At 68.7% G+C, this 109,591-nt stretch carries 121 protein-coding genes and 9 pseudogenes (2 of these 130 cut by a window edge); 72 read left to right on the top strand and 58 right to left on the bottom strand.

Going from position 1 to position 109,591, the window contains the following annotated elements:
* Positions 1-54, top strand: partial view of a hypothetical protein gene (locus tag AB0M56_RS24685; RefSeq protein WP_364179939.1) — the end only. 1,086 nt of this gene lie to the left of the window's left edge; the window shows 54 of its 1,140 coding nt (coding positions 1,087-1,140); the start codon falls outside the window, past its left edge; its stop codon occupies positions 52-54.
* Positions 55-57: 3 nt separating this feature from the next.
* On the opposite strand, the gene AB0M56_RS24680 is transcribed toward AB0M56_RS24685, so the two are convergent.
* Positions 58-1,107: a class I SAM-dependent methyltransferase gene (locus tag AB0M56_RS24680; RefSeq protein WP_364179937.1), complete on the bottom strand. Its 1,050-nt coding sequence runs from the start codon at positions 1,105-1,107 to the stop codon at positions 58-60.
* A gap of 51 nt (positions 1,108-1,158) precedes the next feature.
* Positions 1,159-1,917, bottom strand: a complete 759-nt coding sequence (locus AB0M56_RS24675; protein ID WP_364179935.1) for an IclR family transcriptional regulator — start codon at positions 1,915-1,917, stop codon at positions 1,159-1,161.
* Positions 1,918-2,068: 151 nt separating this feature from the next.
* On the opposite strand from AB0M56_RS24675, the gene AB0M56_RS24670 reads away from it, so the two are divergent.
* Positions 2,069-2,779 (top strand): CoA transferase subunit A, encoded by a 711-nt coding sequence (locus AB0M56_RS24670; protein ID WP_364180026.1) that lies wholly within the window; start codon positions 2,069-2,071, stop codon positions 2,777-2,779.
* Entirely contained in the window at positions 2,776-3,402 is a 627-nt protein-coding gene (locus tag AB0M56_RS24665; RefSeq protein WP_364179933.1) for a 3-oxoacid CoA-transferase subunit B, read from the top strand. The genes AB0M56_RS24670 and AB0M56_RS24665 overlap by 4 nt, the downstream gene beginning before the upstream one ends.
* Before the next feature lie 61 nt (positions 3,403-3,463).
* Here the strand turns inward: AB0M56_RS24665 and AB0M56_RS24660 are convergent, their stop codons facing one another.
* On the bottom strand, positions 3,464-4,468 hold the full coding sequence (locus AB0M56_RS24660; RefSeq protein WP_364179931.1) for a YdcF family protein: 1,005 nt from the start codon (positions 4,466-4,468) through the stop codon (positions 3,464-3,466).
* A gap of 391 nt (positions 4,469-4,859) precedes the next feature.
* Here AB0M56_RS24660 and AB0M56_RS24655 point away from each other — a divergent pair, with 391 nt between their 5' ends.
* From AB0M56_RS24655 to AB0M56_RS24640, 4 genes are all read left to right on the top strand, one after another.
* The gene (locus AB0M56_RS24655; protein ID WP_364179929.1) at positions 4,860-5,225 is read left to right on the top strand and encodes a glyoxalase; all 366 of its coding nucleotides are present in this window, start codon (positions 4,860-4,862) and stop codon (positions 5,223-5,225) included.
* Entirely contained in the window at positions 5,225-5,803 is a 579-nt protein-coding gene (locus AB0M56_RS24650) for a DUF6518 family protein (RefSeq protein ID WP_364179927.1), read from the top strand. The genes AB0M56_RS24655 and AB0M56_RS24650 overlap by 1 nt, the downstream gene beginning before the upstream one ends.
* A 105-nt stretch (positions 5,804-5,908) precedes the next feature.
* Positions 5,909-6,220 (top strand): amidase family protein, encoded by a 312-nt coding sequence (locus AB0M56_RS24645; RefSeq protein ID WP_364179925.1) that lies wholly within the window; start codon positions 5,909-5,911, stop codon positions 6,218-6,220.
* Positions 6,201-7,151, top strand: a complete 951-nt coding sequence (locus AB0M56_RS24640) for a ring-cleaving dioxygenase (RefSeq protein ID WP_364179923.1) — start codon at positions 6,201-6,203, stop codon at positions 7,149-7,151. The genes AB0M56_RS24645 and AB0M56_RS24640 overlap by 20 nt, the downstream gene beginning before the upstream one ends.
* A gap of 38 nt (positions 7,152-7,189) precedes the next feature.
* Here the strand turns inward: AB0M56_RS24640 and AB0M56_RS24635 are convergent, their stop codons facing one another.
* From AB0M56_RS24635 to AB0M56_RS24625, 3 genes are read right to left on the bottom strand one after another with little or no spacing between them, the layout of a single operon-like run.
* Positions 7,190-7,954, bottom strand: coding sequence for a citryl-CoA lyase (locus AB0M56_RS24635; protein ID WP_364179921.1), 765 nt, complete (start codon positions 7,952-7,954; stop codon positions 7,190-7,192).
* Between the two features lie 21 nt (positions 7,955-7,975).
* Positions 7,976-9,493, bottom strand: coding sequence for an AMP-binding protein (locus AB0M56_RS24630; protein WP_364179919.1), 1,518 nt, complete (start codon positions 9,491-9,493; stop codon positions 7,976-7,978).
* 13 nt (positions 9,494-9,506) lie between these two features.
* Positions 9,507-10,829 carry an MFS transporter gene (locus AB0M56_RS24625; protein WP_364179917.1) on the bottom strand — a complete coding sequence of 441 codons (1,323 nt, stop codon included), beginning with the start codon at positions 10,827-10,829 and terminating at the stop codon, positions 9,507-9,509.
* A 98-nt stretch (positions 10,830-10,927) separates the two neighbouring features.
* Here AB0M56_RS24625 and AB0M56_RS24620 point away from each other — a divergent pair, with 98 nt between their 5' ends.
* Both AB0M56_RS24620 and AB0M56_RS24615 read left to right on the top strand, forming a co-directional pair.
* Positions 10,928-11,722: an IclR family transcriptional regulator C-terminal domain-containing protein gene (locus AB0M56_RS24620; protein WP_364179915.1), complete on the top strand. Its 795-nt coding sequence runs from the start codon at positions 10,928-10,930 to the stop codon at positions 11,720-11,722.
* A 409-nt stretch (positions 11,723-12,131) separates the two neighbouring features.
* On the top strand, positions 12,132-13,280 hold the full coding sequence (locus tag AB0M56_RS24615; protein WP_364179913.1) for a hypothetical protein: 1,149 nt from the start codon (positions 12,132-12,134) through the stop codon (positions 13,278-13,280).
* Positions 13,281-13,310: 30 nt separating this feature from the next.
* Here the strand turns inward: AB0M56_RS24615 and AB0M56_RS24610 are convergent, their stop codons facing one another.
* Complete coding sequence (locus AB0M56_RS24610; protein WP_364179911.1) at positions 13,311-13,892, bottom strand: dihydrofolate reductase family protein; 582 nt, start codon at positions 13,890-13,892, stop codon at positions 13,311-13,313.
* 143 nt (positions 13,893-14,035) lie between these two features.
* Here AB0M56_RS24610 and AB0M56_RS24605 point away from each other — a divergent pair, with 143 nt between their 5' ends.
* Complete coding sequence (locus AB0M56_RS24605) at positions 14,036-14,275, top strand: hypothetical protein (RefSeq protein ID WP_364179909.1); 240 nt, start codon at positions 14,036-14,038, stop codon at positions 14,273-14,275.
* Here AB0M56_RS24605 and AB0M56_RS24600 read toward each other — a convergent pair.
* Complete coding sequence (locus AB0M56_RS24600) at positions 14,190-15,053, bottom strand: LysR family transcriptional regulator (protein ID WP_364179907.1); 864 nt, start codon at positions 15,051-15,053, stop codon at positions 14,190-14,192. The two genes, AB0M56_RS24605 and AB0M56_RS24600, sit on opposite strands and share 86 nt — an antisense overlap.
* A gap of 509 nt (positions 15,054-15,562) precedes the next feature.
* Between AB0M56_RS24600 and AB0M56_RS24595 the strand changes: the two genes are divergently transcribed.
* The 4 genes from AB0M56_RS24595 to AB0M56_RS24580 all read left to right on the top strand — a co-directional run bounded on the left by AB0M56_RS24595 (position 15,563) and on the right by AB0M56_RS24580 (position 17,367).
* Complete coding sequence (locus tag AB0M56_RS24595) at positions 15,563-15,691, top strand: hypothetical protein (RefSeq protein WP_364179905.1); 129 nt, start codon at positions 15,563-15,565, stop codon at positions 15,689-15,691.
* Positions 15,692-15,693: 2 nt separating this feature from the next.
* The gene (locus AB0M56_RS24590; protein WP_364179903.1) at positions 15,694-16,077 is read left to right on the top strand and encodes a hypothetical protein; all 384 of its coding nucleotides are present in this window, start codon (positions 15,694-15,696) and stop codon (positions 16,075-16,077) included.
* Positions 16,074-16,364: an SDR family oxidoreductase gene (locus AB0M56_RS24585; protein WP_364179901.1), complete on the top strand. Its 291-nt coding sequence runs from the start codon at positions 16,074-16,076 to the stop codon at positions 16,362-16,364. The genes AB0M56_RS24590 and AB0M56_RS24585 overlap by 4 nt, the downstream gene beginning before the upstream one ends.
* Before the next feature lie 283 nt (positions 16,365-16,647).
* The gene (locus AB0M56_RS24580; protein WP_364179899.1) at positions 16,648-17,367 is read left to right on the top strand and encodes a hypothetical protein; all 720 of its coding nucleotides are present in this window, start codon (positions 16,648-16,650) and stop codon (positions 17,365-17,367) included.
* A gap of 55 nt (positions 17,368-17,422) precedes the next feature.
* Here AB0M56_RS24580 and rox read toward each other — a convergent pair whose 3' ends face one another.
* Together rox and AB0M56_RS24570 are read right to left on the bottom strand one after the other, a co-directional pair.
* On the bottom strand, positions 17,423-18,838 hold the full coding sequence (gene rox / locus AB0M56_RS24575) for a rifampin monooxygenase (RefSeq protein ID WP_364179897.1): 1,416 nt from the start codon (positions 18,836-18,838) through the stop codon (positions 17,423-17,425).
* 187 nt (positions 18,839-19,025) lie between these two features.
* Positions 19,026-19,259 (bottom strand): hypothetical protein, encoded by a 234-nt coding sequence (locus AB0M56_RS24570; protein ID WP_364179895.1) that lies wholly within the window; start codon positions 19,257-19,259, stop codon positions 19,026-19,028.
* 142 nt (positions 19,260-19,401) lie between these two features.
* On the opposite strand from AB0M56_RS24570, the pseudogene AB0M56_RS24565 reads away from it, so the two are divergent.
* The 4 genes and pseudogenes from AB0M56_RS24565 to AB0M56_RS24550 form a co-directional block, all read left to right on the top strand.
* Positions 19,402-19,525, top strand: a pseudogene (locus AB0M56_RS24565) (DNA-binding response regulator); the annotation flags it as partial.
* A gap of 119 nt (positions 19,526-19,644) precedes the next feature.
* Positions 19,645-20,298 (top strand): alpha/beta hydrolase, encoded by a 654-nt coding sequence (locus AB0M56_RS24560; protein ID WP_364179893.1) that lies wholly within the window; start codon positions 19,645-19,647, stop codon positions 20,296-20,298.
* Positions 20,299-20,383: 85 nt separating this feature from the next.
* Entirely contained in the window at positions 20,384-20,989 is a 606-nt protein-coding gene (locus AB0M56_RS24555) for a dihydrofolate reductase family protein (RefSeq protein WP_364179891.1), read from the top strand.
* 78 nt (positions 20,990-21,067) lie between these two features.
* Positions 21,068-22,201: a permease gene (locus AB0M56_RS24550; RefSeq protein WP_364179889.1), complete on the top strand. Its 1,134-nt coding sequence runs from the start codon at positions 21,068-21,070 to the stop codon at positions 22,199-22,201.
* 180 nt (positions 22,202-22,381) lie between these two features.
* Here AB0M56_RS24550 and AB0M56_RS24545 read toward each other — a convergent pair whose 3' ends face one another.
* Positions 22,382-22,873, bottom strand: coding sequence for a MarR family transcriptional regulator (locus AB0M56_RS24545; RefSeq protein WP_364179887.1), 492 nt, complete (start codon positions 22,871-22,873; stop codon positions 22,382-22,384).
* Between the two features lie 127 nt (positions 22,874-23,000).
* Here AB0M56_RS24545 and AB0M56_RS24540 point away from each other — a divergent pair, with 127 nt between their 5' ends.
* Complete coding sequence (locus AB0M56_RS24540) at positions 23,001-23,444, top strand: nitroreductase/quinone reductase family protein (RefSeq protein WP_364179885.1); 444 nt, start codon at positions 23,001-23,003, stop codon at positions 23,442-23,444.
* A 138-nt stretch (positions 23,445-23,582) separates the two neighbouring features.
* On the opposite strand, the gene AB0M56_RS24535 is transcribed toward AB0M56_RS24540, so the two are convergent.
* Entirely contained in the window at positions 23,583-23,990 is a 408-nt protein-coding gene (locus AB0M56_RS24535) for a VOC family protein (protein WP_364179883.1), read from the bottom strand.
* A 101-nt stretch (positions 23,991-24,091) separates the two neighbouring features.
* Positions 24,092-24,427 carry a hypothetical protein gene (locus AB0M56_RS24530; protein ID WP_364179881.1) on the bottom strand — a complete coding sequence of 112 codons (336 nt, stop codon included), beginning with the start codon at positions 24,425-24,427 and terminating at the stop codon, positions 24,092-24,094.
* Positions 24,428-24,758: 331 nt separating this feature from the next.
* Between AB0M56_RS24530 and AB0M56_RS24525 the strand changes: the two genes are divergently transcribed.
* The 4 genes from AB0M56_RS24525 to ligA all read left to right on the top strand — a co-directional run bounded on the left by AB0M56_RS24525 (position 24,759) and on the right by ligA (position 28,405).
* On the top strand, positions 24,759-25,250 hold the full coding sequence (locus tag AB0M56_RS24525) for a DUF4386 family protein (protein ID WP_364179879.1): 492 nt from the start codon (positions 24,759-24,761) through the stop codon (positions 25,248-25,250).
* Positions 25,237-25,806 carry a hypothetical protein gene (locus tag AB0M56_RS24520; protein WP_364179877.1) on the top strand — a complete coding sequence of 190 codons (570 nt, stop codon included), beginning with the start codon at positions 25,237-25,239 and terminating at the stop codon, positions 25,804-25,806. Before AB0M56_RS24525 ends, AB0M56_RS24520 begins: the two co-directional genes overlap by 14 nt.
* A 122-nt stretch (positions 25,807-25,928) precedes the next feature.
* Positions 25,929-26,315 carry a hypothetical protein gene (locus tag AB0M56_RS24515; protein WP_364179875.1) on the top strand — a complete coding sequence of 129 codons (387 nt, stop codon included), beginning with the start codon at positions 25,929-25,931 and terminating at the stop codon, positions 26,313-26,315.
* 98 nt (positions 26,316-26,413) lie between these two features.
* Positions 26,414-28,405 carry an NAD-dependent DNA ligase LigA gene (gene ligA, locus AB0M56_RS24510; RefSeq protein ID WP_364179873.1) on the top strand — a complete coding sequence of 664 codons (1,992 nt, stop codon included), beginning with the start codon at positions 26,414-26,416 and terminating at the stop codon, positions 28,403-28,405.
* Here ligA and AB0M56_RS24505 read toward each other — a convergent pair.
* Positions 28,402-29,373: a hypothetical protein gene (locus AB0M56_RS24505; protein ID WP_364179872.1), complete on the bottom strand. Its 972-nt coding sequence runs from the start codon at positions 29,371-29,373 to the stop codon at positions 28,402-28,404. The two genes, ligA and AB0M56_RS24505, sit on opposite strands and share 4 nt — an antisense overlap.
* 463 nt (positions 29,374-29,836) lie before the next feature.
* On the opposite strand from AB0M56_RS24505, the gene AB0M56_RS24500 reads away from it, so the two are divergent.
* The gene (locus AB0M56_RS24500) at positions 29,837-30,220 is read left to right on the top strand and encodes a hypothetical protein (protein ID WP_364179870.1); all 384 of its coding nucleotides are present in this window, start codon (positions 29,837-29,839) and stop codon (positions 30,218-30,220) included.
* A 33-nt stretch (positions 30,221-30,253) separates the two neighbouring features.
* Here AB0M56_RS24500 and AB0M56_RS24495 read toward each other — a convergent pair whose 3' ends face one another.
* Positions 30,254-31,507 (bottom strand): LuxR C-terminal-related transcriptional regulator, encoded by a 1,254-nt coding sequence (locus AB0M56_RS24495; RefSeq protein WP_364179868.1) that lies wholly within the window; start codon positions 31,505-31,507, stop codon positions 30,254-30,256.
* A gap of 152 nt (positions 31,508-31,659) precedes the next feature.
* On the opposite strand from AB0M56_RS24495, the gene AB0M56_RS24490 reads away from it, so the two are divergent.
* The 9 genes from AB0M56_RS24490 to AB0M56_RS24450 all read left to right on the top strand — a co-directional run bounded on the left by AB0M56_RS24490 (position 31,660) and on the right by AB0M56_RS24450 (position 41,247).
* Positions 31,660-32,745 carry an S-(hydroxymethyl)mycothiol dehydrogenase gene (locus tag AB0M56_RS24490; RefSeq protein ID WP_364179866.1) on the top strand — a complete coding sequence of 362 codons (1,086 nt, stop codon included), beginning with the start codon at positions 31,660-31,662 and terminating at the stop codon, positions 32,743-32,745.
* Positions 32,742-33,374, top strand: coding sequence for an MBL fold metallo-hydrolase (locus AB0M56_RS24485; RefSeq protein ID WP_364179864.1), 633 nt, complete (start codon positions 32,742-32,744; stop codon positions 33,372-33,374). The genes AB0M56_RS24490 and AB0M56_RS24485 overlap by 4 nt, the downstream gene beginning before the upstream one ends.
* Positions 33,375-33,488: 114 nt before the next feature.
* Positions 33,489-35,789 (top strand): LuxR C-terminal-related transcriptional regulator, encoded by a 2,301-nt coding sequence (locus tag AB0M56_RS24480; protein ID WP_364179863.1) that lies wholly within the window; start codon positions 33,489-33,491, stop codon positions 35,787-35,789.
* Positions 35,790-36,096: 307 nt separating this feature from the next.
* The gene (locus AB0M56_RS24475) at positions 36,097-37,113 is read left to right on the top strand and encodes a PDR/VanB family oxidoreductase (protein ID WP_364179861.1); all 1,017 of its coding nucleotides are present in this window, start codon (positions 36,097-36,099) and stop codon (positions 37,111-37,113) included.
* A 28-nt stretch (positions 37,114-37,141) separates the two neighbouring features.
* Positions 37,142-38,434, top strand: a complete 1,293-nt coding sequence (locus AB0M56_RS24470) for a cytochrome P450 (protein WP_364179859.1) — start codon at positions 37,142-37,144, stop codon at positions 38,432-38,434.
* 39 nt (positions 38,435-38,473) lie between these two features.
* Positions 38,474-39,205, top strand: a complete 732-nt coding sequence (locus tag AB0M56_RS24465) for a MoaF C-terminal domain-containing protein (protein ID WP_364179857.1) — start codon at positions 38,474-38,476, stop codon at positions 39,203-39,205.
* A gap of 48 nt (positions 39,206-39,253) precedes the next feature.
* Entirely contained in the window at positions 39,254-39,664 is a 411-nt protein-coding gene (locus tag AB0M56_RS24460; RefSeq protein WP_220246780.1) for a cupin domain-containing protein, read from the top strand.
* Between the two features lie 37 nt (positions 39,665-39,701).
* Positions 39,702-40,613, top strand: a complete 912-nt coding sequence (locus AB0M56_RS24455; protein ID WP_364179855.1) for an alpha/beta hydrolase — start codon at positions 39,702-39,704, stop codon at positions 40,611-40,613.
* Positions 40,614-40,725: 112 nt separating this feature from the next.
* Entirely contained in the window at positions 40,726-41,247 is a 522-nt protein-coding gene (locus AB0M56_RS24450; protein WP_364179853.1) for a DUF5134 domain-containing protein, read from the top strand.
* 21 nt (positions 41,248-41,268) lie between these two features.
* Here the strand turns inward: AB0M56_RS24450 and AB0M56_RS24445 are convergent, their stop codons facing one another.
* Positions 41,269-42,681 carry an MFS transporter gene (locus AB0M56_RS24445; protein WP_364179851.1) on the bottom strand — a complete coding sequence of 471 codons (1,413 nt, stop codon included), beginning with the start codon at positions 42,679-42,681 and terminating at the stop codon, positions 41,269-41,271.
* Between the two features lie 472 nt (positions 42,682-43,153).
* On the opposite strand from AB0M56_RS24445, the gene AB0M56_RS24440 reads away from it, so the two are divergent.
* Complete coding sequence (locus tag AB0M56_RS24440; protein WP_364179849.1) at positions 43,154-43,981, top strand: alpha/beta hydrolase; 828 nt, start codon at positions 43,154-43,156, stop codon at positions 43,979-43,981.
* Between the two features lie 315 nt (positions 43,982-44,296).
* On the opposite strand, the gene AB0M56_RS24435 is transcribed toward AB0M56_RS24440, so the two are convergent.
* Entirely contained in the window at positions 44,297-44,926 is a 630-nt protein-coding gene (locus tag AB0M56_RS24435; protein WP_364179847.1) for an Lrp/AsnC family transcriptional regulator, read from the bottom strand.
* A 355-nt stretch (positions 44,927-45,281) separates the two neighbouring features.
* A pseudogene (locus tag AB0M56_RS24430) lies at positions 45,282-45,608 on the bottom strand (Imm1 family immunity protein); the annotation flags it as partial.
* A 315-nt stretch (positions 45,609-45,923) separates the two neighbouring features.
* Here AB0M56_RS24430 and AB0M56_RS24425 point away from each other — a divergent pair.
* Both AB0M56_RS24425 and AB0M56_RS24420 read left to right on the top strand, forming a co-directional pair.
* Complete coding sequence (locus AB0M56_RS24425; protein WP_364179845.1) at positions 45,924-47,243, top strand: hypothetical protein; 1,320 nt, start codon at positions 45,924-45,926, stop codon at positions 47,241-47,243.
* 251 nt (positions 47,244-47,494) lie between these two features.
* A complete protein-coding gene (locus AB0M56_RS24420) occupies positions 47,495-48,160 on the top strand; it encodes a hypothetical protein (RefSeq protein ID WP_364179843.1) in 666 nt (221 codons plus the stop codon).
* 197 nt (positions 48,161-48,357) lie between these two features.
* Here the strand turns inward: AB0M56_RS24420 and AB0M56_RS24415 are convergent, their stop codons facing one another.
* Positions 48,358-48,519, bottom strand: coding sequence for a hypothetical protein (locus tag AB0M56_RS24415; RefSeq protein WP_364179841.1), 162 nt, complete (start codon positions 48,517-48,519; stop codon positions 48,358-48,360).
* On the opposite strand from AB0M56_RS24415, the gene AB0M56_RS24410 reads away from it, so the two are divergent.
* Complete coding sequence (locus AB0M56_RS24410) at positions 48,510-48,818, top strand: hypothetical protein (protein WP_364179839.1); 309 nt, start codon at positions 48,510-48,512, stop codon at positions 48,816-48,818. The two genes, AB0M56_RS24415 and AB0M56_RS24410, sit on opposite strands and share 10 nt — an antisense overlap.
* A 208-nt stretch (positions 48,819-49,026) precedes the next feature.
* Here the strand turns inward: AB0M56_RS24410 and AB0M56_RS24405 are convergent, their stop codons facing one another.
* Genes AB0M56_RS24405 through AB0M56_RS24390 form a run of 4 tightly spaced genes read right to left on the bottom strand, consistent with a single transcriptional unit; the run spans position 49,027 to position 54,187 of the window.
* On the bottom strand, positions 49,027-50,037 hold the full coding sequence (locus AB0M56_RS24405; protein WP_364179837.1) for an NlpC/P60 family protein: 1,011 nt from the start codon (positions 50,035-50,037) through the stop codon (positions 49,027-49,029).
* Positions 50,038-50,041: 4 nt separating this feature from the next.
* Positions 50,042-50,524: a poly-gamma-glutamate biosynthesis protein PgsC/CapC gene (locus tag AB0M56_RS24400; protein WP_364179835.1), complete on the bottom strand. Its 483-nt coding sequence runs from the start codon at positions 50,522-50,524 to the stop codon at positions 50,042-50,044.
* Positions 50,524-51,702 carry a poly-gamma-glutamate synthase PgsB gene (gene pgsB, locus AB0M56_RS24395; protein ID WP_364179834.1) on the bottom strand — a complete coding sequence of 393 codons (1,179 nt, stop codon included), beginning with the start codon at positions 51,700-51,702 and terminating at the stop codon, positions 50,524-50,526. Before pgsB ends, AB0M56_RS24400 begins: the two co-directional genes overlap by 1 nt.
* 1 nt (position 51,703) lies before the next feature.
* Positions 51,704-54,187, bottom strand: a complete 2,484-nt coding sequence (locus AB0M56_RS24390; RefSeq protein WP_364179832.1) for a HAMP domain-containing protein — start codon at positions 54,185-54,187, stop codon at positions 51,704-51,706.
* A gap of 291 nt (positions 54,188-54,478) precedes the next feature.
* Here AB0M56_RS24390 and AB0M56_RS24385 point away from each other — a divergent pair, with 291 nt between their 5' ends.
* From AB0M56_RS24385 to AB0M56_RS24350, 8 genes are all read left to right on the top strand, one after another.
* Positions 54,479-55,285 (top strand): hypothetical protein, encoded by an 807-nt coding sequence (locus AB0M56_RS24385; RefSeq protein ID WP_364179831.1) that lies wholly within the window; start codon positions 54,479-54,481, stop codon positions 55,283-55,285.
* Between the two features lie 369 nt (positions 55,286-55,654).
* Entirely contained in the window at positions 55,655-55,801 is a 147-nt protein-coding gene (locus AB0M56_RS24380; protein ID WP_364179830.1) for a hypothetical protein, read from the top strand.
* Positions 55,802-55,841: 40 nt separating this feature from the next.
* Positions 55,842-55,982: a hypothetical protein gene (locus tag AB0M56_RS24375; RefSeq protein WP_364179828.1), complete on the top strand. Its 141-nt coding sequence runs from the start codon at positions 55,842-55,844 to the stop codon at positions 55,980-55,982.
* Between the two features lie 1,096 nt (positions 55,983-57,078).
* On the top strand, positions 57,079-57,549 hold the full coding sequence (locus AB0M56_RS24370; protein ID WP_364179826.1) for a hypothetical protein: 471 nt from the start codon (positions 57,079-57,081) through the stop codon (positions 57,547-57,549).
* Positions 57,549-57,980 (top strand): hypothetical protein, encoded by a 432-nt coding sequence (locus AB0M56_RS24365; protein ID WP_364179824.1) that lies wholly within the window; start codon positions 57,549-57,551, stop codon positions 57,978-57,980. Before AB0M56_RS24370 ends, AB0M56_RS24365 begins: the two co-directional genes overlap by 1 nt.
* Before the next feature lie 512 nt (positions 57,981-58,492).
* On the top strand, positions 58,493-58,783 hold the full coding sequence (locus AB0M56_RS24360) for a transposase (RefSeq protein WP_364179822.1): 291 nt from the start codon (positions 58,493-58,495) through the stop codon (positions 58,781-58,783).
* Positions 58,784-58,841: 58 nt separating this feature from the next.
* Positions 58,842-59,675, top strand: coding sequence for an IS3 family transposase (locus AB0M56_RS24355; protein ID WP_364179820.1), 834 nt, complete (start codon positions 58,842-58,844; stop codon positions 59,673-59,675).
* A gap of 107 nt (positions 59,676-59,782) precedes the next feature.
* Positions 59,783-61,075 carry an IS256 family transposase gene (locus AB0M56_RS24350; protein ID WP_364179818.1) on the top strand — a complete coding sequence of 431 codons (1,293 nt, stop codon included), beginning with the start codon at positions 59,783-59,785 and terminating at the stop codon, positions 61,073-61,075.
* 83 nt (positions 61,076-61,158) lie between these two features.
* Here the strand turns inward: AB0M56_RS24350 and AB0M56_RS24345 are convergent, their stop codons facing one another.
* From AB0M56_RS24345 to AB0M56_RS24325, 5 genes are all read right to left on the bottom strand, one after another.
* Complete coding sequence (locus AB0M56_RS24345) at positions 61,159-61,359, bottom strand: hypothetical protein (RefSeq protein WP_364179817.1); 201 nt, start codon at positions 61,357-61,359, stop codon at positions 61,159-61,161.
* Positions 61,353-62,186, bottom strand: a complete 834-nt coding sequence (locus AB0M56_RS24340) for a hypothetical protein (protein ID WP_364179815.1) — start codon at positions 62,184-62,186, stop codon at positions 61,353-61,355. Before AB0M56_RS24340 ends, AB0M56_RS24345 begins: the two co-directional genes overlap by 7 nt.
* Before the next feature lie 121 nt (positions 62,187-62,307).
* Complete coding sequence (locus AB0M56_RS24335) at positions 62,308-62,499, bottom strand: NucA/NucB deoxyribonuclease domain-containing protein (RefSeq protein ID WP_364179813.1); 192 nt, start codon at positions 62,497-62,499, stop codon at positions 62,308-62,310.
* Positions 62,496-62,669, bottom strand: coding sequence for a hypothetical protein (locus tag AB0M56_RS24330; protein ID WP_364179811.1), 174 nt, complete (start codon positions 62,667-62,669; stop codon positions 62,496-62,498). Before AB0M56_RS24330 ends, AB0M56_RS24335 begins: the two co-directional genes overlap by 4 nt.
* 32 nt (positions 62,670-62,701) lie before the next feature.
* Entirely contained in the window at positions 62,702-63,049 is a 348-nt protein-coding gene (locus AB0M56_RS24325; RefSeq protein WP_364179809.1) for a hypothetical protein, read from the bottom strand.
* Between the two features lie 251 nt (positions 63,050-63,300).
* Here AB0M56_RS24325 and AB0M56_RS24320 point away from each other — a divergent pair, with 251 nt between their 5' ends.
* Positions 63,301-63,666, top strand: a complete 366-nt coding sequence (locus AB0M56_RS24320) for a DUF190 domain-containing protein (protein ID WP_364179807.1) — start codon at positions 63,301-63,303, stop codon at positions 63,664-63,666.
* A 64-nt stretch (positions 63,667-63,730) separates the two neighbouring features.
* Positions 63,731-64,105 carry a DUF190 domain-containing protein gene (locus AB0M56_RS24315; RefSeq protein WP_364179806.1) on the top strand — a complete coding sequence of 125 codons (375 nt, stop codon included), beginning with the start codon at positions 63,731-63,733 and terminating at the stop codon, positions 64,103-64,105.
* 1,125 nt (positions 64,106-65,230) lie between these two features.
* On the opposite strand, the pseudogene AB0M56_RS24310 reads toward AB0M56_RS24315, so the two are convergent.
* The 4 genes and pseudogenes from AB0M56_RS24310 to AB0M56_RS24295 all read right to left on the bottom strand — a co-directional run.
* Positions 65,231-65,539 (bottom strand): annotated as a pseudogene (locus tag AB0M56_RS24310) (IS21 family transposase); the annotation flags it as partial.
* 35 nt (positions 65,540-65,574) lie between these two features.
* Positions 65,575-65,993 (bottom strand): annotated as a pseudogene (locus AB0M56_RS24305) (IS30 family transposase); the annotation flags it as partial.
* Positions 65,994-65,997: 4 nt separating this feature from the next.
* Positions 65,998-67,314, bottom strand: a complete 1,317-nt coding sequence (locus AB0M56_RS24300; RefSeq protein ID WP_364179805.1) for an MFS transporter — start codon at positions 67,312-67,314, stop codon at positions 65,998-66,000.
* Positions 67,311-68,684: an MBL fold metallo-hydrolase gene (locus AB0M56_RS24295; RefSeq protein ID WP_364179803.1), complete on the bottom strand. Its 1,374-nt coding sequence runs from the start codon at positions 68,682-68,684 to the stop codon at positions 67,311-67,313. Before AB0M56_RS24295 ends, AB0M56_RS24300 begins: the two co-directional genes overlap by 4 nt.
* A gap of 98 nt (positions 68,685-68,782) precedes the next feature.
* On the opposite strand from AB0M56_RS24295, the gene AB0M56_RS24290 reads away from it, so the two are divergent.
* Positions 68,783-69,487 carry a metalloregulator ArsR/SmtB family transcription factor gene (locus AB0M56_RS24290; protein ID WP_364179801.1) on the top strand — a complete coding sequence of 235 codons (705 nt, stop codon included), beginning with the start codon at positions 68,783-68,785 and terminating at the stop codon, positions 69,485-69,487.
* A 396-nt stretch (positions 69,488-69,883) separates the two neighbouring features.
* Here AB0M56_RS24290 and AB0M56_RS24285 read toward each other — a convergent pair whose 3' ends face one another.
* The 5 genes and pseudogenes from AB0M56_RS24285 to AB0M56_RS24265 all read right to left on the bottom strand — a co-directional run.
* Positions 69,884-70,366: a hypothetical protein gene (locus tag AB0M56_RS24285; protein WP_364180025.1), complete on the bottom strand. Its 483-nt coding sequence runs from the start codon at positions 70,364-70,366 to the stop codon at positions 69,884-69,886.
* A 609-nt stretch (positions 70,367-70,975) separates the two neighbouring features.
* Positions 70,976-72,265, bottom strand: a complete 1,290-nt coding sequence (locus AB0M56_RS24280; protein ID WP_364179799.1) for an ArsB/NhaD family transporter — start codon at positions 72,263-72,265, stop codon at positions 70,976-70,978.
* Between the two features lie 16 nt (positions 72,266-72,281).
* Positions 72,282-72,722, bottom strand: a complete 441-nt coding sequence (locus tag AB0M56_RS24275; RefSeq protein ID WP_364179797.1) for a CBS domain-containing protein — start codon at positions 72,720-72,722, stop codon at positions 72,282-72,284.
* 417 nt (positions 72,723-73,139) lie between these two features.
* Positions 73,140-73,484, bottom strand: a complete 345-nt coding sequence (locus AB0M56_RS24270; RefSeq protein ID WP_364180023.1) for a hypothetical protein — start codon at positions 73,482-73,484, stop codon at positions 73,140-73,142.
* Positions 73,369-74,010 (bottom strand): annotated as a pseudogene (locus AB0M56_RS24265) (DNA ligase); the annotation flags it as partial. The gene AB0M56_RS24270 and the pseudogene AB0M56_RS24265, both read right to left, overlap by 116 nt.
* A 293-nt stretch (positions 74,011-74,303) precedes the next feature.
* Here AB0M56_RS24265 and AB0M56_RS24260 point away from each other — a divergent pair.
* The 7 genes and pseudogenes from AB0M56_RS24260 to AB0M56_RS24230 all read left to right on the top strand — a co-directional run.
* A pseudogene (locus AB0M56_RS24260) lies at positions 74,304-74,558 on the top strand (MerR family transcriptional regulator); the annotation flags it as partial.
* A gap of 110 nt (positions 74,559-74,668) precedes the next feature.
* Positions 74,669-75,031, top strand: a complete 363-nt coding sequence (locus AB0M56_RS24255) for a metalloregulator ArsR/SmtB family transcription factor (RefSeq protein ID WP_364179796.1) — start codon at positions 74,669-74,671, stop codon at positions 75,029-75,031.
* 98 nt (positions 75,032-75,129) lie between these two features.
* Positions 75,130-75,759 (top strand): cation transporter, encoded by a 630-nt coding sequence (locus tag AB0M56_RS24250; RefSeq protein WP_364180021.1) that lies wholly within the window; start codon positions 75,130-75,132, stop codon positions 75,757-75,759.
* 133 nt (positions 75,760-75,892) lie between these two features.
* Entirely contained in the window at positions 75,893-76,453 is a 561-nt protein-coding gene (locus tag AB0M56_RS24245) for a hemerythrin domain-containing protein (protein ID WP_364179794.1), read from the top strand.
* Between the two features lie 63 nt (positions 76,454-76,516).
* Positions 76,517-76,639: a hypothetical protein gene (locus AB0M56_RS24240; RefSeq protein ID WP_364179792.1), complete on the top strand. Its 123-nt coding sequence runs from the start codon at positions 76,517-76,519 to the stop codon at positions 76,637-76,639.
* A 14-nt stretch (positions 76,640-76,653) separates the two neighbouring features.
* On the top strand, positions 76,654-77,160 hold the full coding sequence (locus AB0M56_RS24235; protein WP_364179790.1) for a hypothetical protein: 507 nt from the start codon (positions 76,654-76,656) through the stop codon (positions 77,158-77,160).
* A 380-nt stretch (positions 77,161-77,540) separates the two neighbouring features.
* Positions 77,541-77,681 (top strand): hypothetical protein, encoded by a 141-nt coding sequence (locus AB0M56_RS24230; protein ID WP_364179788.1) that lies wholly within the window; start codon positions 77,541-77,543, stop codon positions 77,679-77,681.
* A gap of 69 nt (positions 77,682-77,750) precedes the next feature.
* Here the strand turns inward: AB0M56_RS24230 and AB0M56_RS24225 are convergent, their stop codons facing one another.
* The 10 genes from AB0M56_RS24225 to AB0M56_RS24180 form a co-directional block, all read right to left on the bottom strand.
* On the bottom strand, positions 77,751-78,629 hold the full coding sequence (locus AB0M56_RS24225) for a formylglycine-generating enzyme family protein (RefSeq protein WP_364179787.1): 879 nt from the start codon (positions 78,627-78,629) through the stop codon (positions 77,751-77,753).
* 9 nt (positions 78,630-78,638) lie between these two features.
* Complete coding sequence (locus AB0M56_RS24220) at positions 78,639-78,911, bottom strand: DUF202 domain-containing protein (RefSeq protein ID WP_364179785.1); 273 nt, start codon at positions 78,909-78,911, stop codon at positions 78,639-78,641.
* Positions 78,908-79,258: a DUF202 domain-containing protein gene (locus tag AB0M56_RS24215; protein ID WP_364179783.1), complete on the bottom strand. Its 351-nt coding sequence runs from the start codon at positions 79,256-79,258 to the stop codon at positions 78,908-78,910. The genes AB0M56_RS24220 and AB0M56_RS24215 overlap by 4 nt, the downstream gene beginning before the upstream one ends.
* A gap of 46 nt (positions 79,259-79,304) precedes the next feature.
* Positions 79,305-80,561 carry a glucarate dehydratase family protein gene (locus AB0M56_RS24210; RefSeq protein WP_364179781.1) on the bottom strand — a complete coding sequence of 419 codons (1,257 nt, stop codon included), beginning with the start codon at positions 80,559-80,561 and terminating at the stop codon, positions 79,305-79,307.
* Positions 80,558-81,499 (bottom strand): 5-dehydro-4-deoxyglucarate dehydratase, encoded by a 942-nt coding sequence (locus tag AB0M56_RS24205; RefSeq protein WP_364180019.1) that lies wholly within the window; start codon positions 81,497-81,499, stop codon positions 80,558-80,560. Before AB0M56_RS24205 ends, AB0M56_RS24210 begins: the two co-directional genes overlap by 4 nt.
* 163 nt (positions 81,500-81,662) lie before the next feature.
* Positions 81,663-83,714: a dipeptide ABC transporter ATP-binding protein gene (locus tag AB0M56_RS24200; protein WP_364179779.1), complete on the bottom strand. Its 2,052-nt coding sequence runs from the start codon at positions 83,712-83,714 to the stop codon at positions 81,663-81,665.
* Positions 83,711-84,583 (bottom strand): ABC transporter permease, encoded by an 873-nt coding sequence (locus AB0M56_RS24195; protein ID WP_364179778.1) that lies wholly within the window; start codon positions 84,581-84,583, stop codon positions 83,711-83,713. Before AB0M56_RS24195 ends, AB0M56_RS24200 begins: the two co-directional genes overlap by 4 nt.
* A complete protein-coding gene (locus AB0M56_RS24190) occupies positions 84,580-85,533 on the bottom strand; it encodes an ABC transporter permease (protein WP_364179776.1) in 954 nt (317 codons plus the stop codon). Before AB0M56_RS24190 ends, AB0M56_RS24195 begins: the two co-directional genes overlap by 4 nt.
* Complete coding sequence (locus AB0M56_RS24185; protein WP_364179774.1) at positions 85,530-87,092, bottom strand: ABC transporter substrate-binding protein; 1,563 nt, start codon at positions 87,090-87,092, stop codon at positions 85,530-85,532. The genes AB0M56_RS24190 and AB0M56_RS24185 overlap by 4 nt, the downstream gene beginning before the upstream one ends.
* Positions 87,093-87,131: 39 nt before the next feature.
* Positions 87,132-88,730 (bottom strand): arylsulfatase, encoded by a 1,599-nt coding sequence (locus tag AB0M56_RS24180; RefSeq protein WP_364179772.1) that lies wholly within the window; start codon positions 88,728-88,730, stop codon positions 87,132-87,134.
* 318 nt (positions 88,731-89,048) lie between these two features.
* Here AB0M56_RS24180 and AB0M56_RS24175 point away from each other — a divergent pair, with 318 nt between their 5' ends.
* Positions 89,049-90,116, top strand: a complete 1,068-nt coding sequence (locus AB0M56_RS24175) for a LacI family DNA-binding transcriptional regulator (RefSeq protein ID WP_364179771.1) — start codon at positions 89,049-89,051, stop codon at positions 90,114-90,116.
* 91 nt (positions 90,117-90,207) lie between these two features.
* Here the strand turns inward: AB0M56_RS24175 and AB0M56_RS24170 are convergent, their stop codons facing one another.
* From AB0M56_RS24170 to AB0M56_RS24160, 3 genes are read right to left on the bottom strand one after another with little or no spacing between them, the layout of a single operon-like run.
* On the bottom strand, positions 90,208-91,242 hold the full coding sequence (locus AB0M56_RS24170) for a sulfatase/phosphatase domain-containing protein (RefSeq protein ID WP_364179769.1): 1,035 nt from the start codon (positions 91,240-91,242) through the stop codon (positions 90,208-90,210).
* Positions 91,243-91,282: 40 nt separating this feature from the next.
* The gene (locus AB0M56_RS24165) at positions 91,283-91,501 is read right to left on the bottom strand and encodes a hypothetical protein (protein WP_364179767.1); all 219 of its coding nucleotides are present in this window, start codon (positions 91,499-91,501) and stop codon (positions 91,283-91,285) included.
* A gap of 11 nt (positions 91,502-91,512) precedes the next feature.
* Complete coding sequence (locus AB0M56_RS24160; RefSeq protein ID WP_364179766.1) at positions 91,513-91,932, bottom strand: sulfatase-like hydrolase/transferase; 420 nt, start codon at positions 91,930-91,932, stop codon at positions 91,513-91,515.
* 119 nt (positions 91,933-92,051) lie between these two features.
* Here AB0M56_RS24160 and AB0M56_RS24155 point away from each other — a divergent pair, with 119 nt between their 5' ends.
* From AB0M56_RS24155 to AB0M56_RS24145, 3 genes and pseudogenes are all read left to right on the top strand, one after another.
* Positions 92,052-92,294, top strand: a complete 243-nt coding sequence (locus AB0M56_RS24155) for a hypothetical protein (RefSeq protein ID WP_364179764.1) — start codon at positions 92,052-92,054, stop codon at positions 92,292-92,294.
* 25 nt (positions 92,295-92,319) lie between these two features.
* Positions 92,320-92,680, top strand: a pseudogene (locus AB0M56_RS24150) (ChaB family protein).
* A 204-nt stretch (positions 92,681-92,884) separates the two neighbouring features.
* Complete coding sequence (locus AB0M56_RS24145; RefSeq protein WP_364179762.1) at positions 92,885-93,760, top strand: DMT family transporter; 876 nt, start codon at positions 92,885-92,887, stop codon at positions 93,758-93,760.
* Positions 93,761-93,981: 221 nt separating this feature from the next.
* On the opposite strand, the gene AB0M56_RS24140 is transcribed toward AB0M56_RS24145, so the two are convergent.
* Positions 93,982-94,242 (bottom strand): hypothetical protein, encoded by a 261-nt coding sequence (locus AB0M56_RS24140; protein ID WP_364179760.1) that lies wholly within the window; start codon positions 94,240-94,242, stop codon positions 93,982-93,984.
* Between the two features lie 303 nt (positions 94,243-94,545).
* Here AB0M56_RS24140 and AB0M56_RS24135 point away from each other — a divergent pair, with 303 nt between their 5' ends.
* Complete coding sequence (locus AB0M56_RS24135; protein WP_364179758.1) at positions 94,546-94,971, top strand: hypothetical protein; 426 nt, start codon at positions 94,546-94,548, stop codon at positions 94,969-94,971.
* Here AB0M56_RS24135 and AB0M56_RS24130 read toward each other — a convergent pair.
* The 4 genes and pseudogenes from AB0M56_RS24130 to AB0M56_RS24115 all read right to left on the bottom strand — a co-directional run bounded on the left by AB0M56_RS24130 (position 94,938) and on the right by AB0M56_RS24115 (position 98,005).
* Complete coding sequence (locus tag AB0M56_RS24130) at positions 94,938-95,579, bottom strand: NAD(P)H-binding protein (RefSeq protein WP_364179756.1); 642 nt, start codon at positions 95,577-95,579, stop codon at positions 94,938-94,940. The genes AB0M56_RS24135 and AB0M56_RS24130 overlap by 34 nt on opposite strands.
* On the bottom strand, positions 95,576-96,625 hold the full coding sequence (locus AB0M56_RS24125; protein WP_364179754.1) for an LLM class flavin-dependent oxidoreductase: 1,050 nt from the start codon (positions 96,623-96,625) through the stop codon (positions 95,576-95,578). The genes AB0M56_RS24130 and AB0M56_RS24125 overlap by 4 nt, the downstream gene beginning before the upstream one ends.
* A 22-nt stretch (positions 96,626-96,647) precedes the next feature.
* Positions 96,648-97,019 (bottom strand): annotated as a pseudogene (locus tag AB0M56_RS24120) (DoxX family protein).
* Positions 97,020-97,066: 47 nt separating this feature from the next.
* Positions 97,067-98,005, bottom strand: a complete 939-nt coding sequence (locus AB0M56_RS24115) for an NADP-dependent oxidoreductase (RefSeq protein ID WP_364179752.1) — start codon at positions 98,003-98,005, stop codon at positions 97,067-97,069.
* 102 nt (positions 98,006-98,107) lie between these two features.
* Here AB0M56_RS24115 and AB0M56_RS24110 point away from each other — a divergent pair, with 102 nt between their 5' ends.
* Positions 98,108-98,815, top strand: a complete 708-nt coding sequence (locus tag AB0M56_RS24110; protein WP_364179750.1) for a helix-turn-helix domain-containing protein — start codon at positions 98,108-98,110, stop codon at positions 98,813-98,815.
* Between the two features lie 146 nt (positions 98,816-98,961).
* On the opposite strand, the gene AB0M56_RS24105 is transcribed toward AB0M56_RS24110, so the two are convergent.
* Positions 98,962-99,330 (bottom strand): hypothetical protein, encoded by a 369-nt coding sequence (locus AB0M56_RS24105; protein ID WP_364179748.1) that lies wholly within the window; start codon positions 99,328-99,330, stop codon positions 98,962-98,964.
* A complete protein-coding gene (locus AB0M56_RS24100; RefSeq protein ID WP_364179746.1) occupies positions 99,297-99,992 on the bottom strand; it encodes a hypothetical protein in 696 nt (231 codons plus the stop codon). Before AB0M56_RS24100 ends, AB0M56_RS24105 begins: the two co-directional genes overlap by 34 nt.
* A gap of 126 nt (positions 99,993-100,118) precedes the next feature.
* On the opposite strand from AB0M56_RS24100, the gene AB0M56_RS24095 reads away from it, so the two are divergent.
* The 6 genes and pseudogenes from AB0M56_RS24095 to AB0M56_RS24070 all read left to right on the top strand — a co-directional run bounded on the left by AB0M56_RS24095 (position 100,119) and on the right by AB0M56_RS24070 (position 103,190).
* Complete coding sequence (locus tag AB0M56_RS24095; protein ID WP_364179745.1) at positions 100,119-100,271, top strand: hypothetical protein; 153 nt, start codon at positions 100,119-100,121, stop codon at positions 100,269-100,271.
* Between the two features lie 208 nt (positions 100,272-100,479).
* Positions 100,480-100,794 carry an SDR family oxidoreductase gene (locus AB0M56_RS24090; protein ID WP_364179743.1) on the top strand — a complete coding sequence of 105 codons (315 nt, stop codon included), beginning with the start codon at positions 100,480-100,482 and terminating at the stop codon, positions 100,792-100,794.
* Positions 100,791-101,015 (top strand): SDR family oxidoreductase, encoded by a 225-nt coding sequence (locus AB0M56_RS24085; RefSeq protein ID WP_364179741.1) that lies wholly within the window; start codon positions 100,791-100,793, stop codon positions 101,013-101,015. Before AB0M56_RS24090 ends, AB0M56_RS24085 begins: the two co-directional genes overlap by 4 nt.
* 281 nt (positions 101,016-101,296) lie before the next feature.
* Positions 101,297-101,893: pseudogene (locus AB0M56_RS24080) on the top strand (alkene reductase); the annotation flags it as partial.
* A gap of 251 nt (positions 101,894-102,144) precedes the next feature.
* On the top strand, positions 102,145-102,363 hold the full coding sequence (locus tag AB0M56_RS24075; RefSeq protein WP_364180030.1) for a hypothetical protein: 219 nt from the start codon (positions 102,145-102,147) through the stop codon (positions 102,361-102,363).
* A gap of 101 nt (positions 102,364-102,464) precedes the next feature.
* Positions 102,465-103,190, top strand: coding sequence for a hypothetical protein (locus AB0M56_RS24070; RefSeq protein ID WP_364179739.1), 726 nt, complete (start codon positions 102,465-102,467; stop codon positions 103,188-103,190).
* Positions 103,191-103,261: 71 nt separating this feature from the next.
* Here the strand turns inward: AB0M56_RS24070 and AB0M56_RS24065 are convergent, their stop codons facing one another.
* On the bottom strand, positions 103,262-104,026 hold the full coding sequence (locus tag AB0M56_RS24065; protein WP_364179737.1) for an enoyl-CoA hydratase/isomerase family protein: 765 nt from the start codon (positions 104,024-104,026) through the stop codon (positions 103,262-103,264).
* A gap of 101 nt (positions 104,027-104,127) precedes the next feature.
* Here AB0M56_RS24065 and AB0M56_RS24060 point away from each other — a divergent pair, with 101 nt between their 5' ends.
* The 5 genes from AB0M56_RS24060 to AB0M56_RS24040 form a co-directional block, all read left to right on the top strand.
* Positions 104,128-104,337: a hypothetical protein gene (locus tag AB0M56_RS24060; protein ID WP_364179735.1), complete on the top strand. Its 210-nt coding sequence runs from the start codon at positions 104,128-104,130 to the stop codon at positions 104,335-104,337.
* A 180-nt stretch (positions 104,338-104,517) separates the two neighbouring features.
* Positions 104,518-105,792 (top strand): aromatic ring-hydroxylating dioxygenase subunit alpha, encoded by a 1,275-nt coding sequence (locus AB0M56_RS24055; protein ID WP_364179733.1) that lies wholly within the window; start codon positions 104,518-104,520, stop codon positions 105,790-105,792.
* A gap of 346 nt (positions 105,793-106,138) precedes the next feature.
* A complete protein-coding gene (locus AB0M56_RS24050) occupies positions 106,139-107,218 on the top strand; it encodes an amidohydrolase family protein (protein ID WP_364179731.1) in 1,080 nt (359 codons plus the stop codon).
* On the top strand, positions 107,208-108,389 hold the full coding sequence (locus tag AB0M56_RS24045) for an acyl-CoA dehydrogenase family protein (RefSeq protein ID WP_364179729.1): 1,182 nt from the start codon (positions 107,208-107,210) through the stop codon (positions 108,387-108,389). Before AB0M56_RS24050 ends, AB0M56_RS24045 begins: the two co-directional genes overlap by 11 nt.
* Positions 108,386-109,591 carry the 5' portion of an acetate--CoA ligase family protein gene (locus AB0M56_RS24040; protein ID WP_364179727.1) on the top strand. Its footprint extends 960 nt past the window's final position, so only the first 1,206 of its 2,166 coding nucleotides appear in the window; it begins with the start codon at positions 108,386-108,388; the stop codon falls past the right edge of the window. The genes AB0M56_RS24045 and AB0M56_RS24040 overlap by 4 nt, the downstream gene beginning before the upstream one ends.

The raw sequence follows: 109,591 nt of genomic DNA, 5'->3' as shown, positions 1-109,591 counted from the left end.
GTGATCCTGCACGTCGCGATCGGCCGCCGCTGGCCGCTCGCGCGCAAGAACTGAGAGCTACGCGGGTTTGCGCGCGACGTAGTAGAGGTCCATCACGTCGTCGGGACGCTTGCCGGTGGCCACGTCGGTGAAGCCCGCCTTCGCGAGGCGGGCCAGCGCGTCCTGCTCGCCCCACATCGTGCCGAGGCCGACGCCGCCCTGGGCGAGGGAGACGCTCATGCAGTAGAAGACGGAGAACGTGTACAACGCGGGCGCGAGCGGGTGCGCGATGTTGTCCTCGAGCCGCGTCGAGCACGCGGTGTCCTGCATGAGGTAGGTGCCGCCGGGGCGCAGCACGCGGTGGATGGCCGCGAGGACATCGTCGGGCGCCGCGGAGTCGTGGATCACGTCGAAGGTGGTGACGAGGTCGTACTCGCCTTCGAGACCGGTGGCGTCGGAGACGGCGAACGACGCGTTCGTCAGCCCCCAGGCCCGCGCTTCTTCCCGCGCGGCGGCGATGCCGGCTTCGGAGACGTCTACGCCGGTGAAGGTGCTGGCGGGGAACGCGCGCGCCAGGAGGTTGACGGCGTGGCCCTGGCCGGTGCCGACGTCGAGCACTGCGATCCCGCGGGTCAGCTGCTCTGCCAGGCCGGGCGCGAGCGGCAGGACGGTGGTGAGCAGTTCGGCGTCGAAGGTGCGCGCGGACTCTTCGCCCTGCAGCTTCTGGAACCGCGGGTACGCCGAGTACGGCACGCCGCCGCCGTCCTTGAACGCGGCCACCACCTGCTGCTCGACCTCACCCATCATCGCGAGGTACTGCAGCATCGAGGCCTGGTTGCCCAGGCCCGCGGCGCGGGTGAGCGACGCGGCGTGCTCGGCCGGCAGCGTGTAGCGACGAGTCTCGGGGTCGTAGGAGACGATGCTGCCGACTGTCATCGCGGCGAGCCATTCCCGGACATAACGCTCGTTCAGAGCGGCGGCTGCGGCGATCTGCTCGCTCGTCGACGGGGCCAGGCCGGCCAGCACGTCGAACAGGCCGGTCTGGTGCCCGACGCTCACCTGCAGGGCGAGGCACGCCTCGTTGAGCATCGTCGTCATGCGCTCGGCGAAGGCCGGTGTCTCGGTCACTGCCGCTCTCCTCTTGTCGTGGTCCACTGTGGACGAAAGGTCATGGCGAGCCTACGCCGAGGAGAGTTTCCGGGTCAGCGCATGGGCTTCGCGCAGCAGCAGCGCGCCCAGCTCGGTGAGCCGGTCCGGCGGGAAGCGGAACTGCACACCCGTCAGCGAAAGCGCCCACGCCGGCGCGCCCGAGCGGCCGAACACCGCGGCCGCCAGCCCCCAGCTGCCCTCGACGACGAGGCCCGGGTTGAGCGAATAGCCCGTCTCGCGGGTGCGCGCGATGCGGGCGCGGAGCTCGTCCGCGCTGTGCGCCGCGCCCCACCTCTGCGTCAGGTCGACGCGGCCGAGGTACTCGTCGATGTCGCGGTCGGGCAGGAAGGACAGCACGACGAGCCCCGCCGAGACGACGCCGAGGGGAAAGCGCGCGCCCTCGTACAGGACGAAGGAGCGGATCGGGAAGCTGCCGTCCTCGCGGAGGAGACACACGGTTTCGTCGCCCCGGCGGGCGGAGAAGAACGCGCTCTCGCCCGTGGCCTCGGCCAGGCGGTGGACGCTCGCGCGCGCGTGCTCGGTCACGTCGTAGCGCTGGGCGGCGACCTCGCCGAGCAGGTACAGCTCCGGGCCCAGGTGCCACTGCCCGGTGCGCTGGTCGCGGTCCACGAACCCCTCGTCGCCCAGCGCGGTGAGCAGGCGGTGCGCGGTCGGGCGGGCCAGGCCGGCGGCGCGCGCTACCTCGGTGGTCGTGGAGCCCTGGCCGTGGGACAGCGCGCGCAGCACCGCGGCCGCGCGGCCGACGAGGTGGTCCGGGGCGTTGCTCATGCTCTGCAGCTTACGTTCCCACGTTCACTGAGTGAACGCCGCTCCCGACCGGTGACCGCCGGGCGAGAGGCCCGCGCGACGTCGTTGACCAGGCGCAAACTCATGCTCTTGAGTGATCCCGTCCGATCATTCAGTGGACGGGAGGAACACCTTGCCGACGATCTACCCCAGCGCAGCCGAAGCGCTCGCGGGCGTGCTCACCGACGGCGCGACCCTCGCCGTGGGCGGGTTCGGCCTGAGCGGCAACCCGACGGACCTCATCGAGGCCGTGCGCGACTCCGGTGTGCGCGACCTGACCGTGGTGTCCAACAACATGGGCGTCGACGGCCAGGGCCTCGGGATCCTGCTCGAGAACCACCAGGTGTCCAAAGTGGTCGCTTCCTACGTCGGCGAGAACAAGCTCTTCGCCCGCCAGTTCCTCGACGGCGAGCTGGACGTGGAGCTCGTCCCGCAGGGCACCCTCGCCGAACGCCTGCGCGCCGGCGGCTCCGGCATTCCCGCGTTCTACACGCCGACGGGCGTCGGCACCCCGGTGGCCGACGGCAAGCCCCACGCGGAGTTCGACGGCCGGACCTACGTGCTCGAACGCGGCATCGTCGCCGACGTATCGCTGGTCCACGCCCACACGGCCGACCGCGCCGGCAACCTCACGTACCGCTTGGCAGCCCGCAACTTCAACCCGCTCGTCGCCGCCTGCGGACGGGTCTGCCTCACTGAAGCGGAGATCCTGCCGGACGACTTCGTCGACCCGGAAAACGTGATGACGCCGGGCGTGTTCGTCCAGCGCCTCGTCCTCGCGAGGCAACGGGAAAAGGCCATCGAGAAACGCACCGTCCGCCCGAAGGAGGTGGCCTGCGCATGAGCTGGACCCGCGACGAAATGGCCGCCATCGCCGCCCGCGAACTGCGCGACGGCGACTACGTGAACCTCGGCATCGGCATCCCGACACTGGTCGCGAACCACGTGCCCGACGACGTCCACGTCACGCTGCAGAGCGAAAACGGCATCCTCGGCCTCGGCCCGTTCCCGGTCGAGGGCGAGGAGGACGCCGATCTCATCAACGCCGGCAAGCAGACCGTCACCGTGGCCCCGGGCGCGAGCTTCTTCGACTCGGCCACGTCGTTTGCCATGATCCGCGGCGGCCACATCGACCTGGCGCTGCTGGGCGCGTTGCAGGTCGCCGCCAACGGGGACCTTGCCAACTGGAGCGTCCCCGGCACGATGGTCAAGGGCATGGGCGGCGCGATGGACCTGGTCGCCGGCACGAAACGCGTGGTCGTGCTGACCGATCACGTCACGAAGGACGGCGAGCCGAAGCTGGTGTCGCGCTGCACGCTTCCGCTGACCGGCACCGGCGTGGTCGATCGCGTCATCACCGACCTCGCCGTCCTCGACATCACCCCGCACGGCCTGCGGCTGGTGGAAGTGGCGCCAGGGGAGGACGCGGCCGGCGTTCGGGCGCGGACCGGTGCCCCGGTGGTGTGAGACGTGTCTTCGGCAGATCCATCGCGGCTGATTCCCGGCGCCGACCCGGTGTCGTTGCGGGTCAGAAGGCCAGTGACACCGGGTATGCCGCCGCGAGGAGCACGATCACCACGCCGTTGAGGATCCGGTAGTCGCGCAGGATGCCGATGAACTCGCGGATCGTGGCGCTCGGCACGTAGTACCAGGCGGTGTGGGAGCCGACGACCTGGCCGTTGACCTTGAGGCGCCGTGCCAGCATCGCGGTGCGGAAGGCGTGGAAGTTGTTGGTGATGAGCAGGCAGTGGTAGCCGGGTTTGCGCTCGGTCATGAGCTCGCGGCTGTAGATCAGGTTCTCGCGCGTGGTCGTGGAACGGGCCTCCAGCACGATCTCCTCGCGCGGAATGCCTTGCGCCACCAGGTAATCGGCCATCGCCTCGGCTTCCGGCTGCGTTTCGTCGGCACCCTGACCGCCGGATGTGACGAGCGTGGGCGCCGCTCCTCGCGCGACCCCCGCGTCGTACAACGCCCGCCCCCGGTCAAGCCGGCTGGCCAGCAACGGCGGCACCGCACCGCGGATCAGCCGCGACCCGTGCACCACGATGAAATCCGCGCCCTTCGGTGGCCGCAGCAGCCCGTACCCCACCGAACACAGCACGAACGCGGCGAACGCGAGGCTGAGGTAACCGAGCACAATGGACACACTGATGATCACCACCTCCGCCGCGCGCGGCACCGGGTTCTTCCCCAGCACCAGCAACGCGGGCGCGAAGGCGAACATCGCCAGCCCCGCGAGCAGCGACAGCAGGTTCCCCAGCCGCCGCCCCTCGCGGCGCACCATCTGCAGCCCGTTGAGCACCAGGAACGCCGGCAGCAGCACCGCGACCACGAGGAAGAACGCGATCGCCAGCGTGCTGCCGTCGACCACGTCGTGCACCGCGGGGATGTCCAGCAGCGCGAAGATCACGCCGATCGCGAGGAACAACAGCCCGGCCAGCAACAGCACGCCGTTCAGCAACCGCCGCCGCTCGAAGCGGAAGCTGATCGCGAAGCCGGCGAAGAACGGGATCGACGTGAGCAGGTAGGCCACGCTCAGAAGATAAGGCGATCATGGCCGGGCAGGCGGCCCGAGTGGCTTCCCGTTCGAGTGAACCGGGCGGGTCAGCCGCACCAGCCCCAGTCGCTGGCGTAGTAGGGAAATTGCCACTGCCGTAGCCGCCCGCGCCGCTTTGGGCACCGCGACCCCGGGCCCGAAGCCGATGGTCGTCGCCAGAAAGGCGCCGGCGACCACGAGAACGCGCTTGAAGATGGTGAGTTCTTCCCTTGCCCGCCGGACCTCGGCGAGCGCGCTCACTGTGCCCGCCACGGCAGTCCCAGGTGCGTGTTCAGCGTCATTTCACCCATGTGTCGGAAAACCGGCGAGGCAGCCGGCTGTCGTCATCCGGCCTGAAGTGCCTTCGCTGCCGGGTAGCCTCGACGCCGTGATCCACCACGTGCAAGTGGCCTGCCCGGCCGGGGCGGAGGACGCGCAGCGCGCCTTCTACACCGGGGTGCTCGGGTGGCCCGAGCTGCCGAAACCGCCGCTGCTCGCCCGGCGCGGCGGCTGCTGGTTCCGCGTGCCCGGTGTCGGCGGGCCGGACGGGGAGCTCCACATCGGCGTCGAACAGGACTTCCGGCCCGCGGCGAAGGCCCACCCGGCGTTCGTGGTTGACGTGGACGCCACGGCGGAGGCGGTGGCAGCCGCCGGGCACCGGGTGGTGTGGGCGGATCCGGCGGAGATCCCCGGCCGGCGCCGGTTCCACACGTTCGACGCGGTGGGTAACCGTCTCGAGTTCCTGGAAGGCTGATGCAGAAAACCGTCGCGTTGGCCGGTGGCGTGGTGCTGGGCGTCGGCACTTACCTGACGCAGCTGACTCCGTTCGGCTGGACGACCAACTCGATCGCGACCTGGTCCGCGCTCGCCTTCCTCGTCGGCTGCGCCGGCGGCCGGCCGTCGTGGCGGGTCGCCGCGGCGGCGGTGGGTTCGCTGCTGCTGGCGCTCGTGGTCTGGTACGGCGTGGCCCAAGCCGTGAACGGCCTGTATTCGGCGAGTGCGCTGGTCACCGCCGCGGTGTGGGCGGCGGGTGCGGTGCTCGCGGGGATCGTTTTCGGCCTCGGCGCGGCGTGGTGGCGGCACCGGCCGGACAGCCGGCGCGGCGCCGTCGGCCTCGCGCTGCTCGTCGCGCTCTTCGCGGTGGACGGGCTGTACCGGCTCGTGGTCCTCGGCTCGCCCGGCGCCGGCGTGACGATGCTGGTCGTGGCCGCGGTGCTGCTCGCCCTCCTCAGCCGACGTTCGTGGCGGCCCGCCGCGGCCACCCTGCCGCTCGTGGCCCTCGGCGCCGGCGGTTACGCCTTGCTGGGCTTGGTGCTCGGCGGCGCTTCGTAGAACTTCAGGAACATCGCGACCCCGGACTCGATCACGTCGGGCGAACCGGGCTGCACGCACAGCGCGTACAGCTGGCTCACCGCCGCGGCAGGGTCGGGAATCCGGATGCCCGGCAACGCGCGCACCGCGGTTTCGAGCACTCGCCGCAGCTCCGCCGGCACGCAGCCGAGCCACGCCGCGGTGTCGTCGGGGAACCGCTTCGCCTCCGCCGGACTACCCGCCCTCGTCGTCCGCGGCGGTTTCGACGCCGCCGGACTCCCCGTCGGCATCCAGCTCACCGCCGCGCCGTGGCGCGAAGAACTGCTGCTGGACACCGGCGAGCTCGTGCAACGGCTGACCGGGGCCGTGCAGCACCGGTGGCCGGAAAACGTGAACACCACAGAAAAGGAGAGCCCGAATGTCGTACCTCAACGGTAGCCACCACATCACCATGTCGGTGGCCGGCGCGCAGGAGGACGTCGACTTCCACGTGAACGTCCTCGGCCTCCGCCTGATCAAGCGGACCGTGCTGTTCGACGGCAAGATCCCGATCTACCACCTCTACTACAGCAACGCCGACGGTGACCCGAGCGCCGTGCTCACCACGTTCCCCTTCGGGCAGGCCGGGATCAACGGCCGCCGCGGCACCAACCAGGCGCGCGAGGTGCTGCTCGCCGTCCCGTCGGGTTCGTTGAACTTCTGGGCCGACCGCCTGAAAGACCGCGCGGCCGACGTGCACGACGCGACCGTGTTCGACCGCCGCCGCGTGCTGTTCCGCCACCCGTGCGGCATCGAGTACCAGCTCGTGGAGGTCGACGACGACCCGCGGCGCGGCTTCACCGGCGCCGGCGTGCCGCAGGAGTACGCGATCCACGGCATCTACGGCGTCGGCGTGCACGTGACCGGCCCGGACACCGCCGTGGAGTTCGCCGCCAACCACCTCGGCGCGCGAGAAGGCCTGGCCGAGGGCGACCGGTTCGCGCTGGAGGCGGGCCGATCCGGGCTCGGCGGCGCGGTCGAGCTCGTGGTCAACCGCACCGACGGCCCGGGCACGTGGATCTACGGCGCCGGCACCATCCACCACTTCGCGTGGAACGCCGACAACCTCAAGAACCAGGACGAGCTGAAGTTCGAGATCGAGGGCGCCGGGTACACGGATCTGTCGGAACTGCGGGACCGCAAGTACTTCAAGTCGATTTACGTCCGGTCGCCGGGCGGCGCGTTGTTCGAGCTCGCCGTGACGCACAACGAGGGCGGCTGGGATTGCGACGAGTCACCGCAGGAGCTCGGTAAGCGCTTCCAGCTGCCGGACCAGTTCGAGTCCCGCCGCGACGAGATCCTCGGCCGGCTGGAACCGATCGACATCTGAACGCGTGGGGCCGGGCACGAGCCCGGCCCCCGTGGCGCTCACTCGTGGTGGCGGGTCGCGGCCTCGTCGACCTCACGCCAGATGGTCGGCGCCGTCGGCCTGCGGATCTCCTCCAGCACGTGGCCGACGAGGCCGACGGCCCGCGCCATCACGCCGATGCCGCGCGCGGCCCGCCAGTCGATGCCCAGCCGCGACGCGATGGCGCCGATCGCGCCGGTGACGTTGACCGGGAGCTCCTTGCCCAGCGCGGTTCCCGCCTGGCGCGCGACTTCCCGGATCAACGCGACCTCCGGCCCGGTGAGGCCGGCCTCGTCGAGCAGCGTGAACAGCCGTTCCGCGCGCGGATCGAGCGGCTTGTGGATGGGGTGGCCGATGCCGGGGATGAGCCTCTTCGCGGCGACGAACCGTTCGACGATCGCGCCCGCCTCCGCGGCGAGGTCGCCTTCGAGGTCCGCTTCCTGAACGTAGCGCGCGGCCCCTTCGATGGACCCGACGAACGTCGTCCCGAGCCCGAGCAGCCCGGCCGCGACCGCGCTCTGCAAGGAATCCGGCGCCCCGTAGTGCGTCAGCCGCGAAGCGATGGCGCTCGGCGTCATGCCGTGTTCGACCAGGCTGACGGTCAGAGCGTTGAACACAGTGGACTCGCCCGGCGTCGGCAGGCGGCCCGTCAGCTCCAGGAACCCCATGTCGCCCAGGTCGACCTTGCCCACGAGGTCGTCGACCAGGTCGTGGCCGAACACCGTGATGCTCTTCGAGGTGCTCCAGCTGATGTCGGAGCGGAACTCCGGTGAATCACCCAACATGCGTGTTCCTTCCTTCGACGCTCAGGCTTGCTTCTCGAGCTCGCTGCGGACGACCTTCCCGGACGCGTTGCGCGGCAACGTCTCCGGCGCGACGAACCGGATCTCGCGGGGCCGCTTGTACTTCGCCAGCCGTTCGCCGCACAGCTCGATCAGGTCTTCTGCGGTCAACGTTTCGGCGGCGCGCGCCACGAACGCGACCGGCACCTCACCCCACGTCGGGTCGGCGCGGCGGACGACAACGGCTTCGAGCACATCGGGGTGTCGCAGCAGGGCGCGCTCGATCTCGGCGGGGTAGATGTTCTCGCCGCCGCTCTTGATCAGGTACTTCGCACGGTCGACGAAGTCCAGCGTGCCGTCGGGGTTGCGCACGAAGACGTCGCCGAGGTGGAACCAGCCGCCGCGGAAGTCGTGCGCGGTGGTGGCCGGGTCGTTCCAGTAGCCGCTGAACACCGTGGGCCCGCGCATGCAGATTTCGCCGGGTTCGCCGTCGGCGACGTCGTGATCTGCCGGGTCGACGAGCCGGATTTCGCAGTAGCCGCTCTGCACTTTGGACAGTGACCGCGGTTCCACTCCGACGGCGAGCGCGTCGCCCGAACACGGCGGGCACCCGGTTTCGGTGGTGCCGAAGGTGTTCGCGAACGGCGCGTCGAGCAGCGCGGTGATCTCGGCGATCTCGTCCGGCCCGATGAGGTCCGGCATCACCCCGCACAAACGCACTCCGGCGGGCGTGATCTGCTTGTCCCGCAAGGTGTCCGCGAAGCGCCGGACGGTGCCGGGCATGAGCAGCAGCCACCCGAGCCGTTCGGTGGCCACGACGTGGGCGAGCTCGGCCGCGTCGAACCCGTCGACCACCACGACCTTGCCGCCGCTGATGAGCGTGCTCACCGAGTTGTCGAACGCGCCCATGTGGCTCAACGGCGACCAGGCGACGAACGCGTCGTCACCCGCGAGGCCGTACTCCGCGCGGGTCGCGGAACTGCGCGCGATCTCGGCGCGGTGACTGATGGCCGCGCCCTTCGGCACGCCGGTGGTGCCGCTGGTGTAAATAATGATCAGGACGTCTTCCGGCCGCGCGGCGGACGGTCCGGCCCACGGGGTCGTCGCCACGAGTTCCGCTTCGAAAGCCTCGCCGAGCTGCAGCCGCGGCCGGGAACCCAGTGGTGCGGCGAACTTCTCGTCGGCTCGCGGCGACGTCACCAGCACCGTGGGTTCGACGAGGTCGAGGCAGGCCACGAGCTCGTCCGCGCCGGCCCGCAGGCCGGGGCACGCGACGATCGCACCCAGCAGCGCCACGGCGAGCGTGATCTCGAGGTACTCGGTGCGGTTCTCCGAAACGAGTGCCACCCGGTCGCCGCGCCGCACGCCCCGGCTCGCGAGCAGCGCGGCGACCCGGCGGCTGCGCTCGGCCAGCTCCCCGTAGGTCACCTGCCGCTCGCCGGACTGCAGCGCGACGCGGCCGGGGTGCGTCCGGGCGCGGTCTTCGAAGAGCGTGCCCACCGTGCTGCCGGCGGCGTCGAGCACGAGGTTTCCCGTTGTCATGCGCGGTTCCCGTTCAGATCAGGGCCGAACCGGTGCGGCCGGACTCGGTGACGACGTCTTCGGTCGCGTGGTGCGGGCGCACCAGCAGCACTCCGCCGATGCCGATCAAGCTCGTCAGCGCCATCCAGCCCGCGATCGCCCAGGGACTGCCGTGCAGCCAGCCCAGCAACGCCGTGGCGATCAGTGGCGCGAGGCCACCACCCACCACGGTGCCGCCTTCGCGGCCGACGGAGATGGCGCTGTAGCGGCTGCGCGTGCTGAACAAACCGGCGAAGTAGCCGGCCTGGATGGCGTCGGTCGCCGCTCCGGCACCGGCGATCCCGACCGTGACGGCGATGATCACCGGCGCGACGCCCTTGCTGTCCACGAGCAGGAAGAACGGGAACGCGAACAGGGCCTGGAAGAGCAGGCTGACGATCATCACGCGGCCGAAGCCGAAGCGATCGCCGAGGTGGCCGTAGACCGGGCCGAGCACGCACGCGACGGCGGCGCCGATGACCGTGGCCCACAGGATCTGCGATTTGCCGAGGCCGAGTTGCTTGGTCGCGTAGGTGAGGATGAAGACGGAGACGATGTTGAACGTGGCGTTCTGGCCGACCCGCATGAGGAAGATCGCGAGCATGTTGCGCGGTTGCTTGAACGCTTTGACCAGCGGCGCGCGCTCCTGCTCGCCGGCCTGCTTGATGCGGGCGAACTCACGCGTCTCCGGCAGGCCCTTGCGCACCCACAAGCCCACGCCGACGAGGATGACGCTGAGCAGGAACGGGATGCGCCAGGCCCACGACAGCAGCTGGTCGTTGTTCACCAGCGCGCCGATCACGACGTAGACGACCGACGCGAGGATCAGCCCCACGAACACGGCGCTGGACAGGAACCCGCCCCAGAACCCGGGCCGGCTGCTGCCGTTCTCCTTGGTCAGCAGCGCGGCGCCGCCCCACTCACCGCCGGTGCCGATGCCCTGCACGATCCGCAGCACCACCAGCAGGATCGGGGCCAGCGCGCCGATCTGCCCGTACGTGGGCAGCAGGCCGACGGCCAGCGTCGCCAGGCCCATGGCGAGCAGCGTGATGACCAGCGCGTTCTTGCGCCCGATGCGGTCGCCGACGTGCCCGAAGATCGCCCCGCCGAGCGGGCGGGCGACGAACCCGGTGGCGAACGTGGCGAACGACAGCAGTGAACCGTTGAGCGAGCCGGCGGACGGGAAGAACAGGCTCGGGAAGATCAACGCGGAAGCCGTGCCGTAGAGGAAGAAGTCGTACCACTCGATCACGGTGCCGAACGTCGCGGCGATGGTCGCCCGTCTGGTCAGGTGTGCCGACTGTTCGTTGGTTCGCACGCCGAGCCTCCTCGTTGAGCCGGAGCAGTGCTAAAATTTCGCCTAGCGAATAGTTTTCCGCTAGGCGGCAAACGGAGATTAGGAAGGGCAGCGCGACGATGTCAAGCGCGGACAAGGAACAGTTCGTCACCTCGCTGGCCAGGGGATTGACCGTGTTGCGGGCGTTCGGTCCCGATCAGCCCGAAATGTCCCTGAGCCAGGTCGCCGCCGCGACGGGCCTCAGTCCGGCCGCCGCGCGCCGCTTCCTGCTCACCCTCGTGGAGCTCGGCTACCTCGCGCAGGTCGACAAGCGGTTCGTCCTCACGCCGCGCGTGCTGGAACTCTCGGCGGGCTACACCCGCGCGATGAACCTGAGCAGCCTGGCGCAGCCGCTGCTGCAACGCGTCCGCGACGAAACCGGCGACAGCGTTTCCTTGACGGCTCTGGCGGGCACGGACATCCTCCACGTCTGCCACGTGCAGACGGACCGGTTGATGCGCTTCGCGATTACTCCCGGGGCTCGGGTGCCGGCTTATGTCAGCGCTTCCGGTCGCGCGATCCTGGCGCACGAGCGTCCGGCTGTGGTCGATGCTTTTTTCGTCGCCGCCACGCTCGCCCCGCGGACGGCCTCCACGATCACCTCTGCCGAGTCGCTGCGCGGTTCGCTGGCCCAAGCCCGCCAAGACGGCTACGCGGTGGTCGTCGACGAGCTCGACGTCGGCATCACCGCGCTGGGCTGCCCAGTGTTCGGCGGCTCGGTGGTCGCCGGTGTCAGTTGCTCGACGGTGTCGGGCTACCTGCCGGTGGACGAGTTCGTGGCCACGCGGCTGCCTTTGCTGAAAGAACTGGCTTCACGGCTGGGGGAAGCGTTCGAACGCTTTCCGGCGTTGCTGCACTCGTTCGAAATGCACTGAGAAGGGCGAGCTGCAAGCATGATGGTCGCCCGAGCGATCGCCGCGGCCGCCGTGTCCGTCCACGAAGGCCGGCCGAAGGAATTCTGGGCCGCCGACGCCCACAGCTGACGCGTCGAGCTCTGCCACGGGTTTCTCTCTGGGCGGAGTGGGCACCATCTCTCCCGCCGGAATCGCCGTGGTCCGAAAAGGTTGCGTCCCAGCCTCGATTTCCCCTGCCTGGTCCAACACTTTCGTCGGTCCTTGTTGACGACCGGTCCAGACCTAGTACTTTCGGCCGGCCGAACCCACCGAATGGTGTAGGCCATCTCGGGGGTCTTCACCCGGCGCCCGTTTCGGGGCCTGAGTCCGTCCTAGGGTGATCTTGCTTAGTGATCTTGATCCCGGGTCTTTTCTCAGGAGGGGAACACCTGTGCCCAAACTTCCACGCACGCTCAGCAGAACCCTGGCCGCGGCGGGCACCTTGTGCGCGCTCACGGTGGCGACGGCCGTGCCGGCTTTCGCGGCCGAGCCGGCGCCGTCGACGGTCGAGCAGGACGTGACGCAGCTGTACCAGGACGTCGTGGACCTGTACGGCGGAATTCCCGCGAGCGCGCGGGCCGGCGTCGACTCGTTGATCGACTCGCCGATCGACCACATCGGCCAGAAGCAGGGCAACGCGAAGCAGAAGCCGGCCGCCGACTGCACCGAGGGCGCGCTGCTGACGTACGCGAACCAGCTCGCCTCGCAGCTCACGCCGGTCGAAGGGCAGGCCTTCGACGCGCTTTCCGCGCTCGGCCAGCTCTACGCGCAGGGCGTCGCCACCGACAAGCAGCCGCAGGTGTTCGGCACCGACGGGCAGTACACGTCGCGCGCCACCTCGGCGATCTCGAAGCTGCGCGGGTTCTGGGACATCGAGAGCTGGAACGTGCAGCTCGTCGCGTGGAAGGGCACCGACCTCGGCAGCCCGGCGAAGATGGCGCAGACCTTCGGCCTCGGCCTTGCGCCGGCACGCGTGAAGGACGCGGCCGCGCTCGCCAACAAGGTGCTCTTCGAGCTGCCAGTGCTGCAGGGCGGCCGCAACCCGCTGCTCACGCTCAACGCGTTCTCCGCGCCCGCCGACAGCTTCGGTGGCAAGCGCGTGATGCTCGGTGACGGCATCCTCGACACCACCAACCTGCTCGGCTTCGACGACGTCGCGGTGGAAGCCGTGCTGGGCCACGAATACGGCCACCAGGTCGACTTCGCCCACGACAACTTCCCGCGCAACGAGTCCGGCGAGATGGGCCCCGACGCGTACGGCGGCTACTTCGTCGCGCACGCCAAGGGTGAGGCGTGGGACGCCCGCACCCAGCAGGAAGTGACCTACCTCAACGCTTCCATCGGCGACTGCCAGCACAGCCACGGCACCCCCGACCAGCGCAAGGCCGCCGGCGCGTGGGGCGAGAAGCAGGCCACGAGCCAGGCCAACCCGAACAAGATCGTCCCCTCCGCGACGATGATCACCAAGTTCCAGAAGGAATACCCGAAGCTCGTTCCGCCGGCCACCGACCAGCCCCAGCTGGCCGCGGCGCACAGCTGATTCCGTGAAACCGCAGCGGGCCGCCTCCGTTCACCGGGGGCGGCCCGCCACGGCATACCGCAAGTGCGTGACGTCCCGATCGGTCAACTGCCGAACCTGCCGCAGCTCGACGCGCGTGTCGTCGAACAGCCGGCGTCCGCCGCCCAGCAACACCGGGACGAGGTGGATCTCCAGCTCGTCCAGCAAATCCGCGCGCAGCAACGCCTGCGCCGCACCGGCGCCGTGCACCAGCACCGCGCGCCCACCCGCGGCGGCTCGCGCCTCGGCCACGCACTCGCCGACGTCGGTGAAGAACCGCGCACTGCCGGGCGGCCGGTCGTCCGGATCGACGTGATGCGTCAGGACGTTGATCGCCACGCCGTCGTGGTGGTCGCCCTGCCACCGCCCGGCCAGCTCGAACGTCCGCCGCCCCGAGATCACCGCGCCGGTCGCCATGGCCTCGCGGTAGATCTGGCCGCTGGGACCGTCCCCGTGGCGGTCGTCCAGCCAGTTGAAAAGCCTCCCGCCGCCCTCGCCGAGCTCCTGCCCGGCCCGATCGTCGGGCCCGGTGACGAACCCGTCGAGCGACATCGACATGTAGAGCCTGATGGGACCGTTCGTGTCGTGCGCCATGTGTTTCCTCCTCGTATCGGTCACAAGTACGTCGAACAGCGTTCCCCGAAATCGACACGGCCCTGATTCAGCTCCTGTGTAGTTGAATCCCAGCAAAATTCTGCGTTGGACTCGCTGATCCGGGCAAGCGAATACTCGACGGCATGGACACCGAGACCATGGACCTCGTCCGCCTGCTGCGGCGCTTCGGCGTGCGCGCGCTGGCGTTGGCGGCGGTCGCGGCGCTCGTGGGCTACACGACGGTGGCCATGGCGCTCGCGCTCGTGGGGTTCGGGCTGCTGTTCGCGCGCCCCAAGGTCAGGAAAGCAGGTGTGCCAGAAGGGCCCGCGCGGCCGGGTTCGTCGGAGCCCGGCCCCGGCCAGCCAGGTGGATCTCGCGGCTGAACGTGGGCTGCTCGATCCGTGCGAACGGCAGGCCGGACCGCTCGGCCACCGGCTCCGGCACGATGCTGACGCCCAGCCCGGCGGCGATGAGCTCCACCAGCAGCGGCATGTGCGTGGCCTCGCAGACGCGGTTCTGCCGCAGCCCCGCGTCGGCGAATCGGCGCGCGACCATGGCTTGGATCCCGCTGCCACTGAAGTCCAGGAATGGCTCGTCGTCGAGCTCCGCGAGGCGGACGCGGCGTCGCCGGCCCAGCCGGTGGCCGGGGTGGCACAGCAGCACCAGGTGCTGGCTCCACTGCGCGAAACTGCTCAGCTCGTCGGTCAACGGCTCCTCGCCCGCGAGGAACGACAGGTCCAGCTCACCGCTGGCGACCGCCGCCGCCAGATCGGGCACCAAACCCTCGCGCACGTGTATGCGCACGCCCGGGTACCGCGTGCGGAACACGCCGAGCTTTGCCGGCAGGTCCACGACCGTCAGCGTCTGGATGGTCCCGATCGACACGCGCCCGCTCTCGAGCCCCGCGACGGCCGCCACCTCGCCGCGCGCGGCCACCACGTCGGCGACGATCCGGTGCGCCGCCGGCACGAGTGCGCGCCCGGCCTCGGTCAGCTCGACCCGCCGGGTGGTCCGCTCGAACAGCGCCGTGCCCAGCTCACCTTCGAGCTTGCGGATCGACGCGCTCAGCGCCGACTGCACCACGTGCACCTCCTGTGCAGCGGCGGTGAAACTCCCGCACCGCACCACCGCGAGGAAGTGCTCGACCTGCCTCAGCTCCATTCAGCGATTCTAGTGCTCAATCCCCGAGCAACGATCACCATGTATCGGTCCGGCAGAGGAATAGATCCCGGGCCCTCGCCACTCCGTCAATACCGGGTTTCAGGCATCTGCCCAGGTGGTCCCTCGCCGGCGACAGGGAGACGGGATGGCGCGGCCCAGCAGGGGAGTGATCAGACGGAGAAGGACGGTGCTCGCGCTGAGCGTCGCCCTGGCCCTGACGTTGGTGGCGCTGCTGGTCTTCGACGAGGCTCCCGCCCAGGAAGGCGGCGGCGCGAGCCCGCCCAACGCGGCAGCGCGGCAAGCGGCACGCACTACAACGGTCATTTCTGCACGGCGCCGAACCCAGCGTCGGGCACTGGACGAAGGCCGCGTGGAGCGCCGAGCTGGCGCAGTTCTTCCAGTTCGTCGACCAAGCGCGAGCCCGACGCGGCCTGAACGTCGACCCGGCCGCGATCCGCGGCGGCCGCACGCCGTGTCTCGGAGGCGACTGGAAACAGGCCCTGCCCGCGATGCGTGAAGCCGGGCTGCGCTACGACTCCAGCCAGTCGTTCGAGGGCGTGCGCTGGCCCGAACAGCTCGACGGTATCTGGGAGTTCTGGATGCCGTACGTGAAAGTACCCGCCCTGAACAAAAAGTGATCATGGTGGACTACAACCTGTGGTTCCAGTACAACCACGCCCGCGACGACGCCACGCGCACCGCCGAGTTCCGCGCGGACACGGTGGCGACCTACCGCGGCGCGTACCAGGCCGCGTTCACCAGGAACCGCGCGCCGCTGGTCGTGGCCAACCACTTCAACGACCGGGCCTGCGGCGCGTTCGCGGAGGCGACCAGACTTCATGGGCGAGGTCTGCACGAAGCCGGAAACGGTCTGCGCCCCCTACAGCGAAGTGATCCAGTGGCTGGAACTGCAGGACCCGGCCGTGCTCGGGCAGTTGCGGAAAGCCCCGCCCACGCAACCCTGAGGGTACCCACGTCGGGGTGTGGTTCGTCCGTCGCCGGGGTTGCCACGGTGGAGCCATGACGATCACTTCGGCGACTACGCGGCCACCAAAGGCGGCCATCGAGGCGTACGCGCGGTCGTGGACCCGCGAGTTCGGCCCGCGTGGTGTCACCGTCAACACCGTGCAGCTCGGCGCGATCGACACGGACCTGCTCATCTTCGACACGGTCGAGTTCGCCAAGTCCGTGCCGGTGGGCCGCGTGGGCACGCCGGAGGACGTCGCCGCCGCCGTGGCCTACCTCGCCGGTCCCGAAGCCGGCTACGTCTCCGGCGCGACCCTGCGCCTCGACGGCGGCGTGCACGCTTGATCTTTCGGTGCACACGTGTGTGCTGCGGAGTTGGACGGTAACCTTGGTCGACAGTCGGGTCAACATCACTGCACACGGTTGTGTTCTCAAACTCGAACACCTTGGTGGGCAACGCGTTCACCCGGTTGGCTCCAGTTGTATTGCTTTTCGTTGACGATCGTCGCGAGGTAGACATATGGTGTCCGGCACCAGGAAGGCCCGGGTGGCACGAAGTTCCGTGCCGCGGTCAGCGACACCACCACCTTTCACCTCGCTCCGGCGGCCACACCGACAGGGACGGCTCATGACGGCTTCGACGACGATTCCACAGACGCTCACCGTGATGGAAGCGTGCTTCACGCTCAATCCCGGGGTAGACGATCAATTCTGGGCAGCACAGGACAAGTTCGGCCCGGTGGCGGCGGCGTCGCCGGGGTTCCGCGCGGTGATCGGCGGGCCGATCGCCAACTCGCCGTGGCTGTACTTCTGCGGCAAGTGGTCGACGCCGGCGGCGATGGACGACTGGTACCACGACCGCGCGCACACGGCGGTGCAGAACAAGGCCCACAAGACGTGGTTCAAGTCGGTGTACCTGCGCAAGTGGCGTCTTCCCGCGGAAGGCGAGGAGATCCGGGGCCGCGTGTTCTCCGAGATCGCCCTCGCGCGCCAGACCCCGCTGTCGGAAACCGAAACCGCGCAGGTGCTGTCGGAGCTGACCGAAAGCCTGCCCGGGTTCGGCGTGCGGCCGTTCGAAACCGTGGCCGGCGAGTTCGAGGCGCAGCCGTTCCAGCTCGTCGGGCCGCTGCAGGAGTTCCCCGAGCTCGCGCCCGTGCGCTACCTCCTGCTCACGCACTGGGACTCACCCGCGGACCTTGACGCCTGGCTCGCGTCCCCCGGAGTCGCCGCGCTCAAGGAACTCGGCGAGTTCGAAGCGCAGCGCTACCTGCCGATCTTCCACGCTCCGGGCGAACGCGAGGGCCTCACCTCGGACGGCTTCCAGCGCGGCTGGGGCAGCGAGGCTTGACCGCACAGACGCGGCCGGCGGCCCGACGAGACCGCCGGCCGCGTCGAACCCGGCATCAGGCGCCGAACCACCGCGAAAGCCGGGTCGCCAGCCCCTGCTGGTCATCACCGAGCCACACCACGTGCCCGTCCGGCCGCAGCAGCACGGCGGGCGCGTCCAGCTCCTCGCTGACGTCCACGACGTGGTCCACGCGATCCGCCCAGCCCGCCACGGAAAGCGCGCCGGTCTGGTCGAGTAGCAGCCCGCGCCCGGCGTGCATCTGGGCGTAGAGCGGGCCGCGCTTCAGGTTCACGTTGCGCAGCCGTCGGCCGAGCAGGTCGGGGCCGTCGCCGAAGTCGTAGCGGATGCCGATCGCGGAGACCTTCTCGATCAGGAACCGCCGCACCTCTTCGAAGTCCATCAGCTCCGACACGAGCCGGCGCACGGCCTGCGGTCCCGGCTCCAGGGACATCAGCTCGGCCTGCGCGCGCGTGTTGTCGAGCACGGACGCGGCCACCGGATGCCGCTCGGTTTCGTAGGTGTCCAGGAGGTCGTCCGGTGCCCAGCCGTGCACCGCGGCCGCGAGCTTCCAGCCGAGGTTGAACGCGTCCTGGATGCCGAGGTTGAGCCCCTGCCCGCCCATCGGCGGGTGGATGTGCGCTGCGTCGCCGGCCAGCAGCACGCGGCCGGACCGGTAGCGCTCGGCCAGACGCGTGGCGTCGCCGAAGCGCGACAGCCACTGCGGCGAGTGCATGCCGAAATCGGTTCCGGCGGTCGCGCGCGTGGCGTCCCGAAGCTCCTCCAGCGTCGGCGGGCGCGTGCGATCCTCGGCCACCTCCAGGGCGGGCGTGACGAGCCGGTAGCCCCCGGTCTCCAGCGGGCCGGCCCCGAACCCGAGCTGGGTCTTGCGGACCTCCGTCATCACGGCGAGCACCTCGTCGGCGGGCGCCGTCAGCTCCACCTCGCCGAGCAGCCACTCCTGCCGCGACGGGTGGCCGGAGAACGCGATCCCGAGCAGCTTGCGCACGGTGCTGCGGCCGCCGTCGCAGCCGACGAGGTAGCGCGAACGCAGCTGCGAGCCGTCGGCCAGCTCCGCCGTCACACCTTCGTCGTCCTGGCTCAGCCCGACGACCTCGCACCCGTACCGCAGGTCGGTGCCGACCTCGAGCGCGTGCTCCCTCAGCAGCCGCTCGACGACGGTCTGCGGCAGGCCGAGGATGTGCGGGAACGCGGTGTCCAGGTTCGGCGGGATCGGCTTGGCGATGCCCGCGAATCCCCCGATCGGGTAGGTCGTGCCGAGCTCCAGGAACCGCTCCAGCAGCCCGCGCTGGTCCAGCACCTCCAGGCTGCGCGTGTGCAGGCCCAGCCCGCGCACGATCTTGCTCGGCCCGGCGTCGCGCTCCAGCACGACCACGTCCAGGCCCTGCAACCGCAGCTCGGATGCCAGCATCACGCCGGTCGGCCCGCCACCGGCGATGAGCACATCGATCACGAAAACTTCCCCCGCTTCACTTTCGACTCCGGGCCGGACACCCCGGGTTCCGGCCACGGTGGACGATTGTGCGCCGTCTCCAGGGTCTTGCCGCAAGCCCCGGGGTGCGGTATACGTTGGAAGTGGCAGGAGGAGTATTTCCTGCCTTTCTTTGTGTCCGCTTTTTCAGGTCCGCAGTGGACGGACGCTAGATCCAGTCGTGCTCACGCGCGTACCGGGCGGCTTCGTGCCGCGTCCGGGTCTGCGTCTTAAGGCGCTCGCCGCGTTGCTGCCGCTGGAAGGCGAGATCACCGTGCTTGCCGGGGCGGAGGACTGCGAGGGAGCCGTGCAGGCGACGCGCCTTGCGCAGCACGCCCGGGCGAGCGTGGCGCGTCAGCATCAGGATCACCCGGCCCGGCACCCGGCAGTGCGGCCGCGTCACCACTTGACCATGACGTTCCTGGCCCTCGGGACATGACGTGGCGTCACTGGTGGCACCGCCGGGCCTGGGGCATGCTGGGGAGAAAGCGCTGTTCGACGTCGGATGGAGGGCACCCGGTGAAGGGGAATTTGCGGGAGGCCCGATGACCACCGTGGTCCTCGCCGACGACGAAGCCCTGCCGCGCAGAGCACCGGCCCGACGTGCGCGTGATCGACCTCGAAATGCCCACTGTGGACGGTCTCGGCGCCGTCGCCGAAATCCGCCGCACGTTGCCGGGCCAGACCGCCCCGGCGACCACCGCCAGGATCAAGGATTTCCTCGGCACGTTGGCTTCCCCTCGGTTCAGTGGGCGGATCGTCGGCGCGGCTCCCAGCGGAACCGCCGCTTGGCCAGGGCGATCGCGACAATCACCCAGGCGAGCGCGAGCGGCACTTCGATGGCCGCGCACTGCAGCTCCGGCGAAGCCACTTCGGCCGGGCGCGCACCCCAGTCCACAGTAGACGGCGCGGCGGACGCGGGCGCCCCCAGCGAGGCCGACCTGCAGAGCCAGAAGAGCACCATGATCTCGGTGGTCTGCGGCGACAACGCGTGGCCGCGCTCGATCGACACCTACCAGCGCAACGTCGCGACGGACCGCGTCCAGCACCCGCTGTTCGGCGCCGCCGTGGCGAACGTCTGGCCGTGCGCCTCCTGGCCCACGGCGCCGCTCGAGAAGCCGGTGCGCTTCAGCGATCAGGGCCCGTCGAACCTGCTGCTGGTCAACAACACCCGCGACCCGGGCACACCGCTGTCCGGCGCGCTGGAGACCCGCCGCCTCTTCGGCGACCGAGCCCGGATGGTCACCGTCGACCAGGGCTGCCACGGCGTCTGGCTGCCGACGCTCAACGGCTGCGGCTACAACGCCGTGACCCGGTTCCTGGTGGACGGCACGCGCCCGGCAGCGGACGAGTTCTGTGGTGCGGAAGCGGCTTCGGCGCGCCAGGTGCCTCCCTCGCCGGCTGACGCTGTCTCGAAGGTGCAGGCGCGGCTGGCCGAGTAGCTTCGCCGGTGCCGCCACGGCGTTTTCGTGGCGGCACCGGCCTTGACCTGGGCAGAATGGGCGCCCCGGAGTAAAGGAGACCGACATGAGCAAGGTCATCACCGCCCACGCCGTCTCGGTCGACGGTTACCTCAGCGGCCACACGCCCGAAGGCCAGGCCGAGTTCGGCCGCGGCCTCGGCGACGCGGCCATGCTCTTCGACTGGTACTCCGACGGCGACACGCCGAGCACCACGTTCGACGGCTTCAGGCTGAGCGAACCGAGCGCCCGCTTCTTCGACGCGCTGGCCTCCCGCCTGGGCGCCGCCGTCGCCGGCCGGACGACCTACGAACACTCCAGCCACTTCAGCGGCGGCAGCCCCCACCCGACGGCGCCCCTGGTCGTCGTCAGCCACCACGACGTGCCCGAGATCAGCGAGGCGCAGACGCTGGTGACCACCGGTATCGCGGACGCCATCGCCGCCGCGCGGGAGATCGCCGGCAGCAAGGACGTCGGCGTGATGGGCGGAGCAGTCGCCAGCTCGGCCCTCGCCGCGGGACTCGTCGACGAGGTCGTCCTCCACCAGGTGCCGATCCTCCTGGGCCGCGGCCGCCCGTTTTTCCACGAGCTCCCGGCGCACGTGAACTTGCGGTTGATCGAGGCCGTTCCGGCGCCGGGCGTGACCCACCTCCACTACGAGGTCGTCCGCTGAAGTCACTCGCCTGGCCCGGATCCCTCGTGCGGGTTAGAGTCTCCGGCGGAATACCCCCACGCCGTATCCGGAGGTCAGGTGGCAGCGATCGGGCACGCGCTGGGGTTGGCGGGGTCGATGGCCTGGGAGATCCTCTGGGCGCTGATCCTCGGGTTCGTGCTGTCCGCCGTGGTGCAGGCGGTGGTGCGCAAGTCCACGATCGTGCGGCTGATGGGCGACGACCGGCCGCGCACGCTGGCGGTGTCTTCGCTGCTGGGCGCGGCTTCGTCGTCGTGTTCCTACGCGGCCGTGGCGCTGGCGCGGTCCCTGTTTCGGAAGGGCGCGGGTTTCACCGCGGCGATGGCGTTCGAGATCGGGTCCACGAACCTGGTGGTGGAGCTCGGCGTCATCATGGCGTTGCTGCTGGGCTGGCAGTTCACCGTCGCGGAGTTCATCGGCGGTCCGATCATGATCGTGCTGGTGGCCATACTGTTCCGGCTGTTCGTACGGCAACGGCTGACCCGCGCGGCGCGTTCGCAAGCCGACAAGGGCGTAGCCGGCTCCATGGAAGGCCACGCCGCGATGGACATGTCCGTGGCGGGTGAGGGATCGTTGCTGCACCGCTTGGCTTCCGGCGCGGGGTTCACCGCCGTGGCACACGTGTTCGTGATGGAGTGGGCCGCGATCCTGCGCGACCTGGTCATCGGCCTGCTCATCGCCGGTGCCGTCGGCGCCTGGGTCCCCGACTCCTTCTGGCGCGCGTTCTTCTTCGTCGACGACCCGTTCGTCTCGGCGCTGTGGGGTCCGCTCGTCGGCCCGCTGGTAGCGATCCTGTCGTTCGTCTGCTCGATCGGCAACGTTCCCCTGGCCGCCGTCCTCTGGAACGGCGGCATCAGCTTCGGCGGCGTGCTGTCATTCGTCTTCGCCGACCTGCTGATCCTCCCGATCCTCAACATCTACCGGAAGTACTACGGCCTCCGCATGGCGCTGGTCCTGCTCGGCACCTTCTACGCGGCCATGGTCGTGGCCGGCTACGCCATCGAGCTCCTCTTCGGCGTCACCGGCCTCACCCCCACCCAGCGCACGGCTACTGTCCCGCAGGACGGCATCTCGTGGAACTACACGACGTGGCTGAACATCGCCTTCCTGCTGCTCGCGGGTCTGCTCGTCGTCCGCTTCGTCCGGACCGGCGGCCGCTCGATGCTGCGGATGATGGGCGGCGCCCCGGCTTGAGCCGGGTGTGGCGCAGGACACGGTGCCGTTTCGATCTTCCGGCCCGCGGGTAGCTGATCTCTCGGTGCCTGGGGGGACCGGAAGACCACGCGCAAGGAGGGAGTGCCGGCGGAACGCGATTCCGCCGGCACTTTCGTTTGCGGGGTCAGACCTGGCCGGCGCCCTCCCGCATCGCCGGCGTCAGCCTTGCGCCAGTTCCTCCGCTGAATCCTCCCCGGCCGTCGACGTCCGGCGGAGAAAGTCGGCGATCACTTCGAGCTCGGCGTCGGTGTAGCGGTCGCAGAGGTCGTCCATGCGGGTGTTCATGCCGGAGAAGACCTGGAACAGCTCGGCGTTGCGTTCGCGTACTCCGCGCAGCGTCACGGCGCGGCGGTCGGCCGACTCGGGGTCGCGCTCGCGGACGATCCAGCCGCCCTTCTGAAGGCGGTCCAGGATGCCGGTCAGCGTCGCGGGGTGCAGCCCGGCGCGGCGCGCCAGCTCGGTCGGCGACAGCGGGCCGTGGCGATTGATGAAGTCGAGGCAGGTCCAGTCGACGTCACGCAGCTCCACCCGGCCGCCGAAGCGCCGGTTGAGCAGCGACAGCTGGATGTTCAGGTCGCGGACGGCGTCCTTGACCGACGTCGTCAGCTGCCGTCGCCGCCGCGCCGTGGCCCGGTCGGGGGCTGGACTCATGCCGCCGTCCCCTTCGTGGTTCGTATGGAATCCATAGGGTATCGCGGCCGAAGCCGCTCCGGCGCCTCGGTGATATACGCGTTCGATATTATATCGTTTCCGTAGAACTTGGAGTACGATCGGCGGCATGAGTACAGACAGCTACCGCCGGATGACCAACGCCATCAACAAGATCATCGTCGGACTGCAGCGTGGGGGGATCGCGTTCGGGCCGATGCAGTTGCTCACCGTGAAGGGCAGGCGCACCGGGCAGCCGCGCACGTTCCCCATCGCCGTCAACGAACTCAGCGGCGGCCGCTACATCTTCCAGGCCTTCCCGAAAGCGGCGTGGGTCGCCAACGCGCGCGCCGCGGACACCGTGACGCTCACGAGAGGCCGAAAAGCCCTGACGGCGCGGCTGGTCGAGGTCCTGGTGGAGGACCGGCGTCCCCTTCTGCGTCAACTGGTCGCCACAAGTCCCGCGAGCGTCGGCAAACGCTTCGCGACCACCGGGCTGGCCGGGGCTGCTTCACCGGACGCGGTGGCCGAGGCGGCCGACCGGATCGCGGTGTTCCGCGTCGAACCCGCCTGATCTTTCCTTTGTGCCGGGGGTGATCGAGCCGGGTGGGTTGTCTGAAAAGGACAGACCGCCCGGCTCGCTCACGCGTCGATGACAGCCGCCGGGCCATGAAGGTTGCGTCGCCGGCTTCGCTGGGTAGGTGAGGGGCGCCTACCGTGACACAGCAACGAACTTCGCGACGGCCTCCTCGCTGACCGGCGTGAAAATGTTGACGAGATTCCCGTCAGGATCGCGGAACAACAAGGCGCGATTTCCCCACGGCATCGTCGTCGGCGGGGTCACCACTTCCTCCAGCCACTCACTCAACTCGGCGTACCGCGCGTCCACATCGTCCACGATGAACTCGATGATCACCGACCGGTTCACACCCGCCTCCGCCGACCCGGCCCCGAACAGTCCGACCGTGCGCGTACTCCCGATCGCCAACGTGCACGACGGAAATCCCACCTCGGCGAAATCGGGCGTGCTCCACCTCGCCGCGTGTCCGCTGACCCGCTCATAGAACGCGACGAGCCGCCCGACGTTGCCGGTGATGATCCGTAGAGACGCGAAGTTCACTGGGTTCCTTCCCACTGCTGCTTTCAGACCTGGCCGACTGCTTCCAGACCTCGCCGACGCTAGAACCGATCGCGGACAGCTGCGGTCCTCGTTCGTGAACGTCAGCCAGGAATGAGGAACAACACGTCGACCGCGACGACAGCGGGCGGCACCGCTCCGAGCGCGACACAGGGGAGGCCCGCCAGCCAGATCGCCCGGGTGCGCGCCCGGCGGGATGCCCAGATCGCCGCTGTCCCGGCCAGGATCGTCCACGCTGCCGCGAGGCCGAACATCGTGAACGTTCCCCCGGAATCGGCGAAGTCACGATTGCTGCGCGTCAATGCCATCAGGAACACAAGCCCGGCTGCGGCGGCGAATCCCAGCGCGACGAGCAATCCGCCCAGAACCGTGATCACGATCTTCGCGACTGGCTCACTCCGGACGTTGTCTTCGCGCACGACCGAAACCTTACGGCGGCCGCCGTGAAAACTCCGGCTTTGTGGCGGTGACCGGCACCGAGCGCGCACCACCTCCCGCGCACGGATGCCGCCTCGGTCCTGCAATTCCGCCACAGCCACGAGGTGCCACACGGTTGTTCTCGCGCGCGTCGGCCGTCTCCGCGAGTGACCTCGACCGAGGACTCTGCCACGTACCGTGATCCGGCAGCGTCCACATCGTGCCCAGAGGGGGCCGGCATGGCACTCACCACCTCTTGTACGCGCAGCGTGCGCGGGGACGACCACCCGCCTCGGACAGACGACCGGCGGCCTCTTCCTGGTCCCCATCCTCTTGCTCCCGGCCGCGCTCGGCCGCCGGAACGACCCGCTGCTGCGCGCGGCGACGTACGTGGGCGCGACGTCGGTGGTGCTGTCGCTCATCGGGTTCCTGCGGTGGGTCTTCGTGGTCGCGCCGCTCGCCGCCTCGTATGTCACCGGCGACGCCACCACCCAAACCGCTGTGAACGCCGCGTGGACGGCGCAGCACCAGTTCGGCGGGCCGTTGCCGGGGGAGCACTTCGGGCAGCTGCTGGTGATCGTGTGGTCGGTCGTGCTCTGCGCGATCGTGCTGCGCACGGGCGTGCTGCCGCGGTGGATCGGGGTGTCCGGGCTGTTCGTCAGCGCGCTTTACCTGCTGAACCAAGGCGACATCCTCGCCACGGCCGTGCCCGGCTTCCCGGTCTGGGACCTGGCAGGGCTGCTCGGCAGCGTGGCCTCGCTGTGGGTCGCCGCGCTCGGGGTGACGGTGCTGCTGAGCAAAGGAGACGCCGATGATGCCGCGTAACTCGTTCCTCGCGACGTGGGTGCTCTGGACGGTCGGATTCCTCGCCTTCCCCCTCGGCGGCGTGGCGGGCGGCGCCGTCGTCGGCCGGGTGGACAGCCCCTTGGCCGCGCTTTTCGGCGGCGCGGTGACCGGACTGGTCGTCGGCACCGGCCAGGCGCTCGTCAGCCGCCGTCGGCTCGACCCGCTGCGCTGGATCCCCGCCACCACCGTCGGCATGGGCGCGGGCCTGTTCATCGGCGCGGCCGCTGTCGACTACGGGACTTCACCGGCCGACCTCGCGATCATGGGCGCCTTCACCGGCGTGCTGCTGGGCGCCGCGCAGCTGGTCGCCCTGCCCCGCGCCGCGCGCCAGCGCTGGGCCTGGGCCGTCGCGATGCCCGTGTTGTGGTGCCTGGGCTGGGTGATCACCACATCGGCCGGCATCAAGGTGGACGAGCAGTTCACGATCTTCGGCTCGGCGGGGGCCGTGACGGTCTCGGCTCTGTCCGGGCTGCTGCTGCACTGGCTTCTGCCGTACCGGCCGGCGGTTCCGGTGCCGCGGAAGAAGGTGAGATGAGGGTCCACAATGTACTCACCGGCCGGGACGGATCCCGCCACGGCATTGTTTCGGGCCGCAAGAACACGTTGTCACCATAAAACTGTCGATCGCCGAGTCGGTCCCTGGAACGATGTCAAGGGATGGATATTGTCGAGAACAAGCCCGGGCCGGGCGACGACCACGATGCCCTGCGCTTGGCGAAAGCCTGGTTCCTGCACGTCGAGAAGCTCGACAGCGATCGCGCGCTGCCGCCGACCGACCACACTGTGTGGACCGAACACGACCTGGCCGCCGCACTGTTCATGCGCGACTTCGTGGAGGACGCGCTCGCGGGCCTCGAGCCCGAGCTCGCTGATCGGGTCCGTCCGGGCGTCACGGCGGCCGACGACCTGTTCCGGTCCTTCACCGTCGAAGACCCCGGCGACCGGATGGCGAAGGTCGCGCACATCGACCTCGCCGGGCGGGGATGGTGGTGGTTTCGCGTGCCCGCCTCGGGTCTGATCGCGCAGGACCTGGCCGGGTACTGACGCGGACGCGGCGGCCCCCTCGCCGGCGAAAAAATCACCCTGCCCGTGACCAGCCACAGCGCCACTTCTGTCGGTGTGCCCCGGTAGCGTCCTCAGCCGTGGATGCTCGGAAGCGGATTCAGGAACTCGCCGATCAGATCGTGGTGCTGCGCGACGCGTACTACCGGGGCTCGCCGGTGGTGGCGGACGCGGAGTACGACGTGGTCGAGGACGAGTTGCGGGGGTTGATCGAGGCCAACCCGGCGCTGGCGCCCGACCCGAACCCGCTGGAGCAGGTGGGCGCGCCGGCGGTGTTGCACGCGCCGATCCGGCATTCGCGGCCCATGTTGTCGTTGGAGAAGGCGACGAAGCCCGAGCAGGTGGCGGCGTTCTTCGACCGCTTCCCCGGGCAGCCTGTGGTGGTGATGCCGAAGCTGGACGGACTGTCGCTGGCACTCGTCTACGAGCAGGGCCGCCTGGCCCGCGCCGTCACCCGTGGAGACGGGACGACCGGCGACGACGTGACCGTCCTCGTCCGCGCCCTGACCGACGGTGTGCCCGACAAAGTCGACGCTCCCGGCCGGGTCGAGGTACGCGGGGAGGCGGTGATGCTGCGCTCCACGTTCGCGGCCTACAACACCGCCCACCCCGACAAACCGCTGATCAACCCACGCAACGCCGCCGCCGGCACCCTGCGTGCGAAGGACCCGGCGACGGTCGCGGAGCGGCGCCTGCGGTTCTTCGCCTTCGACCTGGACACCGACCCCGACAGTGCCGACACCGACCTCGCCCGCGCCCTCCAGACGCTCGGTTTCACCGCCGCCGACATGCGCCGCTGTGCCGACGCCGAGGCCGCGCAGGCGGTGATCACCAAGATCGAGCAGCAGCGCAACGACCTCGACTACGACCTCGATGGAGCCGTCCTGCGTCTGGCCGATCGGGACGCGTACGCGGCCGCCGGCACGCGTTCCAGCTCACCGCGGGGCGCGCTGGCGTTCAAGTTCGCCGCCGAGGAGAAGACCACGGTGCTGTCCGATGTGGTCTGGGACGTCGGCAAGACGGGCAAGATCGCGCCGGTCGCGTGGCTCGAGCCGGTGTTCGTGGGCGGCACGACCGTCACCCGCGCGACCCTGGCCAACCAGGAGGTCATCCGCGCCCGCGGCATCAAGATCGGCGACACGGTGCTGGTGCGCCGCGCGGGCGACGTGATCCCGTTCGTCGCCGGCGTGCTCGACGCGTCGAAGCGCACGGGCGCGGAGCGGGACATCGTTCCGCCCACCCGGTGCCCGTCGTGCGAGCAGCCGCTGACCGAGCAGGGCAACAGCCGGGAACTGTTCTGCACCAACGTCGCCTGCCCCGCCCAGACCGTGCGGCGGTTGATCCACTGGGCTTCGCGCGCGGCCGCGGACATCGACGCCATCGGCGGGGTGTGGATCGAACGACTGGCCGAGATGGGCATCCTGGAACACCCCTCCGACTTCTACCGGCTGACCAAGGAACGGCTCCTGGAGTTCGACCGCATCGGCGAGGTCTCGGCCACGCGCATGATCGAGTCGATCGACGCCAGCCGCCGGGTCGGTCTGCGGCGGGCGTTGATCGGGCTCGCGATCCCGATGGCGTCGGAAGGCACCGCGGCCCGGCTGTGCCGCGCGGGCTTCGGCTCGCTGGAGGCGGTCGCCGAGGCCGGTGAAGAAGGGCTCGTGGCGGTCGAAGACATCGGGCCGAAGGTCGCCGCTTCCCTGATCGAGCACCTCACGCGGCTGCGGCCCGAGCTCGAGCGGCTGCGCGAGCGCGGCGTTTCGCTGGACGTCCTGGAGGAAGACCTCCCACCGGTCGTGGCTGCGGGCGCGCCGCTGGCCGACAAGACGGTCGTGATCACCGGCGGCATCAGCGACCCGCGGTCGGGCGAGAAAGTCCCCCGCCCGACCTTCCAACGGCTGTGCGAACAGGCCGGCGCGACCACCGCGTCGTCGGTCTCGGCGAGTACCGACTTCCTCATCACCGGCGCCGACGTCGGGGCCGGCAAGCTCAACAAGGCTGAGAAACTCGGTGTCGAGGTCGTGGACCAGGGCGTGATCTGGCAACAGCTGATCGAAGCCGGCGTCGTCTAGCCGGGGGTGCTGTGGCAGTTGTCCAGGGTGGGCATCGGCTTGCTCGGGTCGAACCGGCCGGGCTCGGGGGACACGGACGTGGCGGCGTAGTCGCGGTCGCTGAACGCGGGCGTGAGCTTCTCGTCATTCGTGCACGCCACGCTGTCGTAGTACGAGCTGGTCTTGTCCACCGTCAGTCCGCGGCTCGACGCCTGCCACTGGGATCCGCTGCGCACCGCGTAGTCGGCGTCGACGCGGACGAAGGGCACCTGGTCGGCCGGGCCGTCGACCTGGCGGTCGCCGGGGTCGAACGCGTAGGCCACGACGTAGGACGTGTGGATCAGCAGCTCCCCGGTCCGGCCCGGCTTCACCGTCATCGCCCCGGTCATCCTCGGCGAGACGGGCAGCAGGTGATAACCGTCCGCGAGGTAGATCAGGTAACCCTGCGGGTCTGCCTGGATGTCCGGCCTCTCCGCCGGCGCGATCAGCGCGACGTACTTGGCCGGGTTGTGGCGATCCAACGTGTCCGGGTCGAGCCCCGCGACGGTGATCGCCTGCTTCACCTGGTCCTCGGCCTGCCCGACCTGCTTCGCCGAGAACGAGCCGACCTTCGTCGCCGCCGGGATGGTCAGCCCCGCGATCCCCTCGGCCCAGTTCTGCGCCGGCGTGTCCTCGAACGGCCGCGTCAGATCGACGTACCCGTCCTCCGGCAGCTCGGTCGGCGCGGCCTCCGTCGTCGCCACCACGGCCGACGCCGGCGCGCCGACGTCCGCATCGGTGCTCTGCTCGGCCGTCGACTTCCCCCACAAGTACAACCCGAACCCGGCCCCCACCACGGCGACCACCACGACCGCCGCGGTCACCAGCCACTTGCGCCACTTGCCCCGTCTCCGGTTGCGCCGCAGATCGACCCACGCCTCCTTCTCGGCGTGCCGCCGCCAGTCCGGGTCCATCAGGTCCGGATGGTTCTCGATGTCGTAATCGTCCACTCTGTACCACCCAACCTCGTTGACCCCGCCGCAAAACATCGGCGGTCGAGGCCGGCCGTTACGGCCTGAGGTGCACGAGACGGCAACGTTTCGGACACGCTTCACCGGGCGCGAAAATGGCCACTGTGGACACTCAATGGGCGACTCGCTGTCCCGGCCGAAGGGCCGTCGAGGACGTTGCCTGCTGTCCGACGCCTGAGCTGCTAGCTTCCGGGCATGGTGGACGACAGTGACGGAGCGGCTCTTCGGACGTTGGTGACCGATGCGGGCAGCGAGATCTTGTTGTTCGGCATTACGCCGCCCCGTCTGAGTACTGATCCCGAGCGGATCCGGGAGATCACCGCGGCGACGTTGGCGCGGTTGGGCTCCTTGGAGGTGGACGGTCTGGCGCTGTACGACATTGACGACGAGAGTGACCGTAACCCGGCGGAGCGGCCGTTTCCGTACCTGCCGAGTTTCGCAGGTGATCTACAGCTCCGACGCGGCGAAGAGCATGGTCTCCGACTACTTCTACGCTTGCCGCGAGCAGCACCTGGAACCGAAGCCCGTGGTGTTCACGCTCTCGGTGTGTGGCTCGGTGAAGACGCTGGCCTTCCTCAAGTGGCTCGGCGTCCACGTCCCGCGCTGGCTGGAAAACTCGCTGCGTCATGCCGATGACACGCTGGCCGAGTCCTACCAGCACTGCCTGGCGACCGCCCGTGACCTGATCGCCTTCTGCCGCAAACTCGGTCTGCCCTTCGGGTTCCTGGTGGAAAGCGTGTCCATCCGCAAGGCCGAGATCGAGGCATCGGTCGCCCTCGCCGACGAGCTGAGCCGACTGCTCGAACGGGGTGGGAAATCGTGGTGAGCCAACGCGGGCGAGGCGTTCCCTCGCACCCCGTCAGTCAGCAGTAGCGATTCCCGCCGCCAACGCCAAAGCAGCGGCCTCACCCCGCGAACTCACTTCCAGCTTCTTCAACACCCCCGCCACATGGAACTTCACCGTGCTCTCCGTGATACCGAGAGCCTCGGCGATCGCCTTGTTCCGCTGCCCCCGAGACACCAGGCGCAAGACTTCCAGCTCACGCCGGTTGAGCGTGGACAACAGGGCGTCGTCCGGCTGGTCCGAGGCGGGCTCGAACGGCACGGCGATGGCGACGCGGCTGCCCCATCCGGGGACGGCGTCGACCTCGACGGTGGCGCCCAGGGTTTTCGCGCGGCCGTCGAGTTGGCGGCGGAGGCCGGCGGCGTCGAGGTGGCCGGATTCGCGGTCGCGGATGTCGAGGTGGAGCGTGGTGGCGTCGGTGGACCAGGCGACCCTCAGGCGGGTCAGGTCGGGCTGGGTGGTGAAGGCCAGCACCGCCGTGCAGGTCATGGCGCGGGCCGCGTGGGCGATTTCGCCGGGCAGCGGGTGCGCGTCTTTCGGTGGGGTGACGAACTCCAGCTCCGCGTCGTGGTGGCGGAGCATCTGCCGGACTTCGCGGCGGAGCCTGGTGAACGCGCAGTGGGCCGGCTCTTCGGACAGGGCCAGGTCGGATGTCTGCGCCGAGCGCAGGGCCACCAGTGCGGCCGAAGCGGAGTCGGTCGCGGCGAGGCGGGCGGGGCGGTCGTCCAGGCGGGTGGAGCGCAGCGCCGTCAGGATCGTGACGAGCGCGGTTTCGTGGGCCGCGGCCATTTCGGCGATCGTGCGGGCCCGTTCGGTCGAGGCCGCGCGGGATTCGGCCAGATAGTCGGGGCTGGCCTGCTCGACCTGCTGGCGGATGGAGGTCGCGACGATCCCGAACAGCGCGCCCAGCAGCGCCGGCTGCGGGCACCGCGCCCGTGGCGACCGTGGGACGAGCGCGAGCAGGGTGCCGCCGGCGTCGAGAGCGGCCCAGACGGTCCGGTCGGCGCCGCCGAGGCCGGCGTGCGTGGTCAGCTGACTGTCGTGCGGCACGGTGGCTTTGAGCTGCTCGAGCTCGGCGATGGTGATCTTCTCGGTGATCGCCGCGGCACCGGCGACCTTGCGCGGACGCCCGGTGCACTCGAGGGTGAAGATGACGAGCGCCTGGTGCGGCCAGCGGTCGGCGAGGAACCGCGAGAACCGCGCGGCGATCTCACGCAGCGGGCCCTCGACGACCTCTCGCAGCTCGGTCAGCTCGATGTGGTCGGACACCGGGATCACGATAACGATCGCCGACCCTGGCTGGAAGACCAGGTTTCCCTCGACCAACGACCAGGTCGCACCCGCCCTCGCCCGTTCTAGGGTCGCGTCAGGCATGCGTTGCCACGCATGCCTCGGCTGGTGACCAACGGAGGTTTCAGGGAATGCCACAGCAGGTGCGCGGGGTGATCGCCCCGTCGAAGGGCGCGGCGGTCGAGCTGACCGACATCGTGGTCCCGGACCCCGGCCCCGGTGAAGTGGTCGTCGCGATCGCGGCGTGCGGCGTCTGTCACACCGACCTGACCTACCGCGAAGGTGGCATCAACGACGAGTTCCCGTTCCTGCTCGGCCACGAAGCCGCCGGCACGGTGGAAAGCGTCGGTGCCGGGGTGGAATCCGTGCGGCCGGGGGACTTCGTCGTCCTCAACTGGCGCGCGGTCTGCGGGCAGTGCCGGGCGTGCAAACGCGGCCGCCCCCAGTACTGCTTCAACACGTTCAACGCGACGCAGCGGATGACGCTGACCGACGGCACCGAGCTGACCCCGGCGCTGGGCATCGGCGCGTTCGCGGACAAGACCCTCGTGCACGCCGGGCAGTGCACGAAGGTGGACCCGACCGTGGATCCGGCGGTCGCCGGTCTGCTCGGCTGCGGTGTGATGGCCGGGCTCGGCGCCGCGGTCAACACCGGCGGCGTGGGCCGCGGTGACTCGGTGGCGGTCATCGGTTGCGGGGGAGTGGGTGACGCCGCGATCGCCGGCGCCCGCCTCGCCGGCGCGACGACGATCATCGCCGTCGACCGCGACGACCGGAAGCTCGCCTGGGCGCGCGACCTCGGCGCGACGCACACGGTCAACGCCTCGGACACCGACGCGGTCGCCGCCGTCCAGGAGCTCACCGGCGGCTTCGGCGCCGACGTCGTGATCGACGCGGTCGGGCGCCCCGAGACGTGGCAGCAGGCGTTCTACGCGCGCGACCTGGCCGGCACTGTGGTGCTCGTCGGCGTCCCGACCCCGGACATGCGGCTGGAGATGCCGCTGCTGGACTTCTTCGCCCGCGGTGGCTCGCTGAAGTCGTCCTGGTACGGCGATTGCCTGCCGGAGCGCGACTTCCCGATGCTGATCGACCTGCACCGCCAGGGCCGGCTGCCCCTGGACAAGTTCGTCACCGAGCGGATCTCCCTCGACGACGTCGAAAAGGCCTTCCACACCATGCACGCGGGCGAGGTGCTGCGGTCGGTGGTGATCCTGTGAGCGGCGAGTTCCGGATCGACCGCGTCGTCACGTCGGGCGTGTTCGAACTCGACGGTGGCACGTGGGACGTCGACAACAACGTCTGGCTCGTCGGTGACGACGACGAAGTGGTGGTCGTGGACGCCGCCCACGACGAGAAGGCGATCACCGAGGCAGTCGGCGACCGCAACGTCGTCGGCATCGTGTGCACCCACGGTCACAACGACCACGTCACCGTCGCCCCGCAGCTGGGGGAGCACCTCCACGCACCGGTCCTGCTGCACCCGGCCGACCGGGAGCTGTGGGAGCTGACCCATCCGGGGCGGCGGTTCTGGCGTGCCGAGGACGGCGAACGGATCGCAGTCGCGGGCACCGCACTGGAGTTCATCCACACGCCGGGGCACTCACCGGGCTCGATCTGCCTGCACCTGCCCGAGGCCGGCGTCCTGTTCACCGGTGACACGCTGTTCGCCGGCGGCCCGGGCGCGACCGGCCGCTCGTTCTCCGACTTCCCGACGATCATCTCGTCGATCCGGGACCGGTTGCTGGTCCTGCCGGAGGGGACCCGGGTCCACACCGGACACGGCGACGGCACGTCGGTCGGCGAAGAATCGCCGCACCTGGACGAGTGGATCGCCCGCGGCCACTGAGCGAGCCGAGCATCGCCGGCGCCGGTTGACCCCCATCGGGTTCGAACTCATCATGGGCAGAACCGTCGACCAGGCAGCGCGTGCCTGATCGTTCAGCCGACCCGTGGAGGTGCCGTGGCCAAGGCGAGAGCTCGCAGTGGCAACGTTCCCTTCACCGCCACCAGCTTCGTCGGCCGGCGTCAGCAGCGCAAGGAAATCCGCGAGCGGCTGTCGGCCGGGCGGCTCGTGAGCTTGATCGGACCGGGGGGAGTGGGCAAGACCCGGCTGGCGTTGCAGTTCGCCGACGAGATGAACCACCTTTTCGAGAACGGCGTGTACTTCGTCGAGCTGGCCTCCGTCTCGGACGGAGGCGACGTGCCGGCGGCCGTCATCCACGCGCTGGGGATCGCGGACCAGTCGAATCGCGACGCCACCGCGAAGCTGATCGACTATCTTCGCGATCGCGAGATCCTGCTCATCCTCGACAACTGCGAACACGTCCTCGCCGGGGCCGCCCTGGTGATCCACGAAGTGCTGCGGCACGCGCCCTCGGCCCGGATCCTGGTCACCACCCGCACGTCGCTGACCGTCACGGAGGAGCTGCTCTACCCGGTACCTCCGCTCACCGTTCCCGATGACGCGGAGCAGGTCAGCCTCGAGGCCCTGGCGCAGTTCGAGTCGATCCGGCTGCTCGAAGAACGTGCTGTGGCCGCGTCCCCCGGGTTCGCCCTCGGCGAGCACAACGCCGCCGCAGCAGCGCGGTTGTGCATTCAGCTGGAGGGAATTCCGCTGGCCATCGAGCTGGCGGTCGCCCGGATGCGCATCCTGTCGCTCGACCAGATCCTGGACCGGTTGTCGGACCGGTTCGGGCTGCTCACCATCGGCAGCCGATCGGCCGCGCCGCGCCAGCAGACCCTCCGGTCGCTCGTGGACTGGAGTTTCGACCTCTGCACGGAAGCGGAACGTCGGCTGTGGGCGCGCCTCTCCGTTTTCGCGGGCAGTTTCGACCTGACCGCGGCGGAAGGCGTGTGCGGCGACGACGGCGGCCCCACGCTCGATCTCTTGAGCTCCCTGGTGAACCAGTCCGTGCTGAACGTCGAGGACCAGGAATCGTCGAGGCGCTTCCGGATGTTGGAGACCATCCGGGCGTACGGCGCGGAGGTCCTCGAGCTCACGGACGGCTCGGCGCGCTTCCGCGTCCGGCACCGGCAGTACTTCCTCGACGTGGTCAAGGATCTGGAACGTTCGTGGAGCGGGCCCGCGCAAGCCGCTTCGGCCAAGTGGATGCGTGTCGAGCGCGAAAACCTCCGCGCCGCGTTCGAAGCCGCTGCCGCGGGCGGCGACTACCAGCTCGAGCTGGTTGCCGGGCTGCGTTACCGCTGGTACGCCGACGGGTACATTGCCGAAGGCCGCACCTGGGCCGACGAGGCGCTCGGCGCGCCGGAGGGCGAGCGAGCGCCCACGGCGGCTCGGGCGAAAGCGCTGTGGGTCGCCGCCAGGGTCAGCCTGCTCCAAGGCGACCAGGAGGCGGCAGCGCAGCGCCTCGACGAGTGCGAAGCGTTGGCGACGCGGCTCCACCTGGCGGACGCGGCGGCCCAGTGCCGCGGTCTGCGGGGACTCGCCGCACAGCTTCGCGGCGACCTCGCCGAGGCCGAGGGCCACTTCGAGGTCGCGCTGCCAGAGCTGGCCGAGGTCGACGAGACCCCGGAATGGCTCATGACGTCCTTCGAGTACGCCGTCACGCTTTCCCTCGCCGGTCGCAGCGACGATTCGTTGGCCGTCAGCACTGCGGCGCTGGCGGTGTGCCACCGGCGCAACGAACTCTGGGCGCGCTCCTACCTGAAATGGAGCCAAGGCCTCGACCACTGGCTGCGAGGCGACTGCACCGCGGCGCAGACGGCCGCGGTCGACGCGCTGCGCGATCACCGCGACTTCGATCCGTCCCTGGGCACCGCGTTGATGACCGAGCTCCTCGCCTGGATCGCGGGGTCGACCGGTCAGTGCGAGCGAGCGGCGCAGCTGCTCGGCGCGTCTCGAAGCCTTTGGCAGCGCACGGGAACGGAGCTGGTGGCGTTCGGGCCGAAACTCACCGGCTACCACTCCGCCTGTCTCGCCCAGCTCGAACAGACCATGCCGTCCCGGGCGCTGACCAACGCCATGCAGGCGGGCGCAAAGCGATCTCCGACGGGAATCATCGCCTACGCGTTGGCGGAACAGGTCGCCGAGTCGGCTCCCGAGGGCGAATCACCCGTGCTCACCAGCCGGCAACAGGAGATCGCGGCGTTGATCTCGAAAGGGCTGACCAGCCCGCAGATCGCGGCGGCTCTGGTGATCTCCGCGCGCACGGTGGAGAGCCACATCGACAACATCATGACGCGCCTCGGGTTCGGCTCACGCAGCCAGATCGCTTCCTGGTACATCGCCCAATCCCTCTGACGAACCGCTGAACCCACCACCCGAGCCAGGCCAGGTCCGCCACTGTGGACCTGGCCTGGCCCGTCTCGTCGGGAAATCCGTTGTGGCACTGGACTTAGCAGGTCAGAGCTGTGTCTTCGGCCGCGCTCGGTACGGACATCCGTAACTTCCGTACCGCCTCCCGTGATCTCCCCCATGTGCGTGGTCCCACAGTGACGGAGATTACAAGGGCTGCCAGTCAGCGACGCACGAACCGGCCGAGTCGCCGGCGTGCGGTGGTGCAACGAAGCACGCGTCGGGGCACCCGGCGAAATCCGAAGGAGTCCCCATGGCATCGCAGTTCGAGGCCGGACACTCCGGTCGACAGCCCCGGTGGGCGGACCCCGAGAACCAGGCGCACGACGACCTCGTGATGGAAGTCAAGGCGAAAACGCCGATCACCGACACCATCACGCAGCTGACCCTCGTTCCCGCCGACGGGCGTGACCTCCCCGCGTGGACGCCGGGGGCGCACATCGACCTCGTCCTCGGACCGGACCTGGTCCGGCAGTACTCCCTGTGCGGTAAGCCGAGCGACCTTCGCTCCTGGCAGGTGAGCGTGCTGTACCAACCGGACGGCCGAGGCGGTTCCGCACGCGTCCACCGGGAAGTGCGCGAAGGCGAAAGCCTCACCGTTCGGGGCCCGCGCAACAACTTCCGCCTCGTCGAAGCGCCCGGGTACCTGTTCATCGCCGGCGGAATCGGGATCACCCCGATCCTGCCGATGATCGAGTCGGTCGATCGGGCGGGCGCCGAATGGTCCTTGGTCTACGGTGGCCGCAGCCGGGGCAACATGGCGTTCGCCGACGACCTGAAACAGGCTCACCGCGACGGCGTGGCCCTGGTTCCGGAGGACACCCACGGCCGTATCGATCTCGCGGGCATCCTCGCCGGAGTCTTTCCGGGTACCGCGGTTTACGTGTGCGGCCCGGAGGGTCTGCTGTGCGCGGTGGAGGCGATGGCCGCGGACTTCGGCATCGCCGGCCAGATCCACCTGGAGCGGTTCACTCCCAAGACCCAGCTCGAAGAGACCGTCCTCGACAACTTCGAAGTCGAATTCGTGCGAACCGGGATCACCGTTTCGGTCGGGCCGGACGATTCGATTCTCGGCGTCGCGCGGGCGGCCGGCATTCCCGCACCGTTCTCCTGTTCGGAAGGCACGTGCGGGACCTGCGAAACGAACATCGTGTCGGGCCGCGCGGACCACCGCGACTCGGTTCTCAGCCCTGAGGAGCAGGAAGAGAACAGCACCTTGATGATCTGCATCAGCCGAGCCGCGTGTCCGAAGATCCGGCTCGATCTCTGATCGCACAACGAAGAGAGGAAGGCTGCCCATGGACAGCGCTGTCAGCAGCAACGAACCGGCGACCGGATGCCCGGTCGCTCACACCGCCGCGGGTTTCTCGTTCTTCGACCGTGAATACCAGGAGAATCCCGGAGCCTCGCTGGCTTGGGCCCGAGAGAGCCAGCCGGTGTTCTACAACGACGACTCGGACTACTGGGTCGTCGCGCGACACGAAGACGTCAAATCGGTTTTCAGTCAGTTCAACAAGTTCTCCGCGGCCATCACGCTGACGCCGGTCACGCCGCCTTCGGAGGCGGCGGGTGCGCAACTCGAGAAATACGAGTTCGCGCCCTGCCCCGTTCTCGCGGATTCCGACCCGCCGATGCACCGGCAGTACCGCCGGCTGAACGCTCCGGCGTTCATGCCCGATCGGATCGACCCCCTTGCTCCCTACATCCGGCAGACGACGAACGACTACATCGACCGCTTCGTCGAGCGCGGCCACGCCGATCTCATCGCCGACATGCTCTGGGACATCCCGTGCCTGGTTGCGTTGCAGTTCCTGGGGATTCCCGAAGAAGACGTCGACACCGTGCGCAGGCTGGCCACGTCGATGACGGAGTTCGTCTGGGGACGGCCGAGTCCCGAGGAGCAGGTGCGGGCCGCCGACGGCTTGGGCCAGTTCTGGGCGATGGGTGAGCGCGTGATCGGGAAGCTCAAGGAGCTCGACGACCCGCCCGGCTGGCTGGGTCACGCGATCAAGATGCAGCGCGAACACCCGGACGTCATCTCCGACACCTGGCTGCAGACGAACGTCATGGGCGGCGCGATGGCCGCCCACGAAACCACGACGAACGCCACCGCGAACGCGGTCGTGACGCTGCTGCGGAACCGCGACCAGTGGGATCGCCTGTGCGCTCAGCCGTCGCTGATCCCCGGCGCGGTCGAGGAGTGCTTGCGGCTCAACCCTTCGGTCGCTGCCTGGCGCCGGATCGCGAAGGAAGACGTGCTCGTCGGCGACGTGACGATTCCCGCCGGAGCGAAGATCCTCATGGTGATCGCGTCGGCGAACCAGGACGACGCGGTGTTCGACGAGCCCGAGCGGTTCGACATCGACCGGGACGCCAAGGCGCACATCGCGTTCGGCGCCGGCACGCACATGTGCCTTGGCAACCACCTCGCGCGGCTCGAGATGGTCATCTACCTCGAAGAGCTGACGCGGCGCCTGCCGCACATGACTCTCGACCACCAGGAGTTCCGCTACGTCCCCAACACGTCGTTCCGGGGCCCGGAATCGCTGCACGTGAGCTGGGACGTCGAAAAGAACCCCGTCCTCACCTGACCGGTGTCTGCGGTCCGACGACGAACGGAGAAAGCACTGATGACCAGAGATTCCACTGTGGCCGGCCGCGAGATCGTGTTCACGAACTCGCACGGCAGCCGCGTGTCGCACAGGTTCGGCGCGACGATCGTCGACTGGAGCTACGAGCCCGGACCCGGCGACCCGCACCCGGTGGTGTCCGGGCGGGACGACTACGAGGCCTTCGACATCGCGGAAGGGTTGGTGTACACGCAGTTTCACCACAGTCGGGACGTTCCCAACGCGGCTGTGAGCCTCGTCCTCGACTTCGAACACGGACGCAGCCTGGCCGTCGTGAGCACGATCGGGGATCCGGCGGAGGACCGGACCAGGGTGCAGCACACCTTCCTGCCGGGCCGCATCGAGGGACTGGCGACGAGCGGAACCGAACCGGCACCCACGGCCGCGCTCCTGGGCCGGCGAGTGCGGTGGACCTACGGCGACGGAAGCCGCTACGAGCACGTCCACCACGAACCGAGTTCGTACTCGTGGCGCTGCCTGGCCGGCCCTGCGGCCGGGCGCGCCGGCACCGACGAGTGCACGACTTATGAACTACGGCCCGAAATCTACGTCTTCGCCGCGCGGGAAACGGCGGCCCCATCCGCCTCGGTCACCATTGCCGATCACCGCGACCTCGCGGCGCTGCGTTCGTACGGAGCCGTCTTCGGTCTGGACCGGACCGGCGAACGGCCGACGCAATCCACCTTCGGCGCAGTCGGCGAATTGCTGGGCCACACCGCGACCACCGCCTGAAACCGGACGGAGCGCACCTCGCGCTCGTCCTCTACGAAAGGAAAAGCCATGCTGGCCAAGGGAAACGTCAAGGTCACCGATCTCCTCCACGCCACTCCGCCCGCGATTCCGGAGGGTTCGCACGCGATGACGCAGCTCGTCGAACTCCCGCCGGCCGACCCGGGCCTCGCGCCGCACCGCCACTCCGGACCGGTGTTCGGTTACGTGACGGAAGGCAAGATCTTCTTCGAGCTGGAAGGTGAGGAGCCCCGGGAAATCGTTGCGGGCGAGGCGTTCTGGGAGCCCGGCGGTGACGTCGTGCACTATCAGGTCGCGAACCCGGACCCGGACTCCTGGGCGCGGTTCGTCGCCGTGTGCATCTGCGCTCCCGGCGTGGAGATGATCACGATGCTGGAGCCGGAGGAGATCGTGGCTCGCGATCACCTGCGCCACCCGAGCGCCCGGCAGCACCAGGGCTGACCGTCGCCGCGACCGGATCGAAACGAGACGAGGATTCATGTCAGTACTGTCGCGACGGCCGGTGGCCGACATCGTCGCCCGCAGGTTCGCCGCCAAGATCAACTCGGCGATCCACCCCGCCGGCGAACCTCGGTTCCCTGAAATCACTGTCCGCACCACCGACATCAGCGTCGAAACTCGCCACGGTCCGGTCGCCGCGACGCTGTACTTCCCGCCGTCCCCGGCCGGCGTCCCCGGCGTGTACGTCAACGCCCACGGCGGCGGCTTCGTCGTGGGGCACCGGCAACAGGACGACGCCTGGTGCCGTTTTCTGGCCGCGCACGCTGGTGTCGTCGTGCTCAACACCGACTACGCACTGGCTCCGAAGACACGTTTTCCCACGCCTGTCGAACAGTTCTACGACGTGGTCAGCTGGGCCTCGGAACCGGAGCGAGACTGGGACGGCACCCGCCTGTGCGTCGGCGGCCAGAGCGCGGGCGGCAACCTGTCCGCGGCCGTGTCGCGGATGGCGCTGGAGAACGGCGGCCCCGCCATCTCGCTGCAGATCCTGCACTACCCACCGCTCGACATCGTGACCCCGCCCTCGCGGAAACCGACCCCGCTGGGCTCGAAAGCGGTGCTTCAGCCCTGGCTCTGCGAGGTCTTCGACACCGCCTACGTGCCCGACCGCGCCCTTCGCCGCCACCGCTTCGTCTCCCCGGCCTGGGGAGCCAACGCCGAAGGCCTCACGGGCATCGCGTCGGCCCTGGTCATCACCGCGGAGTACGACCGGCTGCGCAACGAAGCCAGGCAGTACGCGGACAAGCTCGAGGTCGCCGGCTCGCTTGCCGAGTACGTCGAGGTGTCCGATGTGGACCACGGTTACGACATCATGACGGACGACACGAAGACGATCCGCCGGATGTACGAGCTGATCACCGCTCATGTCACTCGTGCGCTGTCCCGATGATCCACGATCTTGTTCTTCGGTGGGTCGTCACCGCGCTCTTCGCCATCTGCGTGGCTGAGCGCGTGCACGGAATCGTCGTCGTTCGCCTCTCTCTGCAGGGCGCGGACATTCCTTGCACGCGCTCATGGCTTTCGCGATGGCCCTGATGGCGTGGACGCACGGTGACGACCTCCCGACAACAGTTCCCTTGCTGGTCTTCCTGTCGGCGGCTGTCTGGTTCGTCGCCGGCGCTGTGCGGACCGCGGAACATCGCCGGGCCAACGCCTATCACGCTCTGATGATGCTCGCGATGGCCTGGATGTACGCGGTGATGACCGACGGCCTGCCACCGGCTCCGGTCGAGGTCGCCGGTATTGGTGGTCAGCACGGTCCTCCGATGCCCGGCATGCGCATGTCCGGCATGCACATGCCCATTGTGGACACGACACCTGACACCGCCGGCACATCCCCTTTGATCACCGGACTCAACTGGCTGCTGACCATCGGCTCCGCCGTCGCCGGCGCCTGGTGGATCTCGGAGCTCCTCGCGCGCCGCCACGCCAAGCCGCCGGCCTCGGGCCGCGCCCAGCTCGCCATCGCCACCCAGGCACTGATGGCGGCCGGCATGGCCATTATGTTCGCCGCGATGATGTAGCCGCCGGTCCGCCGAGAACGGCTACGACTCCTGTGCGGAGCTGTTCTTCCGCTCGGGCACCGCGGACATCCGTGGCCGGGCGCCCAGCGCGATGGTGACGATGGCGCCGGCGACCATGCAGGCGCCGACGACCCACAGACCCGTGCGCTGGGTGCCGGTCAGGTCGCGCAGCCAGCCGGTGATGTACGGCGCCGCGAAGCCGGAAATGTTGCCCAGGGAGTTGATCAGCGCGATCCCTCCCGCCGCGGCAGCTCCGGCGAGGAAGTTCGAGGGCAGCGTCCAGAACGTCGGCAGCGCGCAGCACACGCCGACGGCGCAGATTGTTACGGCGACCATGGCGGCGTAGGGGTTGCCGAGGTACAGCGCGATCGGGATGGCGGCCCCGCCGACCAGCATGGGCAGCGCCACGTGCCACTTGCGCTCGCCGGTGCGGTCGCCGTGGCGCGCCCAGAACACCATCACCAGGGCGCCGATCACGTACGGGATCGCGTTTACCAACCCGGACTGGACCACGCTCAGCTTCGTGCCGAACTCCGCGCCGAACCCGGCGATGATCGTCGGCAGGAAGAAGCCGAGTGCGTACAACCCGTAGGCGATGGCGAAGTACACGAACGCCAGCGCGAGGATCCGAGGGTGGGTGAGCGCCTTCTTCAGCGGCCAGTGGTGCTCGGCAATGGTCGCCTTCCGTTCCGTTTCGAGTTCGGTGATGAGCCACTGCCGCTCGTCCGCGTTGAGCCACTTCGCCTTTTCCGGCTTGTCGGTGAGCCAGAACCACGTCGCGAAGGCCAGCAGGATCGCCGGAATGCCCTCGACCAGGAACATGAACCGCCAGCCGTCCAGGCCGAACAGCCCGTGACCGCCCACGATCAGAAGGCTCGACACCGTGGATCCGATGGCGGAGGAAACCGGCACGGCGACCATGAACAGCGCCACGGCCTTCGCCCGCTGCGCGGCCGGGAACCAATAGGTCAGGTACAGGATGATGCCGGGGAAGAAGCCCGCCTCGGCCACGCCGAGCAGGAACCGCAGGACGATCAGCGTGGTCGCGTTGGGCACGAACGGCAGCACCGTCGCGAGGACACCCCAGGTGATCATGATCCGGGCCAGCCAGCGCCGGGCGCCGAACCGGTGCAACGCGAGGTTGCTCGGCACTTCGAGGATGAGGTAACCGAGGAAGAAGATGCCGGATACGAAGCCGAACGCCGTGGACGTCAAGCCGAGGGCTTTGTTCATCCCGTTCGGACCGGCGAAACCGATGTTCACCCGGTCCAGGTAGTTCACGAAGTACACCCGCCCCGACACCGGGCAGGTGGTAGTGACGCGGCCGTCGAGCCAGGGGTTTCGCCGGCTCGATGTCCGCTTCCGCGGCGGCGCAGGAATCGTCGGACAGCTGGGATGCCGTTCCGTGCCGTCCACGGAGATGGTGTTGGTCATGTTATCCGCTCCTTTAAGCACCTCCTATGACTTCGGAGCATGATTGCAGCGCCGCCTCCTGGAGGCCACTGTGCGTTGGGGCACAACGGGTTCTCCTGAATTTGCACTGTAGTCACTTTCAGTGACTGTCAGTAAAAGTTTTCGTGCCATGTCCGTTTGGTCTGGATTATCTGTAGAAGAAGAGGTTTCCGCAGCATAGAATCGGTCAAATCGGTCAGTGAAGGATCGTTGCGCGACAACTCGCCCGGGCTCTCCCTGACGTGATGTCGGCCACACCGGGATGCCGGCCGGTGGGCAAGGGGCATCAGTGCCATTCTCCGCAAGGATCATGCCAGCCATTCATTTGGTGCAACGTGCGCGAGTAGTTTCGGGAAATGTGTTCGGGCGGATCGGGAGGACGGCGTGCGAAAATCGGCTTCGGAGGTATTCTCCAGCGCGGTCGAATCGCACGGGATCCTCGAGGAGCAAAGAAATGCGCACACGCATCGGACTGACCAAGGTCGCGTCGGCGGCCGCCGTGCTGGTGGGCGCCGCGGTCTTCGCCGCCGCGCAGTCGTCGGCGGCGCCGCGCGAACCGGCGAAGGGCAGCGGCAAACCCAAGCCGACGATCGTGCTGGTGCACGGGGCATTCGCCGACTCGTCGAGCTGGAACGGGACGCTCGAACGGCTGCGGCGGCACGGCTATCCTGTGATCGCGGCGGCCAACCCGCTACGTGGGGTCGCCTCGGACGGGGCGTACGTCAAGGCGCTGGTCGACAGCGTCGACGGCCCGGTGGTGCTGGTCGGGCACTCCTACGGCGGCTCGGTGATCACGGCTGCCGCGGTCGGCGACCCGAAGGTGCAGGCGCTCGTCTACATCGCAGGCTTCATTCCGGAGCAGGGCGAGTCCGCGGCTGCGCTGTCGGCGAAGTTCCCGGGCAGCACACTCGGGGACACGCTCCGGGAGGTGGCACTGCCGGGCGGGCAAACCGACCTGTACGTGAAGCAGGACCTGTTCCCGCAGCAGTTTGCCGCCGACGTCCCGCTGTCACAGGCGAGGCTGATGGCCGTCACGCAGCGCCCGATCACGGCCGAGGCGCTCAATGAGCCTTCCGGCGCGGCCGGGTGGCAGGGGATTCCCACGTGGAGCCTGATCCCGACGGGGGACAAGAACATCCCGCCTGCCGCCCAGGAGTGGATGGCCGAGCGCGCTCGCGCTCACACCGTCGTGGTCCCCGGGGCCTCGCACGCGGTGCTGGTCTCGCTGCCGGACAAGGTCGCGGACATCATCGTGAGCGCCGCCGATGCCATCGCCGGCTGACAGCCGCCCACAGTCACCCCGGACGAGGAAGTGCCTCCGTCCGGGGTGAGTGTGCTCGGTCCGGGACGACGCGCATGGGTGGTTTCGATCGAATCTCTGGCGAGTAAGTATTTAGATCCTGTCGTCTTGTGATGCGGTTCCGGTGGCTCAAAAATTGATCCACCTTCTTGCGGCGGTGGCGGCAAACGCCCTTGGTGACGTCAGGGAATTCGAGGCGTTTGAATATCAATTCCTCGGCAGTGTGCAGCGTACCTATTTCGTCCTTCGATCCGGGACCCGACGAGTGGACGCCGGATCAGATGGCGGAACAAGGGATTACTGGGCAGGCTGCGGCGAGTCCGTGTCCAGCCGGCCGTCGGGGCGCAGCAGCCAGCCCGCGCGTTTGCGCGTCCGCAGGGTCACCGAGCTGTCGATGAGAGCGCCGGGAGGCAACAGGTCCTCGAGCACGCCCTGAAGCTGCATCAGGTCGGTGAGTCCTGCCGTCCAGGCGAAGACGACGAAGTTCGCGGGCCCGGTCATCGACATGCACATCCGCACGCGCGGCTCGGCTCGCATCCTGGCGACCACGGACAGCAGGAGCGGCTTCGGCACGCGGCACCACCAGATGACGCTCACCGGCCACCGGGTGTGCAGCTGTGACAGTTCGCACCGCATCGCCAGCGCGCCTGCCTTGAGCAGCCGCCCCAGCTGCCGCCGCACTGTCGACGCCGGAAGGCCGACCTGGTCGGCGATGTCGATCGCCGTCGCTCTGCCGTCTTTGCTCAGGGCGGACATCAGCGGGGCGTAGGTGGGCGTGGTGATGTCGACGGGCTCGCCTCGCCGGATGGGGGCGGCGGCCTTGGCTGCCTTCTCGACGGCAGCCTGTTGACCGGAGTCGAGCGCGTCGAGCCGCCACTGCCTGCCTTCGAGGTGCATCTCGGTGCCGAGGTGGGTCCTCGTCGACATCACGCCCGGGATCCGGGACAGCTCGTCGGCTGTCGTTCGACCTAAACGGCCGCGCCGGGCGGGACGTGTCGATCCGGCGGGTCTGCCAGGTGCACACAAGCGAGCCGGACGAGTTCGCTGACATCCACCGGTGCCTGCTGCCGCAAGAACACACCGGCGGGCACAGCTTCACCTTCGAAGTCGGGGACCTGTCCGCGCGGTGGCGGCCGCTTCTACCCGAGCGACGGCCGCAACGCGCTCCGCGACGCCTACGAGCAGGCCCTCGACGTGTGCCAGCACCTGCGGCAGGCGCTCGCCAAAGGCTCGCCGGTGGAACACGTCTACACGGTCGCGCTGCTGACCGCCTGTCCAGCGAAACCTCCGCGTTGCTCGGCACCTCGCGCTCGTGCAGCTGGTAGTCAAAGGCCACTGGCGTCCGCGAGGTCGCGCCTGACGCACTGATCACGCTCTTGTCATCCTTCGCCATGGAGAACACGAACCCGACGTGCTTCGTGCGCATACCGAACTGGAGGATCGACTTGTGGTCCTCGCTATCCCAGGACAGCTCGGCGATCACGCCCACCTCAGCCTCGGTGGCCTCGGTCAACATCAGATCCAGCACGGCAGCAACCTGAGCCGGCTCGGCCAGCTCGAACGGCCCTCCCAGGGCCGGGGCGTCGTAATAGTCCTTCGCCACGGCCATTTGGCGCCTCCCTTGTGAATCTTCTTGAAGCCATTCGCCCCGTAGACAGCGAGCTTGCGCCCCTCCGTCAACACGATGCCCAACAGGCCGTCACAGCTACTCCGTAGTCGCGGGTACGTCGCCGGACGAGCAACGACGTTTGGACCGCAATCGAGCTGCGTAAAAGACTTATCCGAAGAGCATTACGAGGTCGACGACCGCGGTGCCGGTAGTCGCCCCGAAGTCGATCTCATCGGGTCGATGCAGGTCCACTGCCGCCGGGTCGGCGGCCACGTTTGGCAGGTCGCCTCGGGTTCGTCTTACCGACGGCGAGCGGTGACCCTCATCACCCGGAAGCGGCGTAACGCTGTTCTTGATCGACTCGACGGATCATGGCTGAGTCAAATCCCAAGGGGGGCAACGTTGACGGACGTCGCGGACAGACCTGTGCCGAACACGGAGGGACGGGCGCTCGCCGCGCCTCCTCCTGGTTCGGCCGATCTCCTCTCCGGACCCCGATCTCGCGTGCGTGCGTTGCCGTGGGCGCAGTCGGGTTACGTGCGCGCGGCGGGGCTGTTCCTCGCGGTCCGGCTGTTCAGCGTGGGCGTGCTGGCCATCATGGCCGCGCACAGCAACCGGCCGCTGCTTGACCGGCTGCGGTCGTGGGACGGCTGGTGGTATCTGCACATCGCCGAGGCCAACTACACCGGCGTCCCCCACCCGGTGGACATCAGCGGCCACCCGTTTCCTGAAGCACCGTACGGGTTTTTTCCGCTGTACCCGGCGTTCACCGAGCTGGTCGGCCAGCTGCCCGGTATCTCCCTGACTGCGGCCGGCCTGATCGTGTCGACGGTCGCCGGCATCGCTGCCGCTTGCGGGCTGTATCGGATCGGCCGGTTGGTGAGCGGGTCGCGCGTCGGGTTGTTGCTGGCCGTGCTGTGGGCGGGTGCGCCGATGGCGATCACCGAGAGCATGGTCATGACGGAGTCGCTGTTTACCGCGCTGGCGGTGTGGGCGCTCGTCGGCGTGCTCGAGCGGAATTGGTTCCTTACTGCCGGCGCGACGGTGTTCGCTGGACTCACCAGGTCTACGGCATCCGTGCTGATCGCTGTCGTGGTCGTGGCGGCGGTGATCGACGCGTGGCGCGGCCGTCGCCGCTGGCTGGCCCTCACATGCGCCGTGGTCGCGCCGCTCGGCCTGCTCGGGTACTGGGGCATGGTCGCCGTACGCACAGGCAGCCTGACCGGGTGGGCGGACGTCGAGCGCCGCGGGTGGAACGTACGTCCCGACCCCGGCATCGACACCTGGCGGTGGGTGTCGCGGTCTCTGTTCAGCGCAGGCAGCGCGTGGGAAACGCTTGTCGTGCTGGTGACGCTGGCCGCGGTCGGCCTGACGGTGATTGTGGTTGCCGGCCGGCGCGTGCCGTGGCAGCTGGCCGCGTATGCGGTCGGCGTTGTCGTGCTGGTCGTGTGCACTGCCGGGTTGCCGGCGCTCAAGACCCGGTTTCTGTTGCCCGATTTCGCGTTGCTGCTGCCGATTGCGGCCGGACTCGCACACCGTCGCACGGCCACGATGGTGACGGTCGCCGCAGTGTTCGTGCTCGTCGGCGCCTGGTACTCAGCGTACGGGCTCACAATCTGGAAATACGCGATCTAGCAGGCCTTCGCCCATACACCCCTGAACGGCGGCCCGACCGCCATCGATTCATCGGGCCTACGGCATGTCTGCGGCTGGAATGCGGCGACGCCAGCGCGGGCACGGTCAGCACCGGAAGTCAAGGCGGCCGCGAGATGCACTGTCTTGCACAAATCTAGAGTGTCGGGACTGTCGTACCCGGTGACTAGTGTTGCCGCCCGAGGGAGCGGGGGATAACCGTGAGCAGCGATATCGACAGACTTGTGGCGGCCGTGTCCGCCGAGTTGACCATTGAACCGCGCGGTGTCCGGTGGACGCACCTGCCGCTGTGCGTGCTCGACGCGGTCTTCTCGATCAACGCGCGATACAGCGGCGTCCTGCGCGTGTGCCGCGCCTACGCCGATCATGACGCGTTGGTAGACCCAATGCTGCCGGCGGCGGCCGCAGACACGGTGCTCGGCACCGACCGTGAACACCCGGTGGAGGCCTTGGCAGATCTCGGACGCCAGCTCGGCGCCGAGCGGGTCGCCGGCGAGGTTCTCCGCAACCGCGGCCGCACCAGCCCCCGAGGCGGCATCCTCAAGGCCGCGGCCGCGATCCGCTACTCGGAGGTCCTGACCAACGCTGGCGTGCAACGCATCGGCGATGTCGCGGAGCTGCTCGCCGATTCCGATCGACTGGCGGAAACCGAGTTGCAGCTAGCGAAGTTGCCCGGCCACGGTGCCGGCGCGCGGCTTTCCTACCTGTGGATGCTCGCCGGAGACGACAACCACGTGAAACCCGACCGAATGGTGCTGCGCTGGCTGCAGCGGCACCTAGACCGACCGGTGACCGTGCCGGAGGCCCGGGAACTGCTGGCCGCGCTCGCCGACTGCCTGCGGCGCACCGCGTGGGAAGTGGATCACGCAGTCTGGCGCCGCGAGTCGGGAAGAACGTGACCGGCTAAATTCGACATCGCGCAGCAGTCCGGCGGGCTCGACCGGCACGCGGCCGGTGAGAGGGTCGTGCAGGTTGCTCGTTCGATCTTGTCCTGCCCGTGGTCGACGACGTCGCTGGCTTCACGTTCCGTGCGGTCACCAGTTGAACTCCGGCGTCAGTCTTCCTCGGCGTAGCGCCCGTTAGTCAATCTGCGCGGTCATGCACCGAACAAACGCACTCGTGGTCCAGCCTCGTGCAGAGCGTGGGCGAGGACCGAACGGCGACGCTCGCGAAGCACCTCGATCAGGCGCTGCTGCTCCTCGATGAGCGTGTCGATGCGGGCGGTCTTGCGGGCGAGGTAGTAGAGGTGTGCCCACATGTAATGGTCGTCGGCTGTTCCTCCCCAACAAAATCAACAATGACCCGGCCGCCGCAGAAGCGCGGCTGAGCGATGCCTGTGATCGGCTGAAATCCGATCGGCGGCCGGTCGGCGACGAGTTGTCCAACAGCGAGACCATCGCCCAACTCGAGGCATTGCTCCTGCTCCGCGGCGCCAAAGACACGATCGACAAGGTAAAGAACCGGCTGTGGGACGCCCAGCGGCGACCTCGACGGTCTATGTCGCCAGGTAAGGTCGTCACCGCGTTTCCAGCTCGGTCCGAGGGCAATCGTGTCTAGGCCGGCCGTGCTTGCTCAAGTGCTGTCATCAGGCAATCACTTCGCCGGACGCTTGCCCGCACAACTCGTCGGCGTAACTTCAGCGCCCATCGGTGCGACATACCGACCGCTATTCGAGATGACCGGAGGGGCCGTACATGGCGCACGAGAGCTGGATGCACCGCCGAAGCCGGGTCGTGCGATCGTCGGCCAGGACCGCCAGCGAACGTCACAGCCGCTTGGCGGCGCGGAACGCTTTGGCGTAGGTGCCCGCGCCATCGATCAGGGACACGCCGCCGGCGTCGCCGAACGTCGGCCCGTTCGCGACTTTGCGGCTGGACAGGACGCGCCGGTGCCCGTCGCTGTCGATGCCCAGATAGATGCCTGTGTGCGATACCTGCGATCCGAGCTGTGGCTCCAGGTTGAAGAACAGGATGTCGCCGGGCTGCAGGGCGCTGAAATTCGTGGCCTGCTTCTTCTCGTCGTGGATCACCTCGGTGCCCGGGCCGAGTTCGGAGAGCGCCCACGCGCGCCGGGGCAGGCCCGGTCCCTTCGTGTTCGTGCCGAGTAGTGGATACCCAGAGCGGTAGCCGTAGACCATGCGCACGAACCCAGAGCAGTCCAGCGACCGCGCCCGCATCGGTTCCGCGTGCTCGTGCACGCCGCCGGCAAAGTCCCAGTCGACGCCGAGGTAGTCGTAGAAGTCGGACTTCTCCAGCCGGCCTTCGGCGCTGTCGGGGCCAAAGCTGGCGTCACCGCCCACCCGCAACTTCTTCGACATCTGATCGGCGGCGCCGTCGGTGTATTGCAGTGCGATGGCGAGGACGTCCGCCGAGGTGTCGCCGACGGTCTTGGGTAGCCAGTCGGTGAACCACGTGTTCTTTTCCGCGCCCGCGCTCCACTCCTGCGGGGCCAGGCGGATCCAGGCGGTGGACGTCACCGTGACCTTCGTGAAGCGGGACTCGGTGAAGGTCCGGCTCGGACCGGTGAGCATCACCGTGCGCGACCCGTCGGTGAAAGATGCGAGCTGGGCCCCCGCCGAGTCGCGGACGATCGTCCGGGGCGGATTGTCCAGCCGCTCGTAGGTGTAACCGCCGGTCGCCGCAGCACCGGCCGGGATCGAGGAGGCCGACACCGCCATGATCTCGTTGTCGTCTCGCGTCGCGACGTAGACGGCGGCTGTGCCGGAGATCGCGATGATCACTGCCAGTACGCCGATTCGCAGAGCCTTGCGCATCATCACCTCATACCGTGGGAACCAAGCCGACCAGCACCCCGCTGATCAGGATCGCGTAGCTGGCGAGGCTTACCCCGCCGGTGGCGATGATCGTCGGCATCGGCTTCTGCCGGACGAGCTGGTAGGCCACCAACCCGGGCACAACGAACCCCAGCGTCTGATGGACGAACAGCAGCGGAAAGTCGGCCTGCAGCACGATCAGCAACGTCGTCTGCAACACCACGCCGAGCAGGACCACCGCGGCGAACAACCGCTTGCCGTAGAGGATCACCATCCGCTGCAGGAGCTTGGTGCCGCCGTAGGTCAGCGCGGTCATGAGGACGATGATCGCCGCCCGCCGGTAGTCTTCCACAATCGTGAGCGCGATCCAGCCGGGCGTGATCATGCCGCCGGGAGAAAGGTTCGTGGTGAGGTAGCACACCAGCCAGAACAGCAAGCCGATGGCGAGCCCCACGGTGGCGACCTCAGGGGCGAGGGAGGTGGTCAGCATCAGGCGGTGGGTTCCAGTTTCGCGAGTTCTTCGAGGAGCAATTCCCCCTGGCCGTGGATGTTGCCGATGGCGAGCAACGACGCCTCTACCTCGATGCCACTGACGATGCCGCGCAACAGTTCCCTCGGGGAGCGTGAACCGCCCAGGTCGACCACGCGATCCTGCCACTCGGCGGGGATCGCGACGCGAGCACTGCGCGTGGGCTCACCGATGAGCACCACGCGTTGTGGAGCGATGCGGGGGATGAGCGCGCCCATCTGGCCGTTGCGCTCGATGCGGTCCGGCCGGCAGTTGATGATCACGTGGAGCGGGTCCGAGATCGCGCCCTGGCGGCGTAGCTGATCGATGTTCATCAACGTCGATTCCGGGTCGTTCGCGGCGAAGACGTTGGCGAAACGCAGCAGGCGCCGCCCCGCCCGGTACTGGTGCACCTGCAATACACCCGGGTCCGGCGGCGCCGCCCACATGCCCTCAAGGGCGGAGGTGCGGTTGACCTTCAGCAGGTCGGCCACGGCCAGCGCGATCGCGACGTTCTCCTTGAACGTGATCCAGCTGAAGCCGCGCATTTCCTCGTCGGTGACCGACTCCGGGTCAACGGCGATGAGCTTGCAGTTCCGCTTCGCCGCCTCCTCCTCGAGGATGTGCAGCCGGTCGCGTTCGGCGGTCAGGCAGATCCCGCCGACCGGCATCGAGCGGCTGAGCGAACGGGCGACGTCGTCGAGCGTCGGGCCCATCTCCGCGAGGTGGTCTTCCCGGACGTTGCACAACACGCCGATGGTCGAGCGGATCAGCTTGCTCTGGTTGATCTCCTGCAGGTCCGGCATCACCGCCATGCACTCGATGACCAGCGCATCCGGCCGGTAGGCCGCGGCGCGGCGCACGATGCCGATCTGTTCGACGACGTTGGCGATGCCGAACTTGCGGTAGACCGGTTCCTCGCTGCCGTCCGGGTGGATGAACCGGGCCGCGGTGCCGGTGGTCTTCGCCGTGGTGACGAGCCCGCCGCCTCTCAGAGCGCCCGCGCACAGCCGGGTGATCGACGACTTCCCGCGGATGCCGTTCACGAGCACGCGCGTCGGGATGCTGTGCAGGTGCTTGTAGTGCTGCCGTTGCTCGGAAATTCCGGCGATCAGGATGGCCGCCGACGCCAGCAGCAGCACGAGGTACAGGAACAGCACGTCAGACTCCGGCTTCGTCCAGCCAGCGCAGGTAGTCCCGGCGGGCCTGCTCTTCTGCGGTCAGGGCGGGGGCCGGCGGCGGGTTCTGCGTGCGCGGTTGCGCCGCCGGGATCTGCTGAGGCCGCACCGGCGGTCGCCGCCGCGGACCGGCCGGCTCGCGACGCCGCTCGTCGCGCGGCGGCCCCGATTCGCCCCGGTCCCGGTGTTCGGCCTGCGAGGCCTTGCGAGCCGGAGCCGGTTCCTGCTGCGCGGCCCTCGGCTTGGCGCGCCGCGGGCCGAGCTCGCGGCGGACGCGTTGGAACAGTTCGGTCTTGTCCGTCGCCGCGCCGGCCGGGCGACGGACCTCACCCAGTCGGTCCGCGCCATCGGCAAGTGCTTGCCGGCAGATCTCGACGCACGACGCGATGGTGCCGATTTCGTCGTGGCGCTGCGGGTAGACGACGTCGCCGGTGTCGCCGTCGGCAATCCGGACGGCCGCGTCCCCGACGCGGCGCAGCGGCCGCACGACGATCAGCAGGTGCCAGCCGAACAGCAGCAGCGCGACGACGGCGACGAGCAGTGCCGCCACGCGCGCGCCGTCCCGGACGGTGTTGTCCGCGAGGCCGAGCGACCCGACCGGCTGTTCGGCGACGACAACCCACTTCAACGAGGCGGTGGTGCCGTCGGTCGCCAGGCGCTGTGCCGCGACGAGCGCCGCGGAGGTCGTCTCGCGGGCGTCCTTGCCGGACCGCGCGGCGTCCACGTTCTTGATCAGCGTCGGATCGGTGAGCGGGGCGAAGGCGAGGTAGCCCTCGGTGTCGGCGATGGTGCGCTTGCCCTCGTCGACGACGCGGACGCGGCCGCCCGCGGAGCCGAGCAGCTCGGCCATCCGCGGAACGTCGTACTCGCCGACGAGGGTGTTCGCCGAGCCGGGTAGCGGGGTGAACGCGTAGACAACTGGGACGCGGCCGCTGGTGTTGTGCTGGCGCAGGCCTTCGCCCGCGGGCAGTTTCCCGGGCTCGCGCAACGACTCGCGCCCGGCCTGGAGCACCACGCCGCCCTGCGCATCGGCGACGTAGACACTGCGGAAGCGGCTTTCGCTGTCGGCGAGCTGCCCGAGCATGCCGCGCACCTGATCCGGCTGTTTCCCCGCCGCCAGGCGGGCGAGCGAGCGCAGGTCGGTCAGGCCCTCGACGAGGCTACGGCGCAAATTGTCGGCTGAACGCGCGACTCGGACGCCGTGCTCGCTGAGCAGGGCCGGCGAGACCTCGGCGTGCTGCCGGCCGAGTGTCGCGGCGACGGCGCCTGACCACCCGAGCAAGGCGAGGGAGACCAAGACGAGGACCAACTGGGCCGAGAGGAACGGCTTCACGCTCGCCGCCGGCTTCCGGCGGCGCAGCTTGGCCTGGTAGCACCCGAACGCGGTGGTCACCCGGTTGACCTCGCGGATCCGCGACTGCCGGACCCGCTCGGCGAGCACGCCCGCCGCGATGGCGAGCGCGTCGGTGCGCAGGCGCCGGATCGGTGCGACGACTGCACGGCGCAGCAGCACGAACCCGGCGAGGGCCAGGCCGAGTAGCGCAGCCGCCGGAATCAGGCCAGGCCAGCGGGCCGGCACCGGATCAACCGGCACCCGGCTCAGGGACACCACGGACAGGCCGAGACTCCCGCCGATCTCAGCCGAGGTCACCGGCGCGTAGGAAACGACCGGGGCGACCGGCCGGCCGGGGTCACCGCCGGCGTCGCCGGTGAGCACACCGGACTGACCGGCGGCGGCAGCCGACGCGGCGCGGGTGAGCAGCTCCTGCGCGGCGGTGTCCTGCTTCGGCACCGCGGTACCGAGCGAGTGCAGGACCGTGCCCTCGGTGGTGACCAGACGGACCTGCTGCCGCGCCGACTTGTCCAGATCCCCGGTCGTTTCGCGCAACGCCGCCGAAACGACGAGGAGCCGCCCGGCCCTCGCGCCGCCGAGCGGGAAAGCCGTGAGCACGAGCGGCGCATCACCAGAACGCGCGACCGGGCGGAGGGTGAGCTTGACGACCGCGACCCCGCGCAACGTCTCCACGGGCACCGGCTCACCGTGGGCCGCCAGGACCTTGTTCTTCGCCGGGTCGTACAAGACCGTGCCGCGCCATTCCGGGTAGGTCTCGCCAAGCCGGGTGAGCAGTGCGGCGTCGTCGACGGTGTCGAACACGCCGGAACTGGCGGCGATCTGGAGGTCGTCCGCAACCGAGGCGGCCGAGGTCGCGGCGCTCTGAGCGAGCGCGGTGGTCGCCCGCTGCTGGTCGGCGGCGACCTCTCCGGAAACCGCGCTCGCGGCCTCGTCCGCGTGGAGCAGCGACAGCGGCCCGGCGGTCGAAAGGTAGACGGCGGTGAAGACGGCGACCACCACCAGCAACACGAAGGTGGTCGCCGAGGAGACTCCGACCCCGCGCGGAAAACCCGACTCGGGGATCTGTTCGCGGAGCCGCGCCGCACGGTCGACGGGTCTTCTCGGCCGGTTCACCTGGTCCCTCGAGGCCTTTCACTCACTCGATCCGACAGGATCGCCGGCCCTCCGGCCGTTGATGGAACGTTGCCACCCATTCGGGCTTCATGAACGTATCAACGAAACCGACAGTAGCGTTACAAGGCCTCTACCTTCGGCAAACGGGGGCAAGGCTGGCACATGGAGCGAATCCGTACACTGGATATGGTGATCTGGTCACGTCGAGTGTTACTCAGTGTTGTTGGCGTCGGCCTGGCCTTGGCTCTGGTGCTGACCCTCCTGCTGAGGTCTGGAGCCACGCCGGCGCCCGTGGCGCACGGGCCGGAAGCCGGTCTGGACACGCTCGTCACGGAGTTCACCTCGGCGCTGTCCGCAGACCAGCCCTACCGCCCGCCCATCGCCGCTGAACGGCGGACGGCCGCCGCGGGCCTCACCGCGCTGCTCGATCGCCGAGACACCGGGGACTTTCGGAAACTCGGCTTCTCGGTCGAGGACCGCGTCGACCCGGCGACCGGACGGCCTTACACGATCGCGACGAACGAACCGGGCACCAGACGAGCGTGGGGCATGTACGTGATCGACCGCTCGGCGCCGCCGTCGCTGGTCGTCGAGGTGCCGCACCCAGGGTTCGACTTGCGGACAGAACTGTTCGGGGTGGACCTGTTCCGGCGGGTGCCGGGCGCGGTGCTGCTGGTCGCGGGGGCCCACCGCAAGGCCGATGACAGCCACGCCGACGTCGCCCACGAAGAGGACTCGGTGTTCCACGTCATCGCTGCCTCGCTGGCAGCGCGCGGGCTGACCCAGGTGCAACTGCACGGCTTTCACGACCAGAACCTGCCGTCGACGGACATCGTGCTGTCGTCGGGCGCCGCCACCGCCGGCGGCGCCGCCCACCGCGCCGCCGACCGCTTGATGGTGGCTGGCTTCGCGGTGTGCCGCGGCTGGGCAGACCGGTGCACGGGCCTGGAGGGCGCCACGAACGTCCAGGGAAAGGCAGCCGCCAAGGACGACACGGGTTTCCTGCACGTCGAGATGAGCCGCACCGTCCGCGATTCGCCGCAACGCCAGGCGCAAGTCGTCCAGGCTCTCGTGGACGCTGACCTGGGCAGGCCGTAGCCGGACCCGACAGCCGGCCACATTGCTCGCTGGGGTGCCGTCGCTGTCGGCGATCGCGGTATCGGCTGCATTTCTGAAGCCGTCGGTGCCGATTTCGGGGAGAGTCAGAGCAACGTTGCGGGCGTCGACGTCCCGTGGGGTGCGAGCCGGCGCGCCGGCTTTGGTTAGCAGATCACTGTCTGCATGGTGGGCGACGTGTGACTTCCGGTTGGAGGAATCGGCGCCACTCAGCCATCAGCGATTCGCGTTCACCTTGCGCCGGTTGCCCGACCACCTCGAAGGCGACTCGTGCGGCGAACGCGTCCTGGCCGGCGATGTGCTGGGCATGGCGGATCCACTTGCAGAACCGTCTCCATTCCGCTGGCGAACATGTGTCAACCCCTGCTCGACACCCATGCCGCAGGCCACGACGTCACCGTCCGGATCATCAATCCGAACGACGGCGGCCAATTCGGCGTTGGCTGGGACATTCGCATCGGCGACGGCATCCCACGACCAGAGAAAGCCCGCATATGAACGAAGAAGCCGCCGCACGAACCGACGACGAAGGCCGACCGTGCGCATGATCGCATTATGGTGCGCGTTCGCGGTGGTTGCCTCGCTGACCATCCTCCTCGATTCGTTTACACCCGGCGCGCCACATCTGCCGGTTCCGGTGTTGTTCGTCGCGTTCGTCGGGTCTTTCCGGCAGTTGTGATCACGGTCGGCAAGATCTTTCTCCGCCTATTCGAGGAGCCTTCCGCGATGATGGCTCCACGATTGGCCCGGCTGCTTCCGGCCGCGCTTCGGTGGGGCGCTCCGCTCGTCACCCTGGGCGCAGTCATTTCACTGTTCTGGCCGGCCCGAAGGTGCCCGACGGCGTCCCCGAGGCCACCCCGCCGGCTACATCATGGATACCCGCCACGGCGACTTTTCGATCAGTGCACATGATTACCTCCGTGCGCAGGTGCTGAATCAGAGGTTGTTCGCTGGAATCTCCATCGCGCTGAACACAGCCGCAGGCACCATCGCGTTTGCCCTGCGGCCACAACGCCGTTGAAAAAGCCGAAATGTCGAGGTAGATAGGCTTGTGCAAAAGGTGGTCCAACGGCGGCTAGATTACGACTTTGCGAAGCGACGGGTGACGTGCCTGGGGCCTGCGGTGGACGCTGTGGACCGATTCCGGTCTCCGATTGGACTCCATTGCTCGCAGAGCGCCCAATACGCCGCGACACTGCTTAACACTAACGTCGATGAAAAATGCGGCCTGGCCTGCACAATTTAACCCTGACCGACACTACGCGGCACTCGTTGACACGGCATTCCTGGGGATTAAAAGCCCGCGGGTTTGACCGCAGTGATCTTGAAACAGTCGTCGATTGCAGGGCTTCTACCTGCGGTTTTATCGAAAGTTGCTCGACTCGTCCGGCGAATTGATCTTGAAACATTTTCGATCCAATATCGTTTTGGTTGTGTTCCGTGGCGATCCGGTACAGGGCAGCGAGGCGTTGCCTGGCAGTCGCCACCATGGAGCCCGGTTCGCCGTCGTAAGCCACGATCGCTGTGATGAGTTCGCTGAGGCTTTGGGGCCCCGCACTATCGAACCGCTGGGTCGCTCCTTGCCCGCCCCAGCGGAACCTCCTGCGGCGATCACGCATGGTCGTCAACCTCTCCTGCGGCTCATTCGCACAACAGCAGACCTGGTGATGCCGTCCTCAGGTCCCGCATGCCCTCAATGGTCCACCTCCGTGCTCGGGAGGGGTCCCGCAGAAGCGCCACCTGCAGTTTGACGCCCGGCCCATGGTGGCGTAACCGTGCCGCCGTCCCGTGCGTCATCGAAAATCGCAGGACTTCGTCGCCGGCGAACAAAGATCCAAGAGCGTGAACAGGTCGGCGACGACCACGCAGAGCGTCGGTATCTCGAGTCGCCGTCGAACGAAAAGGCGTCGCGCCTGCGTGGCACATTCCGCGGGAGCGTTCGGCGGCTCTTCGTTCCTTGCGCGGTGATAGGGCCGGGGCGGCGGCACAAGGTCGATGCCGAGGTACTCGATGTGGGCGCGGTGGCGTTCTCGATCGTGGTGCGCGATCGGGTAGCGCAGCCGAAGATGCTGATCGGGTGGGTTATTGAGGTAGTCCGGCCGTGGACAGCCGTCGAGGTGCTGGCAATGTCGATCCAGGTTTTGCCGGTGCTGCACAGCAGGCCGCCGATCAGCTGGCAGGGACCCCTCCCAGCCAATGCTCGTAAGCTCCGGAGGAGCAGCGCAGACGCGGAAAGGCCACCCTGATGACGTTGCGACATGGAGCATCCGCTTCGGCCCTTCTGCTCGCGGCGCTGGCGGCGGCCGGCTGCACCACCTCGACGGATGCACCCTCATCTCGGCCGGCCGCCGCGAGTTCTGCGGAGTCACCGGCTGCGGACGGTACGAACTACTCATCCTGCACCGACGGTGACTGCGAGGTCGCCGTATCCGGCCCAACCGACATCCCGCTCGGCGGCCAGGGCGATGTCGCCACGCTGTCGGTCACCGAGGTCGAGCCGGCTGAGCCCAATCCGTCGATCGCCTACGACGTCATCGACACAGACGGCACCATCGGACACGGATACGTCATCTCGGGCGAGACCTATGGTGTCATCGGTGGCCTTGCTCCCACGGTGAACCTTGAAGTGCTGCGGGCCGTCGGACAGTCGGTCGTACTTAGCATCACCATGTCCTGAACCATTGTGCTCACGACACGTCGGCGAGATCGCGATCCGCTCAGTGGACGGGGCGTCTGTACCGGTTGGCTGGGAAGTCGCCGCAGCGGCTGGATGGCAGTGGGAAGCCGGGTCGCACCGCCTGGGCAGCCGGCGCGGGACGCGACGCACCAGTTCAACGGCACCAGGAGATCTGGCAGACGGGCCCGGTGACCCGGGGTCTGGGAACCCCCGGGCCCGCAGGGCGCGACGCTACGCGCACGCGGTGCTGCGCGGCTAGCACCAGAGGTGCCTCCCGGACGTTCACGTTGCGCCGACGAAGGCCACCGTGTGGGTTGGAAGCGGTGTGTCCGCAGGTGACCCCGCGCTTAAGCGGCGGCCGTGGGACCGCGGGGGTAGGACGTGGTCTGCGGACCATCCTCAAAGAACGCGCGGCCCGACGGCGCGAACATCGGTCTCATCTCGGTGGTCGCCGACTGTGTCCTGAGCTTCCCCCAAGATCGTGGAGGCATGGACTATGAGGATCATGTGTTATGTCCGAGAAGAGGCGGAAGTTCGACCGGGAGTTCGGTGAGGGAGCGGTCCGGATCGTCCGCGAGACCAATAAACCGATCGCTCAGGTAGCTGCCGACCTGGGGATTCATGCGGGAACTCTGGCCAACTGGGTCAAGCAGGACAAGATCAAGCGTGGCGAGGCGGAGGGGCTCAGTGGTGACGAGCGGGCCGAGTTAGCTCGTCTTCGGGCGGAGAACGCCGAGCTGAGGATGGAACGGGATGTCCTCAGGCGATCCGTGGTCCTGTGGGTGAAGGAGGCGACGCGGTGAGCCTGGCCGCGTTCATCGCCGACCAGAGGACCACCCACGACGTGCCGCACGCTGTCGCTTGCCGGGCTCTGACCGTGTCGGCACTTTCTACAAGTGGAACTCTCGTCGACACCAGCAGACGCCGACGCTGGCCGAACAGCGGCGGACGGAGGTCGACGCGGCCGTCGCGGAGGCGTTCGAGGCCTCCCATGGCTTGCATGGCTCACCGCGTATTCACGCTGATTTACGCGCTGCGGGGTGGGTGGTGAGTGAGAAGACGGTGGCGAACTCGATGGCCCGCCAAGGCTTGGTCGTCCGAACGAAGAAGCGGCGGAAGAATCTGACTCGGCCGGACAAGCGGGCGGTGCCGTTCCCGGATCTGGTGAAACGGGACTTCACCGCGCCGGCACCGAACACGAAGTGGGTCGGCGATATGACCGAAATCCCGACCGACGAGGGCAAGCTCTACCTGTCGACGGCGATCGATCTGTTCTCCCGCCGGCTGCTCGGCTACGCCACCAGCGTCCATTCGGACGCTGAACTCGCAGGTGAGACCATCAAAATGGCCGTCGCCGCCCGCGGCGGAAGAGAACGGGTGGCCGGTGTGATCTTCCACTCCGACCGCGGCTCTACCTACACCGCGCACGATTTCACTGTGCTCTGCAACAAGCTCGGTATTCGACAGTCGATGGGCAGGACCGGGTCATGTTTCGACAACGTCGCGGCCGAGTCGTTCTTCTCAACCTTGGAGCACGAAGTGCTATCCCGCCATCATTTCAAAACCCGGAAAGAAGCACAACAGAATATTGTTAAATGGGTCGTCGAATTCTATAATCGACGACGTCGCCACAGTTCCTGTGACATGCAGTCCCCAATCGACTACGAGACCACTGCGGCCAACCGAGCCGCATAGAGGAGCCCTCCACGGTTCGGGGGGAAGCTCAGTCGGGACTGTTCCAAGATCGGTGTTTCTGGCCCGACACGCCGGGCTGAGGTCCGGCGGGATGGGCACTGTGAGTGATGACATGGGACCTTGTGAGTCCACGCAAGGGTGACGGGAAGCCGGCGCAGCTGTCGCCGGAGCAGGCCGCCGCAGCGGCGATGGTGGCCGAGGCCAAGGCACGAGGGCTGGCGTTGACCGGCCCGGACGGTCTGCTGAAGCTCTTCACGAAGAACGTGCTGGAAACGGCGCTGAACGAGGAAATGACCGAGCACCTCGGTCACGAGAAGAACCAGGCGGACCCGGGTCGGGACTCGGTCAATGTGCGGAACGGTGCGAGGCCGAAGACCGTGATCTCGGACGCCGCCGGCGAAGTGCGGATCGAGGTGCCACGGGATCGGGAAAGCACGTTCGAGCCGCAGATTGTGAAGAAGCGGCAGCGTCGGCTGACGGATGTGGATCAGGTCGTGCTGTCGTTGTATGCGAAAGGGATGACCACCGGTGACATCTCCGCGCACTTTAACGAGATTTACGGGGCATCGGTGAGTAAGGAGACGATCTCCCGGATCACTGACAAGGTGATCGCCGAGATGCAGGAATGGGCTAACCGGCCACTCGACGCGATCTACGCCGCCGTGTTCATTGACGCTATCCATGTCAAGATTCGGGACGGGCAGGTCGCCAACCGGCCCGTCTACGCCGCCATCGGCGTGACTGTGGACGGCCACAAGGACGTCCTGGGCTTGTGGATGGGTGTCGGAGGCGAGGGCGCGAAGTTCTGGATGAGCGTCCTGGTCGATTTGAAAAACCGCGGCGTCCAGGACGTGTTCTTCCTCGTCTGCGACGGCCTCAAAGGTCTCCCGGACACCGTCGCCAACGTGTGGCCACAAACCGTCGTTCAAACCTGCATTGTCCACTTGATCCGCAACACGTTCCGCCTGGCCGCAAGGCAGCACTGGGACGAGATCAAGCGCGACATCAAACCGATCTACACGGCACCGAATCCCGGCGCTGCACTCGCCGCACTGGACGAACTCGAGGAGAAATGGAAGGCGAAGTATCGAGCGATGATTCGGCTGTGGCGCAACGCCTGGGAAGAATTCGTACCGTTCCTCGACTACGACGTTGAAATACGCCGCATGATCTGCTCGACGAACGCGATCGAATCACTGAACGCCCGCTACCGGCGGGCGATACGCGCACGTGGGCATTTCCCTACCGAGCAGGCCGCGATGAAGTGTCTATATCTTGTAACCCGGAGCCTGGATCCCACCCGGACCGGCCGCGCCAGGTGGACGATGCGTTGGAAGCCAGTCATCGACGCATTCGCCATCACGTTCGGTGACCGCTGGCCGGGAGCCGAAACCTACTGACCGAACCGCCGGAAACACCGATCACGGGATAGACCCGCTCAGTCCTCATGTGGGCTTTTGTTGTGTGCTCCGCTGGTTTGGGGTCAGCCACAGGGGAGGGGGTTGGGGTAGCGCTTGAGGACGTGGGGTTGGTGGATGTCGCCGGGCCAGAGGATGAGGTGGTAGAGGTCGTGGCCGAAGCGGCCGTCGTCGGAGATGGTGCGGAACCCTTTGGCGTAGACGCGCGCGGTGTAGTCGCCAGGTGGGACGGTGGTGCGGGGGATGCTGGGGGTGTAGTTCAGCATCGAGACGAGGATGCGGCCGGTGGTCGTGCGCAGGCCGGCTTCGGCGACGTGGTCCCAGCCGTCGAAGTTGTCGTCGGGGCGGTGGTGCGGACGTCGAGGATGACGGGGACGGTGGTGCGGCGGGCGGTGCTGACGTCGAAGACGCCGTTGTCTCCGGCGATGAGGTCGTTGATGAGCGGCATGGTCCAGTCGTCGGGGTCGAAGCGGACGGTTTCGTCCTGGACGAAGAAGCTGTTGTAGTCGGCGAACACGTCGAGCTCGGCGTAGACGAGCCGGGTGCCGTCGGCGCCGGAGTCGGTGCTGGTGGGTAGTTGGTCGGGCATGAGGTGGACCTGGGCTCCGTCGGGTAGGTCGTGGATGGTGGAGGCGAAGGGACCGCGGGCGCGCATGCAGGTGATGGCGTCCTTGACGACGAGGTTGTCGTCGCCGTAGCTGCCGCCTGTGGTGAACAGCCGCAGCGGGAGGAGGCGCTGGTCGTGATCGAGCGGGCCGTGGCGGTCTTGCCAGGCACCGGCGAAGGCGTGGACGCCGCGGACGTCGGGGTCGGCGAGTAGCCAGGCGGCCCAGTCGTCGAGGCTGGTGCCGATCGGGGTGCGGCCGGCGGTTTCGGGGTCGAAGGTGATGATCTCGTGGTTGCCGGTGATGGCGAACTGGCGGCCGAACAGGTCCTGCGCGAAGCAGAACAACCCGTCGGTCTGCCCGCCGTAGGTGTCCTTCCAGGTGGCGGGGGTGTTCCAGTGCTGCAGTTCGGGTCCTAGGCCGGTCGGGCCGCCGCGGAAGAGCTGGATCCCAGCGTTGGACACGGTGAAGCCGTTGACGGTGCTCAACAGTTCGGCCAGTTCGCCGAGGGGGCCTCGGTGTGGCCGAGGTCGAGATCGATGCGCGGGCCGAGCGGCCCGCGGGCCGCGTTGAGTAGCTGCGCAAGGGGGCTGGTGCTGGTCATGGTCGTCAGTCCGCCAGGATGGTGACGCGCTGGCCGTTGTCCAGGCCGGAGATCTGGTTGGCGATGGACCGTCCGGCTCCGCGGTTGTGGCCTGGGTCGATGTACTTCACGGACGATCCGTCACCGCCTTCCTGGAACACAGCGGGAGGGTATTCGTCGCGATCGTAACCGGACCGGGTCTTCGGGACCTGTTTCATGGACTCCTCACGGCGGTCTTCAGCACCGTCGCGGTCGCCCGGTCATCGGGCAGGCGATCCCGGTGGCGCGCCCACGCCTGCAGCGCCGCCAGCGCCATCGCCTGCGCGGACGCCGGCTCGGGGGAGCGGTGTTCGGCATGCAACCCACACTGTGCCGATCTACTCGGCATGTCGAATCATTCGACAATAGTTGCCGACGTGCTCAGGGCAGTTCGACGAACGGCACGCCGACGGCGGCGAGCTTGGTTTGCAGGTTGATGTCGCCGGTCGCGACGTAGAGCGCGGATCCGGGGTGGTCGGACTGCCGGAGCAGGGTGGCGGCGACGAACGGGTCGTCGGGCACGGTCAGGTCGAGCCAGGACGGAAGTCGATCGCTGTGCGGCTCGATGTGCTCGAACACCGCCCACACATCACCGGCCACACGCACGCCGGCACGACCGTCGCCGTTCGTCCGCAAGCCCTTGAGCCTTCTCTCGGCCCGCTTGGCTGCATCGCGCAGGTGGGGACTGTTGGCGGCGAGTGGCCGCGATTCGGGTTCGGCGAACTCCACCGTCGGGTGCTGATGCGCTGGTGGCAGCTTGCGGCGTTTCGGCGGGCGCGCGCGCCAGATTGGCGAGCACGCACGCGGTACCCGGGCGTTTTGCTCCGCTTCGACCTGGATGGCTACTTGACCCGTCGAACCAGCGGGGATGTACTGGACGTGGCGATGGATCCCGCCGGGGCCCATGTGGCCCGAACCGCCGGAAGTGCCGGCTGATGGTTTCCTGGTCGATGCGTGCTGCAGCGGACCGGGAGGCTGTCGTGAAGACAATCAGCCGTTCTTTGCGATTGTCGATCTTCCTCGGCGAAAGTGACATCTGGCATCACCGGCCACTGGATGCCGAGATCGTGTCGCGCGCGCACCGGGCGGGTTTGGCCGACGCGAATGTGTTTCGCGGTATCGCCGGCTACGGCGCGAACTTGCGCATTCACACGCAGCGTCTGCTGCCGCTCGGCGGAAACCTGCCGCTGGTGATCGTCATCGTTGACTCCGCCGAGAAGATCCGGGCGTTCCTGTCACAGCTGGATGACCTCGAGCTCACCGCGCCGGTGGTGCTCGACGAGCTCGAGTCCATTCGCTTCACCGATTCGGCCCCGGCGTGGGCGCGCTGGTCACGGGCGAGCTAGGAGCCGGCGCGCGGGGCGACGCGAAGTTCAGTTCGGCGGTGCCACCCACATCGAGAGGGAGTGCATGACGATGCAACTCACGGGAACCGCGTTGCGCATGACGATCCTCATCGGAGAAGACGACGTCTGGCACCACGCTCCGCTGCACCGGGAAATCCTCGAACGCGCCCGCAAAGCGGGCCTCGCCGGCGCCACGGTCATGCGCGGCTGCGAAGGCTACGGCCTTCACGGCATGATCCACACCACACGGGTGCTGAGCATGGCCGACCACATGCCCATCCTCGTGCTGTTCATCGACCGGGCGGACAAGATCCGGGCGTTCCTCCCTCAACTGCAGGAGGTGATCAGCAACGGCACCGTGGTGCTCGACGAGGTCGACGTGATGACGATGGGATGGTCCACTCTGGGCCCCGTGACCAGATCGCCCACCGACAACTGACGCTCCATTGTCCGTCAAACATCGGAGTCGGCCCGTACGGCGTCCGTGGTATCCCACGGGCTGGCCTCACGACCGCAGTGCACAGGCCGCCGCAAGCCCCAACGCCTGTGCGCTGCTCCGCGGGGATGGTCGCCCCACCTCCCATTTAGGGGCCGGCCATCCTCGCCCCCGCAGACGTGTGCGGCGTCGCTGCGGCTCAGAACCGACCTGGGCGAACTCATGGTGGTCGTCCACGCTGGCGTCGCCGCCGAATCCGGACAGACCGTGCAGGTGCTCGCGACCCGTATCACCGGTACCGGCGTGGTGGCGGGTACGGCCGCGTACCTCGCGTCGGAGCAGATTCTCGGTGAATCGGCCGGGCCCGTCGCCAGAGGACGTTGTGCGGGTCTCCGTGTTGATCCGCGACCTCGATACTTTCGCATCCACCGACAAGCCACGCGGAACTGGCGAGCAAAAGCCGTAGAGCCCGCACGGCGGGCAAGAAACCCCGCACGACGAAGACGACGGCTGGCTCACTGTGCAAACCAGGGAAGCACTCACGGCGATCGACGCCCAGCACCGCCACGCGGTCGATGCGCTATTCGAGCGCGCCCCACAGCCGGGTATCAAGCTTCAACGGGGCGAAGGTGACGCGGGCTGGTTCGAGCCCCCCGGCCACCAAACGGTGTGACCACCACGATCTGGTGGTAGGGCACTGGCCGCGATGACCAGCAGGTCGCCGCGGCGGACAGCGGATGGATGAAGCGGATGCTCCCGCAGTGGCACGGTGCGGCGATCAGCTGCCGCGGCGATGGCGAGTTCCTGCGGGGTCGAGACGTGATTAGTTGCCAGCGATCAGCCCAGTGCCTGGTCGTCGGAGCTGCGGATGTGATCGCTGTGGTGTATCAGTTTCGTTGCCGGCGCCGCAAAATGACGAACAGGAGGACGCCGGCGGCGAGAAGCACGCTGCTCAGGATTGCTTAGACTCGGATGTCGGCGCCGGTGGACGCCAGCGGAGGCGCTGCCGTTGTGGAGTGTGGACGGTTCTGGTCGGATCGCGGCACGACCGGGGAGAGGGGACGTCGGTGATCCAGCCGGTGGGCGCTCTGACTCTGCTTGACCCAATCGCGCCGGTCGAGGGCCGTTCTGCCGCGACGGGATCATCGTCGCGGTCAGGAACCGTGAGAAGCACAGCGTCATCACCAGCACCGGCAGCACTCTTTCCTGGCCCGCGGCGACCGGGATCCGCGGCTCGGGGAACCACAGGTCGCACTGGGCGATCTGGCCGGGCTCGTAGACCACCCGGTCGACCAGGTCGATCCCGGCATACTCCGGGCGCAACGCGGCCAGCTTCTTCTTCAACGGCGACATCGAGTGCGGCCAGCCGATCTTCTGCGCGATCACCGGTCCCGGCATCCGCGGCCACTCCGCCGGCAACACCCGGATCTGCGGCTCTGATCAACGATCACCGGCAACAGACCCACACCGGGTTACGAGACATCCCTTAGCCGAGGAGTTTGCGGGGGCCGGTTCTTGAGTTCGGCAGCCACGAACTCGAGATAGTCCGGGTGGTAGCCGGACAAGTCGGTGAACTTTGGAAAGTACTGCCGACGAAGACCGTTCGTGTTTTCGTTCGTGCCGCGCTGCCAGGGCGAGTGCGGGTCGCAGAAATAGATGTCCAGGTCGGTCGCTGCGGCGATCTGGATGTGGTTGGCCATCTCCTGCCCTGGTCCCAGGTCAACGTCCGGCGCAGAGTCCGCGGCAGCCTGGACATCGCCTTCGTCATCGCTTCCTGGACGTCGAGGGCCTTGTGCGTGTGCGGCAAATGCAACAACATGACGAACCCGGTTGCTCGTTCGACGAGCGTGCCGATAGCGGAGCCGTTTCCGGCCCCAGTAATCAGATCGCCACGCTCAGGACGGCGTGGGGTTCGGGGGCTTCGTGTTTGGCTGCTGGTCGGTTCCGGTTGGTGTCGGTGGGTGGCTGTTTTCGATTGTGGGGCGTGGGTTGGTGATCCAGCGGGCGGCGAGCAGGCCGGATGCGGTGGTGAGGATGGCGGCGGCGATCACGGTGGTGTTGAGGCCGAGGGTGTCGGCGAGAATGCCGGCGAGCAGGGCACCGGCGGCGTAGCCGGTGTCGCGCCAGAAGCGGTAGGTGCCGAGTGCGTTGGCGCGCCAGGTGGGGTGGGCGTGGTCGGAGATTGACGCGATGAGTGTCGGGTAGACCATGGCGGTGCCCAGGCCGAGTGCGATGGCGGAGATGATCCCGGCGAGCAGGGGATCGGCGAGCAGTGCGAGCGCGAGCACGAATCCGGCGGCTTGGACGAGCATGCCGGTGACGATGAGGGGTTTGCGGCCGATGCGGTCGGAGAGGTGCCCGCTGGGGATCTGGCCAAGCCCCCACAGCAGGGGGTAGAGGCCTTTGATGAGGCCGACGGCGGCGAGGCCGAGTCCGTGCTGGGTGAACAGCAGCGGGAACACGCCCCAGGTGAGCCCGTCGTTGAGGTTGTTGACCAGGCCGGCTTGGCTGGCTCCGCGCAGGGACCGGTTCTGCCAGGTGGTGCGGGCGAAGGTGGCGGCCAGGCGGGCGGATTGGGCGCCGTCGGCGGGTGCGGGGTGGTGGGACAGTTCCAGGGCGACGTGCGCGGCGGTGTCGCGCACGACGAGGGACAGGCCCAGCCCCGCGGCGACGAAGACGACCCCGATGAGTTCGGGGAGGGGGCGAAGGCCGTGGGTGGCGGCGAGGTAGCCGGTGAGCAGGGCGACGGCGCCGACCGCGACGTAACCTGCGGCTTCGTTGAGGCCGGTGGCCAGCCCGCGACGAGCCGGGCCGACGAGGTCGATCTTCATGTTGACGGTCATCGACCAGGTCAGGCCCTGGTTGAGGCCGAGCAGCACGTTGGCCGCGATGATCCAGCCCCACGACGGAGCCCAAGCGAGGGCGAACGGCACGGGAATGCCGATCAACCAGCCGGCGATCAGCAACTGCCGGCGGCGGAACCGGGCGGTCAGGGCCCCGGCCGCGAGGTTGGTGCACGCCTTGGTGGCGCCGAAGGCGATGATGAAGGAGAACACCGCGAGGTCGCTGGTCAGGCCGAAGGTCTCGGTGCCGATCAGGGGCACGGTGGTGCGTTCCAGCCCGACCAGACCGCCGACACAGACGTTGACGATGACCAGCAAGGTGAATTGGAGCCAGTTCTCACGCAGGCCCAGTCGCACCGCTGTGGTCATGACGGCTCGGTCCCGCCGGTGAGGTTCAGGTCGTGGGCGCGGACGTAGTCGCCGGGACCGCCGTCGAGCACCGTGAGATCGGTGCGGCCGGCGCGCTCGAGGAGGCTGGCGGCGGTCATGGCGCGTTCACCGCGCCCGCAGGCCACGACGGCACCGGCGGGGACGTCGGCGGCGTGTGCGGTCAGGCCACCGAGTTCGAGGTGGATCGCACCCGGCACGTGACCGGCGCGGTACTCCGGTGCCTGACGAACGTCCACATAGGACCCTGTCGGTGCGCGGGTGGCGGTGGTGAAGGCAGTGCTGCGCACCTGGCCGCCGTCCCCGGTCCAGGCGGCGATGCCGACCGCCAGCTGACCGGCCAGCCGTTCGTACCCGATTTTCGCGGACTGCCAGGCGATGTCGGCGGGGTCCTGGTCGGGGTTGAGGACGAACACCAGCGGGGTGGTCTCAGGCAGCAGCCAGCCCAGCCACGTCGCGAACTGCTCGCGCAATGGAATCGACACCGCGCCGGGAATGTGGGCGGCGGCGAAGTCGGCCGCGGGGCGGACATCGACGACGGTTGCCCCGTCCGCGAGCAATGCCCGCACAGTGGCAGGGCGCAGCGCGGGCAGCGCCGGGGTGCCGGCCAGGATTGCCGGGCCGCGGCGATTGGCCTCGGACAGGCGGGTGAAGTACGCCGGATACGTTCCGAGGCCGGCGAGCAGATCACCGACGAACGCGTCCTCGTCGGGTGCCGCCAGCAACGGGTTGGCGCGCTTCTGGTCGCCGATGGTCGACGTGCGTTCAATTCCCGGCGGGGCGGAGCAGAACGATCCCGCGCCGTGGGTGGGCCACACGGCAACAGCGTCGGGCAGGGTGATCAGTCGCTGCAGCGACCGGTACTGGGCGCGTGCCAGCTGGTCGGCCCGCGCCGGGCCGAGCAAGTCCGTGCGGGCCGCGGAATTGACGATCAACGAGCCGCCGGTGAACACGCCGAGCTCGCGCTCGCCGTCGAGCAGCAGGAACGACAGGTGCTCGTCGGTGTGGCCGGGGGTCGCCAGAGCCCGCAGTGTCAGGCCGCCGAGATCGACCTCGTCACCGTCGGCCAGAGGGATGTGGTCGAAGAGCCGGCCTCCCGCCGCGGAGGCGAGCACCGTCGCTCCCGTGTCGTGACCGAGCTGCACGGCGCCGGAGAGGAAATCGGCGTGCAGGTGGGTGTCGGCGGCGAAGGTGACCCGCAGGCCACGCCGCCGCGCGGCGGCGTTGAGGGTCCGCAGATCCCGAGAGGCGTCGACGGCCAGCGCGCGGCCGTCTCCCAGGTCCACCAGGTAGGCGCTGTTGCCGAGTCCTTCGTCGACCAGCGGGAGCAGATGATCGTCGGTGAAGCTCACAACGTTCTCCAACCTCGTCGGGGCGGGCCCCGTGCGTGCTGTGCGGCGTGTCCGTCGTCTGATATACATTAATCCATAGATTTATGGAGGATGGGAAGATGGTGGAGGGCACCACGGCCGATCCGGTCGGCGGGTCGGTGAAGGCGGCGGCCAAGGCGCGGTTGTACGAGGCGTTCGCGGTGAGCGGGAAGGCGCTCGCCAACGGCAAGCGCCTGGAATTGCTGGACCTGCTGGCGCAGGGTGAGCGCACGGTGGACGCGCTGGCCACCGCGGCGGGGCTGAACCTGACGACGGCGTCGGCGCATCTGCAGACGCTCAAGCAGGCGGGCTTCGTCGCGACCCGCCGGGACGGGGTGCGGGTGCACTATCGCCTCGCCGGCGACGACGTCGCGCAGCTGTTCGCGTTGCTGCGCACCGTCGCCCAGACCCATCAGCCGGCGGTGCCGCCGGCGCGTGACGCCTACCTCGGCGCCGCGCCCGCAGGGGAGATCACCCGTGAGCAGTTGCAGGCGCGCGCGGCGGCCGGGGATGTGGTGGTGCTGGACGTCCGGCCGCTACACGAGTACCGGGCCGGTCACATCCCGGGCGCGCTGAGTGTCCCGGTGGAGGAGCTGGCGGATCGCATCAACGAAGTGCCCGAGGGAGCCGACATCGTCGTGTACTGCCGGGGCGAGTACTGCGTGCTGGCCTACGACGCGGTGCGGCTGCTGACCGACCGCCGGCGCCGTGCGGTCCGGCTGGACGACGGCATGCTGGAGTGGCGGCTGGCCGACATGCCGGTCAACACCGGGGACCTCGCATGACCGAGCACGCCCACCCAACTGGCCGCCGCGACCGATAGGCATCCGGGGCTGGCCGGCGGGCCGGCCTGCTTGGACTACAACGTCACCGCGCCGGTCGATCCGCGCGTCTTCGAGGCCGCGATGCCGTACTGGACGATCCGGTCAGTGACCGCCTACACACAAGTTGAAGGCCATCGACAGCTCCCACTCCGTCTTCGCCGTGGGGAGCCGGCAGCAAAGTTCTCTCTCGAACGGTGTTCGTATACATAGCCTGACGTGGGCTGATCGCAACATGCCCATCGTCACGTTGCGCTCAAAGAGTGACACGACGACGAGCCGGGGCCGCGGGCGCGAGATGCCGTGAACGCCACACCGCGCGAGGGCATGTCGGGGCCCCATGGCGCCGCGCGGCGCGGCCTACCGTCGTCGCGACGAACACGAACAGGGGTGCAGGGTGGCCGAGGACGAGCAGGCGTCGAAGAAATGTTTCCGGTGCCAGAAGTCCGAGCCCGGGCCGGGCGGGGTCCTTATCCGGACTAAGACACTACGTCCTTGATCAAGGAATGAGGCTCGGAACCGCGGGCCGACGTGGCGCCGAGTTACGAGCCGGTCCGGCGCACGTGGTGGCGAATCGGGGCCGACGGTCCACTGGTGGACGTGCAGGTCGAGGGCGGCGAGGTTGGCCGCCCACACCAGGCTCGGCAGGTCCTCGATCAGCGGGTAGGCGATCGTGCCCGGGCCGCGGCCGCTGCGGGCCCCGGAGCTGGGCAGGACCGCGGTGCGGATCCAGTCCGGGGCGCCGCGGGGCAGGTTCTTTTCGAAGAACGCCTGATCAGAGGCGGTGCCATCCGGGAATCGGACCATCGTGACCGGTCGGCCAAGCAGGTGGGGGAGCAGGATCGGGGCGATGCTCGACTAGTAGTGCACGACCTCGCCCTTGGTGTACCCGCTCGGGTACAGGGGCTTGTCCAGGTTGGACAGCACCAGCTGGCGCTCGCCGACCTGCACGGTCAGCTTCTTCTCGGCCATCGGCCTCACCCGCCGCCGCGGCCGGGCTGCTCGGGCACGGATACTGGTAACTGGCCACTATTCATCCGTGCAGTATTGCCTCGATTGCCTTGTCCAGCTGCGGACACGCGGCTACATGCTCAGCCGCCGGAATCACTCGCCGCAGCGCCTGGCGCGCCCGGTGAGGCCAGCCTGTCCCGGGGAAGGCTCACCGTCTACCGCAGCAGCGTGAACATCAACTTCGTCGGTGTGTCCTACCGCTGGGACCTGGATCTTGGCCGGGTAGATCGTTTTACGATTACCAGCATGCCCTGCTGCGCTGGCGCCACCGGCGGCTCCGGTAGCGGTGATCGGCGAGAGGCAGGTCATCTCCATCTGTGGTTGGCGAGGCGGACCACGAGCAGCACGACAGCGAATGCCGCGATCATTCCGGCCGCGATCACGAGATCGTTCATGGTCGCCCCCTTGGGCCCCGGGGCGGAGCGTCGGTTGGCGGGCTCCTTACAGCACAAAGTAGCGCAGCCACAGGTACGGCGCGGCCACGAGAACGGTGATCAGGGTGACGATCGTGCCCTTCCGGGTGAACTCCCAGAACAAGATCGGCGAGCCGGCGCGGGCGGCGATGCCGAGCATGACCACATTGGCGCTGGCGCCGACGGCGGTCATGTTGCCGCCGAAGTCCGCGCCCAAGGCGAGCGACCACCACAGGGCCTGCGAGTGCGACGGATCCGGGATGTCGTTCGTGAGCGCGAGGACAAGCGGGCTCATCGTTGCCACGTAGGGGATGTTGTCGATGACCCCCGACAACAGAGCCGAAACGCCCAGGATCAAGAACACCGCGACCAACGCGTTTCCACCGGTAGCGTCTGCGGCCAGGCGAGCGAGTGTGCCGATGACCCCTGTTTTGACCAGCGCGCCGATCATGATGAACAACCCGGCGAAGAACAGCAACGTCTCCCATTCGACCCCGGCCAGGTAGTCCTTGGGCTGGGTGCCCGACACAAGAACGAGCAGCCCGGCGCCGAGCAGGGCGACCACGGACGGGTCCAGGTGGAGTCTGGAGTGCAGCACGAAGCCGGCGAAGACCAGCAGCAGCACGGCGCCGGACTTGAGCAGCAGCTTGGGCTTGTGGATGGCCTCGCGCTCGTTCAGGGCCATCACGTCGGCGACCCGTCGCGGGTCGACGTCGAACGAGCCCCGGAACAACCACGGCAGCACCAGGACCAGGATCACCAGCTCGATCGCCACGATGGGGGCGAGGTTGATGAGGAAGTCGTTGAACGTCAGTCCGGAGCGGCTGCCGATGATGATGTTCGGTGGGTCGCCGATGAGCGTCGCGGTGCCGCCGATGTTCGACGCGAAGACCTCGGCGATGAGGAACGGCGCGGGTTTGATGTCGAGCCGGTCGCAGACCAGCAGTGTCACCGGGGCGATCAGGAGCACGGTTGTGACGTTGTCGAGGAACGCCGACGCGACCGCGGTGATCAGCGCCAGCAGGATCATGATCCGCAGCGGGGATCCCTTGGCGCGCTTGGCGGCCCAGATCGCGACGTACTCGAATACCCCGGTGCGGCGCAGGATCCCGACGATGATCATCATGCCAAGCAGGAGGAAGATCACGTTCCAGTCGACGCCGGTGTCCTCGGAGAAGAACGCGTCGGCCGAGCCGCTGACACCCGCCGCGAGCACGACACCGGCACCGGCCAGCGCCACAGCCATCTTCGGGAGCTTCTCCGTCGCGATGAAGATGTAGGCGACGACGAACACCGTGACCGCGATGGCCGTGCTCACCGCGCCACCGCCTGGGTCAGTGCAGCGCGAGCTCCAGCAGTCGCGAGGCCGACACGACGCCCAGCAGCGTCCGGCCCTCCATGACCGCCACGAGCGGGCACCGCAGCCGCGCCATCACCGCGGCCACCTCCACGACCGTGTCGTCCGCAGCCACCCGCGGCAGCTCCACAGGCTCCCTCGGCAGCAGCTCCCGCACCCTCCGGCCACCGAGTTTGTCCGCGATCCGGTCGGCCATCGACTCGTTCAGCACTCCGGCCAGCGACGGGTCGTCCTGCACGTAGGGGGGCACCAGGAACTGCACCACCTCTGATGCGGGCAGCACCGACTGCGGGCAACCCGACGCATCCGTCACCACCAGCCCAGGCAGCCTTCGCTCCGCCAGGAGACGAGCAGCGGCCAACGCATCGGAATCCAGATCGACGACCGGGTAGTCCTCGACCATCTGAGCGGCGTGCATACCGCCAGGCTACGACGACCGGCGGGAACTCGTGGGGGCACGAGTCGCTCCTGTCGCGTTCTTGACACGTCGTCGTCCGGTGGGAACAGCCAGCGATCAGCGGGACAGGACCGTGAGTCTGCGTGAGGTCGAATGCGGGAACGAGCGGCATGCGACTCCTCCGGGATCGAGCAAGCGGCTCGCCGCCCGGCTGGGCACGAGCAGGCCGACCAGACTTCCCGGCACTCCACGCGTAAAGATGCCGCACAGACAAGGCCGGGGCAAACCGCAGCGGTGACATCCCGAACACGGCCGGGCAGGCAACCCCGTTGCCGGGACCCAGCTCAAGGTCTCGGCGATCGGCCAATGGCAGCGGCCGGCGGCCGGTTCCGCGTCACCTGGGCGGAGCGCGATAGCCCAGCTGGAAATGTGTTGCATTCACTGCAATAACGGAACTTTCACCTCGGCCGGCGTCTTGTCCGGGCGCCAGCCCCGCCACGCGGTGTGGCGCAGGCGGTGTTCGCGCGGGGTGAACTGGCGGTAGAAGACCTCCCCGACCAGGACCGGCTCGACCCAGTAGGCGCCGCGGGCCCGCGCGCGGCACCTCGTTCGCGAACGGGCTCGTCGCGCGCTCCAGCGGCGCGAGTTTGGCCTGGGCGTCGAGGAGGGCCTGGTGGTTGAAGCCGGTGCCCACGTCGCCGATGTACAGAAGGTCGCCGGTGTCTCGGTCGTGCGCGCCGAGCAGTATCCCGCCCAGGAGCCCTTCGCGCCCGCCCTGGCCACCGCGCCAGCCGCCGATCACGACCTCGTGCGTCTGGATCAGCGGGTGCTTCAACCACTCGGGGCTGCGCCGGCCCGCCCGGTACTTCGAGGTCCGCGCCTTGACGACGAGGCCTTCCAATCCGCTGGTCGCGGCGACGTCGAGCAGGTCCTGCGGGGTCATGCCGGTGGCCGAGAGGTCGGTGTGGCTGTAGGACGGGGTGATCGCGACTAGGTTCGTGTCCGGCGGCTCAATCTCCTCGAGGACCGCGCGGCGCTCGTCGTAGGAGAGCTCGAGCAGGACCTCGTCACCGAGCTGCAGGATGTCGAACACGAAGTAGGCGACCGCCCGTCCGCTGCTGTCGTGGTTTTGCAGCAGCCCGAAGTCGGGCCGACCCGCGTCGTCGAGAGCGACGACCTCGCCGTCGAGCACCGCGCGCCGGCCGCCGAGCGCATCGGCCATCGCACCGGCCAGCTCGGGGTAGCGGCCGGTGAAGTCGTTGTTGTTGCGGCTGGTCAGCACCGTCGTGCCGTCTGCGGCGACCCGCATGATCGAGCGGTAGCCGTCCCACTTGTACTCGTAGCTGTACTTCGGATCGTCGCGCAACTGGCCCCCGTCTGCGGTGGCCAGCATCGGCTCCACGTAGCCGGGCACCAGGGACCGGTCGCCCGGCGCGCGCTTGGCCATCGGACCTCCCCGGCTCGCCGGTCGCCGAGCAGCCTGCGCCCGGCGGCATCTGGCGCGAGCCTAACCCGCCAGCCCGCCCGCCGCCGATGGGAAACGTGCAGGTCAACAGCCCTGACGGGTGGTTTCGCGGGGGCTGCCGGGCGGGTACCGCCGTTGTGGGCCGGGCCGCCGACATGCTCGGCGCGACGCAGGGTTTCCTGCGCAGTCTCGACGAAGCCGGATTCCTGGCACCGCAACGCTCCGCCGGCGGTCACCGCCGCTACTCCCGCCGCCAGCCCCGCCTCGCCGCGCGCGTACGGGAACTGGTCGACCGCGGCACCGGCCTCGACGCCGCCTGCCGCATCATCACCCTCGAAGACCAACTCCACGACGCCCAGCGCGAGAACACCGAACTTCGCTCCGCCGAGTGACCCGGGCCGTTCTCAAAAACGCCTCGTTTATGCGAGACATGGCGCAGGCTGGAAGCGACGAACTGTTCAGTGCTTGCTGTTATAACACTGTCAGCTGTACTGTTCGTCGCATGCTGACTTGTGAGACGCGGGGTGCCGCGCTGGCTCGGCTGGGCCGCGCGCTGGCCGATCCGACCCGCTGCAGAATCCTGGTGTCGCTGCTGGACGGGGCCAGCTACCCCGGCCAGCTCGCCACCGAACTCGGCTTGACCCGCTCGAACGTGTCGAACCACCTGGCGTGCTTGCGCGGCTGCGGCCTGGTCGTGGCGACCTACGAGGGCCGCCAGGTCCGCTACGCCCTGGCCGACGAGCACCTGGCCCGCGCCCTGGGCGAGATGGTCAAGGTCGTGCTCGCGGTCGACACCGCGCAGCCCTGCGTGGACGACGACGTCCGGGCCACCGCGGCGACCGCGTCGGTGGAGGTGGGCCGGTGAGCGGCGACCCGGGACGGCGACTCGACCTGCCGCTGACGACGACAGCCGCCCCGGCGGTGGAGCCGGACGGGTGCGCGGACGGCTGTTGCGCGCCGCCGGTGGCGGCGACCTCGGCCACGACGGCGCCGGTGGACGCGGAACGCCGCGCGGTGCTGACACGGCGGGTGCGGCTGCTGGTCGCGGCCACGATCACCTACAACGTCATCGAGGCGGTCACCGCGCTCTCGGCCGGGACGATCGCCTCGTCGACCGCGCTGATCGGGTTCGGGCTGGACTCGGTGATCGAGGTCGCGTCGGCGGCCGCGGTGGTGTGGCAGTTCTCCGGCAAGGACCCCGAAGCCCGCGAGCGGGCGGCGCTGAAGGTGATCGCGCTGTCGTTCTTCGCGCTGGCCGCCTACGTCACCGTCGAATCGGCCCGCGCGCTGTTCGGCTCCGGAGTCGCCGAACACTCCACCGTCGGGATCGTGCTGGCCGCGGTGTCGCTGCTGGTGATGCCGTTCCTCTCGGCCGCGCAGCGGCGCGCCGGGCGGGAGATGGGTTCGGCCAGCGCGGTCGCGGACTCCAAGCAGACCCTGCTGTGCACCTACCTCTCCGGTGTCCTGCTGGTCGGGCTGCTGCTGAACTCCCTGTTCGGCTGGTCCTGGGCCGACCCGGTCGTCGCCCTGGTCATCGCCGCGGTCGCCGTGCGCGAAGGACGCGAAGCCTGGCGCGGCGAGCACTGCTGCTGACCCGCGTACCGGCCATTACCTTGCGTCAAGAGTCGGGGCCAGGTTCGGCCAACCGCGTCGTCCGCGCGGTTTTGACGCTGGTGAGGTGGGTATCCCCGGCGATATCGATACTGCAGGAACGGGAGTGGGTTCCATGGCCTCCGAACAGGATACTGATCTGATCACCGTGATCACCGATGATCATCGGGCGGTGGAAGGGGTGTTCGCCGAGCTGGAAAGCGGCACCGATTGGGCACACCGCAAGGATCTGACCGACCACGTCATCGCGGAGCTTGTTCGCCACTCGGTCGCCGAGGAACAGTTCATGTACCCGGCGGCGCGGACGTACCTCGAGAACGGGGACGAGCTGGCCGACAAGGAGATCGAGGAACACGCCGAAGCCGAGCAGGTCATGAAGCAGCTCGAAGGGCTTCAGCCAGACGATCCGCAGTTCGACGAGCTGCTCGCCAGACTGATGCGGGACATCCGCCATCACATCGAGGGCGAGGAACAGGATTTCCTGCCCCAGCTCCGAGCCGCGTGCTCTGTCGAAGAGCTGGGCCGGCTGGGCCGGAAAGTCTTGGACGCGAAGAAGACTGCCCCGACTCGGCCCCATCCCTCGGCGCCGGACAAACCGCCGGCCAACCGGCTGCTCGCCCCGGGCGCAGCGTTCATCGACAAGATCCGCGACGCGCTGTCCGGCCGACCGACCTGACCACGGAACACGCGCGCGGCACTCGCCACGCGGCCGGTGTCACGCAGGCCCCGGAGGTACGTGGTGACCGGCCCAGACAACACCGGCGGAGGAGAACAGAACACCGCTGACGACGGCGCGATCCTTGAGGAGGACGCCGGCGAGCGGGTGCAGCACGGTGATTCCGTGGACGACCGCGGTTGCTGATCGCGGCGAGCCCGGTGATCGGGATCAGTTTGGGTGGGGCCGGCGAGGTGTTGCAGCTGCCCACCGAGCGGCGCATGACCGCCGGCATGGTCGCGAAGTACCGGGTGCTGCAGTCTTTTCTCGCCGAGCGCGGGCAGGAGCGCGTGTTGATCGCCCGCGAGGCGAACGTGGTGATCCTGCCCTCCACCGAGGTACCAGTGGGGTTCGTGCGGTTCGATCGGGACGAGATCGCCGATCTGGCTGAGCGGCGGGACCCGAACGGCACGGTGGTGGGCGAGGAGTTCCACCTCTATGACGACCAACCGCTGGTCACGCACCGGCTCTCGGCGATCGCCCCGTTCCGCACCGACGACTCGACTGTTCCCGTGCTGGCGCAGGACACCATCTCCTCGTCGCTGCGCACACCACGCGGATGGTGGCGTAGCTGGCAGCTCGTGCGCTCGATCAACCGGTCCGGGATCAACGTCCCGTCCGAGTACGAGCTCGACGAGCTCATCACCCAGATCCGCTCGGCGGCCTAGCGATTGATCATGACGCCGAGCCGTCACATCCGGGCGCTGCGGCGGTGATACGTGACGGCTTCACGTCATCGTCGCGGCGTCGGCGCCATGCTGCGCTCCGGCACGCCGGTGAGCAGTACACCGCGTCACGCCGGGTCGACACGCGCTTCGCCACGAGGTGGCCGCACGCTGGACACCGCACGCGCCCCAGTGGCTGACCACCCCGACCGACATCCGCTTCCCCGGCCTCAACCAGGCGCTGCACCAAGTCTGGACCAGCATGGGCCTCGCACCGGCCACCCGGGTCGTACCGACCCTCGGCATCGCCCGCATGTTCGTCGAGGCAGGCATTGGCATCGCACCTGCGAACGCGTCCGCCATCACCGGGCTGTCCGACGCGGGTGTCCGCGCTGCCGATCGAACAGCCGATGCCCTCGCTCTACGCAACACTGGTGCACTCCCGCAACGTCGTCACACCAAAGCCGCTCGAACAGTTGACGGAGACCACCCGAAACCACGTCGCCGCCGAATGGGTCGGCTGATCACCACGACTGACCGTCGCCACCGGCCGGCTCGTCCAGCAGGATCCGCGACCCGGCGGCGTTTACGCACTAGGCGGAAAGGTCCGCCACCGTGCGGAAGCCGGTATTTCCGCTGGTGCTGTCCGGGGTGTTGCCGGTACGGGCGGCGACGCGGTAGCGGTTGCAGTAGGACTCGTGGCACAGGTACGAGCCGCCGCGCATGGAGCGGTTGGTGGGGTCGAACCAGTCGGCGCACCATTCCCAGACGTTGCCCGACACGTTGTAGAGGCCAAATCCGTTGGGTTGGAACGCATCTACCGGTGCGGTGCCGGCGTGGCCGTCTTCCTCGGTGTTGTGTACCGGGAACCGGCCCTGCCAGATGTTGCAGCGGTGCTCCCCGTCCGGGGTCAGCTCGTCGCCCCACGGGAATCGGGCCTGGTCCAGGCCACCGCGGGCCGCGTACTCCCATTCGGCCTCGGTCGGCAGGCGGCGTCCGGCCCAGGCGCAGTAGGCGAGGGTGTCGGTCCAGGACACGTGGACGACGGGGTGGTCCTGCCGCAGCGAGACGTCGCTGTCGGGGCCTTCCGGCGCCCGCCAGTAGGCGCCCGAAACGCCGATCCACCACGGCGTCTGCTGCGGCCGCGGCGCGCCCTTGCGCAGGGCGGCGGGCACGAACTTCGCGAACACGTACGTCCAGCCGAACTTCTCGGCGTCGGTGCAGTAGCCGGTCGCGTCCACGAACTCCGCGAAGCGCGCGTTGGTCACCGCGTACGCGTCGATCGCGAACGGTGCGACGGTGACCTCGCGGACCGGGCCCTCGCGGTCGTCGGGGAAGCCGTCGGCGTCGTCGGTGCCCATCCGGAACGCCCCGCCGGGCAGGACGAGCAGACCGTCGGCGTTGGTCGCCGGACCGAGCGCGACCTCACCCGAGGCGCCCGACGAGCGGGACGGTGGACAGCAGTGGGACACGTGAACCTCCTACCCGCACACTAACCGCACGGTTACCAGCAGCGCCGTGACGCACGCCGCAATCGCCGCCACCTGCAGCCGCCACCGCCGGCCGCCGGGGCGCCGCCCGGTCAGCCACGCAACAGCCACCACCACGACCGCGCACCCGCCCGCGACCAGATCCAGCACCGAACCGGCCGCGAACCCCGTGCGCAGCAGCAACGCGGCCACGACCGCCGCCGACAAACCCGTGCGCTGCCACGCCAGCGCCGTCCGCTCGGGCTGCAACCCACGATCACTCACCGCACCACCACAACGAGCACCACCACCAGGCCCGTCAACGCCGCAACCACACCGACCACCGCCGGCAGCCAATCCATCGGCAACGGCCGGCGCTGCCGCATCGCACGCTGCACCGTCGCCCACCGCCGATACGCCAACCCGGCCAGCACCGTCCCCGCCACCGCAAGCAGAACGGCCAGGCCGGTACGCAGGCCTACGACGGGGAACGGCGGCACCAGCTGGGTGAGCGCGACCGCGCCGGCCACAAGGGCCAACGCGGTGCGCAACCACGCCAGGAAGGTGCGTTCGTTGGCCAGGGTGAAGCGGTAGTCCGGCTCCTCACCCTCGGTGTACCAGCGGGGCGCCACTCAGGGTCCTTCCAGCCGAGTCGGACGGGTGTGCGAATTCACGGTGTCACCACCTGGCCGTGTTGGGTTCGAAGTCCGGTACGTAGGAGCGCATGTAGGTCACGTCGTCGCGTTTTGTGAGTCCACATCGGACGTAGTCCTCGTGCGCGCGGGCCAGCGCGTCCTGGTCGAGCTCGATGCCCAGCCCCGGCTTGTCCGGCACCGCCACCGCCCCGTCGACGAACTCCAACACGCCAGGCACGATCACGTCCGCCGTCTTCCACGGCCAGTGCGTGTCACACGCATACGTCAGGTGCGGCGTCGCCGCGGCCACGTGCACCATCGCCGCGAGCGAGATGCCGAGGTGACTGTTGGAGTGCATCGACAGCCCGACCCCGAACGACTCGCACAGCACCGACAACGCCTGCGTGTCCCGCATCCCACCCCAGAAATGATGATCCGACAGCAGAACCCCGATCGCACGAGCGCGTAACGCGGGCTCGATGTCCCCGAAGTTGACCACGCACATGTTGGTCGCCAACGGCATCGACGCCTCCGCCGCGACCCGGGCCATGCCCTCGGTCCCCGGCGTCGGATCCTCCAAATATTCGAGGACTCCGTCGAGCTCCGCCGCGACCCGAATGCTCGTTTCAACCGTCCACGCGGCGTTCGGGTCGATCCGCAACGGGTGCCCGGGGAACGCCTCGGCCAGCGCGCGGATCCCCTCGATCTCCTCGTCGGGCTCGAACACGCCGCCCTTGAGCTTGATCGAGCGGAAACCGTACTGCTCGACCATCCGCCGGGCCTCACCCACGAGCGCCTCGGGCGTGATCACCTCGCCCCAGGAATCAGCGTCGGCCCCGCCGTGCGCGCCGTACTTGTAGAACAGGTACGCCGAGAAATCCACCGCGTCGCGAGCCTTACCGCCCAGCAGATCGACCACCGGACGGCCCAGCACCTGACCCTGCGCGTCCAGGCACGCCACCTCGAACAGCGAGTACACGCTCGCGATCGTCTTGCGGATCGAGAACCCGCCGATCAACCCGTGCTCATCGGTCAGCACCGTCCCGGCCAGCACCCGCGTCACGACCCGCTTCAACCCCGGCAGATCGAACACATCAAGCCCGGCCAGCTCCGGCACGACCTTGCGCACCTCACCCAGGAACGCCGAATCACCATACGACTCACCCAGGCCGACCACACCGTCGTCGCACACCACCTGCACCACGCTGCGCAACGCGGACGGCTCGTGCACCCCCATCACGTTCAACAGCGGGGGATCCGCGAACGCCACGGGAGTGAGCACCACATCCCGGATCTTCATCGGCCCTCGATCCCCTTCAGAACCTCGAACCCACGCGCCACGACGCCGGCGAGCCGGTCGACCTGGTCCGGCGTCGGCTCCACCAGCGGCGGCCGCACCGGGCCCACCTTGTCCCCGCGCAACCGGGCCGCGGCCTTCACCAGCGACACCGCGAACCCGGGCGTCTCGTCGCGCAACGCCACCAGCGGCAGGTAGAACCCGGCCAGCAACGTGTCCATCACCTCGGTGTCGCCCTCGGCCAGCGCCAGGTGGAACCGGTGCGCGATCTCCGGCGCGAAACAGTGCACCGCCGAGGAATACCGCGCCACCCCGATCGCCGCGTACGCCTTCGCCGACATCTCCGCGGTCGGCAACCCGTTGAAGAACAGGAAATCCTCGGACCGCTGCGAGCCCAGCGCGCGAATCGTGGTCACGATCCGAGTCATCACTTCCGCGTCGCCGAAGCCGTCCTTGAGCCCCACGACCGACGGGATATCCAGCAGCCGCGCGGCCGACGGCGCGGTGAACACCCCGGTGCCCCGGTGATACACGATCACCGGCACCGACGTGTCGCCCACCGCGAACCGCACGAAATCGACCAGCCCCGCCTGCGGACCCGCGACCAGGTACGGCGGCAGCAGCAGCACGCCGTCGGCCCCACCCGCTTGGGCGGCCGCGACCCCAGCCCGCGCCGTCGCTGCGCCGCCGCCGGCGCCGACGAAGACCGGTACGCTGCCCCCGACGACCTCGCGCGCCCGAGCCAGCAGCGCCGCGACCTCGTCGGGCGACAGTGACGAGAACTCGCCCGTGCCGCACGCGACGAACAACGCGCCGGCTCCGGCGGCGATGTGCTTCTCGACGTTGTCGGCGAACCCGTCGAGGTTCACCTCGAGGTCCTCGGTGAACGGCGTCAGCGGGAACGCCAGCAAGCCGTCCAGCTCGATCTTCGGCATGGGGATGTGCACTCTCTTTCGGACAGGGCGGCGGGTCGAGTAGTGAGCGGCTGTGGTGTGAGGCGGGGAAAGGACCTGCCTCACACCACAGCCGCCAGGCGACTGCGTCGGTGGGCCCGGGAAAGGGGTCGAGCCCGCGCCGCAGTGGGCCGGTGGTGCCGGATTCCGCTCAGGACAGCGGGGCAGCTTGCGCTGCCTCGGCGCCTGCCAGGGCGAGCTCGCCGGCGAAGTGGCACGCCGCGGTGTGGCCTGCGCCTTGATTCACGAGCTGCGGGTCGGTGGTTTCGCAGATCGTGCGGTCGGCGCGGGCGAGCGGACCGATCGGGCAGCGGTTGCGGAACCGGCAGCCGACCGAGAGGTCGATCGGCGGCGCGGTGGCGGCGGAATGGACCTGCGTGGTCTGCCGATCCATGCCGGGTGCGGCGGCCATGAGCACCGAGGTATAGGGGTGGCGGGGCCGGTGAAACACCTCCGCAGCGGGTCCCTGCTCGACGATCCGCCCGAGGTACATCACGGCGAGGTCGTCGGAGACCTGGCGCACGACGGCGAGGTCGTGCGCGACGAAGACGTAGCCGACGTCGAGCTCGTCGCGCAGGTCGCTGAGCAGGTTGATCACCTGGGCCTGGACGGACACGTCGAGCGCGGACACGGGTTCGTCGGCCACGATGATCTGCGGCTGCATGGCCAGCGCGCGGGCGATGCCGACGCGTTGCCGCTGGCCGCCGGAGAGTTCCGAGGGGAACCGGCTTAGGAAACGCTGCGGTAGACCCACGAGGTCGAGCAGTTCGGCCGGGCCGCGGTCGGAGTCGACACCGTTGCGCAGGGGCTCGCTGACGATGTCGCGCACCCGCCACCGCGGGTTGAGCGAGCCGTACGGGTCCTGGAAGACCATCTGTACGGCGCGGCGCATCCGCACGCGGTCGGCGCGGCCGGCGCTGCGCCAGTCGGCGCCGTCGATGGTGATGCTGCCCGAGGTCGCTGGAACCAACCCGGCGACTGCGCGGGACACCGACGTCTTCCCACACCCGGATTCGCCGACCAGCCCGAGGGTCCGGCCCGCGCTGGCGCGCAGGCTGACCCCATCGACGGCGGGCGCACCGGCGTGCCGTTTGCGCTGGGCGCGGTAGTCGATCACGAGGTTGTCCACGACGACGACCGGCGCGGCGTCTTCCCGCACGTCAAGCGCGATCTCCGCTACCCGGGCGGGCCGGTGGTCGGGCGGCGGTGGCGCGGCCGTGTCGCCCGCGACCCAGCAGGCGGCGAGGTGACTGGGGTTCGTCGCGGACGGGAGCAGTGGTGGCTGTTCGTCGCGGCAGGTCTGCTCCGCGTGGGAGCAGCGGTCGGCGAACGTGCAGCCCAGCGCTGGGCGCGACAGGTCCGGCGGTGAGCCGGGGATGGTGTACAGCCGCAGTTCCGGCTTGGTGGACAGGCGCGGCACAGCCCGCATGAGCTGGCTGGTGTACGGGTGGCGAGGGGTGTCGAGCACGTCGGTGTGCCGTCCGGTTTCGGCGATGCGTCCGCCGTAGAGCACCACGACACGGTCGCAGTTCTCCTCCACGACACCGAGGTCGTGGGTGATGAGGAGAGTCGCGGTGCCCAGTTCGGACCGCAGCCGGCCGAGCAGGGCGAGGATCTCCGCCTGGATGGTCACGTCCAGCGCGGTGGTGGGTTCATCGGCGATGAGCAGCTTCGGGTTGTTCGCCACGGCGATCGCGATCATCACGCGTTGCCGCATGCCGCCGGAGAACTCGTGCGGGTGGTCGTCGACGACCCGGTCGGCGTTCTTGATCCCCACCAGCTGCAGCAGTTCGACGGCCCGCCGCCGGGCTTCTTTCGCCGAGGCGCCGTGCAGCCGCAGGGTTTCGGTGATCTGTGCGCCGACGGTCATCAGCGGGTTGAGGGAGGCGAGCGGGTCCTGGAAGACCATGCCGATCCGGCCGCCGCGGATGCGGCGCATGACGTGTTCGCCGGCGTGGGTGATGTCGTCACCGTCGAACACGATGCTGCCGCCGGAGATCCGGCCCACCGACGGGAGCATGCGGGAGATGGCCAGGGCGGTCATCGACTTGCCGGAGCCGGATTCGCCGACCATGCCCACGGCTTCGCCCGCGGCGATGGTGAGGTCGACGCCGTTGACCGCGGTCGCCGGTCCGGTGGGCAGGTCGAGGGTGACCGTGAGGTCGGAGACGGTCAGGACGGGGTGGGCTGGGGTAGAGTTCATGAGCGCAGTACCGCCTTGTTGAGGGCATCCGCGATGAGGGTGAAGCCGAAGACGAGGAGGAAGACCACGGCCACGGGCACGATCGCGTAGCTGGGCAGGGTGGCGAGGTAGGGGCTGCCGCCGGAGATCATCGACCCGAGCGACGGCTCGGGCGGCTGGATGCCGAGGCCGATGACGCTGAGTCCGCCTTCGATCTGCACGGCCTGGGCGACGGCCACGGCGGCGCGGACAAGCACGGTGTCCATCACGTTGGGCAGGATGTGCCGGACGACGATCTTCCACCGCGGGGTCGCCAGCACGGTCGCGGCGTTGACGTAGTCGCGGTTGAGCTGGCCCAGCGTGGCCAGCCGGGTAAGCCGGCCGAACACCGGCATGGCGAACAGCACGCACGTGACCATGACCGCGGTCTGGCCAGGGCCGAGGGCGATGCCGATGGCCACACCAAGTACGACGCCGGGGAAGCCGAGCAGCACGTCGAACACCCGCTGCACGGCGCCACCGGCGAGCGCGTTAAGGGCCGAGAGCATGCCCAGCGCTGTGCCGAGCGCTGCCGCGATCGGCACAGCGACAACGGAGATCAGGACGTCGACACGGATGCCGGCCAGAACTCGGGCGAGGATGTCACGCCCGACCTCGTCGGTGCCGAGCAGATGCCCGGCCGTGCCGGCGGGTGCAAGCGCGCTCGCGCCCTGCTCAAGCGGATCGATCCCCAGCAACAGAGGACCGAGCAGGCCCGCGAACAGCACGAGCAACACCAGGACGGCCCCGGTGAGACCGCGCGGCGAGCGCAGACCCAGCAGGTAGCGGTTGCGGATCCGTGGTGCCGGCGCTTCGGCCGCGGTGGCGGGTGGATCGAGGGTCGCGGTCATGCCAGCACCTTCCCGATGGCGATTCGGCGGTCGACGCGGGAAATCCCGATTTCGGTCAGCAGCTGCATGACGATCGCGAACGCGACCGAAAGCAGCAGCAGGTCTTGCGCCAGCAGGTAGTCACGGTTCTGCACCGCCGTCACCAGCAACGACCCGAGGCCCGAGCGAGTGAAGATGGCCTCGACTACCACGGCGCCTGCGAACAGTTCGCCGATGCGGATCCCGACCTCGACGACGGCGGGCCCGAGGCTATTGGGGATCACGTGCCGGACCACGATGCGGCCGCGGCTCGCGCCTTTCGCCTGCGCGGTGCGGGCGAACTCTTCCTGGAACGTGCGGCGCATTTCCGTGGCCAGCAGCCGCGCGACCACGGCCGAGCCGGGCAGGGCGACCGCGATGGCCGGCATGATCAGGAACTGGACGCTGATCGTCGGCGCATCGAAGAAGCTCCACTGTCCCCCCACCGGCAGCAACCGCCACGACACGGCGAACAGGAAGATGAACACGATCGAGCTGACGAACGGCGGCGTCGCCAAGGCGATGGTCGAGAGCAGGTCGACGATCGTGCGCGCCGGGCCGCGGGTGGCGACCGCGGCACTGACACCGAGGATCGTGCCCAGCACGATCATGACGAGGGTCGAGAGCACCAACAGCTGCACGGTGTTGCCCAGCCGCTGCCCGACGAGGTCCCCGATCGATTGCTTGAAGATGTAGGACTGACCGGGGTTGCCGGTGAGCAGGCCGGTGAGCCAGTGCCAGTACTGCGCCGGCAGGGACTCGTCGAGGCCCAGCGCGTGGCGGATCTGTTCCACCTGAGCGGGACTGGCGTCTTGTCCGGCCAGGATCGTCGCGGGGTCACCCGGTGCCATACGCAGGAGACCGAAGACCGCGAGCGAGGACAGGAACAGCACGAGCAGGGCGGTGCCCAGCCGGCGAGCGGTGTACTTCACGCGTTCCCCCGCTTCGTTGACGTGAGCACCAGGTTCTTCGACACATCGCTGTCCACTCCGGACACGCCCTGGGTCGCGGTCACATACAGCCCGTGGGCGACGGTGAGGTGGAACGCTTCCTGATTGAGGTAGTCGACCAGTGCGCGGGTGGCGCCGGCCAGCGCCGTGTCGTCACCGGCGTCGACAACAGCGTTGACCAAATGCGCGTACCTCGGGTCGGTGACGTTCGAGGTGTTCTTCGCAGCCTTCAGCGGGGCGCCGCCAAGGCAGGCGGTGCCGATCGAGACGCAGTTGAGGTCCATCGCGCCGATCCACAGGCCCTTGATACTGGCCGCCTGCAGCTGCGACTGCAGCGTGCCGGTGTCCAGCGGCTGGGGGTTCACGGTGAACCCGACACTCTCCAGCCCGTACTGCACGATGTTCAGGATCGCCATCGTGGTGGGGTAACCGGCGTCGGCAGCCAAGGTGATCGGCGTTTTGGGCGAGCCGGCCTGGACGAACAACTGCTGCGCTTTGGCCGGATTGTAGGCGAGTGCCGTGTTGTCCGCTTTGGACAGTCCCGGTGCGGTGTCGGAGAACGGGAGTGACGTGGCGGTACCGTAGCCGGAGAACACCTGGTCGGCGATGCGGACCCGGTCCAGCGAGTGCGCGACCGCGAGCCGGGCGCGGACGTCGGTGAACGGTGCGGACTTGACGTTGACGCCCACGTACCAGTCGGTGAACTGCGGGCTGGAGGTCTCGATCCGGAACTTGCCGTCCCTGGCCAGCACCGCGGCGTCGCGCGGGGCCAGCGCGTAAGCCAGCGGCAGCTGGCCGGCTTGCAGTCCGGCGAGCATGGCCTGCGACTGCTTGTAGACCTGCAGGGTCAGGGTATCCAGCGGTGGCTTGCTCGGCTGCCAGTAGCGGGTGTTGCGGCTGAGCGCCAGTGAGATCCCCGGCGTCCACTTGCCCCAGGCGAACGGGCCCGTGCCGACCACTCGGCGCCCGGAGGGCAGGTCCTTGAAGGTCTCGGAGTCGACCAGCGGCATCAGCGCCAATAGGTCAAACAGGGTACTGGTGGGCTCACCCAGCACGAACGTGACCTGATGGGCGGTGTCCGCACGGACCGCTTTGAGCTTCTTCGCGATCGGCGCGAACTGCGACCCCGACGCCGGCGCCTTGATCGCCTGCACCGCGAACGCGACGTCCTTCGCGGTGAACGCACGGCCGGTGTGGAACACCACGTCGTCGCGCAACTTCACGGTCAGCTGCGTCCGGGCTTCGTTCCACGCCCACGACGTCGCGACCGACGGTTTCGGCTCGCCCGAGGTCCGGTCGAGGTTCACCAGCGTGTCGAACATCAGCGCTCGCACCGGGAAGTTCGCCGCGACCTGACGCAGCAGGTTGGCCGGGACGATGTCCGTCGGAATTCCGACGGTCAGGTCCGAGCCCGACCCGCTGCCCAGATCGGCGGCTTTCGTGCAGCTCACGAGCACGAGCCCGGCGGCGGCGAGCGACACCGACAGGAAACTGCGCCGCGACAGTCCGATATCGGGGCGAGCTGGAGGTTTCCCCTTCACGCCAACACTCCTTTGTAGATGGTGGACGGGAAAGAACGGTCAGGTGCCTTGCACGGGCAGGCCCTGGCGGGCCCGCTCTCCGTAGAGCTTCAGGATTTGCTCGCGGGGGATCACGCCCACGTCGTTGGCCCACGCCTCCCACGCCGCGGAGAGCTCGGCGACGACCTCTGGGTGTTCGCCGGCCACGTCGTGCAGTTCGGAGCGGTCGGTGGCGATGTCGTATAGCTCCCACTCGCCTGGGAACTCGCGCACGAGCTTCCACGGCTCCTGCCGCATCGCCGCGTTGCCGATGTGTTCCCAATACAGCGCGGCAGGCGCCGACTCTTCACCGCGCAGAGCCGGAAGCATGCTGCGCCCATCCAGCGGCGCGACGTCCCGGCCTTCGCCGGGATATTCGGCGCTGGTGATCTCCAGCAGCGTCGGCACCACGTCGGTGAGCTGGAACGGCGTCGTCACGATCTTCCCGCCGGTCAGGCCGCCAGCCGGCCAGTGCACGATCAGCGGCGTCGCGATCCCGCCTTCGTGCACCCAACGCTTGTAGAACCGGAACGGCGTGTTCGACAGGCCCGCCCACGCCCGCCCGTAGCTGGCGTAGGTGTCCTCCGGGCCTGGCGTGATGTCCGGGTAGTTCCCGATGCGGAGCTCTCGCCCGTCGCGGGTCTTCGCCGGCACCGACTGCCGCCGGGTGCGGAACACCTCGACGTCGCCCTGCGGAAGCTCCTCGGCGCAGCCGCCGTTGTCCGACAGGAAAATCACGATCGTGTCGTCGGCGATGCCCTGCGCCGCGAGCTCGTCCAGGATCACGCCGATACCGCGGTCCATGCGGTCGACCTGCGCCGCGTAGGCCTGCATGCGCTTGGCTTCCCACTCGCGATGCTCGGCGTCAGCCCAGGCCGGCTGTGAAGGATCCCGCTCGCTGAGCGGGGACTCGTCGCCCAGCAGGCCTTCCTCCCGCTGGCGAGCGACCCGCTGCTCACGAAGCTCATCCCAGCCGACGTCGTACACACCGTCGTAGCGGGCCACATCCTCGTCGGGCGCGTGCAGCGGCCAGTGCGGCGCGGTGAACGCCACGTAGCAGAAGAACGGCGACTGGGCCTCGGCCTTCTCGCGGATAAACGCCGCGGCGTCCTCGGCGATCGCGTCGGTGTAGAAGAACGACGGATCCTGCGCGTCAGCCGAAGCGTCCTGCTCACCGCGGCACAACGTGCCGGGGTCGTAGTAACTACCGCAACCACTGATCGTGCCGTAGAAGTGCTGGAACCCTCGCCGGGTCGGCCACGACTCCTCCGCTTCCCACAGCGATGAGCTCAGGTGCCACTTCCCCGACAGCCCGGTCGCGTACCCCTGCCCACCCAGCACCTCCGCGATGGTGGCGCACCGATCGTTGAGCGTGCCGGGATATCCGCCGGGGCCGTCGTCGTAGGTGAGGATCCCGATCCCGGTCCGGTGCGGATGCAAGCCGGTCAACAGCGACGCCCGCGAAGGACTGCACCGGGCCGTGTTGTAGAACTGCGAGAACCGCACACCGGCACGGCCGATCCGGTCGAGGTTCGGCGTCTTGATCTCGCCGCCGTAACAACCGATGTCGGAATACCCTAGATCGTCGGCGACGACCAGGACGATATTGGGGCGGTTCATCGGGTCCTCTCGCTCATGCGGGCAAGGTACAGGCTTCTCACCTGGAAAAACAGACTGATTCAGTCGCCGGCCACGGTCACGCAGCACCTCGCTTGAAGGAGGGCGATACACGTTCTTGACGAACTTCTGGGCTGGATGTCGATTCTTTTGGATCGATCCGATTGTTGTTCCGGCACGAACCGACGGGATCTTTTGGAACGATCCGATACGATAGCTGGGCGTCGAGTTCTTGTCCAGGCTCACTGTGCGGCGATCTCACCGGGCGAGGCGGCCACAGGGCTCTGGGCAGGCGATGTGCGTCGTGAAAGGATGCCGAGAATGTCAGCACAGGACGAGGACACGACTGGGCGGGCACGCGGTCGCGGCGCCCGAGTCACCCTGGCTCAAGTCGCGGTGCGCGCGGGAGTCTCCCGCTCGACCGCGTCCCTGGTCCTTCGGAACAGCGAACTGGTCGCCCCACGCACCCGGCAGGCGGTGCAGGACGCGATGGCCGCGCTCGGCTACGTCTACCACCGCGGTGCGGCCAGCCTGCGCGTGCGGCAATCCGGCTCGATCGCGGTGGTCGTCACCGACCTGGCCAACCCGTTCCACGCCGAGCTCACCGACGGCGTCGAAGCCGCGCTACGGCCGAGCGGCGGCATCACCCTGCTCGCCCGCACCTTCGGCGACGTCCGCCGCCAGACCACCGTGCTCACGACCATGCTCGAGTACCAGACCGACGGGGTGCTGCTCGTGCCGGCGACCGGCACGCAAGAGGACGACCTCACGGTCCTCACCGACCGCGGCATCCCGCTCGTGCTGATGACCCGCTACATCGGCAAACCCGGCCTCAACTACGTGGGCGTGCAGGAAACCGAAGCCGGCCACGCCGGAGCCACGCACCTGCTCGACCACGGCTGTGCCGCCATGGCGTACTTCGGCGGCCCGGAGAAGGCCACCGCCCGCCGCGACCGGTTCTCTGGCTTCCGCTCCGCCCTCGCCGGCTCCACCGCGTCCGTGCTCGAGCGCTGGTCCATCCCCACCCCCAACACCGCCCTCGGCAGCTACGAAGTCGCCGCCCGCCTTCTCGCCGCCGGCCTCCCTCTACCCGACGGCGTGCTCGCCCACAGCGACGCCGTCGCGTTCGGCCTCATGCGCGCTCTGCGCGAAACCGGCCGCCGACCGCCCCAGGACATGCGCATCGTCGGTGGCGCTGACATCGAAGCCGCGGCCATGTGGGAGCCCCCGCTCACCACCATCTCCGTCCACGCCGCCGACATGGGCCGCAAAGCCGCCGACCTGCTCCGCCGCATCATCGATGGCAACCCAGCCGACGGCCCCCACCTCTACCCGCCCGCCCTCATGATCCGCGAAAGCTGCGGCTGCGGTCCCCAACATCGACGGTAGGGGCAGAAACGTTGAGGTTGGGCTGCTGGAGCGCAGCGGTCTTGCTCATCATGGCGGGGCGTCCTGTCTTCGGGGGGATGGGGAGGTGCGGTCAGACGGTCCTTCCGGTCGCGAGCTCGTGAGCCGCGCTGCGCAGGGTGGCGCTGGGGATGAAGGCCCGGCGGGCCAGGTCGACCAAGCTCAGTTCGGCCGGCGCGGACACCAGCTCGGTGTGGACGAGGTCGGGCAGGTGACGCTGCAGCACCGCCCGCGCGACCGGATCGAGCAGGAGCTCGGCCAGCGGTGTGGTGGCGGTGCGGGGCAGCTCGTCGAGCGAGGGCAACGGTTCGGCCAGCGCCGCGGCCCGATCGGCCTGATCGCGGACGAGGAGATGCTCCGGTCCGGGGTTGCCCGTGACGGGAATGCCGAGGCGGGCGAACTGGCTGGGTGGCGCGTCGTTGTCCCGCATGAGGCCGGCCAGGAGCGTGAGCATCCGCAGCTCGGTCTCGTCGTCGGCGATCGGGGTCTCCTGGCCCGGGTCGGTGTCCAGGTCGAACAGCAGCGTGCCGTGGCGCCACGGGTTGAGCCAGCTCGTCTGCGCCGGCACGCACATCGTGCGCAGGCCCTTGGTGAAGGAGAACGGGTCCGCCGGCTCCCACTTGGCGAGTTCATCCACCGCGAACCGGCTGCGCATGTGCGTCGGCATGAGGGTGAACTCTTCGAGTGGCGCGTTGGCGGCTCCGGCGGATGCCCGCAGGTACACGTAGCGACCGTCGGTGACGTTGACGTGCCCGCCATGGATGCCGAACAGCGCGCTCGCCCTGGCTTTCTCACCGCGCTGCACGGCGGCGAGGTCGAGGCCGTGGACGTCGGGCGGCGGTTCGAGGCCGAAGAAGCCCAGCACCGTGGGAGCCAGGTCGATGGTCTGGACGAGCGCGTCGCAGCGCGTGCCGGCCCGGCCGATCCGCGGGTCCCAGACGAACAGCGGCAGGTGCACCAGCTCGTTGAACCACGGTTGCACGGACTTGGCCCACCAGCCGTGCTCGCCGAGGAGAAACCCGTGGTCGGTGTTGACGATCAGGACGTGTTGTCCCAGAGCGCGTGGGCGTCGAAGAAGTCGAGGACACGGCCCAGCGAGTGATCGCACTGCGAGACCAGTGCCGCGTAGGCGTTGCGGGCCTGCTCGACTAGATCATCCGATTCCGTGACCTTCTGGTAGGACGGCCAGTCGAACGCCGATCCGTTGTCGGGTAGCCGTCCCGGAAGCGGTCGGCGCTGAAGAACGGTTCGTGGGGGTCGAACAGCTCCAGCTGCAGCAACCAGCCATCCGCATCCACATTGGTCTCGAGGAAGGGCAGCCCGGCCTCGACCGTGCGCGTCTGCGAGTGTTCCGCTTCCATCTTCATGTACCGACGGTTCACCGTGTCCTGGTGGCGCAGGTTTCGCCGTGTCCCACGACGCCCTTCCACGGGTCGTCTTCCTGGCCGCGGAAGAACTCCCAGGTGCGGAACCGCGTGTGGTACGTCGCGCCGCCGTCTTCCCAGTAGTGCGGGTGGTCAGACGCGAGGTGCGTGTGCACGCCGGCGTCCTTGAGCAGCTCGGGCATCGAGTCGTCGAACGGTTCCAGTGGGCCCCAGCCGCGGTGCAGGAAGTTGTAGCGGCCGGTGTGCAGCTCGCGCCGCGCCGGCATGCACGGCATCGAACCGGCGTAGCAGTGGTCGAACGTGACGGTGCGCTGCGCCAGCCGGGCGAAGTTCGGCGCCTCGACGAACGTCTCGCCGTACGGCGGCAGCAGGTGCCGGTTGAGGCTATCGAACATCAGGATGACGGCCTTCACGCTTCACTGCTTTCCACAGCGCCGGCGGAAGTTTCGTCCAGGGGTTCGCCGTCGAGCAGCTTCTGCCGCAGCATCTCGCAGGCCGCGACGTGCGCGTCCATCGCCGCTGCGCCCGTCCGGTGGCTCCACTCCCCCACCCGATCGGCCAGCCCGTGGTCGAACGGCAGCCCCGGCTCCCGCGGCAGCCGGCGGTCACGGAAGCGGAAGCGCGCGATCTCTTCACGCCGCGTCGTGATCTCCGTAGCACTGTGCAGTGGTCGTGCGACTTCGAGGTCACCTCACCCGACCGTGAGGCCGTCCGCGACCTGATCCGGCAGTTCCTCACGGCGGGGGTGAAAGCGCTGCACGAACGTTACGGCTGACCACGGAAACAGGAGGAGGTACCCCATGCCAGGACGGGAAGACCTGCCCAGCACGGTCCTGCGCTCGCCGCGCAAGGCGGGGGCCCGGCCGCCGCGCCAACCAGACCGCGTTCGCCGCCGTGAAGCACTCCTTCGAGAAGGTCGGCGACCACTGGGAGCCGAAACAGCGACGCGGGCCGTCCGACGAGCAGGCCGCGGGCGGCGCCGGGCAGCCCGCCAAACGCACCCACGGCGGCATCGACGCCGAAGCGAGCAAGCAGGACTTGTACCGCCGGGCGCGTGACCTCGGGATCCCCGGACGTTCACGCATGTCGAAACGCGAACTCGTCGACGCGCTGGAGAAGGCCAGCCACCGGGAGAGTGCCCGGGCCCGCCGGAAGAAGTGACCGACGCACCCTGACGTCCGGCGGCACCCGGCTCCGCTCGGGGACCGCCGGAGGTTTGCGGGACGGCCGGCCTTCCCGGGTGATCGGGACTGCGGCGTCCTGGTTCGCCCCGCTCACCGACCGATACGCTGCTCGGCTCGGTCAGTGACGCGATGACCGACCACGCCCACTACTCGGGTCGCTTGCGCTTATCTAGGAGGGTTCATGGGCCGCGCGGAATCGTCGACGCCGTGGCCATCGGTGCTTTCGTCGCCGTGGGCGATGGCGGCCGGGGCGCTCGGTGTCTCCACCTCGGCGGTGCTGATCGGCATCTCGGGAGCCTCGCCGGGAACCGCGACCTTCTACCGCTGCGCGATCGCCGCGTTGATGCTGCTGCCGTTGGTGATCTACGAACGTCACCGGGAAGGCCCGCCGACGAACCGGCAACGGCTGTACGCGCCGGCAGCCGGTCTGCTCTTCGCGGGTGACGCGCTGTGGTGGACGCAGGCGATCGGCGAGGTGGGCGCGGGTCTGTCGACCGTGCTGGTCAACGCCCAGGTCGTGATCATGCCGCTGCTCGCCCTGGTGGTGGACCGCGAGCCGATCAGCCGGCGGTTCCCGGCGATCCTGCCCGCCATGATCATCGGAATCGTGCTCACCGGCGGTGTCCTCGAGCAGGGAGCCGGTGGCCGCGACCCGCTGGCCGGCACGGTCCACGCCCTTTTGGCAGCCGCGTGTCATTCGGGGTTCCTGTTCCTACTCCGGCGCGGCGGAAGCGAAGGCCAGATCGTGCAGTCCTACCAGTACGTGGTCGTGAGTGCGGCGCTGGTGTCGCTGGGCGCGGGATTCTTCTTTAACGGCATGACTCTGGCGCCGGGGAGGGCCTCGTTCGGCTGGCTGGTGCTGGTCGCTTTCGGCGGCCAGGTCGCCGGGTGGCTGCTCGTCGCGCTCGCGACGCCGCGCCTGTCCAGCGAGGCGGGGGCGGCCCTGCTCATGCTCACGCCGATCGGCGCGCTGGTGTTGGGCGCACTGGTGCTCGGCGAACGCCCGTCGACACTGCAGCTCATCGGCAGTGCGGCATCCTGGTCGGCGCCTACTTGACGGCCCGCCAACCCCACCGCGACAGGCCGGCCCGTTCACGGACGGTCCTTCGATGCGGCGACGGCCGGGGCGTACGAAGGCCGGGTTCGCGGTGACCGCGCGGTCGGTGACTCAGCTGTCGGCGCGTCGCACCGCGGGCAGGCGGTCCAAGGCGGCTGTCAGGTGGGTTGCGAGAGCCGGGTCCCGGAGCGAATGCCGCGCGCCCGGAGGCAGGGCCTGGATCAAATCCACCTCCACGCCGGCTTCCCGAAGCACGGCCACGTCGCTGCCCCGGTCGGCGAACCACCGCAGAGATCAGTCCGGGCCGACCTCGCGGCCGGGTTGACCAACAGGACCGACCGGACAGCGGAAGGCCTGCTGCCGGAGAGGCGGAACGCTTCGTCGGCAGCAGGTCCGGCCGCGATGAGGTCGACGCGCGGCAGGGGGCCGTCGGCGCCGGCGAGGACGTAGTGGCCGGCGTGGTATCCGCTGGCGTCGGTCATCCGGCACCAGTGCACCTCGAATCGTTCCGCGATCTCCTGCCATCCGCCGGGCAGCTCGTAGACGGGTTCCGGACCGGGTCGAGCACGAGCACGATGCGTTCTCCCGGCGTACGCCTCACCACGAGTGCAGAGAGATCGGCGCGAGGCTGGCACCGCGAGGCATCGGATCGCTCCTTCCGCATCCGTCGAGGCCACGTCGGCCATCTCCCGGGATACCCGGTGCGGGATCGGCAAAACTCCGTGCCGGTTTGGCTTCTTTCCGGTGGGGCTATCCGGGTTCGACGTGGTCGGAGGAAGGAAACCATGACGGAGTCGTTCACGGTCGGCATCGGGACGTCGGTGGTGGAGGGCGACTTGACCGTCCCGGGCGACGCGGCCGCAGTGGTGGCCTTCGCGCACGGTTCGGGCAGTTCGCGGCACAGCCCGCGCAACCAGGCGGTCGCCCAGATGTTGCAGGACCACCGCTTCGCGACGCTGCTGCTGGACATGCTGAGCCAAGAGGCGGACCGCGCCGAGGCGGCGGGGGTTCGACATCAGGCTATTGCGGAATCGGTTGTTGCGGGCGCTGGACGATCTGCCGTCGGCGGGGATGCCGCGGTCGAGCAGTGCATCAATGGTGAGGCCGCCGAGCTTGCCGGTGGAGCCGAGGATCGCGATGGTCACAGGAATCTCTCTTCGTCGAGACGGGATCGGAGTCAGTTGCTGATAGCCGGCGCGCGGCCGATGTAGGTGGGGTCCTCGACTTGCGCGGCGGTGAACGCGGCGATGTCGGCGCGGCTGACGGCGAATCCCAGCTTGTCGGTGCCGAAGAACCCGGCCCGCACGCGCGGCTGCTGGGGGGTGTCCTTGGGGGCGATGAACCGGACGATGGTCCAGTCCAGGCCGGAGCCGGTGACGAGACCGCTCATGCCGGTGATTTCGTCGTAGGCGCGGCGCATGAAGGTGCGCGGCAGGAACCCGATGAGCCGGGTGACGGGCGTGGGCTTTTCGAGCGGGTCGAGGACGGCGGGGGTGGCGTGGCCGATGTAGCGGCGCACACCGTGACGCCGCATGGCGTCCAGCATGTGGCCGATCCCGGCGACCAGCGGGAGGCCGGTGGCCTTGCGGTCCATGCTCGGCCCGAGCGCGCTGACGACCGCGTCCGCGCCGGCCACGGCCGAGTCGATCGCCGCGGCGTCCGACATTTCGCCGATCACGACCTTCACCTGGTCTCTCCACGAGGCGGGGACTTTCGCGGGGTCGCGGGCGTAGGCGGTGACTCGGTGGCCGCGCTCGAGGAGTTCAGCGACGGTGAGTGAGCCGATGGCGCCGGTGGCGCCGAAGACGGTGACGTTCATACGGGTGTGTCCTTGTCGAGTTCGGCGCGGATCTGCGGGAGCACCTTGGTGCCGAGCAGTTCGATGGCGTGCAGGAACTCGCGCTGCGGCATCCCGCCGACGTCCATCTGGAGGATCTGGCGGGTGTGTCCGAGCAGCCCGTGCAGGTGCAGGATCCGGTCGGCGATCTCGTCCGGGCTTCCGGCGAAGACCATGCCGCCGCGTCCGAAGGCCGCGGCGCGGTCCGAGCGGGCCGGGGCGCGGCGGCCGAGTTCGGCGAGCCCGTCGGCCATCATGCGGTGCTCGTGCTCGAGGTAGGTGGCGTGGGCTTCCGCGGTGGTGTCGGCGACGAACCCGTGCACGGCCACGGCAATGTCGGCCTGGTCGGCGGGGTGTCCGGCCTGGGTCCAGGCGTCGCGGTAAGCGTGCCCGTACCGGGCCCAGTGCTCCGGCGTGCCGCCGAGGATGCCCAGGAACATCGGCAACCCGAGTTCGACGGCGCGGTACACCGACTCGGGGCTGCCACCGGTGCCCAGCCAGATCTTCAACGGCTGCTCCGTCCTGGGGAACACGGTGGCGTCGCGCAGCGGGCGGGTGCGGTGCGGGCCGTTCCAGGTGAGGTTCTCCCCGGCGTTGACGGCCATCAGCAGCTCGAGCTTGGAGGCATAGAGCATGTCGTAGTCGTTCTCGTCGTAATCGAACAGCGGGAACGTGATGGTGGACGATCCGCGCCCGGCGACCGCCTCGATCCGGCCCGGCGCGATCGCCGCGGCGGTGGCGAGCTGCTGGAACACGCGGATCGGGTCGTCGGTCGACAGGACGGTGACCGCGGTGCTGAGCTTGACCCGGTGGGTCGAGGCAGCCGCGGCGTTAATCACCGAGGTGGGCGAGGACAGCGGCATGGTCCGCATGTGATGCTCGCCCACGCCGAAGAAGTCCAGTCCGACCTCGTCGGCGAGCTTGATGGCATCCAGCACGTCGCGGACGGCCTGGGCGGTCGGGCCGCGGCTGCCGTCGGACAACCGCGGGGTGTTGCCGAAGGAGTAAACGCCGAGTTCGAAGGTCATGACAGGTCCTCGTGAGCGGAGTTCAGAAGGAGTAGGGGCCGAAACGGCCCCAGACGATGACAGCCGCGACGCTCAGCAGGACTGCGTTGAAGTCGATCGCCTGGGGTTCTTTAAGGCGGACGTGGGTGATGATCGCGCCGATCATGATGACGACCAGGCCGGTCGCCGCGAGCGGGGTGAGAACGGGTGCGATATCCAGCGCGGCGGGCAGGACCAAGCCGAGCGCGGCGGCGAGCTCGGCGACACCGATGAACTTCACGACGCCGGGCGAGAAATCGTTCACTCACGGCAGTTTCTCGGTGAGTTTGTCCTTGGGCTGGGTCGATTTCATCACGCCGGCCAGGCCGAACATCGCGGCGAGCACGGCCTGCAGGATCCACAAGGTGACGTTCATGGCGGGTCTTTTCTGATCAGGGCGGTGAGTAAAGATCCGGGTACCGGTTAGGAGCAGGTGACAGCGATCTTGCCGAGGGTGCCTTCGCCGAAGGCGGTGAACGCCTCGTGGGCCTGCTCCAGCGGGTAGGTCGCGGTGACCGGGACCCGCAGCGCCCCGGAAGCTGCCTGCTCGGCCAGAACGGCCAGGGTCTGGCTGGTGGGGTCGGCCATGATCGGGTGCACGATGACGTCCTGGTGCTCGACGGCGTCCGGGGTGAGGCCGCGGGTCGAGGCGATCCGGCCGCCCTTGCCGAGCAGACCGGCCAGCTCGACACCGTCGCCCGCCAGGTGCAGGACCACGTCAACACCGTCCGGGGCGATCGCGCGGACCTGCGCGTCGAGGTCGCCGGTGTAATCGACGACGGCGACATCGGCGCCGGTGAGGCCGGTCACGAAGTCGGTTTCGGCGCCGGGCCGGGCGGTGGCGATCACCGTCGCGCCGCGCGCGGCGGCGAGCTGGACCGCGAGCGCGCCGACGCCGCCGGTCGCGCCCGAGACCAGCACGGTGTCCCCGTCAGCGACCTGGGCGGCGTCGAGGCTGTTGAGGGCGGCGGTGCCGGCCAGGCCGAGCGCTCCGGCGTCCCTCGCTGACAGGCCTGCGGGGATGCGGGTCAGGCCGTAGGCGGCAGGAACGGTCACGTACTGCGCCAGCGTCCCCACGTGCAGGACCGGGTTCATCACCACGCCGAACACCTGGTCGCCGATCGCGAACCCGTCGATGCCCTCGCCCAGTTCGGTGATCGTCCCGGCGAAGTCCTTGCCCAGCACGAGCGGGAAGCGGTGCTCCATCATCCCCTGCACGTGCCCGGCCGCGACCGACAGGTCGAAGCCGTTCACCGATGCCGACGCCACCTCCACCAGTACCTCGCCGGACTCCGGGCGCGGTGCTTCCACGTCGCTGACGTGCGGGTTCGCCGGCACGGTGTCGACTGCGATGGCGCGCATGGTGATCTCCTCGGAGCAATTGAAACGGGCTTTCCGATTCTGTCGCAGACTGTAACACCACATATGGAAAGGCTATTCCAGTTGTCGCCTATGATGGGTCCCATGGGCAGCGCCGACCACGACACCGCAGGCCAGGCCGCAGAACGCGTCGACGAGCAGGACTCGGCGCCGCTGCGGGTCGACGCCGAACGCAACCGGGAGCGGATCCTCGACGCCGCTCGTCGCGTCTTCGCCACCGACGGGATCGAGGTGTCGATGTCGGCGGTCGCCCGCGCCGCGGGAGTCGGGGTGGCCACCTTGTTCCGGCGTTTCCCCACCCGCGAGGACCTTCTCGACGCCGTGTTCGCCGACGCCATGCGCCACTACGTCGAGGCCGCCGAGATCGCCATGGCCGACCCCGATCCCTGGAACGGCTTCACCGGCTACATCCGCGCCGTGTGCTCCATGCAAGTCGCCAACCGCGGTTTCGCCGACGTGCTGACCATGACGTTCCCCGCCGCCGCCCACCTTGAAGAACAGCGCGCCCTGGCCTATCAGAACTTCCTGCGGCTCATCGAGTCCGCCAAGGCCACCGGGAAACTGCGCCCCGACTTCGCCGACCAGGACATGGTCGTCCTGCTGATGGCCAACGCCGGCGTCGTCACCGCAGCCGGCGCCACCGCCCCCGACAGCTCAGCCCGCCTGGTCGCCTACCTGATCCAGGCCTTCACCGCACCCCAGCCCGCCACCCTGCCACCGCCCCCCGACCCCGACGCCCTCGCCCACGCCATGCTCGGTCTGGACTGCGCCGGCAACCAGAAGTCCCAGTGAGCCGTCCCGCGCAATTGTGCTCGGCCGTCGCCCGAGCCCAGCCAAGGCAGGTCAGGGCTGGGCAGTCAAATGGTCAGCAGAGAACTCTGGCTACAAGAGGCCTTCGAGGCCGGTCTTCGCGGCGAGGTCGAGCAGGTCCTGCGGGGTCATGCCGGTGGCCGAGAGGTCGGTGTGGCTGTAAAAGGGGTGATCGCGACCAGGTTCTTATCCGGCGGCTCGATCCCCTCGAGGATCGCGCGCCGCTCGTCGTAGGACAGGTCGAGGAGGACGTCGTCGCCGAGCTGCAGGACGTCGAACACGAAGTAGGCGACCGCCGCGGCGGTGGTGCCGCGGTTCTGCAGCAGCCCGAAATCCGGCCGGCCGGCCTCGTCCAGGGCGACGATCTCCCCGTCCAGCACCGCGCGCCGTCCGCCGAGCACATCGGCGAGGGTGCCGGCGAGCTCGGGGAAGCGGCCGGTGAAGTCGTTGTTGTTGCGACTGGTCAGCACCGTCGTGCCGTCCGCGGCGACACGCATGATCGTGCGGTAGCCATCCCGCTTGAATGGTTGGCGTACTTCGGATCCTCGCGCAGGCGGCCGCCGTCCGGTGTCGCGAGCATCGGCTCCACGTAGCCCGGCACCAGCGACCGGTCATCCGACGTGCGTTTGGCCACCAGACCTCCCCTGCTCGAACCTGGCATCTGACGGGAGCCTAACCCCGAAGACGACACCTTGGTGGAGGAAAAGTGCAGGTCAGAGGCTCTCAAGTGTGGTTTTGCGGAGTTGGCGGGCGGGTACCGCCGACCGCACCGGGCTTGCTGCTGCAGACCACCGTGGCGCAGCAGTAGGTCACGGCCCCTCGTGCCGATGATCGAACGCCACGAACACGACGACGATGCCCTCCGCGCGACGCCGCGCCGCGTCTCGCCGTAGCCGAGCGCCGCGAAGGCCAGCCGACCCGCCTGGTACGCGCACAGCTCGCCGTCGAGCACCACCCGGCCGAGCGCGGCCGCCGACTCGAGGACCCCGGGGAACCGACCGGTGAGGTCGCTGCCGGTGCGGGACTGGAGTACCCCGGCGGGCACGTGCACGAGCATCCGCCAGCCGTCGAGCTTGGGGGAGTACTCGTACGGGCCGATGGGCAGCGCTGCGACCGGCTCGGCGACAGCGAGCCGCGGCGGCAGTTCCGGCACAGGCACAAGTCCATTTTGGACCCCGGCCGGTCGCGGGTAGCCCTGCTGACGGCACGTTCGTGACTGCAGTGATCGGCGTTCCTGTCGGCGTTGGTACTTCCCCAGGGTCGGCGCGGGCGGCAAGGTGCGGCGGTGACCTCTCGCGCGATGCGTCCGGCTGACGCAGGACAGTCGCCGAAAGGCACCTTTGCGTCATTGAAGGTTTGCAACTTCCGGCTGTTCTTCTTCGCGCAGCTGATCTCCGCTACCGGTCAATGGATGCAGACGCTTGCGCTCGCGCTCTAGGTGTTGGGGGAGACCGACCGCGGGTCGGCGGTGGGTCTCGTGACCTTGCTGCAGTACCTGCCGTTGCTGGTGCTCGGACCGGTCGCTGGAGCGCTGATCGAGCAACGGTCGAAACGCTCCGTCCTCATAGATCGGCGATCTCATCGCGGATGCGGGTGCGGCAGAGGTTGCGCGTGCAGCGCTGGCCGATGGCCCGATCGACATCCTGGTGAACAATGCCGGCGCGTACAAGCATCTTTCGTGGACGGAGGCGACGCCTGAAGATTGGCGGGACACCTACGAGGGCGATGTGATCTCCGGCGCGCGGATGATCCGGCACCTGGTCCCGCAAATGCGTGAACGGAAGTGGGGGCGGGTGATCACGATCGGCGGCGGTCTGGCGACCCAGCCGATGCAGTCGCACCCCCAGTACAACGCGAGTCTTGCCACTCGGCACAACCTCACTGTCTCCTTGGCGCGTGAACTGAAGGGCACGGGTGTGACGTCCAATGCGGTCGCCCCGGGGGCGATGTGGACTCCGTGAAGGACTTCCTTGTGGGCATTGCACCGGCCCGAGGCTGGGGCGAAACGTGGGCGGAGATCGAACGCGGCGCCGTGCGGGACATCATCCCGAACGACACCGGCCGGTTCGGTAAGCCCGAAGAGATCGCCGCGGCCGTCGCGTACCTCAGCAGTCCGCTGGCCGGCTATGTCAGCAGCGCCAACCTCCGTGTGGACGGCGGCCTGATCCGCAACGTCACCTGACGGCGACGGCGGCACGTCCCTGGGTCCGGCGAGGTGAGGTGGCAGCTTGCGCCTCGCCTCGCCGAGCCGTGGTTGCCAGAGATGAGGATTATGATTAACCTAATCGCGTGTCGCGGCGCATCCGGACCCGTCCGCGCGAGCCGGGAAGCGAAGCCGATGCGGAGGTTCGCAGATTCAGGCGGGGGAGCGGTGATGGAGCGGTGAACCCCGATGTCGGGCTTCTGTTCGAACCGTTCAGCCTGGGTGGGCTGACCCTGGCGAACCGGATCGTGATATCGCCGATGACAAGGCACCGAGCCACTGTCGACGGCGTCCCGACCCACCTGGCGGTCGAGTACTACCGGCAGCGCGCAGAGGCCGGGCTCATCGTTACCGAAGGTGTGTATCCGAGCCCGATGGGCCGCGGCTACCTGTTCACGCCGGGGATCTGCACCCCGGAGCACATCCAGGCTTGGCGGCGGATCACTGAAGCCGTCCACTCCGCGGGTGGGCTCATCGTGTGCCAGCTGATGCACTGCGGACGACTGCCCGACCCGTTGATGCTGCCTGCGCAAGCCGCACCGATCGCACCCTCACCTGTCCAACCGTCACCGGACGGGCGGTACACGATCCGGTGTCCGCGTCCTGATCGGCCGTACCCCCAGCCGCGGGCCATGACGACGAGCGAGGTGTACGGCGTCGTCGAGGAGTATCGGAAGGCTGCGGCGAACGCGTACGCCGCCGGATTCGACGGCGTCGAGATCCACGGTGGCAACGGGTACTTGCCGATGCGGTTCTTCGCAACGAATGTGAACCGCCGCGAAGACGAATTCGGCGGCACCGTCGAAGGACGCAGCCGCTTCATGGTGGCGCTGGTCGACGCGCTGGCACCGTTGCGCGGTGCCGATCGGATCGGGATCCGGTTGCATCCGGGCCAGACGTTCGCGGACGTCCTCGACGACGATCCGGAGGCCACCTGCCGGCACCTGCTGCCTGAGCTGTCGCGGCGGGGCGTCGGCTACCTGCACCTGTCCCTGCGGCCGGTGGGCTGGGACATGCTCGGCACGGCCCGCCGGTTGTTCGGCAGCCCGATCATCGCCGGTGCGGGGTATCCAGGCGCGATGCTGCGCAGAACCTCCTCGACGGGGTCATGGACCTCGCTTCGTTCGGCCAGGCGTTCATCTCCAACCCGGATCTCGTGCAGCGCTTCCGCGGCGGCTGGACCCTCACCCGGCCGGAACCGGCCACTTACTACACCCAGGGTCGGCAGGGCTACACCGACTACCCGGTCCACGCCGGCTCGATACCGGCGATGCATATGCCGGTCGACACGTCGTTCGCGTCGGCGGTGGTCACGGGCCGGGCGTAACTGTCCCGTCAGGACAACGCAAAGGAGCGATGAGTGTCCTTGATCGATGAGGCGACGACGGGCGGTCTGTCCGCCGCACGCGAACCGGGCGAGGTGACGCGATGACCGAGTCCGCGCACGCCACCAAGCTGGCTTATCTCGCCAAACGCAACCCCGCGCTATCGGTGCCGGAGTTCGCGGCCCGGTGGCGTCAGCACTCGCTGCTGGCGGGAAGTATGCCGGCGATCCGCCCTGGCATCGCGCAGACGGCGCACTGCCTCAACCTCTACGACCGCTCAGTCTTCGCACGCGCGACGCTCGAATATGACGGCGTCAACTTCCTCACCCTCACCGATCCAGGCGTTGCACTCACGATGTGGCAGCCCGACGAGGCGATGGAGCTGCTGCAGCCCGACGAGCTCGAGACATTCTCGACCTACGCGCGCCATTTCACCCTCACGACGCACGAACACGTCGTCTCGGAGGGGAAGATGCAGCACTACTGTCTGATCTTTTTTCTCAAGCGTGATCGCGGCTTCACGCTCGAGGCCTTCACCAGAGCGCTCGCCGAGGCTCACGGCGTAATGGCGGACGGGGCTCGCCGCGCCGTGGTGAACGCGGTGTTCGACCGGCCGCCCGGCTACAACTTCGACGCGGTCACCGAGTTGTGGTTCGAAAGCGAGGACGAGGTCCGCGAGTTCACCCGCGCGCGTACCTTCGCGGATGCGTATCTGGGCCGCCGCGCCGAGCTCTGCGACGAGATGCGCACCGTCGCGATGATGACGAAATTGAACCACGCGCGCCCGCCCATCGACGAACGCACGGCAGCCGAGTACCGCCCGGGCTGACAGTGGAAACGGCGCGGCATGCGGAGCTCGGTCCGGGACGAACGGTGGACCCGACCGGGCCCTGCTGCGGTTCAGCGCTTCGCGAACTCCGCGATCGCCCGCTGCGCGGTGTCCGTCGCCGCGAGCACGGTGATGGCCGATGCTTCCGCGTCGAGGTGCGCGTCCTGCGTTGTGTCCCCGGCCGTTCGGACGAGGCGCTTGGTCGCTGCGAGAGCCTCGGGCGACATCCTGGCGAGCGCATCGGCGAGCTTCCGTGCTTCGTCGACGAGCGCGCGGTCGTCGACGACCGCGGTCGCGAGTCCCCAGTCCAGCGCCTCGTGTGCGGTGAGGGTGCGGTTGGTGAGCGCGAGCTCGAGAGCACGGCGAGTGCCGATGAGGCGGGGCAGCAGGTGGCTGGCTCCGTTGTCGGGGGACAGTCCGATCGCGGTGTAGGCGAGGCGGACCTTGGCGGAGTGTGCGAGGACGACGAGGTCGGCGCTGAAGGCCAGTCCCACGCCTGCGCCGGCGATCGCGCCGTGGGCGGCGCTGATCACCGGCACCGCGAGACCGGCCAGATGACGCTGTGCGGAGTGCACGACCTCCGCGACCTGGCCGACATAGGCGGAAATGTCGCCCCCGTGCGCTGCGAAGGCGTGCACGTCGCCGCCGACGCAGAAGTGGGGTCCCTCTGCTCGGATGAGGACGACGCGCACGGAGGGCGACGCGGCGAGCCGTGCGGACGTTTCCTCAAGCTGCCGCCCCAGGTGGAGGTCGAGCGCGTTCGCGCGTTGCGGTGCGGCCAAGACAAGCTCGGCGACGCCGCCGTCCCGTTCGAGTCGTACTTCGTTGTCAGGCATCGGAACTCCGAGAGGTCGGCAATGTGGAAGGTATGCTCTAATGATATGCATAGTTAGCGGTGTAGCTGACCCGGATATCGCCCGGAAGGGAGCGGATCCCGATGATCGAGGTGCTTCTCGGTGGCCTGCCCTGCGCGGTTTGTGGCCATCCCGCCATTGCGTTCGTTCCCGCGGTGGGCACGCGGCATCCCGGTTCGGTATGCCGGATCGACGAGCGGGCCGATACCTCATCCGACGGCCGGCGCGAGCAACCGGATGCCTGTGGTCTGCGGGTGCCAGCCGTGTCTGCGATCTCGGCGACGGCGATGTGAGCCGCGCGACTCGGTTGCGCGTTCAAGGGGCCCTTTCGGCCATCGCCAACACTGGCTGGGGACCGTCGGTAGCCCCTTGACGTCTAATGCTCCTATGATTAGCCTAAACAGGCGACCGGACGAAGGAGTCCGTCGTGAGTCGGACCGTGGTCGCCTGGTCCGGTGCAAGGGAGGACGCTGATGCTGCAACCAGACGTCAACGAGCGCTACAGCCGCGTCGGCCGCGACACGCCGACGGGTGCGCTGTACCGGCGCTACTGGCTTCCAGTAGCCACCGAGACGGAACTGGCCGACAACCCTGTCAAGCGCGTCCGGCTGCTCGGTGAGGACCTCGTGCTATTCCGCGCCGAGACCGGCGAGCTGGGCCTCGTGGCCGAACGGTGCCCGCACCGCGGTGCTTCGCTGGGCTACGGGTTCCCGGACGGGGTAGGTCTGCGCTGCCCGTACCACGGCTGGAAGTTCTCTCCTCAGGGAGAGTGCCTGGAACAGCCGAACCAGATGCCGCCCTCGGCCCAGCTGCAGGCCCGGGCTCGTACCACGAGCTATCCGGTGCGAGCGTTGGGTGGTCTGGTCTTCGCCTACCTGGGCGACTCGCCGGCACCGGCGTTGCCGAGGCTGGACCTGTTCGACTTCAAAGAGAGTTCGACCCGGTTCCGCGACATCGGCTACGCGGTGATCCCGTGTAACTGGTTGCAGATCATGGAGAACTCGTTCGACCCGACCCACGTCGAATGGCTGCACGGGCGGTTGTTCAACTACCACCTCGAGCGGGCTGGTGAGGAACCAACGGTGCTCGGCGGGCATCACATCAAGATCGGGTTCGACCTCGTCGACTACGGCATCATCAAGCGCCGGTTACGCGAGGGGCAGACCGAGGACGACGAGGACTGGAAGGTTGGGCACCCGGTTTACTTTCCGAACGTCCTCAAGGTCGGTGGTTACGGGCTGAGCTCCTTCCAGATCAGGGTGCCGATGGACGACACTCACACCCTGCACTTCTGGTACTGCTGGTACGACGTGCCGGACGAGTACGCAAACCTGGTCGAGGAGATCCGCGAGCTTCCGGACACCTACGAGGTGACGCTCCAGGACGAGGACGGTCGCTTTCTGATGGACACAATTGATTCACAGGACGCGATGGTGTGGGTGACCCAAGGTTCACTGACCACTCGGGACGACGAACACCTCAGTTCCTCGGATCAAGGCATCGCGCTCTACCGTAACCTGCTGCGCAGCCAGCTGGACGCCAACGAGTCCGGCGGCGCGGTGATGAACGTGCACGACGCGGCCACTGACGGTGAGCTGATTGAGCTCCCCCAGGAGAAGAAGGAATTGGGCATCGGTGGTGGTGGCAGCAATCCGATGGCGTCGTTCCTGCGTACCCAAGGGGTGTACAGCGCGCGGCTGAGCACCCTAACGCAGCGAATCGAGGCAGCCTTGCGGAAGGCTGGCTGAGCAGGCCGTGGCAGGGAAGAAAAGCCTACTGGACCCCGCCGCACCCAACTCCGCGCCGGATGGAGGCTGTCGTGACGGCCACCACCAGCGCGGGGCCGGTACCTGCCCGGCGTGCGGAGAGTGGCTGCCAACCGCGTGGTGCCGCACCACCGGCTGTGGATGGCGGGAAGCGACGGGCGAGCGCACGCTCGCGGCCGCCGTCCAACACTACAGCGAAACCGGCCATTCCGTCCGCGTGTTGATCGACTGACGCGCCGGGCACCACCCGGCAGCGATTCCGAATCTCCGCGGCCGTGCCCACCGACTTAGGGGTACAACCGCGGCCAACCGAAGAGGAGCAGACTTCATGCCACGAAAGATCGTCGATGTGCACGGCCACATCGTCGCCCCAGCCGAACTGTATGCGTACCGCGAGTTCCTCATCGGTAGCCGCGGACACTACGGACGCCGGCTGAAGGGGTTCTCCGAATCGCGCGAAGGCCTCGGGCACGGGCGCACCGGTGTGATCCCGCCCGAGGAACTTAAGCACTTCGCCGAGGAGCACATCGCGTGGCTAGACCGGGTCGGCACGGACGTGCAGCTTGTATCGGCTCGCCCCTACACTCTGATGCATTCGGAGAAACCGGCGCGGATCGTGCACTGGTGGGCGCAGGCGGTGAACGACGCAATCGCGACCCAGGTGCAGTTCTACCCGCAGCGTCTGCAGGGCATCTGCAACCTGCCGTTGGTGTGGAATGAGCCGGTCGACGTCGTGTTCGAGGAGCTCGAGCGGTGTGTGACCGAACTCGGGTTCGTCGGTGTTCTAGTGAACCCGGATCCGAGCGAGGGACGCGCGCCCATGGAGGTGCCGGGGCTCGGCGACGAGTACTGGTACCCGCTCTACGAGAAGCTCGTGGAGTATCAGCTGCCGATGCTCGTGCACTCCTGTGGTTGCGTCTCGCTGCGTGAGAACCAGAGCCTGCACTTTATCTCCGAGGAAAGCACCGCAGTCATGTCGCTGGTGCAGTCCGACGTGTTCGATGTCTTCCCCGACCTCAAGGTGGTGGTGCCGCACGGCGGCGGAGCCATTCCCTACCAGGTAGGTCGTTTCCGCGGCACCTATTGGCAGGGCACCGAGCGAGCCGGGACGTTCGACGAGGCGATCCGGAAGGTTTACTACGACACCTGTCTCTACAGCGAGGAAGCACTGGCGCTGCTGGTGAAGGTGATCGGCAGCGACCGGGTCGTGTTCGGCACCGAGCGCCCTGGCGATGGATCGCACAAGAAGACCCCCACCGAAGGTTGGGCCGACGACATCGCCGGCGTGCTGCGCGGTATCCCCGCCCACTCGGAGCAGGATCTGGACCTGATGCTCGGGGACACCGCGTTGGACATCTACCCGCGCCTGCGCAAAAACCTGGAAGCGGCGGGCCGCAATGACCTCTGATCTGCTCGAACCGGCCCAGTCCGAGGCCGAACGCGAGGCCGTGATCAAGCTGGTTCGCGAGTTCGCCCAGGACCGGGTCGCACCGCGGGTGAAGGACTACGACGCCGCCGAGTCGCTGCCCTCCGATCTGCTCGAGGAGATGGCGGAACTGGGGTTCTTCGGCGGTGTCGTGCCGACGGAGTGGGGTGGTCTCGGTCTCGACCACCTGACTTTCACTCGGATCATCGAAGAGGTTTCCCGCGTCGACCATTGCCTTGGCGTGCTGATGAGCATGCCCTCGGCGTTGGTCGGGTCGGGCCTGCTGAAGTTCGGGACCACTGAACAGAAGCAGCGATGGCTAGTCCCGTTGGCCGAGGGCCGCTTGTTCGGCGGTGCCGGCGTGACCGAACCGCGGTCCGGCAGCGACGTCGCCGGGACACAAACCCGGTACGCTCGCACCGACGGCGGCGGATTCGTGCTGAACGGTGCGAAGGCCTGGATCACCAACCTCGATCGCGCCTCGTTCTTCGTCACTTTCGCCACCAAGGACCCAGCGCTGGGCCGCAGCGGACTGTCGGCGTTCATCGTCCCCGCGGATACGCCCGGGGTGATCAAGAGCCCCGTGCACAACAAGCTGGGCTTCCGGCCGCTGTGCAGCGGAGATCTCACATTCGACGACGTTCACCTCGGCCCGGACGCGATGCTGGGTCCTGAGGGCGAGGGCTTCGCGGTCGCGATGACCTCGGTGGAGCAGGGTCGCCTGTCGGTCGCATCGCGGGCTGTCGGACTTGCGCAGTCCTGTTTGGACGCATCCGTGCAATATGCGCGCGATCGGATCGTGTTCGGACAGCCGATCAGCGATTTCCAGATGGTGCAGCAAAAGATCGCGAACATGGCGGTGTCGGTCCAGGCCGCGCGGCTGCTCACCGAGCAGTGCGCTTTGGCGATGCAGCGTGGTGAGCGCGCCCGCGTGGAGGCGAGCATGGCCAAGATGTACGCCAGTGATGCTGCGCAGGCGGCCGCGGCCGACGCGGTGCAGATTCACGGTGCCTACGGAGTGTCGGAGGACTACGGTGTCGCGCGGGCCTACCGGGACGCGAAGGTGTTCCAGATCGTCGAAGGCGCGAACGACATCCACCGCGTGCTGATCGCCCGCAACGTGCTAGGCACGACTCGGGAGCCACGCCGATGACTGCCGAGCCGGCCCCGGTGGCCCCGGTGGCCCCGGTGGTCGGGGACGTCCATGCCGGCCTCCGCGCTGAAGTTCGCCGGCGCCGGCCCGGCGCGGTCGGCGAGGCTACGGCGCGGGAGATCCTCGCGCCACTCGGCCTGCCGTTCGTACCGGCGACCAGCGTGCACTCGGCCACGGAAGCCGTGTTCACCGCCGGTGGGGTCGGCATGCCCGTGGTGATGAAAGCGCTCACCGACGAGGTTGTGCACAAGTCCGACGCCGGTCTGGTCGAGCTGAACCTCGACACGGCGGAGGCGGTGCACATTGCCTACCAGCGCCTCACTGACCGGGTCAGGGCACTGGGCGTGTCCGACGCTCGCGTGGTGGTCCAGCCGATGGCCCCGGACGGTACGGACCTCATCCTCGGCTGGGTCCGCGATCCAACTTTCGGGCCGGTGATCGTGGCGGGGCTGGGTGGCGTGACCGTCGAGCTGTTCCGCGATGTGGCCCGCCGGATCGCTCCGGTGACAGCTACGGAAGCGAGGGAGATGCTGCAGTCGCTGACGTGCGCGCCGCTGCTGAACGGGTTCCGCGGCAAGGCCCCCGTCGACACCACGCGGTTCTGCGAGCTGGTGGCGCAGGTCTCGGAGCTGGCCCTGGCGGTGCCGGAGCTGGCGGAACTGGACCTGAATCCGGTGCGTGTCCATCCAGACGGCACCTGTGTCGTGCTGGACGCCCGGGCGGTGCTCGAGCCGATGGCCCGCGAAGAGGACAGTCGTGATGTTTTCGACCTGACGCCCTTGGCCCGGCCGCGGAGCATCGCGGTCGTGGGGGCGTCTCGGGACGCGAGCCGTCCCGGCGCCCGCATCCTGCGATCGCTGCGTGAACACGGGTTCGCCGGTGCGATTCACCCCGTGAACCCCGCCGGCGGCGAGGTGGGCGGACTGCCTGCGGTGGCGTCGCTGCGCGAGCTGCCCGAGGCACCCGATCTGGTCTGCGTCGCGCTACCGGCGAAGGCGGCTGTCGAATCGGTGCGGGAATGTGTCCAGCTCGGTGTGCCCGCAGTGATCGTTTTCGCGTCCGGGTTCGGTGAGACTGGCCACGAGGGACAGGCGCTCGATGCGGAGCTGCGCGCCGCAGTGGCGAAATCCGGCACCACGGTGTGCGGTCCGAACACGATCGGTGTCGTGAGCGCGCATCACCGGATGGCCGCGACGTTCAGC

The organism is Amycolatopsis sp. NPDC051372, assembly GCF_040682095.1.
GTDB lineage: Bacteria > Actinomycetota > Actinomycetes > Mycobacteriales > Pseudonocardiaceae > Amycolatopsis.
Note: the sequence above shows the minus strand (reverse complement) of the source record. Positions and strands in the feature narration are given on the sequence as shown.

What these genes read in the sequence shown, in the direction of transcription:
- AB0M56_RS24180 (WP_364179772.1), bottom strand. Translation starts at nt 88,730, where the DNA reads ATGAACCGCCCCAATATCGTCCTGGTCGTCGCCGACGATCTAGGGTAT.
- AB0M56_RS24440 (WP_364179849.1), top strand. Translation starts at nt 43,154, where the DNA reads ATGCGCACACGCATCGGACTGACCAAGGTCGCGTCGGCGGCCGCCGTG.
- AB0M56_RS24675 (WP_364179935.1), bottom strand. Translation starts at nt 1,917, where the DNA reads ATGAGCAACGCCCCGGACCACCTCGTCGGCCGCGCGGCCGCGGTGCTG.
- AB0M56_RS24650 (WP_364179927.1), top strand. Translation starts at nt 5,225, where the DNA reads ATGCAGAAAACCGTCGCGTTGGCCGGTGGCGTGGTGCTGGGCGTCGGC.
- AB0M56_RS24380 (WP_364179830.1), top strand. Translation starts at nt 55,655, where the DNA reads ATGTGTCAACCCCTGCTCGACACCCATGCCGCAGGCCACGACGTCACC.
- AB0M56_RS24200 (WP_364179779.1), bottom strand. Translation starts at nt 83,714, where the DNA reads ATGAACTCTACCCCAGCCCACCCCGTCCTGACCGTCTCCGACCTCACG.
- AB0M56_RS24275 (WP_364179797.1), bottom strand. Translation starts at nt 72,722, where the DNA reads ATGCACGCCGCTCAGATGGTCGAGGACTACCCGGTCGTCGATCTGGAT.
- AB0M56_RS24070 (WP_364179739.1), top strand. Translation starts at nt 102,465, where the DNA reads ATGACCGAGTCCGCGCACGCCACCAAGCTGGCTTATCTCGCCAAACGC.
- AB0M56_RS24145 (WP_364179762.1), top strand. Translation starts at nt 92,885, where the DNA reads ATGGGCCGCGCGGAATCGTCGACGCCGTGGCCATCGGTGCTTTCGTCG.
- AB0M56_RS24470 (WP_364179859.1), top strand. Translation starts at nt 37,142, where the DNA reads ATGGACAGCGCTGTCAGCAGCAACGAACCGGCGACCGGATGCCCGGTC.
- AB0M56_RS24045 (WP_364179729.1), top strand. Translation starts at nt 107,208, where the DNA reads ATGACCTCTGATCTGCTCGAACCGGCCCAGTCCGAGGCCGAACGCGAG.
- AB0M56_RS24110 (WP_364179750.1), top strand. Translation starts at nt 98,108, where the DNA reads ATGGGCAGCGCCGACCACGACACCGCAGGCCAGGCCGCAGAACGCGTC.
- AB0M56_RS24640 (WP_364179923.1), top strand. Translation starts at nt 6,201, where the DNA reads ATGTCGTACCTCAACGGTAGCCACCACATCACCATGTCGGTGGCCGGC.
- AB0M56_RS24605 (WP_364179909.1), top strand. Translation starts at nt 14,036, where the DNA reads ATGGACACCGAGACCATGGACCTCGTCCGCCTGCTGCGGCGCTTCGGC.
- AB0M56_RS24350 (WP_364179818.1), top strand. Translation starts at nt 59,783, where the DNA reads ATGACATGGGACCTTGTGAGTCCACGCAAGGGTGACGGGAAGCCGGCG.
- AB0M56_RS24490 (WP_364179866.1), top strand. Translation starts at nt 31,660, where the DNA reads ATGCCACAGCAGGTGCGCGGGGTGATCGCCCCGTCGAAGGGCGCGGCG.
- AB0M56_RS24360 (WP_364179822.1), top strand. Translation starts at nt 58,493, where the DNA reads ATGTCCGAGAAGAGGCGGAAGTTCGACCGGGAGTTCGGTGAGGGAGCG.
- AB0M56_RS24405 (WP_364179837.1), bottom strand. Translation starts at nt 50,037, where the DNA reads ATGATGCGCAAGGCTCTGCGAATCGGCGTACTGGCAGTGATCATCGCG.
- AB0M56_RS24195 (WP_364179778.1), bottom strand. Translation starts at nt 84,583, where the DNA reads ATGACCGCGACCCTCGATCCACCCGCCACCGCGGCCGAAGCGCCGGCA.
- AB0M56_RS24665 (WP_364179933.1), top strand. Translation starts at nt 2,776, where the DNA reads ATGAGCTGGACCCGCGACGAAATGGCCGCCATCGCCGCCCGCGAACTG.
- AB0M56_RS24590 (WP_364179903.1), top strand. Translation starts at nt 15,694, where the DNA reads ATGGTGGACTACAACCTGTGGTTCCAGTACAACCACGCCCGCGACGAC.
- AB0M56_RS24585 (WP_364179901.1), top strand. Translation starts at nt 16,074, where the DNA reads ATGACGATCACTTCGGCGACTACGCGGCCACCAAAGGCGGCCATCGAG.
- AB0M56_RS24600 (WP_364179907.1), bottom strand. Translation starts at nt 15,053, where the DNA reads ATGGAGCTGAGGCAGGTCGAGCACTTCCTCGCGGTGGTGCGGTGCGGG.
- AB0M56_RS24595 (WP_364179905.1), top strand. Translation starts at nt 15,563, where the DNA reads ATGCGTGAAGCCGGGCTGCGCTACGACTCCAGCCAGTCGTTCGAGGGC.
- AB0M56_RS24290 (WP_364179801.1), top strand. Translation starts at nt 68,783, where the DNA reads ATGGTGGAGGGCACCACGGCCGATCCGGTCGGCGGGTCGGTGAAGGCG.
- AB0M56_RS24460 (WP_220246780.1), top strand. Translation starts at nt 39,254, where the DNA reads ATGCTGGCCAAGGGAAACGTCAAGGTCACCGATCTCCTCCACGCCACT.
- AB0M56_RS24555 (WP_364179891.1), top strand. Translation starts at nt 20,384, where the DNA reads ATGAGCAAGGTCATCACCGCCCACGCCGTCTCGGTCGACGGTTACCTC.
- AB0M56_RS24345 (WP_364179817.1), bottom strand. Translation starts at nt 61,359, where the DNA reads ATGCTGAACTACACCCCCAGCATCCCCCGCACCACCGTCCCACCTGGC.
- AB0M56_RS24140 (WP_364179760.1), bottom strand. Translation starts at nt 94,242, where the DNA reads ATGACCGACGCCAGCGGATACCACGCCGGCCACTACGTCCTCGCCGGC.
- AB0M56_RS24055 (WP_364179733.1), top strand. Translation starts at nt 104,518, where the DNA reads ATGCTGCAACCAGACGTCAACGAGCGCTACAGCCGCGTCGGCCGCGAC.
- AB0M56_RS24130 (WP_364179756.1), bottom strand. Translation starts at nt 95,579, where the DNA reads ATGAACGTCACCGTCTTCGGCGCCACCGGCGCCATCGGCTCACTCACC.
- AB0M56_RS24065 (WP_364179737.1), bottom strand. Translation starts at nt 104,026, where the DNA reads ATGCCTGACAACGAAGTACGACTCGAACGGGACGGCGGCGTCGCCGAG.
- AB0M56_RS24245 (WP_364179794.1), top strand. Translation starts at nt 75,893, where the DNA reads ATGGCCTCCGAACAGGATACTGATCTGATCACCGTGATCACCGATGAT.
- AB0M56_RS24135 (WP_364179758.1), top strand. Translation starts at nt 94,546, where the DNA reads ATGACGGAGTCGTTCACGGTCGGCATCGGGACGTCGGTGGTGGAGGGC.
- AB0M56_RS24060 (WP_364179735.1), top strand. Translation starts at nt 104,128, where the DNA reads ATGATCGAGGTGCTTCTCGGTGGCCTGCCCTGCGCGGTTTGTGGCCAT.
- AB0M56_RS24475 (WP_364179861.1), top strand. Translation starts at nt 36,097, where the DNA reads ATGGCATCGCAGTTCGAGGCCGGACACTCCGGTCGACAGCCCCGGTGG.
- AB0M56_RS24300 (WP_364179805.1), bottom strand. Translation starts at nt 67,314, where the DNA reads ATGACCACAGCGGTGCGACTGGGCCTGCGTGAGAACTGGCTCCAATTC.
- AB0M56_RS24400 (WP_364179835.1), bottom strand. Translation starts at nt 50,524, where the DNA reads ATGCTGACCACCTCCCTCGCCCCTGAGGTCGCCACCGTGGGGCTCGCC.
- AB0M56_RS24635 (WP_364179921.1), bottom strand. Translation starts at nt 7,954, where the DNA reads ATGTTGGGTGATTCACCGGAGTTCCGCTCCGACATCAGCTGGAGCACC.
- AB0M56_RS24445 (WP_364179851.1), bottom strand. Translation starts at nt 42,681, where the DNA reads ATGACCAACACCATCTCCGTGGACGGCACGGAACGGCATCCCAGCTGT.
- AB0M56_RS24415 (WP_364179841.1), bottom strand. Translation starts at nt 48,519, where the DNA reads ATGTGGGCACACCTCTACTACCTCGCCCGCAAGACCGCCCGCATCGAC.
- AB0M56_RS24105 (WP_364179748.1), bottom strand. Translation starts at nt 99,330, where the DNA reads ATGCGTGTCGCCGCGGACGGCACGACGGTGCTGACCAGTCGCAACAAC.
- AB0M56_RS24580 (WP_364179899.1), top strand. Translation starts at nt 16,648, where the DNA reads ATGACGGCTTCGACGACGATTCCACAGACGCTCACCGTGATGGAAGCG.
- AB0M56_RS24545 (WP_364179887.1), bottom strand. Translation starts at nt 22,873, where the DNA reads ATGAGTCCAGCCCCCGACCGGGCCACGGCGCGGCGGCGACGGCAGCTG.
- AB0M56_RS24210 (WP_364179781.1), bottom strand. Translation starts at nt 80,561, where the DNA reads ATGAAGATCCGGGATGTGGTGCTCACTCCCGTGGCGTTCGCGGATCCC.
- AB0M56_RS24255 (WP_364179796.1), top strand. Translation starts at nt 74,669, where the DNA reads ATGCTGACTTGTGAGACGCGGGGTGCCGCGCTGGCTCGGCTGGGCCGC.
- AB0M56_RS24125 (WP_364179754.1), bottom strand. Translation starts at nt 96,625, where the DNA reads ATGACCTTCGAACTCGGCGTTTACTCCTTCGGCAACACCCCGCGGTTG.
- AB0M56_RS24165 (WP_364179767.1), bottom strand. Translation starts at nt 91,501, where the DNA reads ATGAAGATGGAAGCGGAACACTCGCAGACGCGCACGGTCGAGGCCGGG.
- AB0M56_RS24175 (WP_364179771.1), top strand. Translation starts at nt 89,049, where the DNA reads ATGTCAGCACAGGACGAGGACACGACTGGGCGGGCACGCGGTCGCGGC.
- AB0M56_RS24435 (WP_364179847.1), bottom strand. Translation starts at nt 44,926, where the DNA reads ATGTCGACGAGGACCCACCTCGGCACCGAGATGCACCTCGAAGGCAGG.
- AB0M56_RS24540 (WP_364179885.1), top strand. Translation starts at nt 23,001, where the DNA reads ATGAGTACAGACAGCTACCGCCGGATGACCAACGCCATCAACAAGATC.
- AB0M56_RS24455 (WP_364179855.1), top strand. Translation starts at nt 39,702, where the DNA reads ATGTCAGTACTGTCGCGACGGCCGGTGGCCGACATCGTCGCCCGCAGG.
- AB0M56_RS24630 (WP_364179919.1), bottom strand. Translation starts at nt 9,493, where the DNA reads ATGACAACGGGAAACCTCGTGCTCGACGCCGCCGGCAGCACGGTGGGC.
- AB0M56_RS24620 (WP_364179915.1), top strand. Translation starts at nt 10,928, where the DNA reads ATGTCAAGCGCGGACAAGGAACAGTTCGTCACCTCGCTGGCCAGGGGA.
- AB0M56_RS24335 (WP_364179813.1), bottom strand. Translation starts at nt 62,499, where the DNA reads ATGAAACAGGTCCCGAAGACCCGGTCCGGTTACGATCGCGACGAATAC.
- AB0M56_RS24330 (WP_364179811.1), bottom strand. Translation starts at nt 62,669, where the DNA reads ATGCCGAGTAGATCGGCACAGTGTGGGTTGCATGCCGAACACCGCTCC.
- AB0M56_RS24610 (WP_364179911.1), bottom strand. Translation starts at nt 13,892, where the DNA reads ATGGCGCACGACACGAACGGTCCCATCAGGCTCTACATGTCGATGTCG.
- AB0M56_RS24645 (WP_364179925.1), top strand. Translation starts at nt 5,909, where the DNA reads ATGCCCGGCAACGCGCGCACCGCGGTTTCGAGCACTCGCCGCAGCTCC.
- AB0M56_RS24050 (WP_364179731.1), top strand. Translation starts at nt 106,139, where the DNA reads ATGCCACGAAAGATCGTCGATGTGCACGGCCACATCGTCGCCCCAGCC.
- AB0M56_RS24315 (WP_364179806.1), top strand. Translation starts at nt 63,731, where the DNA reads ATGACGATGCAACTCACGGGAACCGCGTTGCGCATGACGATCCTCATC.
- AB0M56_RS24520 (WP_364179877.1), top strand. Translation starts at nt 25,237, where the DNA reads ATGATGCCGCGTAACTCGTTCCTCGCGACGTGGGTGCTCTGGACGGTC.
- AB0M56_RS24515 (WP_364179875.1), top strand. Translation starts at nt 25,929, where the DNA reads ATGGATATTGTCGAGAACAAGCCCGGGCCGGGCGACGACCACGATGCC.
- AB0M56_RS24115 (WP_364179752.1), bottom strand. Translation starts at nt 98,005, where the DNA reads ATGCGCGCCATCGCAGTCGACACCGTGCCGGCGAACCCGCACGTCAGC.
- AB0M56_RS24365 (WP_364179824.1), top strand. Translation starts at nt 57,549, where the DNA reads ATGACGTTGCGACATGGAGCATCCGCTTCGGCCCTTCTGCTCGCGGCG.
- AB0M56_RS24075 (WP_364180030.1), top strand. Translation starts at nt 102,145, where the DNA reads ATGGACCTCGCTTCGTTCGGCCAGGCGTTCATCTCCAACCCGGATCTC.
- AB0M56_RS24465 (WP_364179857.1), top strand. Translation starts at nt 38,474, where the DNA reads ATGACCAGAGATTCCACTGTGGCCGGCCGCGAGATCGTGTTCACGAAC.